The sequence below is a fragment of the Pantoea sp. M_9 genome, from assembly GCF_008631385.1.
GTDB classification, from domain to species: Bacteria; Pseudomonadota; Gammaproteobacteria; order Enterobacterales; family Enterobacteriaceae; genus Pantoea; species Pantoea eucrina.
In genome coordinates this window covers 1-115,343 of the sequence record NZ_VWUF01000006.1, presented here as the reverse complement: position 1 = coordinate 115,343, position 115,343 = coordinate 1, and the positions used below count along the sequence as shown (strand labels likewise).

The following is a 115,343-nucleotide window of genomic DNA, read 5'->3' as shown; positions in this document are numbered from 1 at the left end:
GTTTCGTGGTAAAAAGTGGGATAAAGTGGTGAAAACGGTAGCTGAGGAGTCAGGCTGGCATGTTCCGCGGGGCAACGTTAGTCAATCTCGACAGTAAAGGGCGGTTAGCGGTTCCGGTACGCTATCGTGAATTACTGCTCGCAGAGTCTCAGGGTCAGATGGTCTCTACTATCGACCTGCATCAGCCCTGCCTGCTGCTTTATACCCTGCCCGAATGGGAAATTATTGAGAAAAAACTGGCTCGCTTATCCAGTATGAATCCGGCAGAGCGACGCGTACAGCGTCTGCTGCTCGGACATGCCAGCGAATGCCAGATGGATAGTGCAGGCCGGCTGCTGCTGGCAAATACTCTAAGGCAGCATGCGGGACTGAAAAAAGAAGTGATGCTGGTTGGGCAGTTCAACAAGTTTGAATTGTGGGATGAACAGACCTGGTATCAACAAGTCAGGGATGATATTGACGCAGAACATTCAGCTCAGGAACCTCTATCTGAGCGGTTGCAGGACTTATCGCTATAGCTATGCAGGAAAATTTTAAACATACCACGGTGCTGCTGGATGAGGCGGTAAACGGCCTTAATATCAGGGAAGACGGCATTTACATTGACGGCACCTTTGGTCGCGGTGGCCACTCACGCCTGATCCTTTCGCAGCTTGGCGAAAATGGACAGCTGCTGGCCATCGATCGCGATCCGCAGGCAATCGCGGCCGCCGCTGAGATTAACGATCCGCGCTTTTCTATCGTGCACGGTCCTTTTTCAGCGCTGGCAGACTATGTCGACGCGCGCGGGCTGACCGGGAAAATCAGTGGCGTCCTGCTGGATCTGGGCGTCTCCTCACCGCAGCTGGACGACGCCGAGCGCGGCTTTTCGTTTATGCGCGACGGGCCGCTGGACATGCGTATGGATCCCACGCGGGGTCACTCTGCCGCTGAATGGCTGCTGCAGGCAGAAGAAGCTGATATCGCTTTTGTGCTGAAAACATACGGCGAAGAGCGTTTCGCGAAGCGCATTGCACGCGCTATCACAGAGCGTAATCGGGAGCAGCCGATGACGCGCACAAAAGAGCTGGCTGAAGTCATTGCCGCCGCGACGCCGGTAAAAGATAAATTTAAGCACCCGGCGACGCGCAGCTTTCAGGCTATTCGTATCTGGATCAACAGTGAGCTGGAAGAGATTGATACCGCCCTCAAAGGCGCGCTTTCTGTTCTGGCTCCGGGTGGCCGTTTATCCATCATCAGCTTCCACTCTCTTGAAGATCGCCTGGTGAAGCGTTTTATGCGCGATCAAAGCCGTGGTCCGCAGGTTCCGGCGGGAATTCCGATGACGGAAAGCCAGCTGAAAGCGCTGGGCGGACGCGAGCTGAAAACGCTGGGCAAGCTCATTCCGGGCGAAGCAGAGGTGCGGGAAAACCCGCGCGCGCGCAGCTCGGTGCTGCGTATTGCTGAAAGGACCGCGCCATGATTGGCAATGAGCGGCACAGTCTCCCCGGCGTCATCGGCGGAGACCTGCTGCGCTTTGGCAAGATCCCGGTGTTGTTGCTGATTGCCGTACTGGTCTCTTCGGTACTGGTCGTGACCACAACGCACAAAACGCGCCTGCTAACGGCGCAGCGTGAACAGCTGGTGCTGGAGCGCGATGCGCTGGATATCGAATGGCGCAACCTGATTCTGGAAGAGAACGCGCTTGGCGATCACAGCCGGGTAGAGCGGATCGCAACCGATAAGCTGCAGCTGCGGCACGTTGATCCTTCTCAGGAAAATATTGTGGTGCAGAAATAAGGAATCGCAGACCTCAATGAGCGGCGCAGGCAAAACGCTGAAGTTAAAAAAACAGGAAGATAAGGCCAGCTTTGTAAGCTGGCGTTTTGCTTTGCTGTGCGGCTGTATTTTACTCGCGCTGGGCGGGCTGCTGTCGCGTGTCGCCTGGCTACAGGTGATCAAGCCCGATCGGCTGGTTAAAGAGGGCGATCTGCGCTCGCTGCGCGTGCAGGAAGTGCCGACGGCGCGCGGCATGATCAGCGATCGCGCCGGGCGTCCGCTGGCGGTCAGCGTACCGGTCAATGCTATATGGGCCGATCCTAAAGAGCTGATTGGTCACGGCGGCGTCACCCTTGATAGCCGCTGGAAAGCGCTCTCAGATGCGCTGTCGATCCCGCTGGATCAGCTGGCCGCACGCATCAATGCCAATCCCAAAGGACGCTTCATCTATCTGGCGCGTCAGGTTAATCCGGCCATTGGCGACTATGTGAAAAAACTGAAGCTGCCGGGTATTTATCTGCGCCAGGAGTCGCGCCGCTACTATCCGGCTGGTCAGGTCACTGCGCATCTGATTGGTTTCACCAACATTGACGGACAGGGCATCGAAGGGATTGAGAAAAGCTTCGATAAATGGCTGACCGGCGCGCCAGGCGAGCGTACGGTGCGTAAAGATCGCTTCGGGCGCGTCATTGAAGATATCTCGTCGGTCGACAGCCGTGCCGCACATAATCTGACGCTGAGTATTGATGAGCGGCTGCAGGCGCTGGTCTATCGTGAACTCAACAATGCGGTCGCCTTTAACAAAGCAGAGTCGGGCACGGCGGTGCTGGTCGATGTCAGCACGGGCGAAGTGCTGGCAATGGCAAACAGCCCCGCCTACAACCCGAATAACCTCAGCAATACGCCAAAAGATGTCATGCGTAACCGCGCCATCACCGATATTTTTGAGCCGGGCTCAACGGTGAAGCCCATGGTGGTAATGACCGCCCTGCAGCGCGGCGTGGTGAAAGAGAACAGCGTACTGAACACCGTGCCATACCGCGTAAATGGTCATGAGATCAAAGATGTGGCGCGCTATAACGAACTGACCCTGACCGGGGTCTTACAGAAGTCGAGTAACGTCGGGGTTTCACGTCTGGCGTTAGCGATGCCCTCCTCAGCGCTGGTAGATACTTACGCGCGCTTTGGACTGGGAAAACCGACCAATTTGGGGCTGGTCGGGGAAAGCAGTGGCTTATACCCTCAAAAACAACGGTGGTCTGACATAGAGAGGGCCACCTTCTCTTTCGGCTACGGGCTAATGGTAACGCCGTTACAGTTAGCGCGAGTCTACGCAACGATTGGCAGCTACGGCATCAATCGTCCTCTCTCCATTACCAAAGTGGATCCGCCGGTTGCGGGTGAACGCGTCTTTCCGGAGAACCTGGTCAGAACGGTAATGCATATGATGGAGAGCGTGGCGCTGCCTGGCGGCGGCGGGGTAAAAGCCGCTATCAAAGGGTATCGCATTGCGATTAAAACCGGCACCGCGAAAAAGGTCGGTCCCGATGGCCGCTACGTCAATAAGTATATCGCCTATACCGCCGGTGTGGCACCAGCCAGCCAGCCGCGTTTTGCGCTGGTCGTGGTGATTAACGATCCACAGGCCGGCAAATATTATGGTGGTGCAGTCTCTGCGCCGGTGTTTGGCGCCATCATGGGTGGCGTATTGCGCACCATGAATATTGAGCCGGACGCGCTGCCTGTCGTGGACAAAAACGAATTAGTGAAGAACAGAAGTGAGGCATCAAGTGACAGATCGTAACCTGCGCGATTTACTGGCCCCCTGGGTGGCCGGCGCGCCGGCGCGTCCCCTTCGTGACATGACGCTGGACAGTCGCGCGGCGGCGGCCGGCGATCTGTTTATCGCCGTTGCGGGCCATCATGCGGATGGCCGGCGCTTTATCCCGCAGGCCATTGCGCAGGGCGTTGCCGCCGTGATTGCCGAAGCGGAAGGCGAGGCCAGTGACGGCGATATCCGTGAACTGCACGGCGTGCCGGTGATCTATCTGGCGCAGCTGCCGCAGCGACTCTCCGCGCTGGCGGGACGCTTTTATCAGCAGCCGGGCAGCAAGCTGAAGCTGGCAGGCGTTACCGGGACGAATGGCAAAACCACCACCACCCAGCTGATTGCGCAGTGGGCTAACCTGCTGGGTGAGACGGGCGCGGTGATGGGTACCGTGGGTAACGGCCTGTATGGTCAGCTGCTGCCAGCAGAGAATACCACCGGCTCGGCCGTTGAGGTTCAGCATATCCTGCACGACTTAGTGGGGCAGGGCGCCACCCTGGCAGCGATGGAGGTCTCGTCGCATGGCCTGGTACAGCACCGCGTGGCGGCATTACCGTTTGCGGCGGCGGTATTTACCAATCTGAGCCGCGACCATCTCGACTACCACGGTGACATGCAAAGCTATGAGTCAGCCAAGTGGCTGCTCTTTTCTGAACATCAGATCGGTGACGCAATTATCAACGCTGATGATGAGACCGGCTATCGCTGGCTGCAGCAGCTGCCCGATGCGGTCGCGGTAACCATGGCAAACAACCTGCCATCCGGCTGGCACGGGCGCTGGCTCCATGCCACTGAAGTCGCGTATCACGACGGTGGCGCACGCGTGCGCTTCAGCTCCAGCTGGGGAGATGGCACCTTTGACAGCCGCCTGATGGGCGCCTTTAACGTCAGCAATCTGCTGCTGGCGCTGGCCACGCTGCTGACGATGGACTATCCGCTGGAGAGTTTAGTGGCAACCGCTGCAGACCTGCAGCCGGTATGCGGACGCATGGAAGTATTCAGTGCACCGGGCAAAGCCACCGTTGTCGTGGATTACGCGCACACCCCGGATGCGCTGGAGAAAGCGCTGGAAGCGGCGCGCCTTCACTGTAAGGGCCAGCTCTGGTGCGTATTCGGCTGCGGCGGCGACCGCGACAAAGGCAAACGTCCGCTGATGGGGGCGATTGCGGAACAGTTTGCTGACGTGGTGGTGATCACCGATGACAACCCGCGCAGCGAAGATCCCGCCGCGATTGTGGACGATATTCTGACCGGACTGCTCGACCCGGGTCGCGCACGCGTCGTGCCTGGCCGGGCGCAGGCGGTGACCAGCGCCGTGATGCAGGCAAAAGCTGAAGATATCGTGCTGGTCGCCGGCAAGGGACATGAAGATTATCAGATTATCGGCAATCGTCGTCTCGATTACTCGGACCGCGACACCGTCGCCCGACTGCTGGGAGTAATGGCATGATCCCGATTACGCTGCAAACGCTGGCTGACATCAGTGGCGGTACGCTGCACGGCAGCGATGCGATCCTGTATGAAGTTACGACCGACACCCGAAAAGTCACCGCAGGCTGCCTGTTTGTGGCGCTGGTGGGTGAGCGTTTTGACGCGCACGACTTTGCTGAGCAGGCGATGAACAGCGGGGCGCAGGCGCTGCTGGTCAGCCGGCAGTTACCGGTTGCGCTGCCGCAGGTGGTGGTGGCTGACACGCGCATTGCGTTCGGCCAGCTTGGTGCCTGGGTACGTCAGCAGTCGACTGCGCGCGTCGTGGCGCTGACCGGCTCATCGGGTAAAACCTCAGTGAAAGAGATGACGGCGGCGATTTTACGCCAGTGTGGCGAAACGCTTTACACCGCCGGTAACCTGAATAACGACTACGGCGTGCCGATGACGCTGCTGCGTCTGACCGCGGCACATCAGTACGCGGTGATTGAGCTGGGTGCTAATCACCAGGGCGAAATCGCCTACACCACGGCGCTGGTACAGCCGGAGACCGCGCTGGTCAACAATCTTGCAGCGGCGCATCTCGAAGGTTTTGGTTCACTGGCAGGCGTGGCGAAAGCCAAAGGCGAAATCTTTGCCGGTTTACCGCTGCACGGCACGGCGATTGTAAACGCCGACAGTCACGATCTCGCGAACTGGCAGCCCTATTTTGCCGGCAGAACGCTGTGGCACTTTTCGCCGCAGCCGCTGACTGATGCGGAGTTTCGCGCCAGCGATATCGTACTGCGGCCTGACGTAACCTGCTTTACGCTGCACACGCCGCGCGGAGATATCGCTATCGAACTGCCGCTGCCGGGCCGCCATAATATTGCCAACGCGCTGGCCGCCGCGGCACTGGCCCTGTCGGTCGACGCGCCGCTGACCGCCATCCAGTCTGGCCTGAAAACGCTGCAGCCGGTGCCGGGACGCCTCTTCCCGGTGCGCCTCTCGGCGACGCAGCTGCTGCTGGATGACAGTTATAACGCAAACGTGGGGTCGATGACGGCCGCCGCGCAGGTGCTGGGTGAGATGCCTGGCTTCCGCGTTATGGTGGTGGGCGACATGGGTGAGCTGGGCGAGGAAGCGGAAGCGTGCCACCGTCAGGTGGGCGCCGCAGCACAGGCTGCCGGCGTGGATGCGGTGCTCAGCACCGGTCAGCTCAGCCACTTTATCAGCGACAGCAGCGGCAGAGGCCAGCATTTTGCCAGCAAAGCCGCACTGATCGACCATCTGCAGGCGCTGCTTACGCAGCATCCTGAGATCACTATTTTAGTTAAAGGTTCACGTAGTGCCGCCATGGAGCAGGTAGTACAGGGACTGAAGGAGAAAGGAACATGCTAGTCTGGCTGGCCGAACATCTGGTCGCATTTTATTCCGGTTTTAACGTCTTTTCCTATCTGACGTTTCGCGCCATTGTCAGCCTGCTGACCGCTCTGTTTATCTCATTATGGATGGGACCGCGCCTGATCGCCTGGCTGCAGAAGCTGCAGATTGGCCAGGTGGTACGTAATGATGGCCCGGAGTCGCACTTCAGCAAACGCGGCACGCCGACCATGGGCGGCATCATGATCCTGACATCAATTACCATCTCCGTACTGATGTGGGCCTATCCTTCCAATCCCTATGTCTGGTGTGTACTGGTGGTTCTGCTGGGCTTTGGCGCCATTGGCTTTGTTGACGACTACCGTAAAGTGGTGCGCAAAGATACCAAAGGACTTATCGCGCGCTGGAAATATTTCTGGATGTCGGTGATCTCACTCGGCGTGGCATTTGCGCTGTTTGTGGCTGGCAAAGATACGCCTGCCACGCAGCTGGTGGTGCCCTTCTTTAAAGATGTGATGCCGCAGCTGGGGCTGTTTTATGTGGTGCTGGCCTACTTTGTCATTGTGGGCACCGGCAACGCCGTGAACCTCACCGATGGTCTCGATGGCCTGGCGATTATGCCAACGGTGTTTGTCGCTGCCGGTTTTGCGCTGGTCGCCTGGGCAACCGGCAACGTGAAGTTTGCTGAATATCTGCATATCCCTTATCTGCGTCACGCGGGTGAGCTGGTCATTGTCTGCACCGCGATTGTCGGGGCCGGGCTCGGGTTCCTGTGGTTTAACACCTATCCGGCACAGGTTTTCATGGGTGACGTCGGGTCACTGGCGCTGGGCGGCGCGCTGGGCACGCTGGCAGTGCTGCTGCGTCAGGAGTTTCTGCTGGTGATTATGGGTGGCGTGTTTGTGGTTGAAACGCTGTCGGTGATCCTGCAGGTCGGCTCCTTTAAACTGCGCGGTCAGCGTATTTTCCGTATGGCGCCTATTCACCACCACTATGAACTCAAGGGCTGGCCGGAACCGCGCGTTATCGTGCGCTTCTGGATTATTTCGCTGATGCTGGTGCTGATTGGCCTGGCTACGCTGAAGGTGCGTTAATCATGGCTGACTATCGGGGCAGAAACGTTGTCATTATCGGGCTGGGTATTACCGGCCTCTCCTGTGTCGATTTCTTCCTGGGGCAGGGCGTTACGCCACGCGTCATGGATACCCGTCTCTCACCGCCAGGCCTGGATAAGCTGCCGGAGCAGGTAGCGTGTCATACCGGCAGTATCAACAGCGACTGGCTGCTGGCCGCCGATCTGATTGTCGCCAGCCCCGGCATCGCGCTGGCGCACCCGGCGCTGAGCGAAGCAGCGGACGCCGGTATTGAGATCGTGGGAGATATTGAGCTTTTCTGCCGCGAAGCGCAGGCGCCGGTAGTGGCCATCACCGGCTCCAACGGTAAAAGCACGGTCACGACGCTGGTGGGTGAAATGGCCCGCGCAGCAGGCTGGGCGGTGGGCGTGGGCGGCAACATCGGCTTGCCGGCGCTGACGCTGCTGAAATCCCCCGCGCAGCTCTATGTGCTGGAGCTCTCCAGCTTTCAGCTGGAAACAACTCACAGTCTGAAAGCAGCGGCTGCCACGATCCTCAACGTGACCGAAGATCATATGGATCGCTATCCGCTGGGCATGCAGCAGTATCGCGCCGCCAAGTTACGTATTTATGAAAACGCGGCGATTTGCGTCGTTAATGCCGATGATGGCATGACTATGCCGGTGCGCGGCGCCGATCGGCGCTGTATCAGCTTTGGTGTCGACCTGGGCGATTATCACCTGACCCGGCAGCAGGGCAGTACTTGGCTTCGTGCGCACGGTGAAAAGATCCTGAACACTGCTGAGATGAAGCTGGTGGGGCAGCACAACTACACCAACGCGCTGGCTGCGCTGGCACTGGCAGATGCCGTGGCTATCCCACGTGCGTCGAGCCTGAAGGCGCTGACGACCTATAGCGGTCTGCCGCACCGCTTCCAGTTAGTGCATGAAGCGCGCGGAGTGCGCTGGATCAACGACTCTAAAGCTACCAACGTTGGCAGTACCGAAGCGGCGCTGCAGGGATTACAGGTAGCGGGTACGCTCTGGCTGCTGCTCGGCGGCGACGGCAAGGGCGCGGATTTCTCGCCGCTGGCGCGCTATCTGCAGGGCGATAATATCCGCCTGTTCTGTTACGGCCGCGATGGTGATGCGCTGGCTGCGCTGCGGCCAGAGGTGGCGACACGTACCGAAACGCTGCAGCAGGCGGTCGCACAGATTGCGGCGGCGGCTCAGTCTGGTGACATGGTGCTGCTTTCTCCCGCCTGTGCCAGTCTCGATCAGTTTCGTAATTTTGAGCAGCGCGGCGATCTCTTCGCGCAGCTGGCGAAGGAGTCTGGCTGATGCGTATACCCGGAACCGCCATTGCCAGTTTCCTCTCCGTGCGTCTGCGCGACTGGGTTATGGGCGCACGCGATGGCGACGACGCACCGGTGGTGCTTTACGATCGCACGCTCTTATGGCTGACGTTTGGTCTGGCTATTATCGGATTTGTGATGGTGACGTCCGCCTCCATGCCGGTAGGACAGCGTCTGAACGACGATCCCTTCTACTTTGCCAAGCGCGATGCGTTCTATATTCTGCTGGCACTCGGTATGGCGCTGGTCACCCTGCGTATTCCGATGGATTTCTGGCAGCGCTACAGCAACGCCATGCTGGTGGCGTCCGTGCTGATGCTGCTGATTGTACTGGTCGTAGGCAGTTCGGTTAACGGGGCATCGCGCTGGATTGCACTGGGGCCGCTGCGTATTCAGCCAGCAGAACTCTCAAAGCTCTCGCTGTTCTGCTATCTCGCCAGCTATCTGGTGCGCAAAGTGGAAGAGGTACGCAATAACTTCTGGGGATTCTGTAAGCCGATGGGCGTGATGGTGATCCTCGCCGTACTGCTGCTGGCGCAGCCGGACCTCGGGACGGTGGTCGTACTGTTTGTGACCACGCTGGCGATGCTGTTTCTCGCGGGTGCCAAACTGTGGCAATTCCTTGCGATTATCGGCTCCGGTATCTTTGCCGTGGTGCTGCTGATTATCGCTGAACCCTATCGTATGCGCCGCGTCACCTCGTTCTGGAATCCGTGGGAAGATCCGTTTGGCAGCGGTTATCAGCTGACGCAGTCGCTGATGGCGTTTGGCCGCGGTGAATTCTGGGGACAGGGACTGGGTAACTCAGTGCAAAAGCTGGAGTATCTGCCGGAGGCGCACACCGATTTTATCTTCTCGATAATCGGTGAGGAGCTCGGTTATGTCGGTGTGGTTTTAGCCCTGTTAATGGTATTCTTCGTCGCTTTTCGCGCGATGTCGATTGGCCGTCGCGCCCTTGAGCTGGACCAGCGTTTTTCCGGCTTTCTCGCCTGCTCAATTGGCGTCTGGTTTAGCTTTCAGGCACTGGTTAACGTCGGCGCGGCAGCCGGTATGCTGCCGACAAAAGGCCTGACGCTGCCGCTGATCAGCTACGGGGGATCGAGTCTGATTATTATGTCGACCGCCATCGTATTTTTACTGCGTATCGATTATGAAACGCGCCTGGCGAAAGCGCAGGCGTTTACCCGAGGTGCCCGATGAGTAGCAAACGGCTGATGGTCATGGCTGGCGGAACCGGCGGACATGTGTTTCCCGGTCTGGCAGTGGCACATCATCTGATGGAGCAGGGCTGGCAGGTACGCTGGCTGGGAACGGCTGACCGGATGGAAGCGGATCTGGTGCCGAAACACGGTATTGAGATCGACTTCATCCGCATCAGCGGATTGCGCGGTAAAGGGATCAAAGCGCTGCTGCTGGCTCCGGTACGGATTTTCAACGCCTGGCGTCAGGCGCGCCGTATCATGAAACAGTGGCAGCCCGATGTGGTGCTGGGCATGGGCGGCTATGTCTCCGGGCCGGGTGGTCTGGCGGCATGGAGCTGCGGTATCCCGGTCGTGCTACACGAACAGAACGGCATCGCCGGACTCACCAACAAGTGGCTGGCAAAAATTGCCACCAAAGTGATGCAGGCGTTTCCCGGGGCGTTCCCTGCGGCGGATATTGTCGGTAACCCGGTGCGCACCGATGTGCTGGCGCTGCCGTTGCCGGCTGAACGCCTGCGCGATCGCAGCGGTCCGCTGCGGGTACTGGTCGTTGGCGGCAGTCAGGGCGCACGGATCCTGAACCAGACGCTGCCTCGGGTCGCCGCCGAACTGGGCGACGCCATTACCCTCTGGCATCAGACCGGCAGAGGCGGCCAGGCGATAGTGCAGCAGGCGTATCAGGCGGCGGGTCAGCCGCAGCATAAGGTTACAGAATTTATTGACGATATGGCCGCTGCTTACGCCTGGGCGGACGTAGTGGTATGTCGCTCAGGTGCGCTGACGGTGAGCGAAATTGCTGCAGCAGGTCTGCCGGCTATTTTCGTGCCGTTTCAGCATAAAGATCGCCAGCAATACTGGAATGCGCTGCCGCTGGAAAACGCGGGCGCGGCCAGAATTTTTGAGCAGCCGCAGTTTACTGCGGAAGGGGTGGCGGAGACGCTGCGCCAGTGGGACCGTGCGACGCTGCTGACCATGGCTGAACAGGCTCGTCAGGTCGCGATTCCGGATGCCACCGAACGCGTTGCCCGCGAAGTGGCGCGCGCTGCAAAGTAAATTTTCGGGCCTGATGAATAGGCCTGCATCCGTATGCGGATGCGAACAGGAAAACAGGTAACAGAGAGCGATGAATACACAACAACTGGCAAAACTGCGTTCAATTGTGCCCGAGATGCGACGCGTCCGGCACATCCACTTTGTTGGCATCGGCGGTGCCGGCATGGGCGGTATTGCCGAAGTGTTGGCGAATGAAGGATATCACATCAGCGGATCCGATCTGGCACCCAATGCGGTGACCCAGCATCTTGTTTCGCTGGGAGCGACGATCTACTTTAACCATCGTCCGGAGAACGTCACCGACGCGAGCGTGGTCGTGGTGTCAACCGCGGTGGCGCAGGATAACCCTGAGCTGGTGGCGGCGCGCGAGCAGCGTATTCCGGTGATCCGCCGCGCAGAGATGCTGGCCGAGCTGATGCGTTTCCGCCACGGCATCGCCGTTGCCGGTACGCACGGTAAAACCACCACCACCGCCATGGTCACCAGTATCTACGCGGAAGGTGGTCTGGATCCGACCTTTGTGAACGGCGGCCTGGTGAAAGCAGCAGGTACGCATGCGCGGCTGGGGACCAGCCGCTACCTGATTGCTGAGGCGGATGAGAGCGACGCCTCTTTCCTGCATCTGCAGCCGATGGTCGCCATTGTGACCAACATCGAAGCAGATCATATGGATACCTATCAGGGCGATTTTGAGAACCTGAAACAGACCTTTATCAATTTCCTGCACAATCTGCCGTTTTACGGTCGCGCAGTACTCTGCGTGGATGATGTGGTAATCCGCGACCTGATCCCGCGCGTGGGACGCCAGATTACCACCTACGGCTTTAGCGACGATGCGGATGTACGGGTAGAGAATTATGAGCAGCGCGGTGCACAGGGACATTTTACCCTGCGCCGTCACGATAAACCGCTGCTGCAGGTCACCCTGAATGCGCCAGGCCGCCATAATGCCCTTAACGCGGCGGCGGCCGTAGCGGTCGCCAGTGAGGAAGGCATTGATGATGCGGCCATCCTTGCGGCGCTGGAGAGCTTCCAGGGCACCGGACGCCGTTTTGACGTGCTGGGTGAGTTTGATACGGCTGCAGTGAACGGCAAGCCAGGCAGCGCGATGCTGGTTGACGACTACGGTCATCATCCGACCGAAGTGGATGTCACGATCAAGGCAGCGCGCGCCGGCTGGCCGGATAAAAAGCTGATGATGGTTTTCCAGCCGCATCGCTACACCCGCACCCGCGATCTGTTTGACGATTTTGCCAGCGTGCTCTCCCAGGTGGATGTACTGCTGATGCTGGAAGTCTATCCGGCCGGAGAGGCACCGATTCCGGGCGCCGACAGCCGTTCGCTCTGCCGGGCGATTCGCAGTCGCGGCAAAGTCGATCCGATTCTGGTGGCTGAGCATGACGCGCTGCCGGATGCGCTGGCTCCCCTGCTGTCTGGTAACGATTTAGTGATTGTGCAGGGCGCAGGCAACATCGGCAAAATCGCGCGCCGGCTGGCTGAAAGCCAGCTGCAGCCTGCACCGAACCAGGAGGCGCGTCATGGCTGATAAAGTCGCCGTATTAATGGGCGGCACCTCAGCAGAGCGCGAGGTGTCACTGAATTCAGGCAGCGCGGTACTGGCTGGCCTGCAGGAAATGGGCATTGATGCGCACGGTGTGGATACCCGTGATGTATCGGTACTGACGCTCAAAGAGCAGGGGTTTAACAAAGTCTTTATTGCGCTGCACGGGCGCGGTGGTGAGGATGGTACGCTGCAGGGCGTGCTGGACTTTATGCAGCTGCCTTACACGGGCAGCGGTGTGATGGCTTCTGCTATCACCATGGATAAATTGCGCAGCAAGCTGCTGTGGCAGGGCAGGGGACTGCCGTCAGGCAAATTTGTCTGGCTGACACGGGAGCAGTATCAGCAGGGGATCGATGCGCAGACCGCAACCGCTATTGACGCGCTGGGTTTACCGCTGTTTGTTAAGCCGAGCTGTGAAGGCTCCAGCGTAGGCATCAGCCGGGTTGAGCGCGCTGACGGCCTGCCAGCGGCGCTGGATGAAGCGTTTCGCCACGACAATGATGTACTGATTGAAGCTTTTTTGAGCGGTGATGAATATACCGTGGCAATTGTCGGGGAAGAAATCCTGCCATCCATTAAAATTAAAACAGCCAGCGCTTTCTATGACTATGAAGCAAAATACATTTCTGACGATACTCAGTACTTCTGTCCCAGCGGTCTGAGTGCAGAAAAAGAAGCTGAACTGCAAAAGCTGGTGCTGGCTGCCTGGCAGTCGCTGGGCTGCAGCGGCTGGGGACGCGTGGATGTCATGACCGATAGCGAAGGCCGTTTTCAGCTGCTGGAGGTCAATACGTCGCCGGGCATGACCAGCCATAGCCTGGTTCCGATGGCGGCACGGCAGGCGGGTTACAGCTTTCCGCAGCTGGTGACGCGTATTCTGGCGCTGGCTGACTGATATGTCTCAGGCAGCGCTACGCGTACGCAACCGCGAACCTCAGGAGCGAGCCCGCACCGGGCGCAGCAACGGCGCACGGCTGTTTGGCATTGTGTTTCTGCTGCTGGTGCTGGGCACTATGATAGCCGGTGGCCTGGTGGTCCTGAAGTGGATGAATGACGCTTCTCGTCTGCCGCTGTCAAAGCTGGTCGTAACGGGGCAAACCCACTACACCACGCATGATGATATTCGCCAGGCGATTCTGTCACTGGGCGCCCCGGGGACCTTTATGTCGCAGAATGTGGATATCATTCAGCAGCAGATTGAACGATTACCCTGGATTAAACAGGTCAGCGTGCGCAAGCAGTGGCCTGATGAGCTGAAGATAAATCTGGTGGAGTATGTTCCGGTTGCGCGCTGGAACGACTCGCACATGGTAGATGCCGATGGCGTCTCCTTCAGCGTTCCGGCCAGTCATATCGGCAAAGAGAATCTGCCGATGCTCTATGGTCCGGAAGGCAGTGAAAAAGAGGTGCTGGCGGGCTATCACTCCCTGCGGGATGTGCTCCAGGCCAGCAAGTTTACCCTGAAGGTCGCGTCAATGACGGCGCGTCGCTCATGGCAGCTGGTCACCGGGGACGATATCCGAATCGAACTGGGACGCAGCGATACCATGAAGCGTCTGAACCGTTTTATTGAGCTCTATCCGGAGCTGCAGCTGCAGGGCCAGAATGAAAGCAAGCGTGTTGATTATGTTGATCTACGCTATGACTCTGGCGCCGCAGTAGGCTGGGTTCCGGCACCGATTGAGCCACAGGACAGTAATCAGCAACAGAACCAGGCACAGGCTAAACCATAATGATCAAGGCAACGGACAGAAAACTGGTAGTAGGACTTGAAATTGGCACCGCAAAGGTTGCCGCCCTGGTTGGAGAAATTCTGCCTGATGGTATGGTCAATATTATCGGGGTGGGCAGCTGCCCGTCGCGGGGTATGGACAAAGGCGGCGTAAACGATCTGGAGTCGGTGGTGAAGTGCGTACAGCGCGCCATCGATCAGGCGGAACTGATGGCGGATTGCCAGATTTCGTCGGTCTACCTTGCTTTATCGGGCAAACACATCAGCTGTCAGAACGAAATCGGGATGGTTCCGATTTCCGAAGAGGAAGTGACTCAGGATGATGTGGAAAACGTTGTCCATACGGCTAAATCAGTGCGTGTACGCGATGAGCATCGCATTCTGCATGTCATTCCGCAGGAGTACGCCATTGATTACCAGGAAGGCATCAAGAATCCGGTGGGCTTATCCGGCGTCCGTATGCAGGCCAAAGTACATTTAATCACCTGTCACAACGATATGGCGAAAAATATCGTAAAAGCAGTTGAACGTTGCGGACTTAAAGTTGACCAATTGATTTTTGCCGGACTGGCTTCCAGCTTTTCTGTCCTGACAGAAGATGAACGTGAGCTGGGCGTCTGTGTTGTCGACATCGGTGGCGGTACAATGGATATCGCGGTGTATACCGGCGGCGCGCTGCGTCACACTAAAGTGATCCCTTATGCCGGGAACGTTGTGACCAGCGATATCGCCTACGCGTTTGGTACACCGCCTACTGACGCTGAGGCGATCAAAGTACGCCACGGCTGCGCGCTGGGATCGATCGTCGGCAAAGATGAGAATGTAGAAGTGCCAAGCGTTGGCGGACGTCCGCCGCGCAGCCTGCAGCGTCAGACGCTGGCTGAAGTCATTGAGCCGCGCTACACCGAGCTGCTGAATCTGGTGAACGACGAGATTCTGCAACTGCAGGAGCAGCTGCGCCAGCAGGGTGTGAAGCATCATCTTGCTGCTGGTATTGTATTAACCGGCGGCGCGGCGCAAATTGAAGGTCTGGCGGCCTGTGCACAACGCGTGTTTCATACGCAGGTGCGCATCGGCCAGCCGCTGAACATTACGGGCCTGACCGACTACGCTCAGGAGTCTTACTACTCCACGGCGGTGGGCCTGCTGCACTATGGTAAAGAGTCACACCTGAACGGTGATGCAGAAACAGAAAAACGTGCTTCAGTCGGCAACTGGTTCAAACGAATCAACAGCTGGCTGAAGAAAGAGTTTTAATTTTGATAAAAGGAGATCATGCTGGCAATGTTTATGATCTCCAGGCGAACAGGCACATAACGGAGAGAAATCATGTTTGAACCTATGGAATTAACCAATGACGCGGTGATTAAAGTCATCGGCGTCGGCGGTGGCGGTGGCAACGCCGTAGAGCACATGGTGCGCGAGCGTATCGAAGGTGTGGAATTCTTTGCTGTAAACACGGACGCTCAGGCGTTACGTAAAACAGCGGTCGGCCAGACGATCCAGATCGGGACCAATATCACCAAAGGTCTTGGCGCAGGGGCTAACCCGGAAGTCGGTCGTACCTCAGCGGAAGAAGATCGCGAAGCACTGCGTTCTGCGCTGGATGGGGCAGACATGGTGTTTATCGCAGCCGGTATGGGTGGCGGTACCGGTACTGGTGCTGCGCCTGTTGTCGCTGAAGTGGCTAAAGATCTCGGTATTCTGACCGTTGCTGTCGTGACCAAGCCGTTCAACTTTGAAGGCAAAAAACGTATGGCGTTTGCTGAGCAGGGTATTGCTGAGCTCTCCAAGCACGTTGACTCCCTGATCACGATTCCAAACGACAAGCTGCTGAAAGTGCTGGGTCGCGGCATTTCTCTGCTGGATGCTTTCGGTGCAGCTAACGATGTACTGAAAGGTGCGGTTCAGGGTATTGCTGAACTGATTACCCGTCCGGGTCTGATGAACGTCGACTTTGCAGACGTGCGCACTGTGATGTCAGAAATGGGTTACGCCATGATGGGTTCTGGCGTGGCGTGCGGTGAAGATCGTGCTGAAGAAGCTGCTGAAATGGCGATTTCCAGTCCGCTGCTGGAAGATATCGACCTCTCTGGCGCACGTGGCGTGCTGGTTAACATCACTGCCGGCTTCGATCTGCGTCTGGATGAGTTTGAAACCGTCGGTAATACCATTCGCGCATTCGCTTCTGACAATGCGACCGTGGTTATCGGTACTTCACTGGATCCAGAAATGAATGATGAGCTGCGTGTCACCGTCGTAGCCACCGGCATCGGCATGGATAAGCGTCCGGAAATCACTCTGGTAACCAATAAACCTGCTTCGCAGCCGGTTATGGATCACCGCTATCAGCAGCACGGCATGGCGCCGCTGCCGCAGGAGCAGAAACCTGCTGCGAAAGTTGTTAACGAACAGCCGGCCGCTTCCGGTAAAGAGCCTGACTATCTTGATATTCCAGCGTTCCTGCGTAAACAGGCAGATTAAGAATAAGCTGATAATTGGGATTTCCCGCTCTTTGTGCTAAAGTCTTCGCCCGCCGGTAATTTATACTGGCGGTCGGATGGTAATATTGCGAGATAATGCGATGATCAAACAAAGGACATTAAAACGTATTGTTCAGGCGACTGGTGTCGGTTTACATACCGGCAAAAAAGTCACGCTGACTTTACGCCCTGCGTCGGCTAATACCGGGGTCATCTATCGTCGCACTGACTTGAATCCACCGGTTGATTTCCCGGCTGATGCAAAATACGTGCGCGACACCATGCTGAGTACCTGCCTGGTGAACGATGAAGGCGTACGTATTTCAACAGTAGAACACCTGAACGCCGCGCTGGCGGGTCTGGGTATCGATAACATCATTGTGGAAGTCGATGCACCAGAAATTCCAATTATGGATGGCAGCGCAGCACCTTTCGTCTATCTGCTGATGGACGCGGGTGTGGAAGAGCTTAACAGCGCGAAAAAATTTGTACGCGTTAAGCAGGCGGTACGGGTAGAAGATGGCGATAAATGGGCTGAGATCAAACCCTATAACGGTTTCTCGCTCGATTTCACTATCGATTTCAAACATCCGGCTATCGATTCAAGCTCGCAGCGTTACCAGCTTAACTTCTCAGCTGAGGCATTTGTACGCCAGATCAGCCGTGCGCGCACCTTTGGCTTTATGCGTGAAATTGAATATCTGCAGTCTAAAGGCCTGTGCCTGGGCGGTAGTTTAGATTGTGCGATTGGCCTTGATGATTTCCGCGTGCTGAATGAAGATGGCCTGCGCTTTGAAGATGAGTTTGTCCGGCACAAAATGCTGGATGCTATCGGCGATCTGTTTATGTGTGGTCACAATGTGATTGGTGCCTTTTCGGCATTCAAATCAGGCCATGCATTAAACAACAAGCTGCTGCAGGCTGTCCTGGCGAAGCAGGAAGCCTGGGAGTGGGCCACCTTCGAAGATGAAGCTGAGCTGCCGCTGGCATTTAAAGCACCTAATTTAGTACTGGCTTAACAGCCTGTCATAAAAACGGCGGATACCCTGACACTCTCTCCGGTCAGCGGTATCCGCCGTTTTTTTTCGCCTGTCTGATGGCGTGGAAGCCCGCCCGCAAAATGCCCGCCTGTCTGGTGAAATGCTGTACGAAAAGCGTGAAATCCGCCGTAAGCCGCCCGATCTCTGCTGTGGAAGCCGTACATAAGTGCTATTATCTGGCGCTCATATAAGCGGTCTGACAGCATGTCAGGCGCATGAATGTGTTATTAACGTTGCGGACGGATTGTGATCGGACTCTTTTCACGCTGGCGACAATTAGGCAGGCGCTATTTCTGGCCACATCTCCTGCTGGGGATGGTGGCGGCCAGTCTTGGCCTGCCTGCCTGCGCGCAAAACGCCGAGCCTTCCGCCGCCAGCGACTCCCCTGTCAGCAGCCTGTTTACCGGCAATGTGGTTCACTTTGATCACCTGATCCGGCTACAGGAGAGCGCCCGCCGGCCCGGTGCTAATGTTGATTACTGGCATCAGCACGCTATCCGCACGGTGATCCGCCATCTCTCATTCAGTCTGTCACCGGCCACCGAAGCTGAAGCTGAAATCGCGCTGCCGCTGGCCGTACAGAAGCTGGCGCTGATTGATTCACTGCAGGCGCTGCTGACATCGCCTGTGCAGCCGCAGCCTGCGCATCTGGCACTGCTGCACGACGGCTATCATCCTCCGATAGCTCATGCCGTTGCCGACTGGCAGGCTACCAGCGATGGTATCCGCGCCGGACCTTTCGTTGCCTGATTACGCACCTTTTCCCCTTTTTAAGAGTTAACCGGCCGCGATATTCCGGCTGATAAGAGAAAAATTGAACATGTTAATCAAACTGTTAACGAAAGTGTTTGGCAGCAGCAACGATCGTACGCTGCGCCGCATGCGCAAAGCTGTAGATGTCATCAATAAGATGGAACCTGAGTTCGTCAAACTGTCAGATGATGAACTGAAAGCCAAAACCAATGAATTCCGCGCGCGTCTGGAGAAGGGCGAAGCGTTGGAGAGCCTGATCCCGGAAGCGTTCGCCACCGTACGCGAAGCGAGTAAGCGCGTATTTGGCATGCGCCACTTTGATGTGCAGCTGATTGGCGGCATGGTGCTGAATGAGCGTTGCATTGCGGAGATGCGTACCGGTGAAGGTAAAACGCTGACCGCCACGCTGCCCGCTTACCTGAACGCGCTGAGCGGCAAAGGCGTGCACGTGGTTACCGTCAACGACTATCTGGCACAACGTGATGCAGAGAACAACCGCGCGCTGTTTGAGTTTCTGGGCCTGAGCATCGGTATCAACCTGCCAGGCATGCCTGCGGTTGCCAAGCGTGAAGCTTACGCGGCTGACATCACTTACGGCACCAATAACGAATATGGCTTTGACTACCTGCGTGACAACATGGCATTCAGCCCGGAAGAGCGCGTACAGCGTAAGCTGCACTATGCGCTGGTGGATGAAGTCGACTCCATTCTGATTGATGAAGCGCGTACGCCGCTGATTATTTCGGGTCCGGCGGAAGACAGCTCCGATCTCTATATCAAAGTCAATAAAATCATCCCGCACCTGGTTCGTCAGGAGAAAGAAGATTCTGACAACTTCCAGGGAGAAGGCGACTTCTGGGTCGATGAGAAAGCGCGTCAGGCGCACATGACTGAACGCGGCCTGGTCAAGGTTGAAGAGCTGCTGGTCAGCCAGGGCATTATGGAAGAGGGTGAGTCGCTCTACTCACCAACCAATATTATGCTGATGCATCACGTCACCGCTGCGCTGCGTGCGCATGCGCTCTTCACGCGGGACGTCGACTATATCGTTAAAGAGGGTGAGGTCATCATTGTTGATGAGCACACCGGCCGTACCATGCAGGGGCGCCGCTGGTCTGATGGTCTGCATCAGGCTATTGAAGCCAAAGAGGGCGCGGATATCCAGAATGAGAACCAGACGCTGGCGTCCATCACCTTCCAGAACTACTTCCGTCTGTATGAGAAGCTGGCCGGTATGACCGGTACGGCGGATACCGAAGCGTTTGAATTCAGCTCGATTTACAAGCTCGACACTATCGTGGTGCCAACCAACCGTCCGATGGTACGTAAAGACATGGCCGATCTGGTCTACATGACCGAGAAAGAGAAGATCGACGCCATCATTGAGGATATTCGTACCTGTACGGCAAAAGGCCAGCCGGTACTGGTGGGGACTATTTCGATTGAAAAATCAGAAGTGGTCTCTAATGAACTGACGCGCGCCGGGATTAAACACAGCGTGCTGAACGCCAAATTCCACGCCAGCGAAGCTGATATTGTGGCGCAGGCAGGTCAGCCGGGAGCGGTGACTATCGCGACCAATATGGCGGGTCGTGGTACCGACATCGTGCTGGGCGGCAGCTGGCAGGCTGAAGTGGCCGCGCTGGAGAATCCAACCGAAGAGCAGATTCAGGCGATCAAAGAAGCCTGGAAAGTGCGTCATGATGCGGTACTGGCGGCGGGCGGTCTGCATATCATCGGTACTGAGCGTCATGAATCACGTCGTATCGATAACCAGCTGCGCGGCCGTGCCGGTCGTCAGGGCGATGCCGGCTCCTCTCGCTTCTACCTCTCTATGGAAGATGCACTGATGCGTATCTTCGCCTCCGATCGCGTTTCGAACATGATGCGCAAACTCGGCATGAAGCCAGGCGAGGCGATTGAGCACCCGTGGGTAACCAAAGCGATCGCTAACGCGCAGCGCAAGGTTGAGAGCCGCAACTTCGATATTCGTAAGCAGCTGCTGGAGTATGATGACGTCGCAAACGACCAGCGTCGTGCCATCTACAGCCAGCGTAATGAACTGCTGGATGTTTCTGACGTATCTGACACCATTAACAGCATTCGTGAGGATGTGTTTAAGGCGACAATCGACACCTACATTCCGCCGCAGTCGCTGGAAGAGATGTGGGACGTACCGGGACTGGAAGAGCGTCTGCGCACCGATTTTGATCTCGATCTGCCAATTGCTGAGTGGCTGGATAAAGAGCCGGATCTGCATGAAGAGACGCTGCGTGAACGGATCATGACCCGCGCGCGCGAAAGCTATGTGGCGAAAGAAGAGGTTGTCGGCACCGAAATGATGCGCAACTTCGAAAAAGGCGTGATGCTGCAGACGCTGGATTCGCTGTGGAAAGAGCATCTGGCGGCGATGGACTATCTGCGTCAGGGGATCCATCTGCGCGGCTATGCCCAGAAAGATCCCAAGCAGGAATATAAGCGCGAATCCTTTGCCATGTTTGCGGCAATGCTGGAGTCGCTGAAGTATGAAGTGATCAGCACGCTGAGCAAGGTTCAGGTGCGGATGCCGGAAGAGGTTGAAGCGATGGAGCAGCAGCGTCGCGAAGAAGCTGAACGTCTGGCACAGCAGCAGCAGCTGAGCCACGTGGATGATGCAACCGCCGCCGCCGAGGCGCTTGCCGCCCAGGGTGGCGATCGTAAAACCGGGCGTAACGATCCCTGCCCGTGTGGCTCGGGCAAAAAGTATAAGCAGTGTCACGGTCGTCTGGCCTGACCCGGAAAAGGAGCCTGCGGGCTCCTTTTTTTTGCCGTGATGACGCCGTTCAGGCCGGGTTATTAACATCCGCGCCGCGCTGTTTTACACTTTGCGCTCTTTGATAATAAAGCGGGATCAACTCTATGAAGCACCTGCAGGTCGCAGTCGGCATTATCCGTAATGCCAGCCGCCAGATTTTCCTTGCGCAGCGCGCAGCCAGTTCTTACATGGCAAACAAGTGGGAGTTCCCCGGCGGAAAAATTGAGCAGAATGAGAGCGCGGAACAGGCGCTGAAGCGTGAGCTGATGGAGGAAACCGGTATTGAGGTGACCCGAGCGACCGCAATCGGCCAGGCTGACCATGCGTATGATGACCTGCGCGTCACGCTGCATTTCTTTCTGGTGGAAGCGTGGCAGGGTGAGCCATGGGGACGCGAGGGGCAGCCGCAGCGCTGGGTGGCGCAGCGCGATCTTATTGCAGAGGAGTTTCCGGCTGCAAACCATGCGCTGATTGCTCGTCTGGTGGCAGACGAACTCTGAAACAGGGGCGCTATGCCCCTGCTGCGTTACTGCTGCTCTTCACTCCACTCATCGCTGTCGGTCAGGTCGCCACTGCTGGGAATGCGTTTTTCCTCTGCGGCCCATTCGCCAAGATCAATCAGCTGACAGCGTTTACTGCAGAACGGACGCCACGGGCTTAGTTCATCCCACATCACATCTCTGCCGCAGTTCGGGCAGGGTACGGTAATCATCTCTTCCGGCATAATATCCTCTAACAGCAGGCCAGTTCAAAATTCAGGCGGGCAGGCACCACACCCTGTTCGCTATCCAGCGGCAAAAATCGAATAGCGTAACGGCTTTTATGACCTGAAATCTGCGGATAGAGCGCATCCTCCAGCGTCAGCCGCAGCCGCAGCAGGTCTGCTCCTTCAGCATTGTCCTGATAAAATCCATTCAGGCTGGTCTGATGACGAAATACGCCAGACTGGCGGATAAGATCGAGGATCATCATCAGACTGTTACGCAGCGGCTCAAGCGATGCCAGCCAGCCAGCTACCTGCGTATCGCGCAGCGACTGCTCCTGATGCAGCCAGATGTGCAGACCAGGTAAATCAAAACTGCAGCAGCCGCCGGGGATACTGAGACGCTGACGCACCAGCGATATCAGCCGATCTTCACGCAGATGCTGGCCCATACGCGGTGCGTTCAGCAGTTCAGCGGAGAGCTGTTTGAGGCGGTTGCTGAGCTGGCTTACCGTCTGTTCATCAACGCCGGGCACGTCCAGCCAGGCGCGCAGTTTTTGCTGCTGACGCTCCAGCTCTTTAAGCAGCTCGGTTCGCATATCGCCACGCTCAAAAATATCCAGCAGGTCGGCAAGAATGCGAAACACGCCCAGTGCGGCAACGGAATGATTCACCGGTACCGTTTCATGCAGCTGATTGAGTAAAAATTCGACGCGCAGCCAGGTGCGCATCTTCTCATTCAGCGGATGCTCAAACAGAACAACTGTACTCATTATCTTAATCCCGTCCGGTTGCTGCCAGGCGCAAATAACGCTGGTGAAGTTCAGCAACCCGCGGCAGCACCTGCTCAGGTGTGCCGCTATTATCAATAATATCATCGGCGCAGGCGAGGCGCTGTTCGCGGCTTACCTGCGCAGCAAGAATACGTTGTGCCTGGCTCAGCGATACGCCGTCGCGCTGACGCGTACGCTGCAGCTGAACCGCTTCATCCACATCGACCACCAGCACGCGATCGGCCTGGCGCTGCAGATTGTTTTCAATCAGCAGGGGAACCACCCACAGAACATAAGAGGATGACGCCTGCGCCCTGAGCTGTTGAGTGCGGGCATTAATCAGCGGGTGCAGCAGCTGATTAAGCCAGTTTTTCTCCTGCGGCTGCTGGAAAATAATCTCCCGCAGACGAGCGCGATAGAGCGTGCCTTCTGCCGTCAGAATAGATTCGCCATGGCGTTTTACAATCGCCTGTAGCGCTGGCGTGCCTGGCTCTACCACCTCGCGGGCGATCACATCAGCATCAATGATCTCCACGCCCAGAGCGGCAAAGGCGTTAGCGACGGTGCTTTTACCACTACCAATGCCGCCGGTAAGCGCAACGGTAAACAGCATATTTTTCTCCCGGTATGCAGCGCATCAGAGGGCGGCAGTGTCACAAAAGTGAGAAGACGATCACATACTTAGCGATCGGCTGAATTTACCGGATTGTAGCGTAAGTAAAGTGAAATTCGCACCCTTGCCACCGCCATTATGGCGCGTATGATAACGACACTGGAGCCGTGAGCGCTACCCGAACTGCGGTTCGTTTTCACTAACCAGGACCCTCTGCTATGCGTATTGAAGAAGATATCAAACTGGGCTTTAAAGATGTGTTAATCCGCCCGAAACGCTCAACGCTCAAAAGCCGGTCTGATGTTGAACTGGCACGCACCTTTACCTTTAAGCACTCCGCTCTGGAGTGGCGCGGTGTGCCGGTTATCGCGGCAAATATGGATACCGTTGGCACGTTCACCATGGCAGAAGCGCTGGCTGGTTTTGAGGTGCTTACTGCAGTTCATAAACACTATAGTATTGATGCATGGCAGGCGTTTATCCAGCGCGTGCCCGCTTCCGTGCTGCAGTACGTCATGGTCTCAACCGGGACGTCAGAAGCGGATTTCACTAAACTGAACGCGATTCTTGCTCTCTCACCGCAGCTTCAGTTTATCTGCATCGACGTGGCAAACGGCTATTCAGAGCACTTTGTTGCGTTTCTGCAGCGTGCGCGTGAACGCTTTCCGGATAAGACCATCTGCGCCGGTAACGTTGTGACGGGAGAGATGGTGGAAGAGCTGATCCTGTCAGGTGCGGATATTGTCAAAGTGGGTATCGGCCCCGGCTCGGTCTGCACAACGCGCGTCAAAACCGGTGTCGGTTATCCGCAGCTGTCGGCGGTGATTGAGTGCGCCGATGCCGCGCACGGTCTGGGCGGACAGATTGTCAGCGACGGCGGCTGTTCCGTGCCGGGCGATATTGCTAAAGCGTTTGGCGGCGGCGCTGATTTTGTCATGCTGGGCGGTATGCTGGCGGCGCACGATGAGTGTGAAGGCACGCTTGTGGAAGAGCAGGGCGAACAGTTTATGCTGTTTTATGGCATGAGCTCTGAATCGGCGATGAAACGCCACGTGGGCGGCGTAGCGCAATACCGTGCGGCGGAGGGCAAGACCGTACGGCTGCCGCTGCGCGGGCCGGTTGCAGAGACCGTCAAAGATATTCTGGGCGGCCTGCGTTCAGCCTGTACCTACGTTGGCGCCGAACGTCTGAAAGAGCTGACCAAGCGTACAACGTTTATCCGCGTGGCAGAGCAGGAGAATCGTGTTTTTACCCGATAAACCTGCCGGGCGGGCGCAGCAGGCGCCCGCTAACGTATCACTTCTCCCAGACCAAATACCGGCAGATACATAGCAATAACCAGCGTGCCCACGATTGCACCGATCACCAGCATCATCGCCGGTTCAAGCGCGGCAGCCAGCGCTTCCGCCCGGTTTGAGGTTTCCGTTTCATGCCACTCTGCCAGCCGGGAAAGCATGATATCAAGCGCACCAGCTTCTTCACCGGCTCCTGTCAGCTGGACACAGAGCGGCGTAAACAGCGTATGCTGCTGCAGTGCCTGGTGCAGCGGCGCACCGGCAGCGATATGCGCCTGCAGCTGTACAATCGCTTCGCGCCACAGGCGCGCCGTCAGCGTCATTTCTACTGTCTGCAGGCTGTGCAGCAGCGTAAGCCCTGCGTGCTGCGTCAGCTGCAAAATGGCATAAATCTGGCTAAGCTGCGCACCGCGCCAGAGCGGGGCGATCAGCGGCAGACGCAGGATAAAATGCTGCAGGCGCCGCTGCCAGCGCGCGGAGCGGCGTATAATCTGGCGCACTGCGATGGCGCAGCCGGCAGCGAGCAGCAGCAGCGGCAGCGCGGTCTGCTGCATGCCTTCTGACAGCGCGACAACCCCTGCGGTAAAAGCGGGCAGCGGTGCATCAAAGCTGGCATAGACGGCAGTAAACTCCGGCAGCACAAATAACAGCATACCGGCACTGACCGCCAGCGCCACCAGCAGGATAAAGAGCGGATAGCGCAGCGCTTTGCCAACTTTCTGGCGCAGCAGGCGCTGCCTGGTCTGCTGCTGCGCCAGGCGCAGGCAGCAGCTGTCGAGCTGTCCGGTGGTCTCGCCTACCTGCATCAGCGCAGAAAAGAGGGGCGGAAAGAGATCGGGCCACGTGCGCAGCGCCTGCGAAAAGGTCTCTCCGGCCAGCACCTGCTGCTGCAGACCCGCGAGCACAACGCGCCAGCCGGCATGCGGATGCCCCTGCGCCAGCAGCATCAGGCTTTCAGCCAGCGGTAACCCCGCTTTTAGCAGCGTAGCCAGCTGGTGCATCAGCTCGATTTTTTGCTGCCATTTCCAGTCGCGTCTGCGCCAGCAGCGGCCGCGTTGCCAGCTCACGATCAGCATGCCGCGATCGGCGAGCTGATTCAGCAGCGCGGCCCGATCGCGCAGCAGCGACTCTCCTGCCTGCAGCTCGCCCATGGTGTCCAGCGCCTGCCAGCGGTAGTGATAGAGTTTAGCCATTGTCCAGCCCTACCACGCGCTGCATCTCTTCAAACGACGTCTCCCCGCGGCTCACCGCTTCAAGACCGGCGCTGAGCAGGGTTTTCATTCCCTGCTCGCTGGCGAGCGTCAGCACATGCTCCAGCGGCATCTCTGAAGAGATAGCGTTCTGCAGCCTGCTGTTAACCGGCAGGATTTCAAACAGCGCGAGGCGCCCATAGTAGCCGGAAAAACAGTGGTCGCAGCCTGGCGCACGCCAGGTCTGCAGGGTGCCGGGCCAGAGTGTGGCAGGCAGATGAGCGACAGCCTGTGCTGGCTGGCGACAGTGCAGGCAGAGACGACGAACCAGGCGCTGTGCAATCACCAGCTGCAGCGCTGGCCCCAGCAGATAGCCCGGGATCTCCATCTGCCTGAGGCGCGTCAGCGTTTCAGCGGTAGAGTTTGTATGCAGCGTGGAGAGAACCAGGTGGCCGGTTTGTGCCGCCTTTACCGCAATACTGGCCGTTTCACTGTCGCGGATTTCACCGACCATGATCACATCCGGATCCTGACGCAGCAGGGCACGCAGTACGTGATTAAAGTCGAGACCGCTGCGGGGCCGCACCTGAGTCTGATTGATGCCGGTCAGCGGGATCTCTATCGGGTCTTCAACGCTGCAAATATTTTTTTCCGGCACGTTCAGTGCGCTGAGGCTGCTGTAGAGCGTAAAGGTTTTGCCGCTGCCGGTCGGGCCGGTCACCAGAATCAACCCCTGCGGTTTAACCAGCGCCTGTTTCAGCAGACGCAGCTGGGCCAGCGGCATACCGAGTTTATCCAGCGCAATCGCACTGCTTTCACCCTGCAGCAAACGTACAACGGCTTTTTCACCGTGGCTGACCGGCAGCGTGGCGAGGCGAAAGGCGGCGTCACTGCCGTTTATCTCCTGGGTAAACTGCCCATCCTGCGGCAGACGCCGCTCTGCAATATCAAGCCCGGCGAGCACCTTCAGCCGCGCCAGCACGGCTGCCGGCTGCACCTCCGGCAAGCGCGGCAGGGTATGTAGCACGCCGTCAATGCGCAGCCGGATACGCAAGCCCTGCGGCTGAGGCTCGATATGCACATCTGAAGCGCGCCGCTGTACGGCCTGATGTAAGATCTGGCTTACCGCTTCGGTTGCTGAGGCCGCACTGCGCTGCTCAGGCAGCCGGTCATCGGACAGTGACGGGTGCAGCGCCTGCTCCATGCGGGCAGCCGGCCAGCACTCGATCTCTACCTGGCGCTGGCAGGCGAACTGAAGCGCCTCCAGCAGTTGCGGGTGAGGAGAATCGGTAACGGCTACGCGCAGCCGGGTGTCGTCATGCTGCAGCAGCCGCGCCTGATAGCGGGCGCACAGCGCCAGCAGTGTCGGATCATGCTCAGCCATTAGTCTCATCCTTATCTGCAAACCGGAACTGGTTCAGACAGTTATCGCGCAGGCTGCTGCTGGTGCTGGTACAGCTGCGCTGCCAGTTAAGCATGCCTTCTGCCGCGTTCCATACTGGCTGCATCTCCACGCTCAGCCCGCTGAGGTTCTCCTGCCCGGTAAGCGCAATCACGCTACTGGTAACGGTGAGCGAGGCGACATAGCGCGATCCTCTGGCTGCCGGAATGCCGTGTTCACCAGCCTGACACTGTGCCGGACCCCCGCGCTCAATGGCGCAGAGTTCCACCGCCGTTTTATAGGGCAGCATGGTTTGCAGCATGTCAGTCAGCGCAGCGCGCTGCAGGTAATTTTGATAAGCAGGCAGGCCAATTGCGCTGAGAATAGCGACGATGCCGATGACGATCATCAGTTCAATCAGGGTAAAACCGCGTTGTCTTTCCATAGCAGGGCTCCTTTTTTCTGAAGCGCTACGATAAGCAGCACCCGCGGGTGATGAAAGCGTATCGCCTGAAAAACGGAGCGTGCCGCGCAGCCATTTTTAGCGGTTGCAGCAAGCGACAGTTGCAGTACCGGGCGGGCTCACAACGCCGGACTGAACAGGGCCACCTGAAGCGTTATGACGCTAACCTGCTTTTGCAGCGGCAGCGGCAATGACCGGAGGATGAGAAAGCGCGCTATCGCACGAAGACGCTAAACCCTGCTCTGAATCGTGATATTCTCGGCCTGATTTTACTAAGGATGAGAGAGATGAAACTGGAACAGGGCTGGATCAGCAGCGCCCGTAAGGTGCCCTCGCCCCACTTTAATGCACGCCCCGACAATGAAGCGCCGTCGCTGCTGGTGATCCACAACATCAGTTTGCCGCCGGGCGAATTTGGCGGGCCGTGGATCGATCGTCTGTTTACCGGCTCGCTCCCTGCCGATGCACACCCCTATTTTGCTGATATCGCGCAGCTGCGCGTGGCAGCGCACTGCCTGATCCGGCGCGACGGTGAGCTGGTACAGTATGTCTCACTAAACGAGCGTTCCTGGCACGCGGGCGTTTCAGCTTTCAGCGGGCGGGAAAACTGCAACGACTTTTCTATCGGTATTGAGCTGGAAGGCACCGACACGCTGCCTTACACCGACGCCCAGTACGCCATGCTGCAGCAGGTCACCGCGCTGCTGCAGCAGCACTATCCGCTGGCCACCGATCGTATTACCGGCCACAGCGATATCGCACCCGGGCGTAAAACCGATCCGGGCCCGGCGTTTGACTGGTCACGCTATAAACAGGGTATTACTCAGGAGAATACCTGACACTGCAGGAGCCATTATGACGTTGTTTAGTTTGTTACTTGTTCTGGGATGGGAACGCCTGTTTAAAATGGGCGAACACTGGCAGCTGGATCACCGGCTGGAGCCGCTGTTCCGTGGCCGGCAGCACTTTTCGCTGCCGCGCACGCTTCTGATGACCGCAGCAGCCATGCTGCTGGTGTGGCTGGTGGTCTGGAGTCTGCATGGCCTGCTGTTCGGGCTGCTGCAGCTGCTATTCTGCATTGTGACCGGACTGCTCTGTATCGGCGCCGGTTCTGCACGACAGCACTATCATAACTATCTGCAGGCTGCCAGCCGTGATGATGAGGCGGCGCACCAGGCGATGGCTGCAGAGCTGACGCTGATCCATGGCGTGCCGGCAAACTGCAGCGAGCGTGAGTTTCTGCGCGAGCTGCAGAATGCGCTTATCTGGATCAACTTCCGTTTCTATCTCGCTCCGCTGTTCTGGTTCGTGGTCGGGGGGCCGGTGCTGCTGGTGGGGTACGCTTTTCTGCGTGCCTGGCAGAGCTGGCTGGCACGACACGCATCAGATCAGGCACGCGCTGCCTCAGGTGTTGATGCGCTGCTGCACGTGCTGGACTGGATCCCGGTGCGGCTGGCGGGCGTCGCTTATGCGCTGCTGGGGCACGGCGAGCGGGCGCTGCCCGCCTGGTTTGCTTCTCTGAGCGACCTCCGTCGCGCTCAGTATCAGGTGCTGACCAGCCTGGCGCAGTTCTCGCTGGCGCGCGATCCGCACACGGATAAAGTCGCCACCCCACGCGTGGCGGTGGCGCTGGCAAAACGCACTTCGCTGGTGCTGGTGGTGGTGGTGGCGCTCCTGACTATCTACGGCACGCTGGTGTAATCCGCCGGAGGCACGCCAAAATCGGGCGTGCCATCCTCGCGCCAGCTGAAATATTTCAGGCGCGTATGGCGATTAGGATCCCACAGCGGATCGCCCTCAATTTCCGTGTAGTTGCGGGCGTGATAAACCAGCACGTCGCGTCCCGCTTCATCCGTCGTAAAACTGTTGTGTCCCGGCCCATACTGCTGATTCTCCCAGCTGGTGGTAAACACCGGCCGCGCTGACTTCTGCCAGGCGATGCGATCGCGCGGATCGGCCTGCACGTCAATACTCAGCATACCCAGACAGTAGTTTTCATCGGTCGCGCTGGCGGAGTAGGTCACAAACAGCCGGTTACCGTGACGGATCGCCGCCGGACCTTCGTTAACGCTGAAGCCGGCACACTCCCACTCATATTCAGGCCGGCTCAGCATCACCGGCGTGCCTTTAAGCGTCCAGGGGTTAAGCAACTCAGCCAGATAAAGATTGGAGTTACCAGGAATAGCGGGATCTTTTTGTGCCCAGAGATACCAGTTTTTACCCTGATGGACGAAATGGGTGGCGTCCAGCGCAAAGCTATCGAACTGCGTTTCGATCCGGCGACAGGGCTGCCAGTAACCGGTCAGCGGATCGGCATCATCGCAGACCAGCGCATACATGCGATGCTGAAACAGCCCCTCTTTGATCTCCCGGCTCGGCGCCGCCGCAAAGTAGATGACCCACTGACCATTGATGTGGTGCAGCTCGGGCGCCCAGATCAGCTCACTGTATTCACCCTGGTCCGGCTTGCGCCAGACGGTAACAGCGGGTGCCTCACGCAGTCCCGCAAGCGTGCTGGCGTGGCGCAGCTCCAGCCGATCGTATTCCGGTACTGAAGCGATAAAGTAGTAGCCAGCGCCGTGCCGCAGAATAAAGGGATCGGCGCGCTGCGTAATAAAAGGGTTAGGCCAGGTCATTTGATCTCTCCGGGTTGAGTGGTTGCGGCCGGGGATGGGGCGGACAAATCGCGAACGTTAGCGCGGCGCAGCGCCAGGTCATCCTGAATCGTGCGCATCAGCTTGCGATCCACTTTCATCAGGCGCACCACGCCGGCGGTGATCAGATAGCCGACACCGGGTATTACGGTAAAGAGCAGCATAATGCCGTTGACGGCGGTAGCGGACTGCTGTTTTGCACCCGCGTCATAGCCGTAAACTGACAGCAGAAAGCCGACCATGGCACCCGCAACCGCCAGCCCGACCTTGAGAAAAAAGAGATTGCCGGAAAAGCTCATGCCGGTAATACGCTTGCCGGTTTTCCACTCGCCATAGTCATCCACATCGGCCATCAGCGACCAGTGCAGCGGCGAGGGGATCTGATGCAGAATATTCAGCAGGAAATAGGCCACCACCACCGTGACGGTAGCGTGTGGATCGATCCAGTAAAATCCGCATGAGAAGAGCGCCAGGGCGATATTGGTCCAGAAAAAGACCTTCAGCTTGCACCAGCGATCGGTGAGATATTTTGCCAGCGTGCTGCCGCCCATCATGCCAATTACGCCAAGGCTGATAAACAGCGTGGCAAAATGCGTCGACTGGCCCATTACCCAGGTCACGTAATACATGGTGGCCGCCATGCGGATAAAGCCGGGACAGACGTTGCAGAAGGTCAGCAACAGAATGCGCACCCACTGATCGTTTTTCCAGATATCGCGCAGGTCTTTCTTCAGATCGTCATGCGTCGGCACCGCCGGCCGGATTCGTTCGCGGACGTTAGCAAAACAGAACAGAAACATCGCCAGGCCGATCAGCGCCAGCACGCTCATCGCCAGCTGATAGCCGCGCGCCTTGTTGTCACCGCCAAACCACTCCGCCATAGGCAGCAGTGAGAGTGAGAGGATCAGCGTGGCGACACCCACCATCACGAAGCGATAAGACTGACAGGAAACGCGTTCGCCCGGATCGCTGGTGATAACGCCACCCAGCGAACAGTAGGGAATATTGATGGCGGTATAGGTCAGCGACATCAGGAAATAGGTGACAAAGGCCCAGATAACTTTGTTTTCATAGCTCCAGTCCGGCGTGGTAAACATCAGCACGCTGAACAGAACATACGGCACTGAGACCCAGAGCAGCCAGGGACGGAAACGGCCCCATCGGCTCTGAGTACGATCCGCTATCGCGCCCATGATGGGATCTGTTACCGCATCCAGCACGCGTACTGAAAGCAGCAGTACGCCGACCAGCGCCGGTGCCAGGCCAAAAACATCGGTATAGAAGTAGTTCAGAAACAGCATGATCGCGCCACCAATCATGTTGCAGCCGGCATCGCCCATGCCATATCCCAGTTTTTCTCTGAATGAGAGTGCAGCACTTTTCATCGTCGTCTCCTGCGACAAGTGGAGCGAAAAGTATCAGCGCAAACGGCAGGCAGGGGTGATCAACAATGAGTCACGTAGATGGACAAAACGGGTGCAGGGAAAAAAGTGTGAGGACGATCGGCAGAGGTGCCCGGTCAGATGAACCGGGCACGCGGAACTATCAGGCTTTCTGCGTTTTGTTTTTAATGGTGTAACCTACCGCCAGAATAACCAGCCAGACCGGAATCAGCCATACCGAGATCGCCATTCCGGGTGTCATCGCCATGATCACCAGCACGGCGGCCATAAACAGCAGACAGAGCCAGTTACCGGCCGGGTAGAGCACCGCGCGGAAGCGCGTAGTGACACCCTGCTGATCTTTCTTACGGCGGAATTTCATATGCGCCAGGCTAATCATCGCCCAGTTGATAACCAGGGCCGACACCACCAGAGACATCAGGATGCCAAAGGCTTCTCCCGGCATCAGATAGTTAATCAACACGCACAGCGCGGTAGCGACCGCTGAGACCATAATGGTGGCAACCGGTACGCCACGACGATCAACCCTGAGCAGCGCTTTTGGCGCATTGCCCTGCTGGGCCAGGCCGAACAGCATACGACTGTTGCAGTAAACACAGCTGTTATAGACCGAGAGCGCTGCCGTCAGGATCACGACGTTCAGCGCATTCGCGACCAGCGCATCCCCCAGCTCATGGAAGATCAGGACAAACGGACTGGTGTCAGCTGTGACGCGCGTCCAGGGCAGCAGCGACAGCAGCACTGCCAGAGAGCCAATGTAGAAAATCAGAATGCGCCACAGCACCTGATTAGTGGCTTTAGGAATGCTCTCTTCCGGGTTATCCGCTTCTGCAGCGGTAATGCCTACCAGCTCCAGGCCGCCAAAGGAGAACATAATAATCGCCATCATCATAACCAGCCCGGTCATGCCGTGCGGCAGAAAGCCACCCTGAGCCCACAGGTTGCTGACGGATGCCTGCGGACCGGCGTTGCCGCTGAACAGCAGCCAGCCGCCAAACAGGATCATACCGATAACGGCCACGACTTTGACAATGGCGAACCAGAACTCCATCTCACCAAACACTTTGACGTTGGTCAGGTTAATGGCATTGATGACGACAAAGAAAATAGCGGCGCTGGCCCAGGCAGGAAAATCGGGATACCAGAACTGAATATATTTGCCGACGGCGCTGAGTTCGGCCATCGCAACCAGCACGTAGAGCACCCAGTAGTTCCAGCCAGAGGCGAAGCCGGCAAAATTGCCCCAGTACTTGTAGGCAAAATGGCTGAAGCTGCCGGCAACCGGCTCCTCAACCACCATTTCGCCCAGCTGGCGCATAATTAAAAAGGCGATAAATCCGGCAATGGCATAACCCAGAATCACGGCCGGGCCGGCAGATTTAATAACCGATGCGCTGCCCAGAAACAGGCCGGTGCCGACGGCACCGCCCAGCGCGATCAGCTGGATATGGCGATTCTTCAGGCCGCGATGCAGCGCTTCGCCATGCTGTTGTTCCATACAAACCTCTTTGTATTGTTATTGTGCGCCTGCAGTGCCCGCACTTAAGGCTGTGATACTGCGTGTAATCTTTTCTTTACGAATTCAGACTGGCTCTCTGTAGCGAGACGCTATTCAGGCGACCAGAATAGTGATAAGCGCGCGACTTTGCACCTGCTTTTGCTTTTTGTGCTAAGGAGTGATGGAAAAAGCAGCGATTTACTCTGTGGTTTCCCTTGCGCTATTTCTGCCATGAATAATGCTTAAACACGAATAGCTTTCGCTTATGGCATATAAGAGAACAACTGCTTTCGCAGTGTAAGGTTTGGTAAAAGTGAAATCTGTTAACAACTTCGTGCAGTTGTTTCTTTTTCCTGTTACTACGGCGGCTTAAGGCATGATGCCTGGGTTCAGAGCTATATCAGGCTGGAAGTAAGAGAGTGGCCATATAGACACAAGGTGAATACTTTGTTACTTTACGGGCACCATTTTTCAATTGGTATTACCAATTTACTCCAGACGTTTGGCTTATAAGAAGGGAAGATGGCTTATAGTAAAATTCGCCAGCCCAAGCTCTCCGATGCGATAGAGCAGCAGCTGGAATCCCTGATTATGGAAGGGACCCTTCAGCCGGGTGAGAAACTGCTCCCCGAGCGCGAACTGGCCAAACAGTTTGATGTCTCACGTCCATCGCTACGCGAAGCGATTCAGAGTCTGGAAGCCAAAGGTTTACTGCTGCGTCGCCAGGGTGGCGGCACATTTGTGCAGCAGAACCTCTGGCAGAGCTTAAGCGACCCCCTGGTCGGGCTGCTGGCCCAGCATCCGGAATCTCAGTTCGATCTGCTGGAAACCCGTCATGCGCTGGAAGGCGTGGCTGCCTACTACGCAGCGCTGCGCGGTACCGATGAAGATCTGCAGCGGATTCGCGACTGCCATCTTCAGATTCAGCAGGCGCAGGAGAGCGGCGATCTCGACGCCGAAGCGGATGCCGTCATGAAGTATCAGATTGCGGTCACGGAAGCGGCGCATAATGTGGTGCTGCTGCACCTGCTGCGCTCCATGAGCCCGATGCTGGAACAAAACGTACGTCAGAATTTCGAATTGCTCTACGCTCGCCGCGAAATGCTGGCGAAAGTGAGCGAGCATCGCGCCAGTATTTTTGCGGCGATTGTGGCGCGCGAGCCGGAACAGGCCCGTGAAGCCTCGCATCGTCATCTGGCGTTTATAGAGGAAATCTTGCTGGACAGAAGTCGGGAGCAGAGCCGTCGTGAACGCTCCCTGCGTCGTTTACAGCAACGCAAGGAATAACGTACGGCAACGAACGTGCGACATAAACGACGGGCCTGTCTTCTTGTGCTGTGAACCTGAAGCACAACACAAGCAGACAGGCTCCTGATAATTCAACGTATTAGACACAGATAAGGAATACCCCCCATGTCAGAACGTTTACAGAATGACGTGGATCCGATCGAAACTCGTGACTGGCTACAGGCGATCGAATCGGTCATCCGTGAAGAAGGTGTTGAGCGTGCGCAGTATCTGATTGATCAGGTCCTGAGCGCTGCCCGCAAAGGTGGTGTAAAAGTAGCTGGCGGTGGCGGTGCTGCTGCAGCGATCAGCAACTATATCAACACCATTGCGACAGAAGATGAGCCGGACTATCCGGGCAACACCTCTCTCGAACGTCGTATCCGTTCCGCAATTCGCTGGAACGCCATTGTTTCAGTTCTGCGTGCGTCGAAGAAAGATCTGGAGCTGGGGGGACACCTCTCTTCTTTCCAGAGCTCTGCCACAATCTATGAAGTGTGCTTCAACCACTTCTTCCGTGCACGCAGCGAAAAAGATGGCGGCGATCTGGTCTACTTCCAGGGTCACATTTCTCCAGGCATCTACTCACGTGCGTTCCTTGAAGGGCGCCTGACTGAAGAGCAGATGAATAACTTCCGTCAGGAAGTGCACGGCAACGGCCTGTCATCCTATCCGCATCCAAAACTGATGCCGGACTTCTGGCAGTTCCCGACCGTTTCAATGGGCCTGGGCCCGCTGAACGCTATCTACCAGGCGAAGTTCCTGAAATACCTGGAGCATCGCGGTCTGAAAGATACCTCTGGTCAGACGGTGTACGCTTTCCTTGGCGATGGCGAGATGGATGAGCCGGAATCCAAAGGTGCTATCACCATTGCGACCCGTGAGAAGCTGGATAACCTGGTCTTCATCATCAACTGCAACCTGCAGCGTCTGGATGGCCCGGTCACCGGTAACGGTAAGATCATCAACGAGCTGGAAGGCATATTTGCCGGTGCTGGCTGGAACGTGATCAAAGTGATCTGGGGCGGACGCTGGGATGAGCTGCTGAAGAAAGACACCAGCGGCAAACTGATTCAGCTGATGAACGAAACCGTTGACGGCGACTATCAGACCTTTAAATCACGCGACGGCGCCTATGTGCGCGAGCACTTCTTCGGTAAATACCCGGAGACCGCTGCGCTGGTGAAAGACTGGTCAGACGAAGAGATTTTTGCGCTGAATCGCGGCGGCCACGATCCGAAGAAAATCTACGCTGCCCTGAAAAAGGCGCAGGAGACCAAAGGTCAGCCAACGCTGATTCTGGCTCATACCATTAAAGGTTATGGTATGGGTGATACTGCAGAAGGCAAAAACATCGCCCACCAGGTCAAGAAGATGAACATGGATGGCGTACGCTACATCCGCGATCGCTTCAATGTGCCAGTGGCTGATGAGAAAATCGAAGAGCTGCCTTACGTCACCTTCGAGAAAGGCTCAGAAGAGTACAACTACCTGCACGGCCAGCGTGAGAAGCTGGGTGGCTATCTGCCAACCCGTCAGGCGGAGTTCACTGAGAAGCTGGAAATGCCGACGCTGGAAGAGTTCAAACCTCTGCTGGAAGAGCAGAGCAAAGAGATCTCTACCACGATCGCTTTCGTGCGCGCGCTGAACGTGATGCTGAAGAACAAGTCGATCAAAGATCGTCTGGTGCCAATCCTTGCGGATGAAGCTCGTACTTTTGGTATGGAAGGCCTCTTCCGTCAGATCGGTATCTACAGCCCGAACGGCCAGCAGTATACGCCGCAGGACCGCGAGCAGGTTGCTTACTATAAAGAAGATGAGAAAGGCCAGATTCTGCAGGAAGGGATCAACGAGCTGGGCGCAGGTTCATCCTGGCTGGCAGCGGCGACCTCTTACAGCACCAACAACCTGCCGATGATCCCGTTCTACATCTACTACTCCATGTTTGGCTTCCAGCGCATTGGCGATCTGATGTGGCTGGCGGGCGATCAGCAGGCGCGTGGCTTCCTGGTTGGCGGTACGTCGGGCCGTACGACGCTGAACGGCGAAGGTCTGCAGCATGAAGATGGCCACAGCCATATTCAGTCGCTGACCATCCCTAACTGCATCTCCTACGATCCTTCTTACGCGTATGAAGTGGCGGTGATCATGCAGGATGGCCTGGTGCGTATGTATGGTGAAGCGCAGGAAAACATCTACTACTACATCACCACGCTGAACGAAAACTACCACATGCCGGCGATGCCGCAGGGCGCGGAAGAGGGTATCCGTAAGGGTATCTACAAGCTGGAAGAAGTCGAAGGCAAGAAAGGCAAAGTGCAGCTGCTGGGCTCAGGCTCTATTCTGCGCCACGTGCGCGAAGCGGCGCAGATTCTGGCGAAAGAGTACGGTATCGGCTCTGATGTCTACAGCGTAACCTCGTTCACCGAGCTGGCGCGGGACGGCCAGGATTGCGAGCGCTGGAACATGCTGCATCCGACAGAAACGCCACGCGTGCCTTACATCGCTCAGGTAATGAACGATGCGCCGGCCGTAGCGTCAACCGACTACATGAAGCTGTTTGCAGAACAGGTCCGCAGCTACGTGCCAGCCAGCGACTACCGCGTGCTGGGTACCGATGGCTTCGGTCGTTCTGACAGCCGTGAAAATCTGCGTCATCACTTCGAAGTGGATGCGTCATATGTGGTAGTGGCTGCGCTGGGTGAGCTGGCTAAACGCGGCGAAATCGAGAAGCAGGTGGTAGCGGACGCTATCGCTAAATTCGATATCGACGCTGATAAAGTTAACCCGCGTCTGGCTTAAGAGGTAAAGAGTAATGGCTATCGAAATTAACGTACCGGATATCGGGTCGGACGAAGTTGAAGTCACCGAAATCCTGGTGAAGGTGGGCGACAGCGTTGAAGCTGAGCAGTCGCTGATCTCTGTGGAAGGCGATAAAGCCTCGATGGAAGTGCCTTCGCCGCAGGCGGGCGTGGTTAAAGAGATCAAAATCGCCGTCGGTGACAAAGTGAATACCGGCTCGCTGATTATGGTGTTTGACGCTGAGGGTGCGGCGGAAGCTGCACCGGCTGCAGAAGAGAAAAAAGCAGAAGCCGCGCCGGCTCCTGCTGCTGCAACGGCAACCGCCAGCAAAGAGGTTAACGTACCGGATATCGGTGGTGATGAAGTCGAAGTCACAGAGATCCTGGTTAAAGTGGGCGACAAGGTTGAAGCAGAGCAGTCGCTGATCACCGTTGAAGGCGACAAAGCCTCAATGGAAGTGCCTGCGCCGTTTGCTGGCGTAGTGAAAGAGATCAAAATCGCCACCGGCGACAAAGTGAACACCGGTTCACTGATTATGATCTTTGACGCAGAAGGTGACGCACCGGCTGCCGACGCGAAACCACAGATGAAAGAAGAGGCGACCTCCGCCCCGGCTGCAGCGGCAGGCGCGAAAGAGGTAAACGTACCGGATATCGGCGGTGATGAAGTTGAAGTGACCGAGGTACTGGTGAAAGCGGGCGATAAAGTCACCGCTGAGCAGTCGCTGATTGTGGTTGAAGGCGATAAAGCCTCTATGGAAGTGCCGGCGCCGTTTGCCGGTACGGTAAAAGAGCTGAAAGTGGCCACCGGTGACAAAGTCAGCACCGGCTCACTGATCATGATCTTTGAAGTGGAAGGCGGCGCGCCATCGCCGGCACCGGCAGCCAAACCGGAAGCGGCCGCCGCGCCGGCGAAGGCAGAGGCTAAACCGGCTGCGGCTGCAGCACCTGCGCCGGCTAAAGCGGACGCGAAAAGTGAGTTCGCTGAGAATGACGCCTATGTGCACGCCACGCCGGTGATCCGTCGTCTGGCGCGCGAGTTTGGCGTTAACCTGGCGAAGGTGAAAGGCACCGGACGTAAGGGCCGCATCCTGAAAGAGGATGTGCAGACTTACGTGAAAGAGGCGGTAAAACGCGCTGAGGCTGCGCCAGCTGCTGCTGCAGGCGGCGGTCTGCCAGGCATGCTGCCGTGGCCGAAAGTGGACTTCAGCAAGTTTGGTGAAGTGGAAGAAGTGGAGCTGGGCCGTATCCAGAAAATCTCTGGTGCTAACCTGAGCCGTAACTGGGTCATGATCCCGCATGTTACGCACTTCGATAAAACCGATATCACCGATCTGGAAGCGTTCCGTAAGCAGCAGAACGCGGAAGCCGAGAAGCGCAAGCTGGACGTGAAGTTCACCCCGGTGGTGTTCATCATGAAAGCGGTTGCGGCGGCACTGGAGCAGATGCCACGTTTCAACAGCTCGCTGTCTGAAGATGGTCAGAAACTGACGCTGAAGAAATATATCAACATCGGCGTGGCGGTTGATACGCCAAATGGTCTGGTGGTTCCGGTGTTCAAGGATGTAAATAAGAAAGGCATCACTGAACTCTCGCGTGAGCTGATGGCAACCTCGAAGAAAGCGCGCGATGGCAAACTGACCGCCAGCGATATGCAGGGCGGCTGTTTCACCATTTCCAGCCTTGGCGGCCTGGGCACGACGCACTTCGCGCCTATCGTCAACGCGCCGGAAGTGGCGATCCTTGGCGTCTCCAAATCGGCCATGGAGCCGGTCTGGAACGGTAAAGAGTTTGCACCGCGTCTGATGATGCCGATCTCGCTCTCGTTTGACCACCGCGTGATCGACGGTGCTGATGGTGCGCGTTTCATCACCATCATCAACAATATGCTGTCTGATATTCGCCGTCTGGTGATGTGAAGTTAATCAAGGCCGGCAAATGCCGGCCTTGTTGTAAGCATTCAGTTGTTACCGCGGTTGGCAGTTTATTAACAATTCTGTAAACTCTCGCGGTGAAATGTCCCGGTGGCGACAGGGTAACATGAGCCTGGGAAAGGTCGCTCTGACCGCCGGCAATCTAACAAGAGGTCATGATGAGTACAGAGATTAAAACTCAAGTCGTGGTACTTGGGGCAGGTCCTGCAGGTTACTCTGCAGCCTTCCGTTGCGCTGACTTAGGTCTGGAGACCGTTCTGGTTGAGCGCTACAACACCCTCGGTGGTGTTTGTCTGAACGTAGGCTGTATCCCGTCAAAAGCGCTGCTGCACGTCGCGAAAGTGATTGAAGAAGCGAAAGCGCTGGAAGAGCACGGCATCGTGTTTGGTCAGCCGCAGACAGACATTAACAAAATCCGCACCTGGAAAGAGAAGGTGATCAATCAGCTGACCGGTGGTCTGGCTGGAATGGCGAAAGGCCGTAAGGTCAAAGTTGTTAACGGCCTGGGTAAATTCACCGGTGCCAACACCCTGGTGGTTGAAGGTGAGGGTGGCGCAACCACCATCAACTTTGATAACGCAATCATCGCCGCAGGCTCACGCCCTATCGAGCTGCCGTTTATCCCGCATCACGATCCGCGCGTCTGGGACTCTACGTCAGCGCTGGAGCTGCGTGAAGTGCCGAAGCGTCTGCTGGTCATGGGCGGCGGCATCATCGGTCTGGAGATGGCGACAGTTTACCATGCGCTGGGTTCAGAGATTGACGTGGTTGAGATGTTTGACCAGGTGATCCCGGCAGCGGATAAAGACGTGGTTAAAGTCTTTACCAAGCGTATCAGCAAGAAATTCAATCTGATGCTGGAAACCAAAGTCACCGCGGTTGACGCGAAAGATGACGGTATCTATGTATCGATGGAAGGCAAAAAAGCGCCTGCCGAGGCGCAGCGTTATGACGCGGTACTGGTCGCCATTGGCCGTGTGCCAAACGGTAAAGGCCTCGACGCCGGTAAAGCGGGCGTGGAAGTGGACGAGCGCGGTTTTATCCGTGTCGACAAGCAGATGCGTACCAACGTACCGCACATCTACGCTATCGGTGATATCGTGGGTCAGCCTATGCTGGCGCACAAAGGCGTGCATGAAGGCCACGTTGCCGCTGAGGTCATCTCTGGTCTGAAGCACTACTTCGATCCGAAAGTGATCCCATCCATCGCCTATACTGAGCCGGAAGTTGCATGGGTAGGTCTGACCGAGAAAGAAGCCAAAGAGAAGGGCATCAGCTACGAAGTCTCCACCTTCCCGTGGGCGGCCTCAGGCCGTGCTATCGCTTCTGACTGCGCTGACGGCATGACCAAGCTGATCTTTGACAAAGAGACGCATCGCGTTATCGGCGGTGCGGTAGTCGGCACCAACGGCGGCGAGCTGCTGGGTGAAATAGGTCTGGCGATCGAAATGGGTTGTGATGCCGAAGATATCGCGCTCACCATCCATGCGCACCCGACGCTGCATGAATCAGTTGGCCTTGCCGCTGAAATCTTTGAGGGCAGCATCACCGATCTGCCAAACGCGAAAGCGAAGAAGAAGTAAGTTTCACTTCTGCGATCAACGGCTCCTGCGGGGGCCGTTTTTTTTTGCTGTCGCGCTGCAAGCATAACTAAAGGTTAGCCAGAGCACTCTCTGCCACGCTGAAAGTTATGATCTGAAAACCGCCCGCCGCATATCTGCCGCTTTTTTTTCCGTCTGCAGGGGAATACCCGGACAGTTATGCCGGAAATGGGCTGGATGTTGCTTTTTTGTAAACAGATTAACAATCAGGCGAAATCCTGCTATGCTGGCCGACGCAGAACCGGGCACCTCACCCTACTGTTTAACAGCATCAAGGTGTACCGGAAAGCTATACAATGAGAGCGAGGAGAACGTCGTGCTAGAAGAATACCGTAAGCACGTTGCCGAGCGTGCTGCCCAGGGAATCGTACCTAAGCCGTTAGATGCTTCCCAGATGGCCGCGCTGGTTGAACTGCTGAAAAGCCCGCCTGCGGGTGAAGAAGAATTTCTGGTTGACCTGCTGGTTAACCGCGTCCCGCCAGGCGTTGATGAAGCCGCCTATGTTAAAGCCGGTTTCCTGGCTGCTGTCGCAACGGGCGAAGCCCACTCTCCTCTGGTTACGCGCGAGAAAGCTGTTGAACTGCTGGGCACCATGCAGGGTGGCTATAACATCCACGCGCTGATTGAAGCGCTCGACGACGAAGCACTGGCACCGATTGCCGCTGAAGCGCTGTCCCATACGCTGCTAATGTTCGACAACTTCTACGATGTGGAAGAGAAAGCCAAAGCGGGTAACGCCCACGCAAAAAAAATCCTGCAATCCTGGGCTGATGCCGAGTGGTTCCTGAAGCGTCCTAAGCTGGCTGAAAAAATTACCACCACCGTGTTCAAAGTGACCGGCGAAACCAACACCGACGACCTCTCTCCGGCGCCGGATGCGTGGTCGCGCCCGGATATTCCACTGCATGCGCTGGCGATGCTGAAAAACCCGCGTGATGGTATTGAGCCAGACGATGCGGGCAATATTGGCCCGATCAAACAGATTCAGGCGCTGCAGCAGAAAGGCTTCCCGCTGACTTACGTCGGCGACGTTGTCGGTACCGGCTCATCACGTAAATCCGCCACCAACTCGGTGCTGTGGTTTATGGGGGAAGATATCCCGTACGTGCCAAATAAAAAGGGCGGCGGTCTCTGCCTCGGCGGTAAAATTGCTCCGATTTTCTTCAACACCATGGAAGATGCCGGCGCGCTGCCGATCGAACTGGATGTTGAGCGCCTGAACATGGGCGATGTGATTGACGTTTATCCGTATAAAGGCGAAGTTCGCAGTCACGAAACCAATGAACTGCTGGCGACCTTTGAACTGAAAACCGATGTGCTGCTGGATGAAGTTCGCGCCGGCGGCCGTATTCCGCTGATTATCGGTCGCGGCCTGACGACCAAAGCACGCGAGTCACTCGGCCTGCCGGCAAGCGACATCTTTGTGCAGGCGAAAGATATCGCCACCAGCACGCGCGGCTACTCGCTGGCGCAGAAGATGGTGGGCCGCGCCTGTGGCGTCGAGGGTATTCGTCCGGGCGCGTACTGCGAGCCGAAGATGACCTCTGTGGGTTCACAGGATACCACCGGTCCGATGACGCGCGACGAGCTGAAAGACCTGGCGTGCCTCGGCTTCTCCGCCGATCTGGTCATGCAATCCTTCTGCCACACTGCGGCCTATCCGAAGCCGGTTGATGTGACCACACACCATACGCTGCCGGACTTCATCATGAACCGCGGTGGCGTCTCGCTGCGTCCGGGCGATGGTATTATTCACAGCTGGCTGAACCGTATGCTGCTGCCGGATACCGTCGGCACCGGCGGTGACTCACACACCCGCTTCCCGATTGGCATCTCTTTCCCGGCGGGTTCCGGCCTGGTGGCGTTTGCCGCTGCGACCGGCGTGATGCCGCTCGATATGCCGGAATCGGTGCTGGTGCGCTTTAAGGGTGCCATGCAGCCGGGCATTACGCTGCGCGATCTGGTACACGCTATCCCGCTGTACGCGATTAAGCAGGGCCTGCTGACGGTAGAGAAGAAGGGCAAGAAAAACATCTTCTCCGGCCGTATTCTGGAGATTGAAGGTCTGCCGGATCTGAAAGTTGAGCAGGCTTTTGAGCTGTCTGATGCCTCCGCTGAGCGTTCTGCTGCCGGTTGTACCATCAAGCTGGATAAAGCGCCGATCATCGAGTATCTGAACTCCAACATTGTCCTGCTGAAGTGGATGATCTCGGAAGGCTACGGCGATCGCCGTACGCTGGAGCGCCGCGTTGAGGGCATGGAGAAATGGCTGGCCGATCCGCAGCTGCTGGAAGGCGATGCAGATGCAGAATACGCAGCGGTCATCGAGATCGATCTGGCGGATATCAAAGAGCCGATCCTGTGCGCACCAAACGATCCGGATGATGCGCGCTGGCTCTCTGATGTGCAGGGCGAGAAGATTGACGAAGTGTTTATCGGCTCCTGCATGACCAACATCGGTCACTTCCGCGCGGCCGGTAAACTGCTGGACGCGCATAAGGGCCAGCTGCCGACGCGTCTCTGGGTGGCTCCGCCAACCAAGATGGATGCGGCGCAGCTTACCGAAGAGGGCTACTACAGCGTCTTTGGTAAAAGCGGTGCGCGTATTGAGATCCCGGGCTGCTCGCTCTGCATGGGTAACCAGGCGCGCGTGCAGGACGGTGCGACGGTGGTCTCCACGTCGACGCGTAACTTCCCGAACCGTCTGGGTAACGGCGCCAACGTCTTCCTAGCATCAGCCGAGCTGGCTGCCGTCGCTTCGCTACTGGGCAAGCTGCCAACGCCGGACGAGTATCAGCAGTTTATGGTGCAGGTGGATAAAACCGCCGACGACACCTATCGCTATCTCAACTTTGACCAGCTGGGTCAATATACCGAGAAAGCGGACAGCGTGATTTTCCAGACCGCCGTCTAACGCGGCTGGTAAATCGGGGGATGATGCAAATCATCCCCTTTTTTTATGCCTTTTTTCCCCGCGGCACTCCCGGCATAATGCGAGCGCGATCCCACTTTATTACGCGCGCTGCGCTCAGAATGCACATAAACGTGCAGTCCGGCGCGCTACTGGTATGAGGTAACCCAATGGAGTATGAATTTTTACGCGATATCACCGGCCAGGTCAGGGTGCGCATGTCGATGGATCACGAAGCGGTAGGCCACTGGTTTAATGAAGAGGTTCGCGACAACGCCGGGCTGCTGGATGAAGTAGAGGCGGCGGCGCGTGCGGTAAAAGGCACCCATCAGCAGTGGCAGCGTATCGGACATGAGTACACGCTGTGGCTGGACGAGGAAGAGGTGATGATCCGCGCTAACCAGCTGGCGCTGGAGGATGAGGGACTGGAAGAGGGCATGGCCTACTATGATGAAGAGAGTCTCTCATTCTGCGGCGTGGATGACTTTCTGGCGGTGATCGCGGCTTACCGGCAGTTTATTGCGGGCAGATAACCGGCACCGCGCCACATGACGCATCCTTACTTAACGTAGGCAAGCAGGCTCAGTGAATCACGCGCCAGCGATTTGCACTTCTTATCGTTATTGATGGCAATGCCACTCAAATCTTTATAGCTCTCTTCGCCCAGCGCTTTCATGTTGTAGCTGCTGTAATTGCTCAAATCCCAGCGGTTCTGCTGGGCAAAAAACACCAGCGCTTTGCGGATTTGTGCATCCGGCAGCGCCTGGTAGCCGCAGTCATTTTTCAGGTAAACAAAGACCGCCGTCAGGTCAGCCAGATCTTCCGCTTCAGACTCGCTCAGCGCAAAACTGCTGGTGGAGAAGCCAAAGAGTCCCGCCAGCAGCAGGATCTTAATGCTTTTTGTCATAATGGTTCTCAGCAAAGGACAATCCATTGACGTTAGCACAGTTACCGTCCGGATTCCGCTTCTTTTACCCTGGCGAATAGCGGGCTACTATTTTGCTGCCCGGCGCTTGACCCTCCCGCAGGGGCAGGGTTTAGGCTGGGTCTCTCTTTACCACAAGGATATGCGTATGCAACGTCGCTCTTTTCTCAAACTGACCGCAGCGCTCAGCGCGGCAGGCGCACTGCCGCTATGGAGCCGCTCACTGATGGCGGCTACGCGGCCGCTGCTGCCGATCCCTGCGCTGCTGGAGCCTGATGCGCGTGGTCACTACAGCCTTACCGCCATGACGGGCAGCACGCAGTGGCAGGGTAAAGCGGTGCCGACGTGGGGCTATAACGGCAGCCTGCTCGGACCGGTTCTGCGCCTGCAGCGGGAGAAGCGCGTCACGGTCAATATTCATAACCGGCTGCCGGAAGCGACTACCGTGCACTGGCACGGCCTGGCGATCCCGGGCGAGGTGGATGGCGGCCCGCAGGCGATTATCGCGCCCGGTGCCACGCGTCAGGTGAGCTTTACCCCCGATCAGCCGGCGGCGACCTGCTGGTTTCATCCGCATCTGCACGGCAAAACCGGTCATCAGGTGGCGCAGGGATTAGCCGGAATGGTGCTGCTGGAGGACGAAGCGTCCGGCAAGCTGCGGCTGCCGATGCAGTGGGGAGCGGATGACGTACCGCTGATTTTCCAGGATAAACAGCTTAACAGCGCCGGCACGCATATCGATTATCAGCTGGATGTGATGCGCGCGGCGGTAGGCTGGTTTGGCGATATGATGCTGACCAACGGCGTGCAGTATCCGCAGCACGCCGTGCCGCGCGGCTGGCTGCGCCTGCGGCTGCTTAACGGCTGTAACGCCCGCTCGCTGGAGATCGCCACCAGTGATAAACGACCAGTCTATGTGGTGGGCAGCGATGGCGGACTGCTCGCTGAACCGGTACAGGTGACGTCGCTGTCACTGCTGCCGGGCGAGCGCTTTGAGGTGCTGATCGATACCTCTGACGGGCAGCCTTTTGATATCGTCACGCTGCCGGTGACGCAGATGGGGATGACGCTGCCGCCGTTTGATCGGCCGCTGCCGCTGGTGCAGATCCTGCCGCTGCGCATTATGGCGAGCGGGACGCTGCCGGACACGCTGGTGGATCTGCCGCCGCTGCCTGCCAGCGAGGGCGTACAGAACCGCTGGCTGCAGCTGATGATGGATCCGCAGCTGGATAAGCAGGGGATGCAGGCGCTGATGGATCGTTATGGCCATCAGGCGATGGCGGGCGCGGCAGACCACGGCGCGGCAGAGACGCATAGCGGACACGATGCCATGCCGATGGATCATAGCGAACATGGCGCGATGCCGATGAATCACACTGCGCACGGCGCTGCCGCATACGATTTCCACCACGGCAATAAGATCAACGGCGAAGCGTTTAACATGCAGAAGCCGATGTTTGCCGTGCCGCTGGGTAAAACCGAGAAGTGGACGATTTCAGGCGAGGGCGATGCGATGCTGCATCCGTTCCATATTCACGGTGCGCAGTTCCGCATCCTGTCAGAAAACGGCAAGCCGCCCGCCGCGCATCGCGCCGGCTGGAAAGATATGGTTAACGTCAACGGCTGGCGCAGCGAGGTTGTGGTGCGGTTCGACTATGCCGCCAGCGCGGAGCATGCCTATATGGCACACTGCCATCTGCTGGAGCACGAAGATACCGGCATGATGCTCGGTTTCACGGTCGCATAGCGGGGCCAGACGAACGCAGGGGCGGTATCTGTGCCGATCGCCGTCAGCCGCCGTCAGCCGCCTCCAGCGCCTGACTGATATCCGCAATCAGGTCATCCGGATGCTCAATCCCGATCGACAGGCGTACCGTCGCGTCGCTGATGCCAATGCGCTGACGTACCGCCAGCGGCACGCCAGAGTGGGTGGTGCTGGCCGGATGGCTGGCGAGCGACTCGGTGCCGCCCAGGCTTACCGCCAGCTTAAACAGCGTCAGCGCGTTGAGAAAGCGGAAAGCCGCAGGCTCACCGCCCTGAATATCAAAAGAGAAGGTCGAGCCGGCGCCGCTGCACTGGCGCCGGTACGTTTCACCGGCCGTACTCTGGGCGTCAAGATAGGGCAGCCAGAACAGCGCTGCGACCTGAGGCCGATCGCGCAGAAAAGCGGCGACCCGTTCCGCATTTGCGGCGGCTTTCTCCATGCGCAGCGCCAGCGTCTCCAGCGAACGGCCAATCATCCAGCTTGAGTGCGGATCGAGCTGCGTGCCGATCGCGCTGCGTAGCGCGCGCACAGATTTCATCAGCGTCCGGCTGCCCAGCGCGGCGCCGGCGATAAGATCGGAGTGGCCGCCCACATACTTGGTCAGCGAATAGAGCGAGATATCTGCGCCATGCTGCAGCGGATGCTGAAACAGCGGCCCCAGCAGGGTGTTATCGCAGGCGATAACCGGACGCGAACCCTGCTGCTGTGCAATGACATCCGCCACCTGCGCAATAAGCCGGATATCTACCAGACTGTTGGTGGGGTTGGCCGGCGTCTCAATCAGGATCAGGGCGACCCGGCCACGCTGCCACGCCAGCTTTGCCGCCTCATAAACCTTATCTTCATCCGTCCCCTCGCTGAACCCCACGGCTTTGATTTCCAGATCGTGCAGCGTCTTGCTCAGCAGCGTTTCTGTGCCGCCATACAGCGGCTGCGAATGCAGGATCACCTCGCCCGGCCGCGCAAATGCGAGCAGCGTAGTGGCAATGGCTGACATACCGGAAGAGAAGAGCACCGCGCTCTCAGCGCCTTCATAGATCGCCAGGCGATCTTCAACGATTTCGCTGTTGGGATGGTTAAAGCGTGAATAGACCAGCCCGCCGCTCTGGCCAGCAGGCGGCTGACGGCGACCCGATACATAATCAAAGAAATCTTTGCCCTCTTCGGCACTGTTGAAAACAAAGGTTGAGGTAAGAAACACCGGCGGTTTTACCGCACCTTCTGACAGTCGCGGATCGTAACCGTAATTAAGCATCTGCGTTTCCGGATGCAGCGTATGCCGATCGGAAGGTTCTTTATTGCGGGATGAGTTTGCCATAGCAGCTCCGGCTGAATCAGGATAAAGCGCGTAAACCCTGCTATAGAGTTAATGCCATCGCGGGAAATTTTGCTACGTAATCGTTTGCGTTTTGCGGGTGCGGTTAGCCATCAGGCGCATTGTGATAGACTGCAGAGCTTTCTGAAAACCTTAACCAGGCGAACGCAATGAAACACACCGTTGATGTGATGATCTCTCGTGAGGAGATTGCAACCCGTATTGCCGAGCTGGGCAAACAGATCAGTGAAGCCTACCGCGACAGCGGCAGCGAGATGGTGCTGGTTGGTCTGCTGCGCGGCTCCTTTATGTTTATGGCCGATCTCTGCCGGGAAATTGATGTTCCGCATGAGGTCGACTTTATGACCGCTTCCAGCTACGGCAGCGGCATGTCTTCGTCACGCGACGTCAAAATTCTGAAAGATCTCGATGAAGATATTCGCGGTAAAGATGTGCTGATTGTGGAAGATATCATCGACTCCGGCAACACGCTGAGCAAAGTGCGCGAGATCCTGCGCCTGCGTGAGCCAAAATCGCTGGCCATCTGCACGCTGCTGGATAAACCCGAGCGTCGTGAAGTTGAGGTGCCGGTCGAATATGTCGGCTTTACCATTCCCGATGAGTTTGTTGTGGGCTTTGGCATTGACTACGCGCAGCGCTATCGTCATCTGCCCTATATCGGCAAAGTCACCATGCTGGACGCATAACCGCACAATCTACCTGGGTCATTTTGGCCGTTCCGGGATAGAATCAGCCGCCCGTAAGTGACTGACTTGCGGGCCTGATGCACTTTTCTGCACGATACAGCGCGTCATGCGCTCCCCGCAGGCGCACCACGTCTGATTTCAACATAAATTCTGCTGAATTCGCCGCACGTCTGGCGCGGGCGCACTATCATTTTCATCAGGCTTTGATGTCACAACAACAGGATATGGACTCGCAATGACTTATGCACTGGAACTTTCCGGGCTGACCAAGACCTATCCCGGCGGCGTACAGGCGCTGAAAGGTCTCGATCTGAACGTAGAGGCGGGCGATTTTTACGCTCTGCTGGGACCAAACGGCGCCGGCAAATCGACCACCATCGGGATTATCAGCTCGCTGGTCAATAAATCTGGCGGCAGCGTTCGGGTATTTGGTTACGACCTGCAAAAAGATGTGGTCAATGCCAAGCGCCAGCTCGGGCTGGTGCCGCAGGAGTTCAACTTTAACCCGTTTGAAACCGTGATGCAGATCGTCGTAAACCAGGCGGGCTATTACGGCGTGGAACGGGCAGAGGCGAACAAGCGTGCGGAGAAGTATCTTAACCAGCTCGATCTGTGGGGCAAACGTAATGAGCGCGCCCGCATGCTTTCAGGCGGTATGAAGCGCCGCCTGATGATTGCGCGTGCGCTGATGCATGAGCCCAAGCTGCTGATTCTGGATGAGCCAACGGCCGGTGTGGATATTGAGCTGCGCCGCTCAATGTGGGTGTTTCTGAAAGAGCTAAATGCGAAAGGCACCACGATTATCCTCACCACGCACTATCTGGAAGAGGCGGAGATGCTGTGTCGCAATATCGGCATTATTCAGAGCGGCGAGCTGGTGGAGAATACCTCTATAAAAGGCCTGCTCTCTAAACTGAAATCGGAAACCTTTATTCTCGATCTTGCCCCGCGCAGCGCGCTGCCGCAGCTTGAGGGCTTTCAGTATCGCCTGGTGGATACCTCGACGCTGGAAGTGGAAGTGATGCGCGAGCAGGGGCTTAACAGCGTATTCAGTCAGCTGAGCGCGCAGGGCGTGCAGGTGCTGAGCATGCGTAATAAGGCGAACCGGCTGGAAGAGCTGTTTGTAGGACTGACACAGGGTAAAGCAGGAGGCAGAGCATGACGCATCTTTATTGGGTCGCGTTAAAGAGTATCTGGAGCAAAGAGATTAACCGGTTTGCGCGTATCTGGATCCAGACGCTGGTTCCGCCGGTGATCACCATGACGCTCTACTTTATTATTTTCGGTAACCTGATTGGTTCACGCATTGGCGACATGCACGGCTTCAGCTATATGCAGTTTATCGTGCCGGGCCTGATTATGATGTCGGTGATCACCAACGCCTATGCTAACGTCGCCTCCTCGTTTTTCAGCGCAAAATTCCAGCGCAATATTGAAGAGCTGCTGGTGGCACCGGTGCCGACCCACATCATCATTGCCGGCTATGTTGGCGGCGGCGTGGCGCGTGGCGTCTGCGTGGGGATCCTGGTAACGGCGGTCTCGCTCTTCTTTGTGCCGTTCCACGTTTTCTCCTGGCCAATGGTTGCCATCACTCTGCTGCTGACCGCGGTGCTCTTTTCGCTGGCGGGTCTGCTCAACGCGGTGTTCGCCCGCACGTTTGATGATATCAGCCTGATCCCGACCTTTGTGCTGACGCCGCTGACTTATCTGGGCGGGGTTTTCTATTCGCTGGCGCTGCTGCCGCCCTTCTGGCAGGCAGTTTCGAAGCTGAATCCGGTGGTGTATATGATCAGCGGCTTCCGGTACGGCTTCCTCGGCATTAACGATGTGCCGCTGGTGTTTACGCTGTCGGTGCTGTTAGCGTTTATCGTGGTGTTTTATGTGCTGGTGTATATGCTGATCCAGCGCGGTCGCGGCTTACGCACCTGAATCTTATTTAGCGGGAAAATAAACAGGGGCGCCGGAAGGGCGCCCCTGGTGTTTCCGGCAGCTCAGCGCAATATGGCTGAACGCTACGCAACCTGAACCGGCAGCGCCCGGGCAAGACGTTTCATCTCATTATCGCCCTCAAAATAGGCCACCTTTGGCTGCCAGCTGCGCGCCACTTCATCCTCTACCTGCACGTAAGAGCAGATAATCATGATGTCTCCTGCACAGGCGCAGCGCGCGGCAGCACCGTTTACGGAAATAATTTTTGATCCCCGCTCGGCGGCGATGGCGTAGGTGGAGAAACGCTGGCCGTTGGTCACGTTATAAATATCGATCGCTTCATATTGCAGAATGCCGGCGGCATCCAGGAAATCCTGATCGATCGCGCAGGAGCCTTCATAGTGCAGATCGGCCTGCGTGACTTTGACGCGGTGCAGTTTGCCCTGCAGAACAGTACGAATCATCGCGGTATACCCTTAAGGTGCTGTTTAAACGACGGCTTACGCCATCAGATCCACTTGCTGATTATCAATCAGACGCGCGTTGCCCAGCCAGGCGGCCATCAGGATCACCGCGCGCTGGCTCTCCACCGTCAGCGGCTGCAGCGTAACGGCATCGCAGATCGCCAGCCCGTCAGGACGAAACCCCTTTTCCTGCAGCGCGGCGTTCGCCTGTTCAATAATCTCATCAATGTGGCGTTCGCCGTTGCTGAGGCGCTCCGCCATACTCTGCATGACCTGGCTCAGGCCCGGTGCCAGCCTGCGTTCATCGGCAGTAAGATAGCCATTGCGCGAACTCAGCGCCAGCCCATCTTTCGCCCGCACGGTGGGCACGCCAACGATGTCGATATCAAAGCCCATATCCGCAACCAGTTTGCGTATGATCGCCAGCTGCTGAAAATCCTTTTCGCCAAAACAGGCGACGTCAGGCTGTACCAGGTTGAACAGTTTGCTGACGACCGTGGCGACCCCGCGGAAGTGGCCGGGCCGGCTGGCACCCTCCAGCAGCGCAGAGAGCACCGGCACCTCAACAAACGTCTGGTTCTCTGTACCCTGCGGATAGATCGCCTGCGGTGCCGGTGCAAACACCACATCCACACCGTGACGGTTAAGCTTTTCACAATCGTCCTGCAGCGTGCGCGGATAGCGTGCAAGGTCATCCGCGCGGTCAAACTGCATCGGATTAACAAACACCGAAACCACGACCACATCAGCCCGCTGGCGCGCTTCATCAACCAGCGTCAGGTGGCCATCATGCAGATTGCCCATCGTGGGCACCAGGGCGATACGTTTGCCTGCCTGGCGCCAGCGACGGATCTCGCGGCGCAGCATCGGCAGCGTTTCAATGATCAACACGATAAATCTCCGGATTCAGAAGAAGCTGTGTTCGGCGGCAGGGTAGGTGCCTGCCTCAACGTCGGCAATATACTGGCGAATTGCCGCGCGAATGTCGCCGGTTTCGGCGAGGAAATTTTTGGCAAATTTTGGAATGTGGCCACCGGTGATGCCAAAGGCGTCATGCATCACCAGAATCTGGCCATCGGTGACGTTACCTGCGCCGATGCCGATCACCGGAATGGTCAGCGCCTGGGTGATGCGCGCCGCCAGCGCGACCGGCACGCACTCCAGCACCATCAGCTGTGCGCCAGCGGCTTCCAGCGCCAGGGCGTCGGCCAGCAGGCGTTCCGCGTCCGCCTCATCCCGGCCCTGCACTTTGTAACCGCCAAAGATATTGACCGACTGCGGCGTCAGGCCAAGATGACCGCAGACCGGCACGGCGCGCTCGGTCAGCATGCGTACGCTCTCCGCCAGCCACGCACCCCCTTCCAGTTTCACCATGTTGGCACCGGCGCGCATCAGCTGCGCGGCAGTGGCAAAAGTCTGCTCCGGGGTGGCATAGCTCATAAACGGCAGGTCAGCCATGATCAGCGCCTGCGGCGCGCCACGGCGCACGGCGGCAGTATGATAGGCGATATCAGCCACCGTGACCGGCAGCGTGGAGTCATGCCCCTGCACCGTCATACCCAGTGAATCGCCAATCAGCATCACCTGAATGCCTTCATCGGCAAACAGGCGGGCAAAGCTGAAATCATACGCGGTAAGGGTGGCAAAGCGGCGCCCGCTGGCTTTCAGCTGGCGCAGATGAGAGATAGTGGTTGGTTTCATCGCAATCTCCGGCGTTTCTGATGCGCGCAGTGTACTGGATTGATTGCAGGGCGGATATGACCGGCAGAAAATTATCGCGGTTCAGACAGACCAGAGGGTGATTTCACTGCAGTCCAGCGTGGCGAGCACGCCACTCAGCGGCCGCCCATCGGGCAGGCGCAGACCCGGCGCAACCTCCAGCAGCGGCAGCAGCATAAATGCCCGGTTGTGCATATCATAGTGCGGTACGGTTAAACGCGGCGTATGGATCACCTGATTACCAAACAGCATGATATCGATATCGAGCGTACGTGGCCCCCAGCGCTCGGCTTTACGCACGCGGCCATGTTCCAGCTCAATATGCTGGGTGTGATCCAGCAGCGTCTCGGGCAGCAGCGCTGTATCGAGTGCCACTACCGCGTTCAGGTAGTCAGGCTGATCGGTCGGACCATAGGGCGGCGTGCGATAGAATGATGAAGTCGCCACGCGGGAGGTCTCCGGCAGCGTATCGAGCGCCGCGAGCGCTGCATCAATCTGATGCAGCGGATCGGCAAGGTTACTGCCCAGGGCGAGATAGACGCGATTCATGATGCGCTGCTGCTGTTACCCTGTTCGCGACGCGGACCGGTGGAGCGGCGGCGCGGGCGGCGCGGTTTACGGCGCGGCTGCGGATCGTCACCCAGCGTGTTCAGCATGGTTTTCTGCTGAACCGGAACGGCGGCCTGGAATTCACCCCACCACTGGCTGAGACGCTGCAGCTCCGGATTCTTTTCCACTTCAGCACGCAGCGCCAGCAGATCGTAAGCGGCGCGGAATTTCGGATGCTCCATCAGCTTCCATGCGCGTTTGCCGTGGCGACGCGACATACGCAGCTGCAGCTGCCAGATATCGCGGACCAGGGTGGTAATACGTTTCGGGATCGCCAGCGCGCGGCACGCCTCGTCCAGCGTATCGTTCATGGAGAGTGCAAAAGCGTCATAGTAGGTCAGGCCGCTCTCCTGCGCGATACGCTCAGCGGATTCCAGCTGCGGATACCAGAACATCGCGGCAAACAGAAACGCCGGATTGACACGCAAATCGTTGTGCAGGCGGGTATCGGTGTTTTTCAGCACCTGCGCCAGCATGCGTTCCATCATGCTGTCGCCGTGCTCGGTAAAATGGCGCGCCAGCGTCGGGAACAGCGGCTGGAAGAGCTGATATTCACACAGCATCTGCCAGGTACGGTAGCCATAGCCAGCCTGCAGCAGCTTCAGCGCCTCTTCAAACAGGCGGGCGGGCGGAACGTCATTCAGCAGCGTCGCCAGGCGCGGGATCGGCTCGGCGGTTTCCGGCGCAATCTGCATATTGAGCTTGGCGGCAAAGCGCACCACGCGCAGCATGCGTACCGGATCTTCACGGTAGCGCGTCTCCGGATCGCCAATCAGGCGTACCACGCCCTCCTGCAGATCCTGCAGGCCACCCACATAGTCACGGACCGTAAAATCCGCCACGCTGTAGTAGAGGCTGTTGATGGTGAGATCGCGGCGCTGCGCATCATCTTCGATGCTGCCAAAAATATTATCGCGCAGCAGCATGCCGTTCTGGCCGCGCTGCGAGCTGTTGCGATCGTCTTCGCTCTCTTCCTGATGGTGTCCACGGAACGTCGCCACCTCAATCACTTCCGGCCCAAACATCACGTGTGCCAGACGGAAACGGCGGCCAACCAGACGGCAGTTGCGGAACAGTTTGCGCATCTGCTCAGGCGTGGCATTGGTCGTCACGTCGAAATCTTTCGGCTTTTTGCCCAGCAGCAGGTCGCGCACGCCACCGCCGACCAGGTAAGCTTCAAAGCCTGCTTTATTCAGGCGATAGAGCACCTTAAGGGCGTTTTCGCTGATATCTTTGCGTGAGATGTTATGGTTTTCCCGGGGAATGATGGTCATCTGGTTTTCAGCTTCCACCTCTTCAGGCACCTCCTCGTCACGCTTGAGGACTCTCCGGCAAAAATTAGCGACTCGGGTAAAAATGGGACACCTCGACAGTGACAAAAAATGGGTGGTAATAAAATCAGCGGCTAATCATAGCCTGTTGCGAACCATTTAGGAATGACGTTGTCATTTCATCCGGCTTTAGCGCGTTATGTAACGGGATCTGCGCCGGCGCCCAGCGCGTAACGGCCTGGCTCAGCAGCGACGCCAGCGGGCTATCCTGCCAGCCTTCTTCTGCCGGCTGTCCGAGAAAGCGCAGCGCCTGCACCAGCAGCGGACGCGGATCGCCAGCGGGCAGGGCAGGAGCGTGATTCTGCTTGGAGAGTTTATTGCCGTCAGCGGCGATTGCCAGCGGCAGATGCAGGTATGCCGGCGGCGTCCAGCCAAACTGCTGCCAGAGCGCGATCTGGCGCACCGTCGGGGCGATTAAATCCGCGCCGCGCACAATTTCGGTAACGCCCTGGTCATGATCGTCGACCACCACCGCCAGGTTATAGGCGAACAGCCCGTCCCGGCGATGGATAATAAAATCCTCTTCCGCCAGCTGCGGATCTGCCCGCAGCTCCCCGCGCAGCCGATCGGTAAAATGCCGGACCGGCGCATGCTGGCGCAGGCGCAGCGCCGCATTATCCGGCGGGAGCTGACGATCGCGACAGTAACCATCGTAATACCCACCCAGCTGCTGAATACGCCGGCGGCTGCAGGTGCAGAAATAGCTCTGGCGATGTGTTCTTAGCCAGGCCAGCGCTGCCCGATATGCCTCATGCCGCTGTGACTGCCACATCACTTCACCATCCCACTCCAGCCCGTAATGCTCCAGCTGCTGCAGAATGCGCATGGCAGCCCCCGGCACTTCACGCGGCGGATCGATATCTTCAATACGCACCAGCCAGCGGCCCTGCTGCGCGCGCGCGCTGAGGTAGCTGCCGAGTGCAGCAATCAGGGAACCAAAATGAAGATCGCCGGAGGGCGAAGGGGCGAAACGACCAGTACAGGAGGACATAGCAGAGGGTGTCACTGGAAGATACACCGCACGGCGGGGAAAGATTGATTTTCCCTGCTGTGCGGTGAGAACAGGCGGATGGACATCAGCCAGCCATCTGCTTCTCGCGGATCTCAGCCAGCGTTTTGCAGTCAATGCAAAGATCGGCAGTCGGACGCGCTTCCAGACGGCGAATACCGATTTCAACACCGCAGGATTCGCAGTAGCCGAAGTCGTCATCTTCCACTTTTTTCAGCGTCTTCTCGATCTTCTTAATCAGCTTACGCTCGCGATCGCGGTTACGCAGTTCCAGGCTGAACTCCTCTTCCTGCGCTGCGCGGTCAACCGGATCGGGGAAGTTAGCAGCTTCGTCCTGCATGTGTGACACAGTACGGTCTACTTCATCCCTGAGTTGGTTGCGCCAGGCTTCCAGAATCTTGCGGAAGTGGCCTAGCTGGGCGTCGTTCATATACTCTTCGCCCGGTTTCTCCTGATACGGCTCCACACCTGCGATGGCGAGGATACTCAGGGACGATGTTTTACGGTTTTGCCCTTCTTGCATGTTGTTTCTCCTGGATAACACGCACTACCCGTTGCGATTCAGACTGCCCGGCGGGATTGCCGCACGGCTGGCCTGTCTGCTCTGGGTTTATCGATTCCCATCAGGGGAAAAAAAACAGGCCGCTATAAATAGCAGAAGCAATCAAGGTTGGCAATTATTCCTGAACACACCTTGACAAGCCTGTGAGTAAAAGCGTATTTAGCGCGCCTCCGGCTCCATCCTGACACAGTTTATCGCCACTATTATGACAGCTCAGCGCAGGCTGCCACCGGCAGCGGTCGGGAGAGCTGCATCTGCTCAGGAGAAAGCGTGGCCTGATACGCAAACACTTCTACGCCACGGCGCTGTGCCTGTACCAGTAGTTCTGCGTAGTGCGCGTCGATATGGCGCGCCGGGGAAACGTCCTCAATCCCCGTGTGCAGAACAGCAAACAACAAAACGGCCCGATGACCTTCTGCCGCGATTGCACTGAGTTCGCGCAGATGCTTCTGTCCGCGGACCGTCACCGCATCCGGAAAGTAGCCTTTACCATTCTGTAAAAGGGTGACGGATTTGACTTCAATATAGCAGTTTGATCTGCCCTCTGCCTGCAGAAGGAAATCAATTCGGCTTTTTTCCGTGCCATATTTCACTTCGCTGCGGCAGTGGGTGTAACCGGATAATTCCGGAATACGCTGCTGCTGCAGCGCCTCCTGCACCAGCTGGTTAGCGCGCAGCGTATTGACGCAGATCCAGTGGCCCGCCTGCGTCTCTGTCAGCTCCCAGCTGTGCGGATATTTGCGCGTTGTGCTGGCTGGCGTGGAGTACCACACCGTGTCGCCGGGCGTGGCGCAGCCGGTCATGGCGCCGGTGTTGGCGCAGTGGATGGTCAGCAGGTCGCCCTCAGGCGTCACGATGTCAGCCAGAAAGCGCTTGTAGCGCGCCACCAGACGAGCCGGCTTGAGCGGCGGGGTAAACTGCATGGTGGATCCTCAGGCTGAAGTGAGCGGCCAGCGCGCCACGGTTTTGTAGCGCGTGCGGCCGCGGGAAAAGAGCGATGAACAGAGCGCAAACCGGGTCGCCTCCATCTGCCAGTGAAACCCGCGCGGCGGCAGCGCAATGCGCTGTGTGACGTGACGCAGCAGGGTGACGTGCGGATGAAAAGGCTGTGCGCTCTGCGCGCAGCCGTGTCGTGCCGCCTGAGCGCGCAGCAGCGACGCCAGCTGCAGCAGTCCGCGCGGTGCGCGGCGGCAGCCGAGCCATACCACGCCGGGGCGCGGCCAGTGTCCGGCATCATCCAGATCAAGCGTAAAAGCGGGCTGGCTAATACGCGCGGCGAGCTGGTGCAGGCTCTCCTGCGTCTCGCGGCTCACCTCACCCAGAAACGCCAGCGTCAGATGCAGGTTAGCCGCTGCAACCGGCGTACCCGCCTCAGCGGCAAAATTATCCGCCCGCCACTGCACCAGCTGCTGCTGAAGCGGAGCAGGCAGTTCAAGAGCAAAAAACAGGCGTTGTGTGGTCATAAGCGTGCTCCGGTGATCTGCGCCGGGTGGTGTACAATGCGCGCCATATTAGCACAGGCAGAGCAGGAGAAGAGCGTGAGTGAATTACCGGTCAGCGAGGTATTGCCTGCGCTGCTGACGGCGCTGGAGCATTCGCCCCAGGTGCTGCTGGCGGCCCCTACCGGCGCAGGAAAATCGACCTGGCTGCCGCTGCAGCTGCTGCAGCAGGCGTCGCTGCCGGGGCGTATTATTATGCTGGAACCGCGTCGTCTGGCGGCGCGCAATGTGGCTCAGCGGCTGGCGGAGCAGCTTGGCGAGCCGCCGGGCGAAACCGTGGGTTACCGGCTGCGCGGTGAGAGCTGCGTCGGTGCGCATACCCGGCTCGAAGTGGTCACCGAAGGGATCCTGACGCGCATGCTGCAGCGCGATCCCATGCTGGAGGGCGTAGCGCTGGTGATCCTCGATGAGTTTCATGAGCGCAGCCTGCAGGCCGATCTGGCACTGGCGCTGCTGATGGATGTGCAGCAGGGGCTGCGCGATGACCTGAAGCTGCTGCTGATGTCCGCCACGCTGGATAATCAGCGTCTGCAGGCGCTGCTGCCCGCTGCGCCGGCCGTTGTATCGGCCGGACGCAGTTATCCGGTCGCGCGCCGCTATGCCAGCCTCAATCCGCAGACGCGTTTTGAGGAGGCGGTGGCGCGCGAGGTTGCCCAGCTGCTGCGCGAGGAGCACGGCTCGCTGCTGCTGTTTCTGCCGGGCGTGGCGGAGATTGAGCGTGTCAGGCGGGAGCTGAGCGCACGGGTGGGGGACGATATCGATCTGGCTTCGCTCTACGGCGCGCTGCCGCTGGAGGCGCAGCGGCGCGCCATTCTGCCTGCTGCCGCCGGCCGCCGGAAGGTCGTGCTCGCTACGAACATTGCGGAGACCAGCCTGACCATTGAGGGGATCCGACTGGTGGTCGATAGCGCGCTGGAGCGGGTCGCGCAGTTTGATGCCCGCAGCGGCGTCACCCGGCTGCAAACGCAGCGTATCAGTCAGGCATCCATGACGCAGCGTGCCGGTCGTGCCGGCCGGCTGGAGCCGGGTATCTGCCTGCATCTGCTGGCAGAGGAGCAGGCGCTGCGCGCGCCGGCGCAGAGTGACGCAGAGATCTTAAGCAGCGATCTCGCCGGTCTGCGGCTGGAGCTGCTGCAGTGGGGCTGTAGCACGGTAGCGCAGCTGCAGTGGCTTGACCTGCCGCCGGCCCGCAACCTGCAGGCGGCTGACGCGCTGCTGCATCAGCTGGGCGCGCTGGACAGCGCCGGTCGGCTTAACGCCACCGGCCGGAAAATGGCGCGGCTCGGCAGCGATCCGCGTCTTGCGGCCATACTCTGCGCGGCGGGTGAGGAGAGCGATGCCATTGCCAGCGCGGCGCTGCTGGTGGCCATTCTCGAAGATCCGCCGCGCGGCGGCAGCGTCGATTTGCGTGACGCGCTGAACCACCCCCAGCCGCAGTGGCAGCGGCGGGCGCGTCAGTGGCAGCAGCGTCTGCGCGCCAGCGGCGGATGGGTAGATGCCGATCGCATTCCGCTGCTGCTGGCGGCAGGCTTTGCCGACCGCATTGCACAGCGGCGCGGCGAGAGTGCACGCTATCAGCTGGCAAACGGTCTCGGTGCCATGCTGGATGAGGATCACGGCCTTAGTCGCTATCCCGCCCTGATTGCGCCTGCGCTGCTGCAGGGGGCTGGCGCGGCGGACGCACGCATGCTGCTGGCGCTGCCGGTGGACCTGGCGGCGCTGCGGGCGGCGCTGCCACAGCTTATTACCCGCCGGGTTGACGTGGAGTGGGACGAGGAGAGAGGCACGCTGCGCGCCTGGAAACGCGAACTGCTGGGCGAGCTGGTGCTCAGCGCGCAGCCGCAGGCGCGGCCAGACGCTGAGATCCTGCATCCCGCCATGCTGCGCTGGATACGCGAAAAGGGATTGTCGGTGCTGGGCTGGACGCCGGAAGCGGAGCAGCTGCGCCTGCGCCTGCAGTGCGCAACGCAGTGGTTGCCGGAAGAGGGGTGGCCGCCGCTGGACGATACGGCATTGCTTGATACACTGGAAAGCTGGTTACTGCCTGAGATGGCGGGCGTGCGCGATCTGAAAGGGCTGCAGGGCGTTAACCTCAGCCGGGCATTATTACATTTGCTGACATGGTCGCAACGTCAGCGGCTGGATAGTGCGCTGCCAACTCACTACACTGTGCCGACCGGGAGCCGCCTGCCCATCCGCTATCACGCAGAGAATCCGCCCGCGCTGGCCGTTCGCCTGCAGGAGATGTTTGGCGAGGCGCAGAATCCGGCTATCGCTGAGGGCCGCGTGCCGCTGGTGCTGGAGCTGCTGTCACCGGCGCATCGTCCGCTGCAGATCACCCGCGATCTGGCGGCGTTCTGGCGCGGCGCGTATCCCGAGGTGCAGAAAGAGATGAAAGGGCGCTACCCCAAACATCCATGGCCGGACGATCCGGCCAGCGCCCTGCCAACAAGGCGCACCAAAAAGTTTTCCCCGTAACCCTGTGGATCGGATTCAGAGGGTTCTGCCATGCGCCGCGGGAGAAAGCAGTTAGAGTAACGGCCGCAGCTACCGCTATGCCTGGAGAGAAGAGAGTATGTCTGGGAACGATCGCGAACCTATTGGGCGCAAAGGAAAAGCGCCAAAGCCGCCGCGCACGACCGCGCGGCGCGGGCACCGCAAAGAGCCTGATGGCCACATCGGGCAAACTGATATTGATGAAGATTATGAGGAGAGCGCTCCGGTGCCACCGAAAAGTAAAGGAAGGGGTAAAGGCCCGCAGCGCGGCAAACGCCGCTGGTTAGGCTGGCTTATTAAGCTCTTCCTCGTTGTTGTTGTTGTGATGGCGGCCTGGGGCGTCTATCTCGACTCTGAGATCCGCAGCCGTATTGATGGCAAAGTCTGGCAGCTGCCTGCCGCCGTCTACGGGCGCATGGTCAGCCTTGAGCCTGGCATGGCCTATGATAAGAAAGAGATGATTGCGCTGCTGGAAGGCACGCAGTATCGCGAAGTGTCGCGCATTACGCGTCCGGGCGAGTTCAGCGTCAAAGGCAATACCATCGATCTGCTGCGCCGGCCGTTTGATTTTCCTGACAGCAAAGAGGGACAGATCAACGCGCGTCTGACCTTCAGCAACGATGAGCTTTCCAGTATTAAAAATCTCGATACCGGGCGCGACTTCGGTTTCTTCCGTCTCGATCCGCGCCTGATCACCATGCTGCAGTCGCCTAACGGCGAACAGCGTCTGTTTGTGCCGCGTGCCGGCTTCCCGGATCTGCTGGTCGATACGCTGATCGCGACCGAAGATCGTCACTTCTATGAGCATGACGGGATCAGCCCTTACTCAATCGGCCGTGCATTTCTGGCCAACATCACCGCCGGAAAAGCGGTACAGGGCGGCAGTACGCTGACGCAGCAGCTGGTTAAAAACCTGTTCCTGACCAATGAGCGTTCACTGTGGCGTAAAGCACGTGAGGCCTATATGGCGGTGATCATGGATGCGCGTTACAGCAAAGATCGCATCCTTGAGCTCTACCTCAATGAGGTCTATCTCGGTCAGGCCGGTAACGATCAGATCCGCGGCTTCCCGCTGGCCAGCCTCTACTATTTCGGGCGCCCGGTTGATGAGCTCAGCCTCGATCAGCAGGCGATGCTGGTCGGAATGGTAAAAGGTGCCTCGCTCTATAACCCGTGGCGGAATCCAAAGCTGGCGCTGGAACGACGTAATCTGGTACTGCGTCTGCTGCAGCAGCAGCAGGTGATCGACCAGGAGCTATATGACATGCTCTCGGCGCGTCCGCTGGGCGTACAGCCAAAAGGCGGCGTGATCACCCCGCAGCCCGCCTTTATGCAGATAGTGCGTAATGAGCTGCAGGCGAAGCTGGGCGACAAGGTGAAAGATCTCTCGGGCGTGAAAATTTTCACCACGCTCGATCCGGTTTCACAGGACGCGGCGGAAAAGGCGGTAGAAGAGGGGATCCCCACGCTGAAGAAACAGCGCGGGCTGAAAGATCTGGAAACCGCCATGGTGGTGGTAGACCGCTTCAGCGGTGAAGTGCGTGCCATGGTGGGCGGTTCCGATCCGCAGTTTGCCGGCTATAACCGCGCGCTGCAGGCGCGCCGCTCTATCGGCTCGCTGGCGAAACCGGCTACCTATCTGACCGCGCTGAGTCAGCCCAACAGCTACCGGCTGAACAGCTGGATCGCGGATGAACCGATTGCGCTGAAGCAGCCCAACGGCAGCGTCTGGAAGCCAATGAACGACGATCGTCGTTTCAGCGGCAAGGTGATGCTGGTGGATGCGCTGACTAACTCCATGAACGTGCCAACGGTTAATCTGGGCATGACGCTGGGGCTGGATGCGGTAGTGGATACCTGGAATAAACTGGGCGTGTCGAAAGATCAGCTGCATCCGGTGCCGGCGATGCTGCTGGGCGCGCTGAACCTGACGCCGGTGGAAGTGGCGCAGGCGTTCCAGTCGATCGCCAGCGGCGGCAACCGGGCTGAGCTGTCGGCGGTGCGTTCGGTTATCGCTGAAGATGGCTCGGTGCTGTTCCAGAGCTTCCCGCAGGCGCAGCGCGTGGAGCCTGCTCAGGCGGCCTATCTGACGCTCTATACCATGCAGCAGGTGGCGGAACGCGGTACCGCCCATGCCCTGGGCGCACGCTATCCGAAAGCGCACCTGGCGGGTAAAACCGGGACCACCAACGATCTGATCGACAGCTGGTTTGCCGGTGTTGACGGTAAAGAAGTGGCGATTACCTGGGTCGGACGTGATAACAACCAGACGTCGAAACTCTATGGTTCCAGCGGTGCAATGCAGATTTACCGTCGCTATCTCGATAATCAGGCGCCGATGCCGCTGGTCCTGACGCCGCCGGAGGATATCACGCAGATGAACGTTGATTCTGCGGGTAACTTCGTCTGCGGATCCGGCAGCAGTACCTGGCGTTCACTGCCGGTCTGGACGCTGGATCCGGCCGCACTCTGCCAGCAGCAGATGGAGCAGCAGCAGGTGTTCCAGCAGCAGCAACAGCAGCAGCAGTCTGAGCAGCAGCAACAGCCCCAGCAGCAGCAGAATGAGCAAAAGGATTCTGACGGCGTGGCGGGCTGGATCAAAGATATGTTCGGCAGTAAATAGCAACTCCTCCTCAGGGGCGCCACGGCGCCCCTTTTTTTGCCTCCGGTTTTTTATCCGCGATCAATCGATGCTGCAATCGGGCAGTAATTACGGCGATGGCGCAGATTACATCTTGCAGATCGCGCGCAGCTTCGCCTAGAATCTTTGCGTCTGATAATCATTATCGTTTTCATTCGCCCGCATTGTTCATCTGTTGAGAGACTCCTTCATGAGTGCGCGAACTACTTTTTTCCGGCCGGAGCTGACGCCTCGTCGCCCGCTGGCTTTATTCATTGCGTTAACACTGGGTACGCTGAGCGCGCAGGCGCTGGCAGAAGAGACTGTTGTTGTCACCGCTGCCGATACCGGCACGGTGGCGCAGGAGAGTGCATGGGGCCCGGCTCCGACCATTGCGGCGAAGCAGAGCGCCACCGGCACCAAAACCGATACGCCGATTGAGAAAAACCCGCAGTCGGTTTCGGTGGTGACGCAGGAAGAGATGGCGATGCATGCCGTTACCAGCGTTAAAGGGGCATTCAACTATACCCCTGGCGTACTGACCGGTAACCGCGGCAGTTCTGACGTAATTGACGCACTCTCGATTCGCGGCTTCAGCGAAACCAACACTAATCAGTATTTGGATGGCCTGAAACTGCAGGGCGACAACTACTCAGAGTTCGCCCCCGATCCCTGGTTCCTGGAGCGTGCGGAGCTGCTGCGCGGCCCGGTATCGGTGCTTTATGGAAAAAGTAATCCGGGCGGCGTAGTGGCGCTGGTCAGCAAGCGCCCCACACAGGAGACGCTGCGTGAAGTGCAGTTCCGGATGGGCAATGACAATCTGTTCTCAACCGGCTTCGATTTTGGCGGCGCGCTCGATGACGCAGGCGTCTACAGCTATCGTCTGACCGGCCTCGCGCGCAGCGCTGATGCGCAGCAGGCGATGAACAAAGAGAAGCGCTACACCATTGCGCCTTCGTTCAGCTGGCGTCCGGACGAAAATACGCGTGTTGACCTGCTGACTTACTTCCAGAATGAGCCGGAAACCGGCTATTACGGCTGGCTGCCGCGCGAAGGCACGGTGGTGGGCATCACCCGCCCGGACGGCAGCAGTTACAAACTGCCGACCCATTTTGATGAAGGCGAAGAGAGCAACAAGATTTCGCGCAACACCAAAATGGTCGGGTACAGCGTTGAGCATAGCTTCAGCGATACCTGGACGGTGCGGCAGAATCTGCGCTATGCCGAACTGCGTACGGATTACCGCAGCATTTATGGCTTCGGTTATAACCCTGAGAATCAACGTATTACCCGTAATGCGGCATTCTCGAAAGAGAAACTCAACCAGTTCGCGGTTGATACGCAGGCCCAGGCTAACTTTGCTACCGGTGATTTAGCTCATACCTTACTGCTGGGCGTTGATTTCCAGCGCACCCGTAACGACATTGATGGTCAGTTTGGTGTCGCCAGTGATCTTAGCCCATTCAATCCGCAATATGGTGATGACAGCTATACCCCTTATACCAATCCTTATCAGCATTTGAATCAGCAGCGCCAGACTGGCCTGTATGCGCAGGATCAAATGGAATGGAACCGCTGGGTGTTAACGCTCGGTGGCCGCTACGATTACGCGATGAACTCCGTTACCGATCGGGTGGAAAATTCCGTAGACCGTCAGAATGATCAGGCATTTACCTGGCGCGGCGGGGTTAACTACGTATTCGATAACGGTATTGCACCTTACTTCAGCTATAGCGAAGCGTTCATCCCGAATGCCGGTGCGACAGGGGATGGTCAGGCGTTCGATCCTTCACGCGCTAAGCAGTATGAGGCAGGCGTAAAATACGTGCCGAAAGATCGTCCGATCGTTATGACGGCCGCTGTGTATCAGCTCACCAAAACCAAAAACCTGACGGCCGATCCTGATAATCCGCAGTTTAGCGTACAGAGCGGCGAAATCCGTTCACGCGGCGTGGAGCTGGAAGCGAAAGCCGCGGTGAACGCCAGCATCAACCTGACGGCGGCTTACTCTTATACCGATGCGGAATACACCGAAGATAACTTGCTGAAAGGCCGCACGCCGGTGCAGGTGCCGAAGCACATGGCATCGCTGTGGGGCGACTACACCTTCCATGACACGGCGCTATCGGGCGTAACTATCGGTGCCGGTGTGCGTTACGTCGGTGAAAGCAAAGGATTGTATGCCAGCGGTAGCAACGCGAACCAGAACTTCGATGTCGCCGCTTACACCACGGTAGACGCTGCGCTGAAGTACGATCTGGGTCGCTTCGGCCTGCCGGGTTCGACTGTGGGCGTCAACGTCAACAATCTGTTTAATCGTGACTACGTCGCCAGCTGCTACCGCGACTACGCCTGCTACTGGGGCGCTGAGCGCCGTATCGTAGGTACCGCTACCTTCCGTTTCTGAAACTGATATCCGGGCGCGCTGCGCCCGTTAGCCAGGGAGTACCATGCTGCATTCGCACTACGCCGAAACCACTTTTGCGCTGGAGAGTGCCAGCTTTCACGTGCCGGGGCGCACGCTGCTGCATCCGCTGTCGCTCACGTTTACACCGGGAAAAGTGACCGCTCTGATTGGCCATAACGGCTCGGGAAAATCGACCCTGCTGAAAATGCTGGGGCGCCATCATGCTGCGACGGCAGGAGAAGTGCTGCTGAACGGCGAACCGGTGGCGCACTGGAACAGCAAAGCGTTTGCGCGTCAGGTGGCCTATCTGCCCCAGCAGCTGCCTGCGGCAGAAGGCATGACGGTGCGCGAACTGACGGCGATGGGGCGCTATCCGTGGCACGGTGCGCTGGGACGTTACGGTGCGGAAGATCGCAACCGGGTCGAGGAGGCGATTGCGCTGGTGGGTCTGAAACCCTTTGCCGGCCGTCTGGTGGATAGCCTCTCCGGCGGCGAGCGTCAGCGCGCCTGGCTGGCGATGCTGGTAGCGCAAAACAGCCGCTGCCTGCTGCTGGATGAGCCGACGTCGGCGCTGGATATTGCGCATCAGGTCGAGGTGCTGGCGCTGATCCAGCGGCTGAGCCGCGAGCGCGGACTCACCGTGATTGCTGTGCTGCACGATATCAATATGGCGGCGCGCTACTGCGACAGGCTGGTGGCGCTGCGTCAGGGCGAGGTTATCGCCGAAGGGGAACCGGCGGCGATCATGCAGGCTGACGTGCTGGGCACGATCTACGGTATTCCGATGGGCATACTGCCGCACCCGCAGGGCGGCGCACCCGTCAGTTTTGTTCGCTGAGGAGCAGGGATGATCTCACTGACCCGTCGTCGTCTGCTGACGGCGCTGGCGCTCTCGCCGCTTATGCAGTGCGCGCCGCTGCGTGCCGCCGTGCCGGACAATTCACGCATTCTGGCGCTGGAGTGGCTCTCTGCTGAACTGCTGATGGCGCTGGGCGTGGCACCGCTCGGCGTGGCGGATGTGCACAACTACAATATCTGGGTTGGCGAGCCGCCGCTGCCCGCCAGCACCGTCGATCTTGGTCTGCGTGGTGAACCTAATCTGGAGCTGATGACGCAGCTGGATCCCTCGCTGATCCTGTACTACAGCGGCTTTGGTCCGTCAGCAGAAACGCTGCAGCATATCGCCCCGACGCTGGGTTTTTCGCTTCACAGCGGCGACGGCAAACCGTTCAGCGCTGCGCAACACTCGCTGCGGCAGCTGGGCGCGCGCATCGGGCGCGAGGCGCAGGCGGAGCAGCATCTGCAGGAGACCGGACAGCAGCTGGCGGCGGCCCGGTTGCGCCTGCAGGGATGGGCCGGACGACCAATCCTGCTGATGTCGCTGCTCGACAGCCGGCACGCCATTGTTTTCGGGCAGAACAGCCTGTTTCTTGATGTGATGCAGCGGCTCGGTCTTACCAGCGCCTGGCAGGGTGAAACCAGCTACTGGGGCAGCGCGGTCATCGGCCTGGAGCGGCTGGCTGAAGTGGGCAACGTTGAGGTGCTCTGCTTCGACCACGATAATCAGCGCGATATGCAGCAGGTGACCCGCACCGCGCTGTGGCAGGCATTGCCGTTTGTGCGCGCTGGCCGCTTCCGGCGCGTACCGGCCGTATGGTATTACGGTGCCACGCTGGCAGCCCTGCGATTTGTACGCGTGCTGGAAAGCGCGCTGGAGCCCCGCTAATGCGTATCTCTCTTTTTCCCGCTGCGCTGCTGAGCGCAATATTTGCTATCGCTCTGCTGCTGACGTTTATCAATCTGCAGCACGCGCTGCCGCTGGCGCAGTGGCCTCAGGCGTTTTTCACGCCCGATATCGATGCGATTCGCCAGATGGTCTTTCACTACAGTCTGCTGCCGCGTCTGGCACTGGCGCTGCTGCTCGGCGCCGGGCTGGGACTGGCGGGCCTGCTGTTTCAGCAGGTGCTGCGTAACCCGCTGGCAGAGCCTGCTACGCTCGGTATCTCCTCCGGCGCTCAGCTCGGCATTACCGTTGCCACGCTCTGGCAACTGCCGGGTGGTGATCTTACGCAGCAGTTTGCGGCGACAGGCGGTGCGCTGCTGGTCGGCGTGCTGGTGTTTGGCGTGGCGTGGGGCAGACGGCTTTCACCGGTAACGCTGATCCTCGCCGGACTGGTGCTGAGCCTGTATGCCGGCGCGGTCAATCAGGTCTTTGCCATCTTTAATCACGATCAGCTGCAGAATATGTTCCTCTGGAGCACCGGGGCGCTTAATCAGCTCGACGGGCACAACGTGGCGCTGCTCTGGCCCCGGCTGCTGCTGGCGTTTGTGCTGACGCTGGCGCTGCTGCGTCCGCTGACGCTGATGGGACTGGATGATGGCGTGGCTAAAAATCTTGGCCTGTCGCTTTCCGTCGCGCGCGTTGCCGCGCTGGCGCTGGCAATTCTGCTTAGCGCGCAGCTGGTGAACATTGCCGGCATTATCGGTTTTATCGGCCTGTTTGCGCCGCTGCTGGCAAAAATGCTGGGTGCGCGGCGGCTGCTCAGCCGCATTCTGCTGGCTCCGCTGATTGGCGCGCTGCTGCTGTGGCTGGCCGACCAGTCGGTGCAGTTGCTCACGGTGTACTGGCGTGAGATTTCAACCGGCACGGCGACGGCGCTGACCGGCGTGCTGCTGCTGCTGTGGCTGCTGCCGCGGCTGCGTGCCGGCTCTCAGCCACCGGAGATGAACGCCGGGGATCGGGTGCCGGCCGAACGTCAGCGTGTGCAGCGCTGGGTGCTGACCGGGCTGGCGGTGCTGCTGCTGCTGACCGTTGCCGGTATCAGCTTTGGCCGTAACGCCACGGGCTGGGCATGGGTCAGCGGTGACATGCTGCAGCAGCTGCTGCCGTGGCGCGCACCGCGCGTGCTGGCGGCGCTGGCGGTAGGAATGATGCTGGGCGTGGCGGGTACGCTGATCCAGCGTCTGACCGGCAACCCGATGGCCAGCCCGGAAGTGCTGGGTATCAGCTCCGGGGCGGCGTGCGGCGTGGTGCTGATGCTCTTTTTTGTGCCGGGCGATGCGCTGGCGTGGCTGCTGCCGGCAGGGATAGCCGGAGCAGCGTTAACGCTCGGCGTCATTATGCTGGTTGCCAGCCGGGGGGGCTTTTCACCGCAGCGTATGCTGCTGGCGGGGATGGCGCTGAACAGCGCGTTTGCCACGCTGCTGATGCTGCTGCTGGCGAGCGGCGATCCGCGCATGGAGGGGCTGCTGAGCTGGATCTCCGGCTCCACCTATAGCATCACGCTGCCGCAGGCGCTGCAGAGTGCGGTCATTGCGCTGATACTGGTCGCGCTGGCGCCGCTGGCAAGCCGCTGGCTGACGCTGCTGCCGCTTGGCAGCGCCACCGCCCGCTCCGCGGGGATGTCACTGACGGCCTCACGACTGCTGCTGCTGCTGCTGGCCGCCGCGCTGACCGCCGCCGCGACGCTGACGGTCGGACTGCTGAGCTTTATCGGGCTGATGGCACCGCATATTGTGCGTATGCTCGGCTTCCGGCGCGCGCTGCCGCAGATGATGATGGCTGGCGTAACCGGCGCCGGACTGATGCTGGTGGCTGACTGGTGCGGCCGGATGCTGGCGTTTCCGGATCAGATCCCGGCTGGGCTGATGGCAACCTTCTTTGGCGCCCCCTATTTCATCTGGCTGCTGCGCCGCGCGTGACAGAAAAAAGGTGCGCCGTGGCGCACCTTTTTGTTATGGCTCTGTCAGAGCAGTCCGGCGTTACAGCTGGGCAAAGCAGCGACGCGCTGCGGCAACGGTACGCTCAATATCTTCCGGCGTGTGCGCCAGCGACATAAAGCCCGCCTCGTAGGCGGAGGGGGCCAGGTAGATCCCCTCGCTCAGCATCAGATGGAAGAAGCGCTTAAAACGCTCTGTGTCACAGCGGGTGACATCTGCGTAGCAGGTCACGCTTTCAGCATCGGTGAAGAACAGACCAAACATGCCGCCCACGTGGTTAACCACCAGCGGGACATTTTCCGCCTGCGCGGCAGCCAGCAGGCCCTCAGCCAGCTGTGTGGTCAACGCGGTCAGCGTGGCGTGCGTGCCTGGCTGAGCAATCTGCGTCAGGCAGGCAAAACCGGCTGCCATCGCAATCGGGTTACCCGACAGCGTGCCCGCCTGGTAGACCGGACCTGTAGGTGCCAGCGCTTCCATCACGTCGCGACGGCCACCAAATGCGCCGACCGGCATGCCGCCGCCGATGATTTTACCCAGGCAGGTAAGGTCAGGCATCACGTTGTAGTAGGCCTGCGCGCCGCCCAGCGCCACGCGGAAACCGGTCATCACCTCATCGATAATCAGCAGGGCACCGAACTCGTCGCACAGCGCGCGCAGGCCCGGCAGGAAGTCAGGCTGCGGCGGGATACAGTTCATGTTGCCGGCAACCGGTTCCACGATGATACAGGCGATATCGTCCGGATACTCTTCAAACGCCGCGCGGACAGAGGCGAGATCGTTATAGGTGCAGGTCAGCGTATGGCGGGCAAAGTCAGCCGGTACGCCGGGAGAGTTGGGCTGACCCAGCGTCAGTGCACCGGACCCCGCTTTCACCAGCAGGCAGTCGGCATGACCATGATAGCAGCCCTCAAACTTGATAATTTTATCGCGATGGGTGAAGCCGCGTGCCAGGCGGATGGCGCTCATGGTCGCTTCCGTACCGGAGTTCACCATGCGTACCATATCCATGCCCGGCATCAGCTCGCACACCAGCTCCGCCATTTTTACTTCCATCTCAGTTGGCGCACCAAAGCTCAGGCCGCGCGCGGCAGCCTCAATGACCGCGTTGCGGATGGTCGCGTTATTGTGGCCCAGTACCATCGGACCCCAGGAGCCGACATAGTCGATATAGGCTTTACCATCTGCGTCATACAAAAAGGCGCCATCGGCGCGTTCAATAAACAGCGGTACGCCGCCAACACCGGTAAACGCGCGCACCGGGGAGTTCACGCCGCCCGGGATCAGACGTTGCGCTTCGGTGTATAGATTTTCTGACTTACTCATGGTTTGGCTCCGGCTGTCTGGAAAAATTCATCCCGCCATTCTACGGGAAGATGCCGCGACGGTGAACCGCCGCGCGGCGCGCAGCAGGGGCCTCGCGCACGCAGGGTTTAAACTGTAGTTCATTTCAGGGGCACACAGTGTCAAGGGCGCTACTTGATTGCACCGGGCGGCTGGCAGATAATAGCGTGATTAAGGTTGTTTTCTGACCTGGACGTTTACGCGGAGTAAAACATGAGTGATGACGTAGCAGCGCTGCCTTTGCAGTTTACCGATGCAGCAGCCAATAAAGTAAAAAATCTGATTGCGGATGAAGAGAATCCGGCGCTGAAACTGCGCGTCTATATCACCGGCGGCGGTTGCAGCGGCTTCCAGTATGGTTTTACCTTTGATGACCAGATGAACGATGGCGATATGACTATCGAAAAGCAGGGCGTATCGCTGGTAGTGGATCCAATGAGCCTGCAGTATCTGGTGGGCGGATCGGTGGACTACACCGAAGGTCTGGAAGGTTCGCGCTTTATTGTTACCAACCCCAATGCTAAAACCACCTGCGGCTGTGGTTCCTCTTTCAGTATCTGATGCCACTCTGGCTGCCGTTCCGGCAGCCAGTTCTACCACTCAATAGTGACTAACTGTGTTGTGTCGTGCCGGCGCGCATCGCCCGCGAGCGTCTGCCGGGAAATACGCGGCTGAGCGCCGCTACCGCCCGCGCAGTCAGCTGCGGGCAGCCCCGGTGCACTGGCGGATGAGACAGTGCAGCGCGACACGATAGTCAGCGACACCGCAATCGAGCCGCTGGTGCCAGCCGCCATGGCGGACGCCGCGCCCGCCAGCATAATGGCCAGCAGTACAGCTCGGGTCATGATGAATTCCTGGTGTAGTCAAAAGCGCGTTGCGCTAAAAGGGCACGGAGCTTACGTGGCTGCCGTGCCTGCTCTCTTTATTGTCGACACATGCGGGCTGAACTTTATGCGCGGGCGCTTATTTTTTTAGCGGATGCAGCGCAGCGCAGAGCTGCTGCGCGGCCAGCATCAGGCGCGGACCGGGGCGGCTCAGCCAGTCGGGGTTAATGGCAATCACCGGTACGCTGAGCTGTGAGCGCCAGAATTGGGCGACGCTGGCGGCCTGTGCGGTATCGCCGCTAATGACAATCGCCTGCGGCTGCCGTATCAGCACCTGCTCCCGGCTGACCTGCGGCCAGCTAACCCGGCTGTCGGCAAAAATATTCTGCCCGCCGCACAGCGTGACGATCTCATTTTGCAGCGTATTACGTGAAGCGGTAAACAGCGGCTGCTGCCCGAACTGCAGAAACAGCGCCACCGGAGCAGCGTGCCGGTAGCGCTGGCGCAATGCGGCCTCCTGCGCCCGCAGCGCCTGCGCGGCTGAAACAGCCTGTTCCGGCTGCGGGCTCCAGCGCGCCAGCGACTGCACGGTATCCATCATCTCATCCAGGCTTTGTGGATCGATCCAGACCACCCTGACGCCAGCGTGTTGCAGCTGTTCAATCTGACGCGCCGGGTTACCGCCACGCCACGCCAGTACCACGTCTGGTTTCAGTTGCAGCACCTGCTCAACGCCGATGCCCTGCCAGTTCGCTACCTGCGGCAGCGTCCGGGCAGCGGGTGGATAGTCGGACCAGGCGCTGACCGCCACCGGTGTGATACCGGCGGCAAAGGCCATCTCTGTAAGATGCGGGGCGAGGGTAATGACGCGCGGAGCCGCTAACACCAGGCCGCTGCAGAGCAGCAGCAGCCCGGCGAGCAGCCACTTAGCCATGCGTCAGGCGGGCAAGCAGGCGCTCTGTCATCAGAGAGGATTGTCTGGCCGCCACGCTGAGAAACTCATCAAAACTCAGGTGTGAGGTTTTATCGGCGACGTCAGAGATAGCGCGTACCACGACAAACGGCACGTTAAACTGGTGACAGACATGACCGATGGCGGTGGCTTCCATCTCCACGGCAATCGCCTGCGGAAACTGTGAGCGGATGCGTGCCAGCGGCTCTGCACCGTTGATAAACGCGTCACCGCTGACTACCAGGCCGCGCACGGCGTTTAGCTGCAGCTCGCTAATTGTCTGCTCAGCGGCCGTCACCAGCTGGCTGTCGGCTACAAACGCTTCCGGGCAACCTGCCATCTGACCCGGTACGTAGCCAAAAGCGGTGACGTCGGCGTCGTGATAGCGTACTTCGTCAGAGACCACGATATCCCCGACCTGCAGCGTCGGCGCAAGGCCACCCGCAGAGCCAGTGTTGATCACCAGATCGGGTTTGCAGAGCTGCAGCAGCAGGGTGGTGCCCAGCGCGGCGGCCGTTTTCCCGATTCCTGATTTCAGCAGGGCAACCTCAACGCCATTGAGGGTACCGGTATAGATTTCACATCCGGCCAGCTTCAGCGTCTGACGGTTTTCAATTTTGTCACGCAGCAGGGTAACTTCCTGCTCCATCGCGCCAATAATGCCTGCTTTCATAAAGAATCTCGCTGTGTTTATAGATGTTTAAGAGGAAACTAAGGCATAGTCTATCATGGCTTCAGAGCGATGAATTCACCAAAAAGAGGGCCCGCTATGGTGGCGATTAATTTCAGGAAGAAGATCGGTTTCACGCGCCCTTATACCAGCCGTAAAGCGCCGGAAGGCGAATATGCGATTACCCGCCATTTTGAGAGCGATCGGGGCCGGATCATTAACTCCGCCGCTATCCGCCGGCTGCAGCAGAAAACCCAGGTATTCCCGCTGGAGCGCAACGCAGCGGTGCGCTCGCGGCTGACCCATTCGCTGGAGGTTCAGCAGACCGGCCGCTATATCACCAAGGAGATCCTGCATACCCTGAAAACCCAGGGCGGCGGGCTGGAGCAGTATGGCCTGGACGGCTTTGAAGGGGCCGCGGAGACGCTGGTCGAGATGGCCTGTCTGCTGCATGACGTCGGCAACCCGCCGTTTGGACATTTTGGCGAAGCGGCGATTAATGACTGGTTTGAAGATAATCTGCCGGCAGAGCTGGTGGATCCGCTGGTCGCCGGCGTGGCCAGCGACGAACAGCAGGCTGACTTTAACGAACTGAATGCAATGATTCGTCAGGATCTGTGCAATTTTGAGGGGAATGCGCAGGCGATTCGGCTGGTCCATACGCTGCTGCAGCTTAACCTTAGCTATGCCCAGGTCGCCTGCATTCTGAAATATACTGCCCCCGCCTGGTGGCAGGGGAAGAAGCCGGCTGAATTCAGCGTCCTGATGAAAAAACCCGGCTTTTACCTCTCGGAACGGGAATATATTGCGGAGCTGCGCGTTGCCACCGATCTGGCGGAACATCATCGCTATCCGCTGACCTGGATAATGGAGGCGGCGGATGATATTTCATACTGTATTGCCGACCTGGATGACGCCGTTGAAAAAGCGATATTTACCGTGGATACGCTCTATCACGCGCTGGTTAAAGCCTGGGGGCCGCTGATTCCCGGTGATGCATTTAGCCGCACCATTGGTGAGGCCTGGAAAGAGGCGAATCAGAAAAAGCGGCGCAGCATCAGCGATCAGTTTTTTATGTCACTGCGCGTAAACGTGCAGAATCTGCTGGTAGGCCACGCGGTACGACGCTTTGTTGATAACCTGCCGGCCATTTTTTCCGGCAATTTTAATCACGCTCTGCTGGAAGATGATGGTGATGAAGGGCGTCTGCTGAAGCTGTTTAAAACCGTGGCGCGTCAGCAGGTATTTAATCACCCTGAAGTAGAGCAGCTGGAGCTGCAGGGTTACCGGGTAATTAAAGGTCTGCTGGAGATCTATCAGTCGCTGATGCAGCTCAATTATGAGCAATTTACCACCTTAATGAATGATGATTATCTGGCAGGCCATCCTATTGAGACGCGTCTGTTTCATAAGCTCTCTGGTAAACACCGTAAGGCATATCAGCAGCAGATGCGCGCGCGCGTCGTTGAGCATAAATATCAGCGGCTATTGTGGGAGCGCTATTATCGCTTCCGCCTTATTCAGGATTACATCAGCGGCATGACGGATAATTATGCGTGGGACGAATATCGCCGGATGATGGCGGTAGAATAGGGCCAGTTTTGTAAAGACGACGCATAAATATTTACCTTTAGTCAAAACTTTATCGCCTTTTTTGCGTATAAAATTTATCTCCGTTATGACGGCCACAGCAATGGTCAGGCTGCAACTTTCAGAGAGAAAAAACGAATGAAAAAAAACAGATTGATGCTGAGTGCGCTGGCACTGAGTCTGAGTATGGCGTGCGCGCCTGCTGCAGTATTTGCCGCTGAAACGGCGTCCTCCTCCAGCCAGCAGCTGCCCAGTCTGGCACCCATGCTGGAAAAAGTAATGCCTTCCGTGGTGAGCATTAACGTTGAGGGCAGCACTGCGGTAAAAACGCCGCGCATGCCGCAGCAGTTTCAGCAGTTCTTTGGCGATAACTCGCCTTTCTGTCAGGATGGATCGCCCTTTCAGGGATCGCCGCTCTGTCAGGGCGGCGGCGGCGGCGCAGATGATGGCGCACCGGGCAACGCACAAAAACAGCCGTTCCGCGCGCTGGGTTCCGGCGTCATTATTAACGCTGAAAAAGGCTATGTGGTTACCAACAATCACGTAGTGGACAACGCCACAAAAATTCAGGTTCAGCTCAGCGACGGTCGCCGCTATGAGGCCAAAATCATCGGTAAAGATCCGCAGTCTGATATTGCCCTGATTCAGCTGCAGGATGCGAAAAACCTCACCGCAATCAAAATGGCCGATTCCGATACGCTGCGGGTAGGTGACTATACCGTTGCAATCGGTAATCCTTACGGGCTGGGTGAAACCGTGACCTCCGGCATCGTCTCCGCGCTGGGCCGCAGCGGCCTGAATGTGGAGAATTATGAGAACTTTATCCAGACAGACGCCGCCATTAACCGCGGCAACTCGGGCGGGGCGCTGGTCAATCTGAACGGTGAGCTGATCGGTATTAACACGGCTATTCTGGCACCGGATGGCGGTAACATCGGTATCGGTTTTGCTATTCCCAGCTCGATGGTCAAAAACCTGACGGCGCAGATGGTGGAGTTTGGTCAGGTTAAACGCGGTGAGCTGGGGATCCTCGGCACCGAGCTGAACTCAGAGCTGGCGAAAGCGATGAAGGTTGATGCCCAGCGCGGCGCCTTTGTCAGCCAGGTTCTGCCGGGGTCTGCGGCGGCAAAAGCGGGCGTGAAAGCCGGCGACGTCGTGGTTTCACTGAATGGCAAGCCGCTGAGCAGCTTTGCTGCCCTGCGTGCTGAAGTGGGCTCGCTGCCGACGGGCACCAAACTGCAGCTGGGTCTGCTGCGCGAGGGTAAATCCCAGAGCGTGACGGTAGAGCTGCAGCAGAGCTCCAAAGATAAAGTGCAGTCGGCAACCATTTACACCGGTATTGAAGGCGCCGATCTCAGCAACGTGGAGAGCAATGGCCACAAAGGGGTGCGCGTTGACAGTGTGAAACCAGGCAGCGCGGCTGCGCGTATCGGCCTGAAGAAAGGTGACATCATCCTCGGGGTTAACCAGCAGGCGATCGATAACCTGGGTGAACTGCGTAAAATTCTCGACACCAAACCGCCGGTGCTGGCGCTCAATATTCTGCGCGGTGACGCGTCGCTTTATCTCCTGATGCAGTAATTCTCCATACATAAACCGGGCGGGCTGCGGCTCGCCTTTTTTCTTTTGTGCGCCCGGTAACATTTTCCGCAATCTCTCCGCCACTATGTGCAATTGCACAATGTCAGCCGTCAGCAGGATGCGTATTCTGTCGGTTTGCCCCTTGCTCAGGAAGTGATCCATGGCGACCTCTCATCTTGATGCGCGTCTGGCGCAGGATATCGTTGCGCGCACCATGAAAATTATCGACAGCAACGTCAACGTGATGGATGCGCGCGGGCGCATTATTGGCAGCGGCGATCGTGAACGTATCGGCGAGCTGCATGAGGGTGCGCTGCTGGTACTGTCGCAGGGCAGGGTAGTGGATATTGATGAAGCAGTAGCAAAGCATCTGCACGGCGTGCGGCCTGGCATCAATCTGCCGCTGCGTATTGAAGGCAGCATCGTGGGGGTTATCGGGCTGACCGGAGAACCTGCTGCCCTGCGGCATTATGGTGAACTGGTCTGTATGACGGCGGAGATGATGCTGGAACAGGCGCGGCTGCTGCATCTGCTGGCGCAGGATAGCCGCCTGCGCGAAGAGCTGGTGCTTAACCTGATCCGCAGCGACACGCTCTCGCCGACGCTGAACGAATGGGCGCAGCGGCTGGGCATCGATCTTAACCAGCCGCGTGTGGTGGCGGTAGTGGAAGTGGATAGCGGCCAGCTGGGCGTGGACAGCGCAATGTCAGAGCTGCAGCAGCTGCAGACGCTGCTGACCACCCCGGATCGCGATAACCTTATCGCCATCGTATCGCTGACGGAGATGGTGGTGCTGAAACCCGCGCTGAACGCTCATGGCCGTTACGATCACGACGATCACCGCCGGCGCGTTGACCAGCTGCTGCAGCGTATGAAAGAGAGTGGTCAGGTGCGCATGCGGATTGCGCTGGGCAATTATTTTCCCGGACCGGGCGGCATTGCGCGCTCGTGGCGTACTGCCCGCACCACTATGTCAGTCGGCAAGCAGCGTATGCCGGAGCAGCGCAGTTTTTTTTATCAGGATCTGGTGCTGCCGGTACTGCTCGACAGCCTGCGTGGCGGCTGGCAGGCCAGCGAGCTGGCGCGTCCGCTGGAAAAACTCAGAAGCATCGATAGCAACGGTTTATTACGGCGTACGCTGCTCGCCTGGTTCAGCCATAACGTGCAGCCTGGCGCCACGGCGCGCGCGCTGTTTATTCATCGTAATACGCTGGAGTATCGCCTGAACCGGATTTCAGAACTGACCGGACTGGATCTCGGCAATTTCGACGATCGGCTGCTGCTATATGTGGCGCTGCAGCTGGATGAGCGGGCGTAAAAAAGGCCAGCAGCGCTGGCCTGAGTGCGATCTGTAAGCGGATTAGCGGCTGTTACGGGTCAGCTGATCGAGATCGGCTTCAATTTCAGCGATCTTATTAGAGACCACGCTCTCCAGATGGCGCAGATCGTCGAGGATCTTGCGCTTCAGATCCACTTCAACCCGATCGCGCTGGCAAATCTGATCCAGCTCATCAATAACGTAACGCAGGTTAGGACTGATCTCCTGAATTTCACGGAAGCCCTGACCGTTATGTTCGGCCACCACGGTTTTGCGCTGGCGCGGATATTTGAATTTCACGCTCTTGGCAAAAAATTCGCCTTTATCTTTGCGGAAATAGATTTTCAGGATGTCGTTGTTCGCTTCCTGACGCAGACTGTAACGATCGATGTCTTCAGGATTGCTGATACCTAAGCTTTTCAGGTTGTCATACATGGCGTTTAAATTCCCTCTGAGAGTGAGTGAGCGCGCAGACATGTCATCAATCGTTCCAGGTCAGATCCGGAACGCTTACGGCATACTTATAAACTTTAGACGAAAAACCGGGTCAGACAGTGCGCGTCCGGAGTTAACTGGCGCGGATTATGAACTGTTTGAAAAGTAAACGCACCAGTTAATTTGCGGCGCAAAACAGGTTATATCAGGCGGGGTGTAAAGAAAAAATGACGGCACTGTTGCCAGTGCCGTCACCAGAAAGAAAAGCGCTCAGAGAGGTTAATCGATAGTGCGCAGCAATTCGTTAATACCCGTTTTGCTCAGCGTCTTAGCGTCAACTTTTTTCACGATTACCGCGCAGTAGAGGCTGTAGCTGCCATCTTTCGACGGCAGATTACCTGAGACCACCACTGAACCGGCCGGGACGCGGCCGTAGTGAACTTCACCGGTTTCGCGATCGTAAATTTTGGTGCTCTGGCCGATATAAACGCCCATTGAGATCACCGAACCCTCTTCGACAATCACGCCCTCAACGATTTCAGAACGTGCGCCGATAAAGCAGTTATCTTCGATAATGGTCGGGTTAGCCTGCAGCGGCTCCAGTACGCCGCCAATGCCCACGCCGCCGGAGAGATGCACGTTTTTGCCAATCTGCGCACAGGAGCCCACGGTGGCCCAGGTATCAACCATGGTGCCTTCATCGACAAAAGCGCCGATGTTGACGTAAGAGGGCATCAGCACGGTGTTACGCGCAATAAAAGCGCCCTGGCGTACGGCTGCTGGTGGCACCACGCGGAAACCCGCCGCTTTAAAGCGCGCGTCGTCCCAGCCGGCAAATTTCATCGGCACCTTGTCATAAAAGCGGGTTTCAGCCCCTTCCATAACCTGATTGTCATTGATGCGAAACGACAGCAGCACCGCTTTTTTCAGCCACTGATGCGTTACCCATTCGCCATCGATTTTTTCAGAGACGCGCAGTTCGCCGCTGTCCAGCAGACCAATCACCTGATTGATCGCTTCACGGGTGGCACTGTCGACGCTGGCGGGCGTGATGTCAGCACGGCGCTCAAAGGCGGATTCAATAACGCTCTGTAACTGTTGCATAGCTATTTCCTGAGTCTGTCATACGGATGCCCGGACGTGGCCGGACAGGATTCAATTTATCTGTGCAGTGTGATTCAGGACACTTTATCGTTTGGATTAAGGGCCTCTGTCAACCGTTGTTGTAACACATCGCGCATTTCGGCATTCAGCGCGCGCCGTTCGCTGTTGGCGAGGATAAAGAGATCCTCAACCCGTTCGCCGATGGTGCTGATGCGCGCACCGTGCAGCGACACACCGAGATCGGCAAAGACTTCACCCACCCGCGCCAGCAGTCCAGGCTGATCGAGCGCGATCAGCTCCAGATAGCTGCGCCGATCGGTGTGGGTCGGCAAAAATTTCACGTCAGTATCCACGCTGAAATGTTTCAGGCGCGCGGACTGGCGACGGGTACGCGGCGGCACCCACTCCTGCTGCGTAATGGCCTGCTGCAATGCGTGAATAATCAGCGGGTGGCGATCGGGTGAAAGCGGACTGCCATCGGGTTCGAGGACGATAAAGGTATCCATGGCCATGCCGTCGCGGCTGGTAAAGATCTGCGCGTCGTGCACGCTGAGATTACGGCGGTCGAGCTCACCCGCTACGGCGGCAAACAGATAGGGGCGATCCGGGCTCCAGATAAAAATCTCCGTGCCACCGCGCGTCGCCTGCGGGCTGACCAGCACCAGCGGCTGGCTGAGGTCGTGGTCAATCAGATGACGGGCGTGCCACGCCAGCTGATTAGGCGTATGACGCAGGAAATAGTCGGCGCGGCAGCGGCTCCAGATATGGTGCAGCCGCTCTTCATTCAGGTTCTCCATGCGCAGCAGCGCCAGCGCCTGCAGACGATGGTGGCGTACCCGCTCGCGCAGATCCGGGCTATTTTCCATGCCGCGCCGCAGCTGCTTCTCGGTAGCAAAAAACAGCTCACGCAGCAGGCTCTGCTTCCAGCTGTTCCACAGGCTCTCATTGGTGGCACAGATATCGGAGACGGTGAGGCAGACCAGATAGCGCAGGCGGTTCTCATTCTGCATTATCTCGGCGAACTGCTGGATCACCGTCGGATCCTGAATATCACGACGCTGGGCGGTGACTGACATCAGCAGATGATGACGCACCAGCCAGGCCACCAGCTGGGTTTCCCGGGAGTTGAGGTTGTGCAGCTCAGCAAACTCCAGCGCATCCTGCGCGCCCAGTATGGAGTGGTCGCCGTTGCGGCCTTTGGCAATATCATGGAGCAGCGCTGCCATCAGCAGCAGTTCCGGCTGGGGCAGGCGGGGCCAGAGCTCCACACACAGCGGATGCTTTGGCCGCGTGCTCTCATCGGCGAAGCTCTCCAGCTTCTGCAGCACGCGAATGGTGTGCTCATCCACCGTGTAGGCGTGAAACAGATCAAACTGCATCTGGCCGACCACGTTGCCCCAGAGCGGCGTATAGGCGGAGAGTACGCTATGGCGATGCATCGGCAGCAGCGCGCGTTTTACCGCGCCGGGATGACGCAGGATCGCCATAAAAGTGCGTCGCGCCTCAGCAATCTGGCACAGCGGCTGCCGCAGATGGCGGCGCGCATGACGCAGCTGGCGCAGGGTAGTGGAGTAGATCCCGGTGATGGAGGCGTTGCGTACCATGACATAGAACATGCGCAGAATGGCCTGCGGCTCGCGCTGAAACAGATCCGGGTCGCGCAGATCGATCAGATCGCCGCGTAGCTGAAAATCATCATCCAGCGCGCGCGGCTTTTCGGTCGCTGGCAGGGCGAGGATCGCTTCATCAAACAGCTGCAGCAGCATCTGGTTCAGCTCGCTGATGCGGCGCGTTACGCGGTAGAAATCTTTCATCATGCGCTCAACCGGCTCGTTGCCTTCGCCGGAGTAGCTGAGGCGATGCGCCACGGTCAGTTGCCGATCAAAAAGCAGGCGGTTGTCGTAGCGTGGCAGCGTCAGATGCAGGGCAAAGCGGATGCGCCAGAGAAACTCCTGACACTCGTTGATCTCATTGCGCTCCGCTTCGGTCAGAAACCCAAAGCCCATCATCTCATCCATAGTGGTGGCACCAAAATGACGCCGCGCCACCCACTGCAGGGTATGGATATCGCGCAGGCCGCCCGGACTGCTTTTGATATCGGGTTCGAGATTGTAACTGGTGCCGTGGTAACGCTGATGGCGCTCCTGCTGCTCTTTAATTTTGGCCGCAAAAAAGCGCGACGAGGGCCAGAAGCCTTCGCTGAAAATATTCTTCTGCAGCTCAAGAAACAGCGCTACGTCGCCGGTCAGCATGCGCGACTCAATCAGGTTGGTCGCCACGGTAAGATCGGATAAGCCCTCCAGCAGGCACTCCTCAAGCGTGCGCACGCTGTGTCCCACTTCAAGCCGCAGATCCCACATGAGCGTGATCAGTTCAGAGGTGCGCTGCGCGGCGGCCTCATCAAGGGGCTGGCGACTGAGGATCAGAATGTCGATGTCCGACAGCGGATGCAGCTCGCCACGGCCATAGCCGCCCACCGCCACCAGCGCCATATCACTTAGCGTATCAAAACCAAAGAAACGCCACAGTCGTCGCAGCAGACGATCGATAAACAGCGTACGCGTGTCGATCAGCGACTCCACGTCGCTGCCGGCATCAAAGGCGAGGCTCAGCGCGTGCTGAAACTGCTCCAGCGCGGCTTTCAGCTGTTCACGCGTTAGCGCGTCGTCAGCCCAGCCGGCGGGTGAATCGGTGAGAATTTTGTGTACTGCCTCGGTCACGTTACCGCTCATCAACATGCCCCTTCGCGCATTAAAAAGCCGGCATTAAGCCGGCTCAGTGTGTAGCAGAGAGAGGATCAGACGTTTTCCAGCCGCGCCGGAATAGTGTCATCCTCACGCAGCGTCAGAATCTCACAGCCAGTTTCTGTCACCACAATAGTATGCTCATACTGCGCGGACAAGCTGCGATCTTTGGTTTTCACCGTCCAGCCATCCTTCATGGTGCGGATGCGGTAATCGCCTGCGTTAACCATCGGCTCCACGGTAAACGTCATGCCGGCCTGCAGCACCACACCGCTGTCGTCGGCGTCATAGTGCAGCACCTGCGGCTCTTCATGAAAGCCTTTGCCGATACCGTGACCGCAATACTCACGCACCACGGAGAAATCCTGCGCCTCAACGTATTGCTGAATCGCGCGTCCCAGCTCACGCAGGCGGATGCCTGGCTTAACGAGACGCAGAGCGATATAGAGGCTCTCCTGCGTCACGCGGCAGAGGCGCTCGCCGAGGATAGTGGGCTTGCCGACAATAAACATTTTTGAGGTATCACCGTGATACTCATCTTTAATGACGGTGACATCAACGTTCACGATATCACCCTCTTTCAGGACGCGATCGTCGCTGGGAATACCGTGGCACACCACCTCGTTGACCGAGATGCAGACCGATTTAGGGAAGCCGTGATAGCCAAGGCAGGCAGAAACCGCCTGCTGCTGCTGTGTGATGTGCTCGTGGCAGAGGCGATCAAGCTCACCGGTAGTGACACCCGGCACAACGTGAGGAGCGATCATTTCCAGCACTTCAGCGGCCAGGCGGCCCGCCACACGCATTTTTTCGATTTCGTCAGGAGTTTTGATTGAGATAGCCATGAATTTTTCCGCAATCGCCGAAATTTTCGACAATAATGAGTTCTGTGGCAGTCATGTTAGCAGGCAGCAAATGGGCTGCCAAATCGGGATTGCCGCACACGTTTTGCGCTAACAACCGCTGGCGTATTTATCCCTGTTATGGTATAAAGCGCGCCGACGATTCTCTGCTGTCTTACGAAAGCGAGACGGCAGGAAGCGCATAAATCTCATTATGTGTACTAAAACACACATGTATCGACACATACGCCGGGGTGCCTTGAAAGAGGTCGGTCGTATGGGATACATGGAGGCCCAACCCCAAACATACTTTAGAGGTAATCATGGCAACTGTTTCCATGCGCGACATGCTCAAGGCTGGTGTTCACTTCGGTCACCAAACCCGTTACTGGAACCCAAAAATGAAGCCATTCATTTTTGGTGCACGTAACAAGGTTCACATCATCAACCTTGAGAAAACTGTACCAATGTTCAACGACGCTCTGGCTGAGCTGCAGAAGATCTCTTCTCGCAAAGGTAAAATCCTGTTCGTTGGTACCAAGCGCGCTGCTGCTGAAGCGGTAAAAGAGTCAGCTCTGAGCTGCGACCAGTTCTTCGTTAACCACCGCTGGTTAGGTGGTATGCTGACTAACTGGAAAACCGTTCGTCAGTCAATCAAACGTCTGAAAGATCTGGAAACTCAGTCTCAGGACGGCACGTTCGACAAACTGACCAAGAAAGAAGCACTGATGCGTGCTCGTGAACTGGCCAAGCTGGAAAACAGCCTGGGTGGTATCAAAGACATGGGCGGTCTGCCAGATGCGCTGTTTGTTGTTGATGCTGACCACGAACACATCGCAATCAAAGAAGCAAACAACCTGGGTATCCCGGTATTTGCTATCGTTGATACCAACTCTGATCCAGATGGCGTTGATTTCGTTATCCCTGGTAACGACGATGCGATCCGTGCTGTAAGCCTGTACCTGACTGCTGTTGCCACTACCGTGCGCGAAGGCCGTTCACAGGACCTGGCTGAGCAGGCTGAAGACGCGTCTTTAGAAAACGCTTAATAAGGATTGCTCTTTCTGAGAGCCCTTAGACATCAGATGTTATCTGTATAAGGGGCCGCACAGGCCCCTTTTATTTATCTCCGTCTGTCGCGCTCCCTGTTACGGGCTGGCGGGGCAGAGTAAATTTTCCGCAACAGGTTTCTGCGCGTGCGCATGCACCCGGAAACGAACCGAGGATTCTGGAATGGCTGAAATTACCGCTGCATTGGTAAAAGAACTGCGTGAGCGTACTGGCGCAGGCATGATGGACTGCAAAAAAGCGCTGACCGAAGCGAACGGCGACATCGAGCTGGCAATTGAAAACATGCGTAAGTCTGGCGCAATCAAAGCTGCGAAAAAAGCAGGCAACGTTGCAGCTGACGGCGTGATCAAAACCAAAATCGTTGATGGTTACGGTGTGATTCTGGAAGTTAACTGCCAGACTGACTTCGTTGCTAAAGATGGCGGTTTCCAGGCGTTTGCTGACAAAGTTCTGGATGCAGCTACTGCCGGCAAAATCACCGACGTTGAAGCGCTGAAAGCACAGTTCGAAGAAGAGCGTGTTGCACTGGTTGCTAAAATTGGTGAGAACATCAACATCCGTCGCGTAGCAGTACTGGAAGGCGCTCAGCTGAACAGCTACCAGCACGGCGCGCGTATCGGCGTTCTGGTTTCTACCACCGCTGCTGATGAAGAGCTGAGCAAGCAGATCGCAATGCACGTTGCGGCAAGCAAGCCAGAGTTCGTTAAGCCAGAAGATGTTTCTGCTGACGTGGTTGAGAAAGAGTACCAGGTACAGCTGGATATCGCGATGCAGTCTGGTAAGCCAAAAGAGATCGCAGAGAAGATGGTTGAAGGCCGTATGAAGAAATTCACCGGCGAAGTCTCTCTGACTGGTCAGGCTTTCGTTATCGACCCAAGCAAAACTGTGGGTCAGGCGCTGAAAGAGAAAGGCGCAGATGTCATCAACTTCATCCGCTTTGAAGTGGGCGAAGGCATTGAGAAAGTTGAAACCGACTTTGCAGCTGAAGTAGCTGCAATGTCCAAACAGTCTTAATGAGTGACCGGAACCGCCGCGAGGCGGTTCTTTTTTGTCTGCGTTTTGGCGCAGCGATTTTCAGTCTCATCCCAATAGCTTTTTTGACGCGCTAAGCGGATGATCCACCAGATTTAACTTCTCATTCATCTTATCCTCCAGGAAGAATTGACCATGGCGACCAACGCAAAACCTGTATACCAACGTATCCTACTGAAACTGAGCGGCGAGGCCCTGCAGGGTGCCGAAGGTTTTGGTATCGACGCGAGCGTGCTTGACCGCATGGCGCAAGAGGTGAAAGAGCTGGTTGAGCTGGGCATCCAGGTAGGTGTGGTGATTGGTGGCGGCAACCTGTTCCGTGGCGCAGGTCTGGCTCAGGCGGGCATGAACCGTGTAGTCGGCGACCACATGGGTATGCTGGCGACCGTCATGAATGGTCTGGCAATGCGTGATGCGCTGCACCGCGCCTATGTGAACGCACGTCTGATGTCTGCCATCCCGCTAAACGGCGTTTGTGACAATTACAGCTGGGCTGAAGCGATCAGCCTGCTGCGTAATAACCGCGTAGTGATCTTCTCCGCGGGTACCGGCAACCCGTTCTTTACCACCGATTCTGCTGCCTGCCTGCGCGGTATTGAAATTGAAGCGGACGTCGTGTTGAAAGCGACTAAAGTAGATGGCGTTTACTCAGCCGATCCGGTGAAAAATCCAGACGCAACGCTGTACGATCAGCTCAGCTACGCTGAAGTGCTGGAAAAAGAGCTGAAAGTTATGGATCTGGCCGCCTTTACGCTGGCGCGTGACCACGCGCTGCCGATTCGCGTCTTCAATATGAATAAGCCTGGCGCACTGCGTCGTGTGGTAATGGGTGAAAAAGAAGGCACCCTGATTACGCATTAATATCCGACGCAAGGTAAAATAAGGTATATTCTGATAGCGCAGTGCCTGACGCTGCGCCACTACCTGACATAATCGATGCTGCAGACGACTTGTGCGTCAGCAGCAGGTAGCAGGATGATCGATGTTTATCGATACCAGTTCCGACGCGTGCGGAAATGGCCAGGTCAAACCGAATCCAAGGGTTTTAACGTGATTAACGATATTAAAAAAGATGCCGAAACACGCATGGAAAAGTGCGTGGAAGCATTCAAAAGCACCATCAGCAAAGTGCGTACCGGTCGTGCTTCACCTTCACTGCTCGACGGCATTGTTGTGGAATATTACGGTACTCCTACGCCACTGCGTCAGCTCGCCAGCGTAACGGTGGAAGATTCCCGTACGCTGAAAATCAACGTGTTCGATCGCTCTCTGGGTCCGGCCGTTGAGAAGGCGATCATGGCGTCCGACCTCGGCCTGAATCCAAGTTCAGCCGGCACCGACATCCGTGTTCCGCTGCCTGCGCTGACAGAAGAGCGTCGTAAAGATCTGATCAAAATCGTTCGTGGCGAAGCAGAGCAGGGGCGTGTTTCCGTGCGTAACGTTCGCCGTGACGCCAACGATAAGATCAAAGCGCTGCTGAAAGATAAAGAGATCAGCGAAGATGACGAACGTCGTTCACAGGATGATATCCAGAAAATGACCGACCTTCACATCAAGCATGTTGATGCTGCGCTGGCAGAAAAAGAGAAGGAGCTGATGGACTTCTGAGTCTGTCAGCCCGATCTGTATCTGCTGGAGGCAGGTGAGCGCCTGCCTGTAACAGATATAAAACGCCGTTCAGAGCCGTATTCGTACCGAATGCACTCTGGCGGCGTTTTACATTGTGCCTGGCGCCGTTGCGGGCACCCATGATGACTTCACAGGGATAGCATGATGAAGCAATTAACCCTTCTGGGATCCACTGGCTCAATTGGCACCAGCACGCTGGCGGTTGTCGCCGCGAATCCCGACCTTTATCAGGTCACGGCGCTGGTCGCAGGGCAGAACGCCGCGCTGATGGCTGAGCAGTGCCAGCAGTTCCGGCCGCGCTATGCGGCGATGTCTGATGAGACCGCCGCTGCTGACCTGCGTGAGCGACTGAGAGCACTCAACGTCGATACCGAAGTGCTCTCCGGCGTTCAGGCAGCCTGCGATCTGGCGGCGCTGGATGAGGTTGATCAGGTGATGGCGGCGATTGTCGGCGCATCGGGCCTGCAGCCAACGCTGGCAGCGATTCGTGCCGGAAAAACCGTGCTGCTGGCTAACAAGGAGTCACTTGTCACATGCGGCCGCTTGTTTATGGAGGCGGTGCGTCAGCATCAGGCGCAGCTGCTGCCGGTTGATAGCGAGCATAATGCCATTTTTCAGAGTTTGCCCGCTTCCATACAGCATCAGTTGGGGTACGCTGATCTGCGGGAGAACGGGATCGACTCGATTCTCCTTACGGGATCGGGTGGTCCTTTTCGTGACACGCCACTGGCCGATCTGGCTGCTATGTCGCCGGATCAGGCCTGTGCGCATCCGAACTGGTCAATGGGGCGCAAAATCTCCGTTGATTCGGCCACTATGATGAATAAAGGTCTTGAATACATTGAAGCCCGCTGGTTGTTCAACGCCACTGACGCGCAAATGGAGGTCATCCTGCACCCGCAGTCGGTGATCCACTCTATGGTGCGTTATTGTGACGGCAGCGTGCTGGCGCAGCTGGGATCGCCTGATATGCGCACACCGATTGCTCACAGCATGGCATGGCCTGCACGTATCGCCGCTGGCGTCACGCCGCTTGATTTCACCCGAATGAAAGCGCTGACGTTTGCTGAACCCGATTACGTACGCTATCCCTGCCTGAAGCTGGCAATCGATGCGTGTACTGCAGGGCAGGCGGCCACGACGACGCTGAATGCAGCAAATGAAATCGCGGTAGCAGCGTTTTTGCAGCATCAGATTCGCTTTACCGACATTGCCGCCCTCAACAGCGAAGTACTGGCCACGCTCAGCTCTCCGGAGCCAGCCAGTATTGATGAGGTGCTGGAAATCGATCGGCTGGCGCGGCAGCGGGCAAAAGCACTGCTGTCACGCGTCACTCTGGCTGGCTGATAGCCCCGCTATTTGTTCGCTCTGGCTGAAAATGGTATAGTCGCTCGCGTTTTACGGCACGACATTGTTTCGATGTCATCCGGCTTACGGGCCGGCCTTTGCCGCAGGCGCAATGTATTCAGAAAACACAGCATTTCTGATGAAAGGAATTATTACGCGTTATGTCGTCCAACAATCACAATACAATCGATGACGGGTCGTACTGCACACCACGTCACGTGGCCATCATTATGGATGGTAATGGTCGCTGGGCAAAAAATCAGGGCAAACTGCGTATTTCAGGCCACAAAGCCGGGGTAAAATCGGTTCGCCGTGCCGTCAGCTTTGCGGTCAGCCACAAGCTGGAAGCGTTAACGCTCTATGCGTTCAGCAGTGAAAACTGGAGCCGACCGCCGCAGGAAGTGACGGCGTTAATGGAATTATTTATCTGGGCTCTCGACAGTGAAGTAAAGAGCCTGCATAAGCATAATGTACGTCTGTGCATTATTGGTGATATCAGCCGTTTTTCTGGTCGTATTCAGGAACGCATTCGCCGCGCCGAGGAACTGACTCAACAAAATAATGGACTGACCCTCAACATTGCTGCCAACTATGGCGGCCGTTGGGATATTATCCAGGGTGCCAGGAAACTGGCCGAACAGGTTCAGGAAGGGCTACTGCGTCCTGACCAGATAACCGAAGAAAGCCTTGCTCCCTATCTCTGTATGCAGGAGCTGGCGCCGGTGGATTTAGTGATAAGGACCGGGGGAGAGCATCGAATCAGCAACTTCCTGCTGTGGCAGATAGCCTATGCTGAGTTCTGGTTTACCGATGTTCTTTGGCCTGATTTTGATGAACATGTTTTTGAAGGTGCACTGAATGCATTCTCTCTGCGGGAGCGACGCTATGGCGGCGCTGCACCAGGCGGCGCCTGAGCTACCTGGGGGTAACCTTTGCTGAAGTCTCGTTTGATCACCGCGTTTATTTTGATTCCGCTGGTGATCGCTGCGCTATTCTGGTTACCGCTGTCTGGTTTCGCGATTACCACGATTGCTATCTGCATGCTCGCCGCCTGGGAGTGGGGGCAGCTGGCCGGTATGGCTACCCGCCAGCAGCGCGTCTGGCTGGCGCTGCTCTGCGGCCTGCTGCTGGCAGCGATGCTGTTTACCTTACCGTCCTATTCTCACGATGCGCATCAGCCTCAGCTGGAAAGCGCGCTCTGGGCCGCACTTGGCTGGTGGGTCGTTGCGCTCTTTCTGGTGCTGTTCTATCCCGCCTCTGCCGCACTCTGGCGCGGTTCGCGTCCACTTCGTCTGCTGTTTGGCGTGCTGACTATCGTCCCGTTTTTCTGGGGCATGATCGCGCTGCGCCAGTATCACTACGACATTGATCACTTCGCCGGTGCCTGGTGGCTCCTGTTCGTTATGCTGCTGGTATGGGGCGCGGACTCGGGTGCCTATATGTTTGGTCGTCTGTTCGGCAAACACAAGCTGGCGCCTAAAGTCTCGCCGGGTAAAACCTGGGAAGGCTTTTTTGGCGGGCTGCTCTCCTCCGCTGTCATCGCCTGGCTGTTTGCGCTGCTGGCTCCGCTGACGGTGGCGCCGGGCACGCTGATTGCGTGTGCCGTTGTTGCCACGCTCGCCTCGGTACTGGGCGATCTCACTGAAAGTATGTTTAAGCGTGAAGCGGGCATTAAAGACAGCGGAAATCTTATTCCCGGCCACGGTGGTATCCTCGATCGTATCGATAGCCTGACAGCGGCCGTGCCGGTATTTGCCTGCCTGCTGCTGCTGGTGTTTCATACCCTCTAGGAGCAGCCACTATGTTAAGCATTCTCTGGAGTTTTGCTGCTTTCATCGTCGCGCTGGGCGTGCTGATCACCGTGCATGAGTTTGGCCACTTCTGGGTGGCACGCCGCTGCGGCATCTATGTTGAACGCTTTTCTATCGGTTTCGGTAAAGCGCTCTGGCGACGGACTGACCGGCAGGGGACAGAGTATGTTATTGCGCTGATCCCCCTCGGCGGCTATGTCAAAATGCTGGATGAGCGCGTAGAGAGCGTTTCCGCTGAGCGCCGCCACGAGGCGTTTAACAACAAAACCGTGCTGCAGCGTGCTGCTGTCATCGCCGCGGGGCCGGTTGCCAATTTCCTCTTCGCTATCTTCGCTTACTGGCTGGTCTTTATGCATGGCGTGCCCGGCGTACGGCCGGTGGTTGGCGAAATTGTGAGCGGCTCCGTCGCGGCGGAAGCGCAAATTCAGTCAGGCATGGAACTTAACGCAGTTGACGGTATCGAAACGCCTGACTGGGATGCTGTGCGCATGGCCCTGATTGGGAAAATCGGTGATGAGAGTACCACGCTGACCGTTTCTCAGTTTGGCGAAAGCGCAACTCAGCAGAAGCGGGTTGATCTGCGTGACTGGCAGTTTGAGCCAGACAAGCAGGATCCGGTGGTAGCGCTCGGCATTCGTCCACGCGGGCCACAGATTGAAACCACGCTGGCAGAAATACAGGCTGATTCACCCGCCAGCGCTGCCGGTTTGCAAGCGGGCGACAGGATCGTTAAAGTCGATGGTCAGCCGTTAACGCAGTGGCAGGCATTTGCCGGGCAGGTACGGGATAACCCGGGTAAACCAATGGCGCTTGAGGTTGAGCGAAATGGCGCCCGGCAGTCCCTGACGCTGACGCCAGCCGCGAAGCCGGGCAAGCCTGAAGAGGGGTTCGCTGGCGTTATTCCGCGCGTGCAGCCGCTGCCTGACGCGTATAAAACGGTGAAGCAGTATGGGCCGGTGGCCGCTATCGGTGAGGCAGGGGTCAAAACCTGGCAGCTGATGAAGCTTACTGTGTCGATGCTGGGTAAGCTGATTACAGGTGATGTAAAGCTGAATAACCTGAGCGGCCCGATTTCGATTGCGCAGGGTGCCGGTTTATCAGCGGAGTACGGGGTGATTTATTATCTGATGTTCCTGGCGCTGATAAGCGTCAACCTGGGCATCATCAACCTGTTTCCGTTACCGGTTTTAGATGGTGGGCATCTGCTTTTTCTGGCGATCGAAAAGATCAAAGGAGGACCGGTGTCCGAGCGAGTTCAGGACTTCAGTTATCGCATCGGCTCAATTTTGCTGGTGCTGTTAATGGGGCTTGCACTTTTCAATGATTTCTCTCGCCTGTAACGTCTGGAACGCAGACAGGCGCGGGATGTGTTAGGAAAACGCATAACAACGATGGCGATGAAAAAGTTGCTCATAGCGTCGCTGCTGTTTAGCAGCGCCACCGTTTACGGTGCAGACGATTTCGTGGTGAACGACATTCATTTCGAAGGTCTCCAGCGAGTCGCCGTCGGCGCGGCTCTGCTCAGCATGCCGGTACGCGTCGGTGATACGGTGAATGATGATGATATCAGAAACACCATTCGCTCACTGTTTGCCACCGGCAATTTTGAAGATGTGCAGGTTTTACGCGACGGAACGACCCTGATTGTTCAGGTCAAAGAGCGTCCGACTATTGCCAGCATCACATTCTCCGGTAACAAGGCGGTGAAAGAGGATCAGCTGAAGCAGAACCTCGAAGCATCAGGCATTCGCGTCGGCGAAGCGCTGGATCGCACCACGCTCTCTTCAATCGAGAAGGGACTGGAAGATTTCTACTACAGCGTGGGTAAATACACCGCCAGCGTAAAAGCGATTGCCACACCGCTGCCGCGTAACCGCGTGGATCTGAAATTTGTTTTCCAGGAAGGTGTCTCTGCCAAAATTCAGCAGATCAACATCGTGGGCAACAAAGCGTTCAGCTCTGATGAACTGATCTCCCGCTTCCAGCTGCGTGATGAAGTGCCGTGGTGGAACGTAGTCGGCGATCGCAAATATCAGAAGCAGAAGCTGGCCGGCGACCTTGAGACGCTGCGCAGTTTCTATCTGGATCGTGGTTATGCGCGCTTTAATATCGACTCGACTCAGGTCAGCCTGACGCCGGATAAAAAAGGCATCTATATCACCGTCAACATCAACGAAGGCGACCAGTATAAAATCGCCGGCGTGATTGTGAACGGCAGCATGGCGGGCCACTCAGCAGAAATTGAACATCTGACCAAAATCCCGAATGGTGAGCTTTACAACGGCACCAAAGTGACGCAGATGGAAGATGATATCAAAAAGCTGCTGGGCCGCTATGGCTATGCCTATCCGCGCGTCGTGACGCAGCCGGAAATCAGCGACGCTGACAAAACCGTTAAGCTGCATATCAACGTTGATGCCGGTAATCGCTATTACGTGCGTAAAGTCCGTTTTGAAGGGAATGACACCTCAAAAGATGCCGTGCTGCGCCGTGAAATGCGTCAGATGGAAGGCGCATGGCTGGGCAGCGATCTGGTTGACCAGGGTAAAGAGCGTCTGAACCGCACCGGTTACTTTGAAACGGTTGATGTGGATACGCAGCGCGTACCAGGCGTACCGGATCAGGTGGATGTGGTCTACAAAGTTAAAGAGCGCAACACCGGTACCTTTAACTTTGGCGTGGGCTACGGTACAGAAAGCGGCGTCAGCTTCCAGGTGGGTGTTACCCAGGATAACTGGCTCGGTACCGGTAATACCGTTGGTATCAGCGGCACCAAAAATGATTATCAGACCTATGCTGAATTCTCACTGACCGATCCCTACTTTACGGTTGACGGCGTGAGTCTGGGCGGTCGGCTGTTCTATAACGACTTTAAAGCGGACGATGCCGATCTGTCAGACTACACCAACAAGAGTTACGGTGTTGATGGCACGCTGGGCTTCCCGGTTAATGAGAACAACACCCTGCGCGTTGGCTTAGGCTATGTGCATAACGATCTGTCGAACATGCGGCCACAGGTAGCAATGTGGCGCTACCTCGACTCGGTCGGGCGTCCACAGGGACTCAATAATAAAGGCGATTTCTCTGCGGATGATTTTACCTTTAACTATGGCTGGACCTACAATACGCTGGATCGCGGCTTCTTCCCGACGAGCGGTAACCGCACCAACCTGAACGGTAAGGTGACGATTCCAGGTTCAGACAACGCGTTCTATAAGGCGACGCTGGATACGCAGCAGTATGTGCCGCTGAACCGTGACGGCACCTGGGTAGTCCTGGGACGTGGTCGTGTGGGCTATGGTGACGGCATCGGGGATAAAGAGATGCCGTTCTATGAGAACTTCTATGCCGGCGGCTCCAGTACGGTGCGTGGTTTCCGTTCCAATACCATTGGTCCGAAAGCCGCTTACCTTAACGATCGCTCCTCCTCGTGTAATCTGACCGATCCAAACGGGATCTGTAAGTCAGATGATGCGGTGGGCGGTAACGCGATGGCGATTGCCAGCCTTGAGCTGATCACGCCAACGCCGTTCCTGAGCGAGAAGTACGCTAACTCCGTGCGCACTTCACTGTTTGTGGACGCCGGTACCGTCTGGGATACTAACTGGCAGAATACGGCCGCCACCCGCGCTGCGGATATTCCGGACTACAGCGATCCTAACAACATTCGCGTCTCTGCAGGCCTGGCGCTGCAGTGGATGTCGCCACTGGGCCCGCTGGTCTTCTCCTATGCCCAGCCGGTGAAGAAAGTCGAGGGAGACAAAGCAGAGCAGTTCCAGTTTAACATCGGTAAAACCTGGTAATGTTCTGAGCAGGGAAGCAGAAGCGAAGTACGGCATAGCTTAGCGCAGCAAAGCGCTAAGCGAGCCAAACACTGTGTCGCAGACACAAACGTTGATGGTAAGGAGTTTATAGTGAAAAAGTTGTTGTGTGCCGCAGGTCTGGGTCTTGCTTTAGCGGTTTCCGCTGGCGTTCAGGCTGCTGACAAAATTGCAGTGGTAAACGTGTCCAGCATTTTCCAGCAGTTACCGCAACGTGCGACCGTTGCTAAACAGCTTGAGAATGAGTTCAAAGACCGCGCAACTGAGCTGCAGGGCCAGGAACGCGATCTGCAGACCAAAATGCAGAGACTGCAGCGTGATGCTTCTACCATGAAGGCGAGCGAGCGTAGCCGCATGGAAAAAGACATCATGTCCCAGCGCGAAGCGTTCTCCAGCAAAGCCCAGGCTTTCGAACAGGATAACCGTCGTCGCCAGATGGAAGAGCGTAACAAACTGCTGAGCCGTATCCAGGATGCCGTGAAGAAAGTGGCAGACAGCGATGGTTATGATGTCGTGATTGATGCTAACGCCGTAGCCTATGCTGCTAATGCGAAAGACATTACTGCTGACGTGCTGAAACAGGTTAAATAATCGATGTCATCAATTCGACTGGCTGATTTAGCCCAGCAGTTGGATGCAGAATTGCACGGAGATGGCGATATCGTCATCTCCGGCATTGCTTCTATGCAATCCGCCACCCCTGGTCAAATCACTTTTCTTGCCAACAGCCGCTACCGCGAGCAGCTCGCCAGCGTTCAGGCGTCAGCCGTGGTGCTGACGGAAGCGGATCTGGAATGGTGCAATACTGCCGCCCTGGTAGTGAAAAATCCCTATCTTACCTATGCCCGCATGGCACAACTGCTGGACACCACGCCGCAGCCCGCGCAGAATATCGCGCCCAGCGCGGTGATCGATCCTTCCGCCTCGCTGGGACAAAATGTGTCGGTAGGGGCGAACGCGGTGATTGAGTCTGGCGTTGAGCTGGGTGACAACGTCGTGATTGGTGCAGGCTGTTTTGTCGGCAAAAAGAGCCGGATTGGCAGCGGCACGCGCCTCTGGGCCAACGTGACGATTTATCATGAGATTCAGATTGGTCAGGATTGTCTGATTCAGTCAGGTACTGTCATCGGTGCAGATGGTTTCGGGTATGCTAACGATCGCGGCAACTGGGTGAAAATCCCTCAGCTCGGCACGGTTATCATCGGTGACCGGACAGAGATTGGTGCCTGCACCACTATCGATCGCGGTGCGCTGGATAACACTCTGATCGGCAATGGTGTTATCATAGACAACCAGTGTCAGATTGCCCACAACGTTGTAATTGGTGACAATACAGCCGTTGCGGGAGGTGTGATCATGGCCGGTAGCCTGAAGATTGGACGTTACTGTATGATTGGCGGCGCCAGCGTCATTAACGGCCATATGGAGATCTGCGATAAAGTAACCGTAACCGGTATGGGCATGGTGATGCGTCCCATTACAGAGCCGGGGGTTTACTCCTCAGGGATCCCACTGCAACCGAACAAAGCCTGGCGTAAAACGGCAGCGCTGGTGATGAATATCGATGACATAAGCAAACGTCTGAAAGCCATCGAACGCAAAGTTGATAAAAACAGCTAAGCACATCCGCGCGACCCGCTTTCATAATAATGCCGCCTGCCTGCTTTTGCCCTTCAGTGTGGTAAAGGACGGCAGGTAGCGCAGAGAAGCGAACGCCACCGAACTGATTTGCGGCCTGCGAAAGATCATTTTGATCGGTGCAGGCCGTGTTATTGTTGCCATCAGATTTTTTAGGACAGGAAGAGTATTTTGACTACTGAAACGCATACTCTGAAAATCGAAGAGATTTTAGAACTGCTGCCGCACCGCTATCCGTTTTTGCTGGTGGATCGCGTGCTGGATTTTGAAGAGCACAAATATCTGCGTGCGGTAAAGAACGTTTCTGTTAATGAACCGTTTTTCCAGGGGCACTTCCCTGGTAAACCGATTTTCCCAGGCGTTCTGATTTTAGAAGCGATGGCGCAGGCGACCGGTATTCTGGCGTTTAAAAGCGTTGGCAAGCTGGAACCTGGCGAGCTCTATTATTTTGCCGGTATCGATGAAGCCCGCTTCAAGCGCCCGGTAGTACCAGGCGACCAGATGATCATGGAAGTTACCTTCGAAAAAACCCGTCGTGGTCTGACACGTTTTAAAGGCGTTGCTACAGTGGATGGTAAAATTGTCTGTGAAGCGACCATGATGTGTGCCCGTAGCCGGGAGGCATAATTAGTGATTGATTCAACCGCCACCATCCATCCGACCGCCATCGTTGAAGAGGGTGCTGTACTGGGTGCAAATGTTCATATCGGTCCCTTCTGTATTGTGGGTGCTGACGTGGAAATTGGCGCAGGTACGGTATTGAAATCACACGTTGTGGTTAATGGCCATACGCGCATCGGCGAAGAGAACCAGATCTATCAGTTTGTCTCTATTGGTGAGGTAAATCAGGATCTGAAATATGCGGGTGAACCTACCCGCACCGAAATCGGCGATCGCAACCGGATCCGCGAAAGCGTGACCATTCATCGCGGCACCACGCAGGGTGGCGGACTGACTAAAGTTGGCAGCGACAACCTGCTGATGGTGAATGCGCACATTGCACACGACTGCGTGATTGGCAGCCGCTGCATTCTGGCGAATAACGTGACGCTGGGCGGCCACGTTACCGTGGATGATTTTGCGATCATCGGCGGCGTGACGGCCGTGCACCAGTGGTGCACTATCGGCGCTCACGTTATGGTTGGCGGTTGTTCCGGCGTGGCGCAGGATATTCCGCCATACATTATTGCGCAGGGTAACCACGCCACGCCGTTTGGCGTCAATATTGAAGGTCTCAAGCGTCGCGGCTTCAGCAAAGAGGCGCTGCATGCTATTCGCAACGCTTACAAGCTGCTCTACCGCAGCGGTAAAACGCTGGATGAGGTCAAGCCTGAAATCGAGGCGCTGGCGCAGCAGCACAGCGAAGTCCAGCCGTTCTTTGATTTCTTCGCCCGTTCAACCCGTGGATTGATCCGTTAATTCATGTCAGTGCGTCCCTTAACGATTGCCCTGGTCGCCGGAGAAACCTCCGGCGATATTCTTGGTGCCGGCCTGATCCGCGCGCTGAAAGCGCGTCATCCTGATGCACGCTTTGTCGGCGTAGCGGGCCCGCTGATGCAGGCAGAAGGCTGCGAAGTCTGGTATGAGATGGAAGAGCTGGCGGTGATGGGCATTGTCGAAGTGCTGGGCCGCCTGCGACGCCTGCTGACCATCCGCAAAGACCTGACGCAGCGCTTCACCGCGCTCCGCCCTGATGTGTTTGTGGGTATTGATGCGCCAGATTTTAATATCACCCTGGAAGGCAACCTGAAGCGCGCCGGTATTCGTACCGTGCACTACGTCAGCCCTTCCGTCTGGGCATGGCGTCAGAAGCGCGTCTTTAAGATTGGCCGCAATACCGATATGGTGCTGGCGTTTCTGCCGTTCGAGAAAGCGTTCTACGATCGCTTTAACGTGCCGTGTCGTTTTATCGGTCATACCATGGCTGATGCGATGCCGCTGCAGCCTGATAAGCAGGCCGCGCGTCGCGAGCTGGGTATTGCAGCCGACGCAATCTGTCTCGGTTTACTGCCAGGCAGTCGCGGTACAGAAGTTGAAATGCTGAGCGCCGATTTTCTGCGCGCGGCGCAGCTGCTGCGTCAGCGCTACCCGGCGCTGGAAATCGTGGTTCCGCTGGTTAACGCAAAGCGGCGGGCGCAGTTTGAACAGATTAAAGCAGAGGTTGCGCCTGAGCTGCCTATGCACCTGCTGGATGGCAAAGGGCGTCAGGCGATGATCGCCAGCGATGCGGCTATTCTGGCATCCGGCACCGCGGCGCTGGAGTGTATGCTGGCAAAGTGCCCGATGGTCGTGGGGTATCGTATGAAACCCGTTACCTTCTGGCTGGCGAAGCGCCTGGTCAAAACGCCTTACGTCTCGCTGCCTAATCTGCTGGCGGGGCGGGAGCTGGTTAAAGAGCTGCTGCAGGATGAGTGCCAGCCGCAGACGCTGGCCGCCGCGCTGGAGCCGCTGCTGCATGCGGGTGCCGAACGCGACGCGCTGCTGGAAACCTTTACTCAACTGCATCAGCAGATCCGCTGGAATGCCGATGAGCAGGCGGCGGATGCGGTACTGGAGATTGCTCATGGCTGAATTTATCTATCCTGATGCGCAACGTATTGCGGGCGTGGACGAAGTTGGACGCGGCCCGCTGGTAGGAGCCGTGGTAACGGCGGCGGTGATCCTCGATCCTGCTAACCCGATTGCTGGGCTGGCAGACTCAAAAAAGCTATCGGAAAAGCGCCGTCTGGCGCTGTATGATGAAATTACTGAAAAGGCGCTGGCGTGGAACCTCGGCAGGGCTGAGCCAGAAGAGATCGACCAGCTCAATATTCTGCATGCCACGCTGCTGGCGATGCAGCGCGCGGTGGCAGGGCTGCACCTGACGCCCGATTTTGTGCTGATCGATGGCAATCGCTGTCCGGCGCTGGCGATGCCTGCGCAGGCGGTGATCAAAGGCGACAGTCTGGTGCAGGAAATCAGCGCTGCATCCATCATTGCCAAAGTGACGCGCGATCGCGAAATGGCTGAACTCGATCGTCTCTTTCCGCAGTATGGCTTTGCGCAGCATAAAGGTTACCCCACCGCGCTTCATATGGCGAAGCTCAAACAGTTTGGTGCCACGCCGCACCATCGTCGCAGTTTTGCGCCGGTGCGCAATGCGCTGCTGGATGCCGAACTGCACGCCTCAGTACAACCCGCGCCGCTTTATTAAGCCTGACGCTGTTTTAACCGGAAATCGATATGGCTGAACCTCGTTTTATACATCTGCGCGTGCACAGCGACTACTCCATGGTCGATGGCCTGGCGAAGACCGGCCCGCTGGTGAAAAAAGCCGCGGCGCTGGGGATGCCGGCAATAGCGATTACGGATTACACCAACCTCTGCGGCCTGGTGCGCTTCTATGGCAGCGCCCACGGTGCCGGCGTTAAACCGATTATCGGCGCTGATTTTCAGGTCGCCAGCGAACTCATGGGCGATGAGCTTACGCAGCTTACGCTGCTCGCGGCGAATAACACTGGCTATCAGAATCTGACGCTGCTGATTTCGCGCGCCTATCAGCGCGGCTACGGCATTGCCGGACCTGTCCTCGATCGCGACTGGCTGATTGAGCTGGGCGAAGGGCTGATTGTCCTGTCAGGCGGACGACGCGGCGATGTCGGGCGCAGCCTGCTGCGCGGCAATAACGCGCTGGTGGCGCAGTGTCTGAGCTTTTATCAGCAACACTTTCCCGACCGTTACTACCTTGAGCTGCTCCGCACCGGACGCGCCGATGAGGAGAGCTATCTGCATGCGGCCGTTGAGCTGGCGATAGCAGAAGGGATACCGGTCGTGGCAACCAATGAAGTCTGCTTCATTAATGAAGAGGACTTCGATGCACATGAGATCCGCGTGGCGATCCACGACGGTTATACGCTGGACGATCCGAAACGTCCGCGCCATTACAGTCCTCAGCAATATATGCGCAGCGAAGAGGAGATGTGCGAGCTGTTTTCGGACATCCCGGAAGCGCTGGAAAACAGCGTAGAGATTGCTAAGCGCTGTAACGTCACCGTCCGCCTCGGCGAATATTTTCTGCCGCAGTTCCCGACCGGCGAGATGACCACCGAAGAGTTTCTGGTGGTGAAATCACGCGAGGGGCTTGAAGAGCGCCTGGCGTTTCTCTTTCCGGATGAAGAGCTGCGTGCGCAGAAGCGCCCGGCCTACGATGAGCGTCTGGAGATTGAGCTTAACGTTATTAACCAGATGGGGTTCCCGGGCTACTTTCTGATCGTCATGGAGTTTATCCAGTGGTCAAAAGATAACGGGATCCCGGTCGGACCCGGACGTGGTTCCGGCGCCGGTTCACTGGTGGCCTATGCGCTGAAGATCACCGACCTCGATCCGCTGGAATTTGACCTGCTGTTTGAACGCTTCCTGAACCCGGAACGTGTCTCCATGCCCGACTTTGACGTCGACTTCTGCATGGAGAAGCGCGATCAGGTGATCGATCACGTTGCCGAGATGTATGGTCGTGAAGCGGTTTCGCAGATTATCACCTTCGGTACCATGGCGGCGAAAGCGGTGATCCGCGATGTGGGGCGCGTGCTGGGCCATCCTTATGGCTTTGTCGATCGCATCTCCAAGCTGGTGCCGCCCGATCCGGGCATGACGCTCGAAAAAGCGTTTCAGGCTGAGCCGCAGCTGCCTGAGATCTACGACGCTGATGAAGAGGTCAGGGCGCTGATCGACATGGCGCGTAAGCTGGAAGGCGTCACGCGAAACGCCGGCAAGCACGCTGGCGGCGTGGTTATCGCGCCGACTAAAATCACCGATTTTGCCCCGCTTTACTGCGACGAAAACGGCCAGTTCCCCGTCACCCAGTTTGATAAAAATGATGTGGAGTATGCCGGACTGGTGAAGTTTGACTTCCTCGGCCTGCGTACGCTGACCATCATCGACTGGGCGCTGAAGATGATCAATCCGCGCCGTGAAAAGCAGGGGCTGCCGCCGATCGACATTGCGGCTATTCCGCTTGATGATAAAAAAAGCTTCGATATGCTGCAGCGCTCGGAGACCACGGCGGTGTTCCAGCTTGAATCGCGCGGCATGAAGGATCTGATCAAGCGACTGAAGCCTGACTGCTTTGAAGATATGATCGCCCTGGTGGCGCTGTTTCGTCCTGGCCCGCTGCAGTCCGGCATGGTGGACAACTTCATCGACCGTAAGCATGGCCGTGAAGAGCTCTCCTATCCCGATATCCAGTGGCAGCATGAGAGTCTGAAGCCGGTACTGGAGCCTACCTACGGCATCATTCTTTACCAGGAACAGGTGATGCAGATCGCACAGGTGCTGGCGGGTTATACGCTGGGCGGCGCCGATATGCTGCGTCGTGCGATGGGTAAAAAGAAACCGGAAGAGATGGCGAAACAGCGTTCAGTGTTCAAAGAGGGCGCTGAAAGCATGGGCATCAACGGCGAGCTGTCGATGAAAATCTTCGACCTGGTAGAGAAGTTTGCCGGCTATGGTTTTAACAAATCGCACTCTGCAGCTTATGCGCTGGTCTCCTATCAGACGCTGTGGCTGAAAGCCCACTATCCGGCTGAATTTATGGCTGCGGTCATGACCGCCGATATGGATAACACCGAGAAAGTGGTCGGGCTGGTGGATGAGTGCTGGCGCATGGGCCTGAAAGTGCTGCCGCCGGATATCAATGCCGGCCTCTATCCGTTCCACGTCAACGATGACGGTGAAATTGTCTATGGCATCGGCGCGATCAAAGGCGTCGGTGAAGGCCCGATTGAAGCGATCCTGGAAGCGCGTAATCAGGGCGGCTATTTTAAAGAGCTGTTCGATCTCTGCGCGCGTACCGATACGCGCAAAATCAACCGCCGGGTGATGGAAAAGCTGATCATGTCCGGCGCGTTTGACCGGCTCGGGCCCCATCGCGCGGCGCTGATGAGCGCTCTGAGCGATGCCCTGAAAGCCGCTGATCAGCATGCGAAAGCAGAGGCGACGGGACAGGCAGATATGTTTGGCGTGCTGGCTGAAGAGCCGGAGCAGGTCGAAAAATCGTATGCGTCAATTACGCCGTGGCCAGAGCAGGTGCAGCTGGATGGCGAGCGTGAAACGCTGGGGCTCTATCTTACCGGGCATCCGATTAATCAGTATCTGAAAGAGATTGAGCGCTATGTCGGCGGGATGCGGCTGAAAGATATGCATCCCACTGAACGTGGCAAGGTCACCATCGCTGCGGGGCTGGTGATCGCCGCCCGCGTGATGGTGACCAAGCGCGGCAACCGAATTGGTATTTGTACTCTGGACGATCGCTCCGGTCGTCTGGAAGTCATGCTATTTACCGATGCGTTAGATAAGTACCAGCAGCTGCTGGAGAAAGACCGTATCCTGATCGTCAGCGGACAGGTCAGCTTTGATGACTTCAGCGGCGGGCTTAAAATGACCGCCAGGGAAGTGATGGATATCGATGAAGCGCGGGAAAAATATGCGCGCGGACTTGCTATCTCGCTGACGGACAGGCAAATTGATGACCAGCTTTTAAACCGTCTCCGCCAGTCTCTGGAACCTCATCGTTCCGGGACCATTCCGGTACATCTCTATTATCAGAGAGCAGATGCGCGGGCAAAGCTGCGCTTTGGTGCAGCGTGGCGTATTTCGCCCAGCGATCGTTTACTTAACGACCTGCGGTCGTTAGTAGGATCGGAGCAGGTGGAACTGGAGTTTGACTAAAACAGGAACATTATGAGTCTTAATTACCTGGATTTTGAACAGCCGATCGCTGAACTTGAAGCGAAGATCGATTCGCTGAAATCGATTGGCCGTTCAGATGAGAAACACGATATTAATCTGGATGAAGAGATTCAGCGCCTTCGCGAGAAAAGCGTTGAACTGACCCGTAAAATCTTCTCCGATTTAGGTGCATGGCAGGTCGCGCAGCTGGCGCGTCATCCGCTGCGTCCCTATACGCTGGACTACGTGCGCAACGCATTTGACGACTTTGACGAGCTGGCAGGCGATCGCGCCTATGCTGACGACAAAGCGATTGTGGGTGGTATCGCACGTCTGGATGGCCGTCCGGTGATGATCATTGGTCATCAGAAAGGGCGTGAAACCAAAGAAAAAATTCGCCGTAACTTCGGTATGCCTGCACCAGAAGGCTATCGTAAAGCGCTGCGTCTGATGGAGATGGCAGAGCGTTTTAAGATGCCACTCATCACCTTTATCGACACGCCGGGTGCTTATCCGGGCGTGGGCGCTGAAGAGCGCGGTCAGTCTGAAGCGATTGCCCGTAACCTGCGTGAAATGTCTGGCCTGAAAATTCCGGTGATCTGCACCGTGATTGGCGAGGGCGGCTCCGGTGGCGCGCTGGCGATTGGCGTGGGTGACAAAGTGAATATGCTGCAGTACAGCACCTATTCAGTGATCTCACCGGAAGGCTGTGCGTCAATTCTGTGGAAAAGCGCAGACAAAGCGCCGCTGGCGGCAGAAGCGATGGGCATCACCGCTGAGCGTCTGCAGGAGCTGAAGCTGATCGACTCGATCATTCCTGAGCCGCTGGGTGGCGCGCATCGTCGTCCGGTTGATATGGCCGCTTCTCTGAAGCAGCAGCTGCTGGCCGACCTGGCCGATCTCGACGGATTGAGCACAGAAGAGCTGCTCGATCGCCGCTACCAGCGCCTGATGAACTACGGTTACGCGTAAGGTAAGCCCTGCAGCAAAAAAGCGGACTCCGGTCCGCTTTTTTTATGCCTGTTTTCCACGATCGGGCCTGAGTTCCCTGCAGGCACGGCATCTATATCGGTGCGCATTAATGCGCCCCCTACAAAAANGATGAACTACGGTTACGCGTAAGGTAAGCCCTGCAGCAAAAAAGCGGACTCCGGTCCGCTTTTTTTATGCCTGTTTTCCACGATCGGGCCTGAGTTCCCTGCAGGCACGGCATCTATATCGGTGCGCATTAATGCGCCCCCTACAAAAACCCGGCAGCGATCCCCCAGGGTCGCCATTTATGGCGGCAGCGATCCTGCAGGGGCGCCATTTATGACGGCAGCGATCCCGTAGGGTCGCCATTTATGGCGACCTGATAAAACCCGCGCAGTGACCCCGCATGTGCGGCATTTATATCGGTGCGCATTAATGCGCCCCCTACAAAAAGCTGGCAGCGATCCCCCAGGGTCGCCATTTATGGCGGCAGCGATCCTGCAGGGGCGCCATTTATGNGGCAGCGATCCCCCAGGGTCGCCATTTATGGCGGCAGCGATCCTGCAGGGGCGCCATTTATGGCGACCTGATAAAACCCGCGCAGTGACCCCGCAGGCACGGCATTTATTACCGGTGCGCATTAATGCGCCCCCTACAAAAACCCGGCAGCGATCCCGCAGGGGCGCCATTTGTGGCGGCAGCGATCCTGCAGGGGCGCCATTGATTACTGGTGCGCATTAATGCGCACCCTACAAAAAGCTGGCAGCGATCCCGCAACGGCGCTATTCCGGAACATTCTCCGGCCACTTTTCGCTATCCTTACTCTGTGCCACAAGACCACAGGAGGTGAGCATTGAATATTATTGCGATCATGGGACCGCACGGCGCGTTCTACAAAGATGAACCGATTCGTGAACTGGATGCCGCGCTGAAACTGCAGGGCTTTCACACCGTTTATCCCAGCAATGCCAGCGACCTGCTGAAGCTGATTGAGCACAACCCGCGCGTATGCGGCGTCGTATTTGACTGGGATGAGTACAGCATGGCGCTCTGCAGCGACATCAACCAGCTCAATGAGTCGCTGCCGCTCTACGCCTTTATCAACACCCATTCGCAGATGGACGTCAGCGTTAATGAAATGCGCATGGCGCTGCAGTTTTTTGAATATGCGCTCAGCACCGCAGACGATATCGCGCTGCATATCCGCCAGTATACCGATGAGTACATCGATAAAATTCTACCCCCGCTGACTAAAGCGCTGTTTACCTACGTTAAAGAGGGTAAATACACCTTCTGCACGCCAGGCCACATGGGGGGCACCGCTTTTCAGAAAAGCCCGGTCGGCAGCCTGTTTTATGACTTTTTCGGTGCCAACACGCTTAAAGCCGATGTCTCTATCTCCGTCACTGAACTGGGTTCGCTGCTCGATCATACCGGCCCGCATCTCGACGCCGAAGAGTATATTGCCCGTACCTTTGGGGCAGAGCAGAGCTATATGGTGACCAACGGTACCTCAACCTCAAACAAAATTGTCGGTATGTACGCCGCCCCGGCAGGCAGTACGGTGCTGATTGACCGCAACTGTCACAAATCGCTGACCCATCTGCTGATGATGAGCGATATCGTGCCTGTCTGGCTCAAGCCAACGCGTAATGCGCTGGGTATCTTGGGCGGTATTCCGCAGCGTGAATTTACCCGGGACAGTATTCAGAGCAAAGTGGATAGCACGCCGCGCGCCAGCTGGCCGGTCCATGCGGTGATCACCAATTCAACGTACGACGGATTGCTCTACAACACGGAATATATCAAGCAGACGCTGGATGTGCCGTCGATCCACTTCGATTCTGCCTGGGTGCCGTATACCAATTTCCATCCCATCTACAGCGGAAAAAGCGGCATGAGCGGTGAACGGATCCCAGGCAAGGTGATCTATGAAACGCAATCCACCCATAAGCTGCTGGCGGCGTTTTCCCAGGCTTCACTGATTCATATCAAGGGCGACTACGACCACGATACCTTTAACGAAGCCTATATGATGCACACCACCACTTCGCCGAGCTACGGTATTGTGTCATCGATTGAAACCGCTGCGGCGATGCTGCGCGGCAACCCGGGTAAGCGGCTAATCAACCGTTCGGTCGAGCGCGCGCTGCACTTCCGGCGCGAGATCCAGCGGCTGCGTGAAGAGTCGGACGGCTGGTTCTTTGATATCTGGCAGCCGGAGCAGGTGGATGAGGCAGAGTGCTGGCCGATCCAGCCGGGGGAAGAGGCGTGGCACGGCTTTCAGCAGGCCGATCGCGATCATATGTATCTCGATCCCATTAAAGTCACGATCCTGACACCCGGTATGAGCGAGCTGGGCGCGATGGCAGAAGAGGGGATCCCGGCGGCGCTGGTGGCGAAATTCCTCGATCAGCGCGGCGTGGTAGTAGAGAAAACCGGGCCTTATAACCTGCTGTTTCTGTTCAGTATCGGGATCGATAAAACCCGCGCCATGAGCCTGCTGCGCGGTCTGACCGAATTTAAACGCGCCTACGATCTCAATCTGCGCGTGAAAAATATGCTGCCGGATCTCTATGCGGAGGATCCCGATTTCTATCGCAATATGCGGATCCAGACGCTGGCGCAGGGGATCCACCAGCTGATCCTGCAGCACGATCTGCCGCGGCTGATGCTGAAAGCGTTTGATGTCCTGCCTGAAATGAAAATGACGCCGCATCAGGCGTTCCAGCATCAGGTCAAAGGCGAGGTTGAAACCGTGGATATCCGCGAGCTGGTGGGGCGTATCTCCGCCAATATGATCTTGCCCTATCCGCCAGGCGTGCCGCTGGTCATGCCCGGTGAGATGATCACAGAACAGAGCCGGGCCGTGCTCGACTTTCTGCTGATGCTCTGCACCATCGGGCGCCACTATCCCGGCTTTGAAACCGATATTCACGGCACCACGCTGACAGAGGATGGACGTTATCTGGTGCGGGTACTGCGCGACGCGCCCCAGCCCTGACTTCGGATAAATGCCTCTGGTCACGCTGACGTCCGGCACGTAGGCTTAGCGGCTCAGATTTTTTTTCGGAGCCGCTATGCTACAGATCAAACAGATTCACCACATTGCGATTATTGCCACTGACTATCCGCGCAGCAAAGCGTTCTACTGCGATGTGCTGGGCTTCTCCCTGCTGGGAGAGTACTACCGCGCTGAGCGGGATTCATGGAAAGGCGACCTCGGCCTGCACGGCGTCTATACCATTGAGCTGTTCTCATTTCCCTCCCCGCCGCCGCGCGTAACCGCACCTGAAGCCTGCGGCCTGCGCCATCTGGCATTCTGCGTTGAGGATGTCGCGCAGTCGGTTGCCGCGCTGGCAGAGAAAGGCGTGACCTGCGAACCGGTGCGTATCGATGCGCTGACCGGTAAAGCCTGCACCTTTTTTACCGATCCGGATGGTTTGCCGCTGGAGCTTTATCAGGCGTAAAATAGCCGCCGCAGAATGCCGCAATCAGGCGGCATCATCAGATGGAACGGCACTATGTCTTTTTCCCACCTTGCTGCGCTGCTGGATCCTGCCGGTCGCTACGTGGTGGCATTCAGCGGCGGGCTCGACTCCACCGTGCTGCTGCATCAGCTGGTTTGCTGGCAGCAGCAGCATCCGCAGCTGAGCGTGCGGGCGCTGCACGTGCATCACGGCCTGAGTCCGCACGCCGAACGGTGGGCGGCACACTGCCGGCAGCAGTGTCAGCGCTGGCATATCGCCTGCGACGTATTGCCGGTAACGGTTGATGCCAGGGCCGGAGGCGTGGAGGCGTCGGCGCGCAGAGAGCGCTATCAGGCGCTGTTCGCCCGGCTGCAGCCGGATGAACAGCTGCTCACCGCGCAGCATCTGGACGATCAGTGCGAAACGCTGCTGCTGGCGCTAAAGCGCGGCAGCGGCCCGGCGGGGCTGGCGGCGATGCCGCCGCGGCGCACAGTGCAGGGGCGTGAACATCTGCGTCCGCTGCTCAGCCTCAGCCGTGAGCAGCTGGAGCAGTGGGCGGCTGTGCACCAGCTCAGCTGGATTGAGGATGAGAGCAATAACGACAGCCGCTACGACCGTAACTTTTTGCGTCAGCAGATTATGCCGCTGCTGCATCAGCGCTGGCCGCACTTCAGCGCCGCCAGCGCCCGCAGCGCCGCGCTCTGCGCAGAGCAGGAGCAGCTGCTGGATGAGCTGCTGCAGCAGGAGCTGAGCCAGCTGCTTACGCCACAGGGCGCACTGCATTTCCCGCCGCTGCAGAGCATGAGCGAAGCGCGGCGTAACGCACTGCTGCGCCGCTGGATTGCCGGGCAGGGTGGGGCGATGCCGTCACGTGCGGCGCTGCAGCGCATCAGTACCGATGTTATCGAAAGCCGGACTGATGCACAGCCGGCGCTGCAGCTGGGAAATTTTACGCTGCGTCGCTATCGTGATGCGCTCTACTGGCTGCCGCCACAGCCGTCGCTGCGTGACCAGGAATGCTGCTGGCCGCAGCTTACCCGACCGCTGGCGCTGCCCGGCGGAGTGGGGCAGCTGCTGGCTGACTTCTCACGCGCGGAGCTGCGTCTGCCTGCGGCGGATGAAACGGTTTACGTTCGCTTTCAGGCGCGCGGCTACTATCATCTGCTGGGACGGGCGGGCGGACGCGAAATGAAAAAACTGTGGCAGGAGCTGGCGATCCCGCCCTGGCAGCGGGAACGTATTCCACTGCTCTACTATAACCAGACGCTGATTTGCGCGCCGGGCCTGTTTGTTACCCATGAAGGCGCTGCCTGCAGCGATCGGGGCTGGCAGGCGATCTGGCATCAGCCTGACAGGGAGAAGGTATCATGAGGCACTGGCTGACGGCTGTGCTATGTTTTGTATCGCTGCCGCTATGGGCAGAAGGCGATGCGGCCGCGGGCGCAGAGAAAGCAGCTCGCTGTATGGCGTGTCACGGTGCAGAGGGCAAAAGCGCAATCCCTCTCTATCCTCATCTTGCCGGGCAGCAGGCGCCTTATCTGGCGCATGCGTTGCACGCCTATCAGAAAGGTGAGCGCAGCGGCGGTCAGGCAGAGGTGATGAAAGCGTTTGTGGCGGGACTAAGCGATACCGATATTGAGGATTTAACGGCTTACTATAGCGGACTTAAGCCGTAAGGAACGCGGGCGGAGAGGGTCCGCCCGCTGCGAGACTACTCGTCTTCGCTGACCACCACGGTGCCGAGTTCAGGATGGCTGAAGCTGGCAATGTGATCGAGACGCAGCTCGCGGGTTTCCCCGGAGAGGTCAACCGCAAGATATTCGACGTTTTTGCGCGAAACCATATCCCGCGCTTTCGCCTTCAGCTGGTCGCCATTTTTCAGCTGTAGTGACAGCATCCAGTGTCGGGTACAGGCGAGTTCCAGGTTGTCGTAGTCATCGCAATTGATGGGTTTATAAGCTTCATTTGTCAACATAGTCGCTCACCAATTAGTTTGCAGCAGCCGGGGCTGCCTGATCCCTGACAGAAGAGTTTAGCGCGGAATGAGCGGCGATATCATTGAGTGCCTTCAGCGCGCGCATCAGCGCGTCGGGCACATATCCCAGCTCACCGCTGCCGATTTCAGCATATTTCTGGCGAACTAACTCACAATACGTTTGCACATGCACCTCCTCAGCAGAGCATAAATACCCTGGTTGCCTGGCGACTATAACACAGGGGTTTCCCGGAAATCAGCCAGGGTAAGCGGGGAAACAGAGAAAGAAAAGTGGCAGAACAGCGGCTGGCACGGCCTGCCGGACGCTGGCTGGCGCACAAAAGGTTAAGTTGATGAACAGGAAAATTCAGTACAGAACGCCGTGTGAACCGGCAGGTGACAGATGATTATGCTGTCGCGCACGGTTGAGATCCCGGAGAGTGAAATAGAGCTGACGGCTATCCGCGCTCAGGGGGCAGGGGGGCAGCACGTGAATAAAACCTCGACGGCTATTCACCTGCGGTTTGATGTTCGCGCATCATCGCTGCCGGAGTTTTATAAAACGCGGCTGCTCGCTGCCAGTCATCACCTGATCACGGCAGAAGGCGTGGTCATTATCAAAGCGCAGGAGTATCGCAGTCAGGAGATGAACCGTGAGGCCGCGCTGCAGCGCCTGATCAATCTGATCCGCGAGTTAACCACGGTGGAGAAAGCGCGTCGCGCGACGCGGCCCACGCGCGCGTCAAAGGAACGGCGGCTGGAGGGGAAATCGCGGCGCAGCAGCGTAAAAGCGATGCGCGGCAAAGTACGATAAAAAAACGCCTCCCGGAGGAGGCGTTTGCCATTACTTATTCAGCGCGCTGGCCAGGAAGCTGACGATCTCATGCTGGCTAATCATCTGCTTCTCGCTTGCGGAGCGGGATTTGTACTCAATCTCTTCGTTGTCGAGATTGCGATCGCCAATCACGATGGTGTGCGGCACGCCAATCAGCTCCATATCCGCAAACATCACGCCCGGACGCTCTTTACGATCGTCGAGGATAACGTCGATGCCTCTGGCGCGCAGTTCGCTGTAGAGCGATTCCGCCAGCTGCTGAACCCGGAAAGATTTATGCATATTCATTGGCAGAATAGCGACTTCAAACGGTGCCAGCGCCGCAGGCCAGATAATGCCGCGCTCGTCATGGTTCTGCTCAATTGCGGCAGCCACCACGCGGGTGATACCGATACCGTAGCAGCCCATAGTCATGATCTGGTTGCGGCCATCTTCGCCCTGTACGGCTGCTTTCATCGCATCGGAGTATTTGGTGCCGAGCTGGAAAATATGACCCACCTCGATACCGCGCTTGATCTGCAGTACGCCTTTACCATCCGGGCTTGGATCGCCCTCGACCACATTGCGGATATCTTCAACCCGCGCTTCCGGCAGATCGCGGCCCCAGTTAATGCCGGCAAAGTGCTGACCGTCGATGTTGGCACCGGCGGAGAAATCACTCATTTTTGCCACGGTACGGTCCGCAATGACCGGGATGGTCAGACCGACCGGACCGATAGAACCAAAGCCTGCGCCCGTTACGGCACGGATCGCCTCTTCATTGCCCATTTCCAGCGGCGAAGCGACGATATCGAGATGTTCAGCTTTGATCTCGTTAAGCTCATGATCGCCACGCACCAGCAGAGCAACCAGCTGATGGCCGCTCTCTTCACTCGCCTTCACAATCAGCGTCTTAACCGTTTTCTCAACCGGGATCTGGTGCTGCTCAACCAGCTCCGCGATGGTTTTGGCATGTGGCGTGGCAAACTGTGTCATTGGCTGTGTTGCCGCCGGACGCTCGCCAGCCGGAGCCAGCGCTTCAGCTTTCTCAATGTTGGCGGCGTAGTCTGACTCGCTGGAGAAGATCACATCATCTTCACCGCTCTGCGCCAGTACCTGGAATTCATGTGAACCGCTGCCGCCGATAGAGCCGGTATCAGCCTGCACCGCGCGGAAATCGAGACCCATGCGGGTAAAGCTCTGACTGTAGGCGCGATACATCGCATCGTAGGTTTCCTGCAGCGACGCCTGCGAGGTATGGAAGGAGTAGGCGTCTTTCATGATGAACTCACGGGAACGCATCACGCCAAACCGCGGGCGCACTTCATCGCGGAACTTGGTCTGAATCTGATACAGATTAAGCGGCAGTTGCTTATAAGAGCTCAGCTCGTTGCGGATGAGATCGGTAATGACCTCTTCATGCGTCGGACCGAGCACAAACGGACGTTCGTGACGATCTTTAATGCGCAGCAGCTCCGGGCCATACTGCTCCCAGCGCCCGCTCTCTTCCCACAGGTCGGCCGGCTGAACCACCGGCATAGAGATTTCAATTGCGCCGGCGTTGTTCATCTCTTCGCGCACGATGTTTTCAACTTTTCGCAGCACGCGAACCCCGGTCGGCAGCCAGGTATAGAGTCCGGAGGCCAGTTTGCGGATCATCCCGGCACGCAGCATCAGCTGATGGCTGATCACTTCTGCATCGGAAGGCGTCTCCTTAAGCGTGGAGAGCAGATATTGAGTAGTACGCATTAATTATGATTCCAGTTATATGGAAGAAGAAGAGCAGACCGTTACTGGCCGTTAGTGTACCAGCGAGAAACAGCGCTCAAAAGCCTGTTTTAGCGTGGATCCACGGCAATGACCTCAGTACCCGCTTCATCAATGCGCCAGCGCACGTTGAAATCGAGCAGCCAGGCGGCATATTCACGATCCAGCGATTCACTTTTGCGATAGGCGGGACGCGGATCCTGGGCCAGAACGTCGCTAATAAAACGCTGCAGCTGGGGAATATGCGCCTGCTGCTGAATCTGCTGCTGAGCGGCGGCTGAAAAACGCACCGGCATGGCCGCTTCAGGTGCAGCCTGAGCATACCCGGCGCGCGCGTCGGGCAGCGCTTCGGCAAACGGCAGGTAGGGCTTGATATCAATGACCGGTGTGCCATCGACCAGATCAAGACTGCCGAGCTGCAGAATAACCTGCGATTTTTCACAGCGGATCCCTTTCAGCTCAACCAGCGACATGCCTACCGGATTAGGACGAAACGTTGATCGCGTCGCAAACACGCCCATACGCGCGTTACCGCCGAGGCGTGGCGGACGGACAGTAGGGCGCCAGCCGCCGGCCATGGTCTGATGGAACATAAACAGGATCCAGATGTGGCTGAACGCTTCCAGACCGCGTACGGCTTCCGGCTGATTGTACGGGGCCTGCAGATGCAGTTCACCGCCGCCATCCTGAACCAGTCCCGGCTGGCGCGGTACGGCAAATTTCTCTTTCCACGGGGAGCGGATCACGCCAATCTGCGCAACGGCAAACTCACTCATTGACCGGAAACTTTCAGCGCTGAGCCCTGGCAGATCGCCTGGCGGTAGCAGCCTGGCGTACTGGTCACAATTTCACATTTGTGCAGCAGCACGGCGTTGGCTTTCATACCTGCTGCTTTAATCTGCAGACGTTTACGCGCGGTATTGATATTGGGAGGCGAATCCTGCGTGCTGCTCTGGCAATCTTCGCCAGACACTTCACCCAGATCGCGGAAAGGATTGCTGACCAGATCGGTTGCGTCGGTATAGATTTTCACCGGAGCCGGGCGCGGAGCCGGCTTGCGCTGCGGCTGAGCGGATGACTGCTGCGGACGAGACGGAGCGCTGCTTATCGGGTGATATTCACGAACGCACCCGGTCAGCATCAACGCCAACAGGCAGAGCGGTAAAAAACGCATGGCAACATCCTCCTGTAATAAAAGTGGCGTTATTGAAACAAGGACGCCCGCAAATAACAAGTCAGCAGCCACATGCAGAAATAGAAAGGGCGGCCAGCGCCGCCCTCAGGAGAGAAAAGAAGTGAACTTACCAGCCTTTAACCGCGCCACCGTTAAAGATTTTGTTCGCAGACTCAGCCACTTCGTCTGACTGATACGCTTCAACAAACTTCTTCACGTTCTCAGCGTCTTTATTATCTTCACGGCTCACCAGCAGGTTAACGTATGGGGAATCTTTATCTTCCACAAAGATGCCATCTTTTGCCGGGGTCAGACCAATCTGGCTGGCATACGTTGTGTTGATAACCGCGAGTGCAATCTGCTGATCGTCAAGCGAACGTGGCAGCTGTGGCGCTTCCAGTTCAACAATCTTCAGGTTCTTCGGATTTTCCACAATATCCAGAGACGTCGGCAGCAGGCCAACACCCTCTTTCAGCTTAATCAGTCCCGCTTTCTGCAGCAGCAGCAGGGAGCGGCCCAGGTTAGTCGGATCGTTAGGGATGGCGATCTGCGCGCCATCCTGCAGTTCGGTCAGCGACTTAATCTTTTTAGAGTAGCCGGCAATCGGATAAACAAAGGTGTTGCCAACCGGTACCAGCTTGTAGCCACGATCTTTGATCTGCTGATCCAGATAGGGCTTATGCTGAAAGGCGTTAACATCAATATCCCCTTTGCTCAGCGCTTCATTAGGTAACACGTAATCGTTAAATGTCACCAGCTCGACGTCGAGGTTATATTTATCTTTAGCCACTTTAACGGCAGTTTCAGCAACCTGCTGTTCAGCACCGACAATCACGCCCACTTTGATATGGTTGGGATCTTTTGCCTGCTGATCGCATCCGGCCAGAGCAATAGCACCAATCAGAGCACCTGCTGCGGCAATCTTTTTAAATGTGAAAGACATATCCTTTCCTTAATAGAGAAGTATTGATGTTATTGGCTTATTTATGCGACACCGCGCGAACAATGCGATCGCCGCAGAACTGAATCAGATATACCAGCACGACCAGCAGCACCAGTACAGTATTCATTACGGTAGCGTTATACCCGATGTAGCCATACTGATAGCCAATCTGGCCCAGACCGCCTGCACCCACGGCACCGCCCATAGCAGAGTAGCCAACCAGCGTAATGAGCGTAATGGTGGCTGCGTTGACCAGGCCTGGCATCGCTTCCGGCAGTAACACCTTGCGGACGATTTGCAGCGGCGTGGCACCCATCGCGCGGGAGGCTTCGATCAGGCCGGTCGGCAGCTCCAGCAGGGCGTTTTCAACCATACGGGCAATAAACGGCGCGGCGCCAACGGTCAGCGGGACAATCGCCGCCTGCAGGCCGATAGAGGTGCCGACAATTGCGCGGGTAAACGGAATCATCCAGACCAGCAATATAATGAACGGGATTGAGCGGAAGATATTGACGATAGCAGAGAGCACCCGGTAAAGCGCGCTGTTCGCCAGAATCTGGCCGGGGCGTGTAACATACAGCAGTACGCCGACCGGCAGGCCAATAACAAACCCGAAGAAGCCAGAGACAAAGGTCATCATCAGCGTTTCCCAGACGCCGCGCGTCAGTAACCACAGCATCGCTTCAGACATAACCTAATACCTCTACTTTCACATGATGTTCTTTCAGCCAGCTTATCGCGGCCTGCGTATCTGTTTCACTGCCATCCATTTCTGCCAGCATGATGCCGAACTTGACTCCGCCTGCATAATCCATCTGCGCACTGATAATGTTGTTATTCACATTAAAGCGGCGGGCAGCTTCTGACAGCAGCGGCGCATCAACAGATTTTCCGGTAAATTCCAGGCGCAGCAGCGGCACAGTTTGCGCGGCAGGCTGCGCGCGCATGCGCTCCTGATAATCTTCCGGAATATCCAGATGCAGCGTCGACTGAATAAACTGCTGCGCCAGCGGCGTTTTTGGATGTGAAAAGACTTCGCTGACGCTATCTTTTTCAATCAGCTCGCCGTTACTGATCACGGCAACCTGATCGCAGATGCGCTTAACCACATCCATCTCGTGGGTGATAAGCAGAATAGTAATGCTGAGGCGGCGATTAATGTCTTTTAGCAGCTCCAGTATTGAACGGGTGGTCGCCGGATCGAGCGCGCTGGTGGCTTCGTCGCACAGCAGTACTTTGGGATTGCTGGCCAGCGCACGCGCAATAGCCACACGCTGTTTTTGCCCGCCGGAGAGGTTAGCCGGCCAGCTGTCATGCTTGTCATTCAGACCAACAAGCTCCAGCAGCTCGCTAACGCGCGCTTTGATCTGATCGCGTGACAGATTGCCCAGCTCCAGCGGCAGCGCCACATTGCCGGCCACTGTACGCGAGTTCATCAGATTGAAGTGCTGAAAAATCATGCCGATCTGGCGACGTGCCAGCGTCAGCTCCCCGGAAGAGAGTGCGGTGAGATCCTGTCCGTCGACCAGCACACGACCGGAGGTAGGGCGCTCAAGCAGGTTGACGCAGCGGATCAGCGTACTCTTGCCCGCGCCTGACGAACCGATGACGCCATAAATCTGTCCCGCCGGCACATGCAGGCTGACACCGGAGAGCGCCTGTATTGTGCGTGAGCCCTGCTGGAACACTTTGGTGATATTTTCGAGTTTAATCATTAGTTAATTATTATCGTCTGACGTTGTCCGTGGTGTATCAATATTCGAGCAGCGAAGCTGGACGAAAGCTAAATGGATGGTAAGGCATCCAGACGTCTAAATCAATCGACGTAATGCAATCTGCCATTCTCTCGCTATGCCCAATCATGCAATACTTAGCACTATTAATTGCAGCAGGAGTATTTACGTGGCGAACCCAGTCCCGGCTATTTTTCTCGATCGTGATGGCACATTAAATGTTGATCACGGTTATGTTCATGAGATCGACAATTTTCAGTTTATAGAAGGCACCATTGAAGCGCTGCAGGCGCTGAAAAAGATGGGTTACGCGCTGGTGCTGGTCACTAACCAGTCGGGTATTGCCCGCGGGATGTTTACGGAAGATACCTTTATGCAGCTGACGGAGTGGATGGACTGGTCACTGGCCGATCGCGATATCGACCTGGACGGCATCTACTATTGTCCTCACCTGCCGGATGCCACCGTGCCTGCTTACCGTCAAAACTGCGACTGCCGTAAACCTCAGCCTGGAATGCTGCTGTCTGCGCAGCAGGAGCTGAACATCGATATGGCCGCTTCTTATATGGTAGGGGATAAGCTGGAAGATATGCTGGCAGGGCAGGCCGCTGGCGTCGGCACCCGCGTGCTGGTGCGCAGCGGTAAAACGGTTACCGCTGAAGGTGAAGCAGCATCAGATTGGGTGTTAAATAGCCTGGCAGAGCTGCCGGCGCGCATTAAACAGGCATAAATAACCGGTTTTGTGCAAACATTAACCGGGTGATAAAAAAGTTGAAATTAGTGCTTGTCACCCGGCGAGAACTCCCTATAATGCGCCACCACTGAGACGGCAAAGCGGCAACGCAGACGGGCTCAGCAGGGCGTGAAGCGATTCACCCCGCCGGAGAAAAACGCTGAAAAAAGTGGTTGACTCCGGAAGAGGAAAGCGTAATATACGCCACCTCGCAGCAGACGCTTAAGGCGCTGACTGCACCGCTCTTTAACAATTTATCAGACAATCTGTGTGGGCACTCGCAGGATTGATATCAGCGT

The 115,343-nt window shown here is 57.4% G+C and carries 101 protein-coding genes; 65 read left to right on the top strand and 36 right to left on the bottom strand.

Annotated elements, in window-relative coordinates:
- The first annotated feature begins 59 nt into the window (after nt 1-59).
- The 19 genes from mraZ (at nt 60) to mutT (ending at nt 21,924) form a co-directional block, all read left to right on the top strand.
- A complete protein-coding gene (mraZ, locus tag F3I15_RS11255; RefSeq protein WP_039382563.1) occupies nt 60-518 on the top strand; it encodes a division/cell wall cluster transcriptional repressor MraZ in 459 nt (152 codons plus the stop codon).
- A gap of 2 nt (nt 519-520) precedes the next feature.
- Nucleotides 521-1,462, top strand: a complete 942-nt coding sequence (gene rsmH / locus F3I15_RS11250; RefSeq protein WP_039382565.1) for a 16S rRNA (cytosine(1402)-N(4))-methyltransferase RsmH — start codon at nt 521-523, stop codon at nt 1,460-1,462.
- Complete coding sequence (gene ftsL, locus F3I15_RS11245; protein ID WP_039382567.1) at nt 1,459-1,779, top strand: cell division protein FtsL; 321 nt, start codon at nt 1,459-1,461, stop codon at nt 1,777-1,779. The genes rsmH and ftsL overlap by 4 nt, the downstream gene beginning before the upstream one ends.
- A 16-nt stretch (nt 1,780-1,795) precedes the next feature.
- Nucleotides 1,796-3,562, top strand: a complete 1,767-nt coding sequence (locus F3I15_RS11240; protein ID WP_039382568.1) for a peptidoglycan glycosyltransferase FtsI — start codon at nt 1,796-1,798, stop codon at nt 3,560-3,562.
- Entirely contained in the window at nt 3,549-5,036 is a 1,488-nt protein-coding gene (gene murE / locus F3I15_RS11235; protein WP_150017967.1) for a UDP-N-acetylmuramoyl-L-alanyl-D-glutamate--2,6-diaminopimelate ligase, read from the top strand. The genes F3I15_RS11240 and murE overlap by 14 nt, the downstream gene beginning before the upstream one ends.
- Nucleotides 5,033-6,394: a UDP-N-acetylmuramoyl-tripeptide--D-alanyl-D-alanine ligase gene (gene murF / locus F3I15_RS11230; protein ID WP_150017966.1), complete on the top strand. Its 1,362-nt coding sequence runs from the start codon at nt 5,033-5,035 to the stop codon at nt 6,392-6,394. Before murE ends, murF begins: the two co-directional genes overlap by 4 nt.
- On the top strand, nt 6,388-7,470 hold the full coding sequence (gene mraY / locus F3I15_RS11225) for a phospho-N-acetylmuramoyl-pentapeptide-transferase (RefSeq protein WP_039382574.1): 1,083 nt from the start codon (nt 6,388-6,390) through the stop codon (nt 7,468-7,470). Before murF ends, mraY begins: the two co-directional genes overlap by 7 nt.
- Before the next feature lie 2 nt (nt 7,471-7,472).
- Nucleotides 7,473-8,789 (top strand): UDP-N-acetylmuramoyl-L-alanine--D-glutamate ligase, encoded by a 1,317-nt coding sequence (murD, locus tag F3I15_RS11220; protein WP_150017965.1) that lies wholly within the window; start codon nt 7,473-7,475, stop codon nt 8,787-8,789.
- Complete coding sequence (gene ftsW / locus F3I15_RS11215) at nt 8,789-10,003, top strand: cell division protein FtsW (protein ID WP_039382578.1); 1,215 nt, start codon at nt 8,789-8,791, stop codon at nt 10,001-10,003. The genes murD and ftsW overlap by 1 nt, the downstream gene beginning before the upstream one ends.
- On the top strand, nt 10,000-11,058 hold the full coding sequence (gene murG / locus F3I15_RS11210; protein ID WP_150017964.1) for an undecaprenyldiphospho-muramoylpentapeptide beta-N-acetylglucosaminyltransferase: 1,059 nt from the start codon (nt 10,000-10,002) through the stop codon (nt 11,056-11,058). The genes ftsW and murG overlap by 4 nt, the downstream gene beginning before the upstream one ends.
- A 70-nt stretch (nt 11,059-11,128) precedes the next feature.
- On the top strand, nt 11,129-12,604 hold the full coding sequence (gene murC / locus F3I15_RS11205) for a UDP-N-acetylmuramate--L-alanine ligase (protein ID WP_150017963.1): 1,476 nt from the start codon (nt 11,129-11,131) through the stop codon (nt 12,602-12,604).
- The gene (locus F3I15_RS11200; protein ID WP_150017962.1) at nt 12,597-13,517 is read left to right on the top strand and encodes a D-alanine--D-alanine ligase; all 921 of its coding nucleotides are present in this window, start codon (nt 12,597-12,599) and stop codon (nt 13,515-13,517) included. The genes murC and F3I15_RS11200 overlap by 8 nt, the downstream gene beginning before the upstream one ends.
- Nucleotide 13,518: 1 nt before the next feature.
- Nucleotides 13,519-14,355: a cell division protein FtsQ gene (ftsQ, locus tag F3I15_RS11195; RefSeq protein WP_150017961.1), complete on the top strand. Its 837-nt coding sequence runs from the start codon at nt 13,519-13,521 to the stop codon at nt 14,353-14,355.
- Nucleotides 14,355-15,611, top strand: a complete 1,257-nt coding sequence (gene ftsA, locus F3I15_RS11190) for a cell division protein FtsA (RefSeq protein WP_039382588.1) — start codon at nt 14,355-14,357, stop codon at nt 15,609-15,611. Before ftsQ ends, ftsA begins: the two co-directional genes overlap by 1 nt.
- Before the next feature lie 72 nt (nt 15,612-15,683).
- Nucleotides 15,684-16,838, top strand: coding sequence for a cell division protein FtsZ (ftsZ, locus tag F3I15_RS11185; RefSeq protein ID WP_039382590.1), 1,155 nt, complete (start codon nt 15,684-15,686; stop codon nt 16,836-16,838).
- Nucleotides 16,839-16,938: 100 nt separating this feature from the next.
- Nucleotides 16,939-17,856, top strand: a complete 918-nt coding sequence (lpxC, locus tag F3I15_RS11180) for a UDP-3-O-acyl-N-acetylglucosamine deacetylase (protein WP_039382593.1) — start codon at nt 16,939-16,941, stop codon at nt 17,854-17,856.
- A gap of 267 nt (nt 17,857-18,123) precedes the next feature.
- Nucleotides 18,124-18,627 carry a secA translation cis-regulator SecM gene (secM, locus tag F3I15_RS11175; RefSeq protein WP_150017960.1) on the top strand — a complete coding sequence of 168 codons (504 nt, stop codon included), beginning with the start codon at nt 18,124-18,126 and terminating at the stop codon, nt 18,625-18,627.
- A 70-nt stretch (nt 18,628-18,697) separates the two neighbouring features.
- On the top strand, nt 18,698-21,403 hold the full coding sequence (secA, locus tag F3I15_RS11170; protein WP_150017959.1) for a preprotein translocase subunit SecA: 2,706 nt from the start codon (nt 18,698-18,700) through the stop codon (nt 21,401-21,403).
- A gap of 125 nt (nt 21,404-21,528) precedes the next feature.
- Nucleotides 21,529-21,924 carry an 8-oxo-dGTP diphosphatase MutT gene (gene mutT, locus F3I15_RS11165; protein WP_039382599.1) on the top strand — a complete coding sequence of 132 codons (396 nt, stop codon included), beginning with the start codon at nt 21,529-21,531 and terminating at the stop codon, nt 21,922-21,924.
- 26 nt (nt 21,925-21,950) lie between these two features.
- On the opposite strand, the gene yacG is transcribed toward mutT, so the two are convergent.
- Genes yacG through coaE form a run of 3 tightly spaced genes read right to left on the bottom strand, consistent with a single transcriptional unit; the run spans nt 21,951 to nt 23,513 of the window.
- A complete protein-coding gene (yacG, locus tag F3I15_RS11160) occupies nt 21,951-22,148 on the bottom strand; it encodes a DNA gyrase inhibitor YacG (RefSeq protein ID WP_150017958.1) in 198 nt (65 codons plus the stop codon).
- 8 nt (nt 22,149-22,156) lie between these two features.
- Nucleotides 22,157-22,900 (bottom strand): cell division protein ZapD, encoded by a 744-nt coding sequence (gene zapD, locus F3I15_RS11155; RefSeq protein WP_150017957.1) that lies wholly within the window; start codon nt 22,898-22,900, stop codon nt 22,157-22,159.
- 4 nt (nt 22,901-22,904) lie between these two features.
- Entirely contained in the window at nt 22,905-23,513 is a 609-nt protein-coding gene (coaE, locus tag F3I15_RS11150; protein ID WP_039382604.1) for a dephospho-CoA kinase, read from the bottom strand.
- A gap of 218 nt (nt 23,514-23,731) precedes the next feature.
- Between coaE and F3I15_RS11145 the strand changes: the two genes are divergently transcribed.
- Nucleotides 23,732-24,772, top strand: a complete 1,041-nt coding sequence (locus F3I15_RS11145; RefSeq protein WP_150017956.1) for a GMP reductase — start codon at nt 23,732-23,734, stop codon at nt 24,770-24,772.
- A 29-nt stretch (nt 24,773-24,801) separates the two neighbouring features.
- Here F3I15_RS11145 and hofC read toward each other — a convergent pair whose 3' ends face one another.
- From hofC to ppdD, 3 genes are read right to left on the bottom strand one after another with little or no spacing between them, the layout of a single operon-like run.
- Nucleotides 24,802-26,001: a protein transport protein HofC gene (hofC, locus tag F3I15_RS11140; RefSeq protein WP_150017955.1), complete on the bottom strand. Its 1,200-nt coding sequence runs from the start codon at nt 25,999-26,001 to the stop codon at nt 24,802-24,804.
- The gene (gene gspE, locus F3I15_RS11135) at nt 25,994-27,382 is read right to left on the bottom strand and encodes a type II secretion system protein GspE (protein WP_150017954.1); all 1,389 of its coding nucleotides are present in this window, start codon (nt 27,380-27,382) and stop codon (nt 25,994-25,996) included. Before gspE ends, hofC begins: the two co-directional genes overlap by 8 nt.
- Nucleotides 27,375-27,824, bottom strand: coding sequence for a prepilin peptidase-dependent pilin (gene ppdD / locus F3I15_RS11130; protein WP_150017953.1), 450 nt, complete (start codon nt 27,822-27,824; stop codon nt 27,375-27,377). The genes gspE and ppdD overlap by 8 nt, the downstream gene beginning before the upstream one ends.
- A 305-nt stretch (nt 27,825-28,129) precedes the next feature.
- Here ppdD and ampD point away from each other — a divergent pair, with 305 nt between their 5' ends.
- Together ampD and ampE are read left to right on the top strand one after the other, a co-directional pair.
- Nucleotides 28,130-28,681 carry a 1,6-anhydro-N-acetylmuramyl-L-alanine amidase AmpD gene (ampD, locus tag F3I15_RS11125; RefSeq protein ID WP_150017952.1) on the top strand — a complete coding sequence of 184 codons (552 nt, stop codon included), beginning with the start codon at nt 28,130-28,132 and terminating at the stop codon, nt 28,679-28,681.
- 16 nt (nt 28,682-28,697) lie between these two features.
- Nucleotides 28,698-29,543: a beta-lactamase regulator AmpE gene (gene ampE, locus F3I15_RS11120; RefSeq protein ID WP_150017951.1), complete on the top strand. Its 846-nt coding sequence runs from the start codon at nt 28,698-28,700 to the stop codon at nt 29,541-29,543.
- Here the strand turns inward: ampE and F3I15_RS11115 are convergent.
- The 3 genes from F3I15_RS11115 to aroP all read right to left on the bottom strand — a co-directional run bounded on the left by F3I15_RS11115 (nt 29,525) and on the right by aroP (nt 33,397).
- Entirely contained in the window at nt 29,525-30,478 is a 954-nt protein-coding gene (locus tag F3I15_RS11115; RefSeq protein ID WP_150017950.1) for a family 43 glycosylhydrolase, read from the bottom strand. The two genes, ampE and F3I15_RS11115, sit on opposite strands and share 19 nt — an antisense overlap.
- Nucleotides 30,475-31,881 (bottom strand): glycoside-pentoside-hexuronide (GPH):cation symporter, encoded by a 1,407-nt coding sequence (locus F3I15_RS11110; RefSeq protein WP_150017949.1) that lies wholly within the window; start codon nt 31,879-31,881, stop codon nt 30,475-30,477. The genes F3I15_RS11115 and F3I15_RS11110 overlap by 4 nt, the downstream gene beginning before the upstream one ends.
- Nucleotides 31,882-32,041: 160 nt before the next feature.
- Nucleotides 32,042-33,397 (bottom strand): aromatic amino acid transporter AroP, encoded by a 1,356-nt coding sequence (gene aroP, locus F3I15_RS11105; RefSeq protein ID WP_150017948.1) that lies wholly within the window; start codon nt 33,395-33,397, stop codon nt 32,042-32,044.
- Nucleotides 33,398-33,919: 522 nt separating this feature from the next.
- Here aroP and pdhR point away from each other — a divergent pair.
- The 6 genes from pdhR (at nt 33,920) to yacL (ending at nt 44,464) form a co-directional block, all read left to right on the top strand.
- Nucleotides 33,920-34,684, top strand: coding sequence for a pyruvate dehydrogenase complex transcriptional repressor PdhR (gene pdhR / locus F3I15_RS11100; protein ID WP_039382625.1), 765 nt, complete (start codon nt 33,920-33,922; stop codon nt 34,682-34,684).
- A gap of 126 nt (nt 34,685-34,810) precedes the next feature.
- Nucleotides 34,811-37,486 (top strand): pyruvate dehydrogenase (acetyl-transferring), homodimeric type, encoded by a 2,676-nt coding sequence (gene aceE / locus F3I15_RS11095; RefSeq protein ID WP_039382627.1) that lies wholly within the window; start codon nt 34,811-34,813, stop codon nt 37,484-37,486.
- A 13-nt stretch (nt 37,487-37,499) separates the two neighbouring features.
- A complete protein-coding gene (aceF, locus tag F3I15_RS11090) occupies nt 37,500-39,404 on the top strand; it encodes a pyruvate dehydrogenase complex dihydrolipoyllysine-residue acetyltransferase (RefSeq protein ID WP_150017947.1) in 1,905 nt (634 codons plus the stop codon).
- Between the two features lie 173 nt (nt 39,405-39,577).
- On the top strand, nt 39,578-41,002 hold the full coding sequence (gene lpdA, locus F3I15_RS11085; protein ID WP_039385712.1) for a dihydrolipoyl dehydrogenase: 1,425 nt from the start codon (nt 39,578-39,580) through the stop codon (nt 41,000-41,002).
- Nucleotides 41,003-41,336: 334 nt separating this feature from the next.
- Nucleotides 41,337-43,934, top strand: a complete 2,598-nt coding sequence (acnB, locus tag F3I15_RS11080; protein WP_150017946.1) for a bifunctional aconitate hydratase 2/2-methylisocitrate dehydratase — start codon at nt 41,337-41,339, stop codon at nt 43,932-43,934.
- Nucleotides 43,935-44,101: 167 nt separating this feature from the next.
- Nucleotides 44,102-44,464 (top strand): protein YacL, encoded by a 363-nt coding sequence (gene yacL, locus F3I15_RS11075; RefSeq protein WP_039382633.1) that lies wholly within the window; start codon nt 44,102-44,104, stop codon nt 44,462-44,464.
- Nucleotides 44,465-44,490: 26 nt separating this feature from the next.
- Here yacL and F3I15_RS11070 read toward each other — a convergent pair whose 3' ends face one another.
- Nucleotides 44,491-44,838, bottom strand: coding sequence for a YacC family pilotin-like protein (locus F3I15_RS11070; protein WP_039382635.1), 348 nt, complete (start codon nt 44,836-44,838; stop codon nt 44,491-44,493).
- Between the two features lie 166 nt (nt 44,839-45,004).
- Here F3I15_RS11070 and cueO point away from each other — a divergent pair, with 166 nt between their 5' ends.
- The gene (gene cueO, locus F3I15_RS11065) at nt 45,005-46,603 is read left to right on the top strand and encodes a multicopper oxidase CueO (protein ID WP_150017945.1); all 1,599 of its coding nucleotides are present in this window, start codon (nt 45,005-45,007) and stop codon (nt 46,601-46,603) included.
- A gap of 43 nt (nt 46,604-46,646) precedes the next feature.
- Here cueO and F3I15_RS11060 read toward each other — a convergent pair whose 3' ends face one another.
- A complete protein-coding gene (locus F3I15_RS11060; RefSeq protein WP_150017944.1) occupies nt 46,647-47,939 on the bottom strand; it encodes a cystathionine gamma-synthase family protein in 1,293 nt (430 codons plus the stop codon).
- 167 nt (nt 47,940-48,106) lie between these two features.
- Between F3I15_RS11060 and hpt the strand changes: the two genes are divergently transcribed.
- The 3 genes from hpt (at nt 48,107) to F3I15_RS11045 (ending at nt 50,572) form a co-directional block, all read left to right on the top strand.
- The gene (hpt, locus tag F3I15_RS11055; RefSeq protein WP_039382640.1) at nt 48,107-48,643 is read left to right on the top strand and encodes a hypoxanthine phosphoribosyltransferase; all 537 of its coding nucleotides are present in this window, start codon (nt 48,107-48,109) and stop codon (nt 48,641-48,643) included.
- Nucleotides 48,644-48,878: 235 nt separating this feature from the next.
- A complete protein-coding gene (locus F3I15_RS11050; protein ID WP_150017943.1) occupies nt 48,879-49,805 on the top strand; it encodes an ABC transporter ATP-binding protein in 927 nt (308 codons plus the stop codon).
- Complete coding sequence (locus tag F3I15_RS11045) at nt 49,802-50,572, top strand: ABC transporter permease (protein WP_150017942.1); 771 nt, start codon at nt 49,802-49,804, stop codon at nt 50,570-50,572. The genes F3I15_RS11050 and F3I15_RS11045 overlap by 4 nt, the downstream gene beginning before the upstream one ends.
- An 83-nt stretch (nt 50,573-50,655) precedes the next feature.
- Here the strand turns inward: F3I15_RS11045 and panD are convergent, their stop codons facing one another.
- The 9 genes from panD to thpR form a co-directional block, all read right to left on the bottom strand.
- Nucleotides 50,656-51,036, bottom strand: a complete 381-nt coding sequence (panD, locus tag F3I15_RS11040; RefSeq protein ID WP_039382649.1) for an aspartate 1-decarboxylase — start codon at nt 51,034-51,036, stop codon at nt 50,656-50,658.
- Nucleotides 51,037-51,072: 36 nt separating this feature from the next.
- Nucleotides 51,073-51,927 carry a pantoate--beta-alanine ligase gene (panC, locus tag F3I15_RS11035; protein ID WP_150017941.1) on the bottom strand — a complete coding sequence of 285 codons (855 nt, stop codon included), beginning with the start codon at nt 51,925-51,927 and terminating at the stop codon, nt 51,073-51,075.
- 15 nt (nt 51,928-51,942) lie between these two features.
- Nucleotides 51,943-52,737: a 3-methyl-2-oxobutanoate hydroxymethyltransferase gene (gene panB, locus F3I15_RS11030; RefSeq protein ID WP_150017940.1), complete on the bottom strand. Its 795-nt coding sequence runs from the start codon at nt 52,735-52,737 to the stop codon at nt 51,943-51,945.
- 81 nt (nt 52,738-52,818) lie between these two features.
- Nucleotides 52,819-53,304, bottom strand: coding sequence for a 2-amino-4-hydroxy-6-hydroxymethyldihydropteridine diphosphokinase (folK, locus tag F3I15_RS11025; RefSeq protein WP_150017939.1), 486 nt, complete (start codon nt 53,302-53,304; stop codon nt 52,819-52,821).
- On the bottom strand, nt 53,301-54,722 hold the full coding sequence (gene pcnB, locus F3I15_RS11020) for a polynucleotide adenylyltransferase PcnB (RefSeq protein WP_223810708.1): 1,422 nt from the start codon (nt 54,720-54,722) through the stop codon (nt 53,301-53,303). The genes folK and pcnB overlap by 4 nt, the downstream gene beginning before the upstream one ends.
- 40 nt (nt 54,723-54,762) lie before the next feature.
- A complete protein-coding gene (gene gluQRS, locus F3I15_RS11015) occupies nt 54,763-55,686 on the bottom strand; it encodes a tRNA glutamyl-Q(34) synthetase GluQRS (RefSeq protein WP_150017937.1) in 924 nt (307 codons plus the stop codon).
- A gap of 85 nt (nt 55,687-55,771) precedes the next feature.
- Nucleotides 55,772-56,227, bottom strand: a complete 456-nt coding sequence (dksA, locus tag F3I15_RS11010) for an RNA polymerase-binding protein DksA (RefSeq protein WP_039382663.1) — start codon at nt 56,225-56,227, stop codon at nt 55,772-55,774.
- Between the two features lie 242 nt (nt 56,228-56,469).
- On the bottom strand, nt 56,470-57,189 hold the full coding sequence (sfsA, locus tag F3I15_RS11005) for a DNA/RNA nuclease SfsA (RefSeq protein ID WP_150017936.1): 720 nt from the start codon (nt 57,187-57,189) through the stop codon (nt 56,470-56,472).
- Nucleotides 57,190-57,198: 9 nt separating this feature from the next.
- Nucleotides 57,199-57,729: an RNA 2',3'-cyclic phosphodiesterase gene (thpR, locus tag F3I15_RS11000; RefSeq protein ID WP_150017935.1), complete on the bottom strand. Its 531-nt coding sequence runs from the start codon at nt 57,727-57,729 to the stop codon at nt 57,199-57,201.
- Nucleotides 57,730-57,765: 36 nt separating this feature from the next.
- On the opposite strand from thpR, the gene hrpB reads away from it, so the two are divergent.
- The 6 genes from hrpB (at nt 57,766) to fhuB (ending at nt 68,990) form a co-directional block, all read left to right on the top strand.
- Nucleotides 57,766-60,243 (top strand): ATP-dependent helicase HrpB, encoded by a 2,478-nt coding sequence (gene hrpB, locus F3I15_RS10995; RefSeq protein WP_150017934.1) that lies wholly within the window; start codon nt 57,766-57,768, stop codon nt 60,241-60,243.
- Between the two features lie 97 nt (nt 60,244-60,340).
- A complete protein-coding gene (gene mrcB / locus F3I15_RS10990; protein WP_150017933.1) occupies nt 60,341-62,884 on the top strand; it encodes a bifunctional glycosyl transferase/transpeptidase in 2,544 nt (847 codons plus the stop codon).
- Nucleotides 62,885-63,092: 208 nt separating this feature from the next.
- Complete coding sequence (gene fhuA, locus F3I15_RS10985; RefSeq protein WP_150017932.1) at nt 63,093-65,288, top strand: ferrichrome porin FhuA; 2,196 nt, start codon at nt 63,093-63,095, stop codon at nt 65,286-65,288.
- 43 nt (nt 65,289-65,331) lie between these two features.
- Nucleotides 65,332-66,126: a Fe3+-hydroxamate ABC transporter ATP-binding protein FhuC gene (gene fhuC, locus F3I15_RS10980; protein ID WP_150017931.1), complete on the top strand. Its 795-nt coding sequence runs from the start codon at nt 65,332-65,334 to the stop codon at nt 66,124-66,126.
- Between the two features lie 9 nt (nt 66,127-66,135).
- Entirely contained in the window at nt 66,136-67,014 is an 879-nt protein-coding gene (fhuD, locus tag F3I15_RS10975; RefSeq protein ID WP_150017930.1) for a Fe(3+)-hydroxamate ABC transporter substrate-binding protein FhuD, read from the top strand.
- Complete coding sequence (gene fhuB, locus F3I15_RS10970; protein ID WP_150017929.1) at nt 67,014-68,990, top strand: Fe(3+)-hydroxamate ABC transporter permease FhuB; 1,977 nt, start codon at nt 67,014-67,016, stop codon at nt 68,988-68,990. Before fhuD ends, fhuB begins: the two co-directional genes overlap by 1 nt.
- A gap of 60 nt (nt 68,991-69,050) precedes the next feature.
- Here the strand turns inward: fhuB and hemL are convergent, their stop codons facing one another.
- The gene (hemL, locus tag F3I15_RS10965) at nt 69,051-70,331 is read right to left on the bottom strand and encodes a glutamate-1-semialdehyde 2,1-aminomutase (RefSeq protein WP_150017928.1); all 1,281 of its coding nucleotides are present in this window, start codon (nt 70,329-70,331) and stop codon (nt 69,051-69,053) included.
- Nucleotides 70,332-70,562: 231 nt separating this feature from the next.
- Between hemL and erpA the strand changes: the two genes are divergently transcribed.
- Nucleotides 70,563-70,910, top strand: coding sequence for an iron-sulfur cluster insertion protein ErpA (erpA, locus tag F3I15_RS10960; RefSeq protein WP_039382693.1), 348 nt, complete (start codon nt 70,563-70,565; stop codon nt 70,908-70,910).
- Nucleotides 70,911-70,942: 32 nt separating this feature from the next.
- Here the strand turns inward: erpA and F3I15_RS10955 are convergent, their stop codons facing one another.
- The 3 genes from F3I15_RS10955 to mtnN all read right to left on the bottom strand — a co-directional run bounded on the left by F3I15_RS10955 (nt 70,943) and on the right by mtnN (nt 72,798).
- On the bottom strand, nt 70,943-71,194 hold the full coding sequence (locus F3I15_RS10955) for a hypothetical protein (RefSeq protein ID WP_150017927.1): 252 nt from the start codon (nt 71,192-71,194) through the stop codon (nt 70,943-70,945).
- 118 nt (nt 71,195-71,312) lie between these two features.
- Nucleotides 71,313-72,107 carry a vitamin B12 ABC transporter substrate-binding protein BtuF gene (gene btuF / locus F3I15_RS10950; protein WP_150017926.1) on the bottom strand — a complete coding sequence of 265 codons (795 nt, stop codon included), beginning with the start codon at nt 72,105-72,107 and terminating at the stop codon, nt 71,313-71,315.
- Entirely contained in the window at nt 72,100-72,798 is a 699-nt protein-coding gene (gene mtnN / locus F3I15_RS10945) for a 5'-methylthioadenosine/S-adenosylhomocysteine nucleosidase (protein ID WP_039382702.1), read from the bottom strand. The genes btuF and mtnN overlap by 8 nt, the downstream gene beginning before the upstream one ends.
- A 96-nt stretch (nt 72,799-72,894) precedes the next feature.
- Here mtnN and dgt point away from each other — a divergent pair, with 96 nt between their 5' ends.
- The 3 genes from dgt (at nt 72,895) to F3I15_RS10930 (ending at nt 77,284) form a co-directional block, all read left to right on the top strand.
- Nucleotides 72,895-74,388, top strand: a complete 1,494-nt coding sequence (dgt, locus tag F3I15_RS10940; RefSeq protein WP_150017925.1) for a dGTPase — start codon at nt 72,895-72,897, stop codon at nt 74,386-74,388.
- 135 nt (nt 74,389-74,523) lie between these two features.
- Nucleotides 74,524-75,966, top strand: a complete 1,443-nt coding sequence (gene degP / locus F3I15_RS10935; RefSeq protein ID WP_150017924.1) for a serine endoprotease DegP — start codon at nt 74,524-74,526, stop codon at nt 75,964-75,966.
- Nucleotides 75,967-76,126: 160 nt separating this feature from the next.
- Nucleotides 76,127-77,284, top strand: a complete 1,158-nt coding sequence (locus F3I15_RS10930) for a CdaR family transcriptional regulator (protein ID WP_150017923.1) — start codon at nt 76,127-76,129, stop codon at nt 77,282-77,284.
- A 42-nt stretch (nt 77,285-77,326) separates the two neighbouring features.
- On the opposite strand, the gene F3I15_RS10925 is transcribed toward F3I15_RS10930, so the two are convergent.
- From F3I15_RS10925 to map, 4 genes are all read right to left on the bottom strand, one after another.
- Nucleotides 77,327-77,719, bottom strand: a complete 393-nt coding sequence (locus F3I15_RS10925; protein ID WP_039382714.1) for a DUF3461 family protein — start codon at nt 77,717-77,719, stop codon at nt 77,327-77,329.
- 279 nt (nt 77,720-77,998) lie between these two features.
- On the bottom strand, nt 77,999-78,823 hold the full coding sequence (dapD, locus tag F3I15_RS10920; RefSeq protein WP_039382717.1) for a 2,3,4,5-tetrahydropyridine-2,6-dicarboxylate N-succinyltransferase: 825 nt from the start codon (nt 78,821-78,823) through the stop codon (nt 77,999-78,001).
- Between the two features lie 74 nt (nt 78,824-78,897).
- A complete protein-coding gene (gene glnD / locus F3I15_RS10915) occupies nt 78,898-81,555 on the bottom strand; it encodes a bifunctional uridylyltransferase/uridylyl-removing protein GlnD (RefSeq protein ID WP_150017922.1) in 2,658 nt (885 codons plus the stop codon).
- Between the two features lie 65 nt (nt 81,556-81,620).
- The gene (gene map, locus F3I15_RS10910) at nt 81,621-82,412 is read right to left on the bottom strand and encodes a type I methionyl aminopeptidase (RefSeq protein ID WP_039382722.1); all 792 of its coding nucleotides are present in this window, start codon (nt 82,410-82,412) and stop codon (nt 81,621-81,623) included.
- 320 nt (nt 82,413-82,732) lie between these two features.
- On the opposite strand from map, the gene rpsB reads away from it, so the two are divergent.
- From rpsB to F3I15_RS10805, 21 genes are all read left to right on the top strand, one after another.
- Nucleotides 82,733-83,458, top strand: coding sequence for a 30S ribosomal protein S2 (gene rpsB / locus F3I15_RS10905; protein WP_150017921.1), 726 nt, complete (start codon nt 82,733-82,735; stop codon nt 83,456-83,458).
- 184 nt (nt 83,459-83,642) lie between these two features.
- Nucleotides 83,643-84,494 (top strand): translation elongation factor Ts, encoded by an 852-nt coding sequence (gene tsf / locus F3I15_RS10900; protein WP_039382726.1) that lies wholly within the window; start codon nt 83,643-83,645, stop codon nt 84,492-84,494.
- Nucleotides 84,495-84,647: 153 nt separating this feature from the next.
- Nucleotides 84,648-85,373: a UMP kinase gene (gene pyrH, locus F3I15_RS10895; RefSeq protein WP_039382729.1), complete on the top strand. Its 726-nt coding sequence runs from the start codon at nt 84,648-84,650 to the stop codon at nt 85,371-85,373.
- A gap of 189 nt (nt 85,374-85,562) precedes the next feature.
- Nucleotides 85,563-86,120, top strand: a complete 558-nt coding sequence (gene frr, locus F3I15_RS10890; RefSeq protein ID WP_150017920.1) for a ribosome recycling factor — start codon at nt 85,563-85,565, stop codon at nt 86,118-86,120.
- A gap of 165 nt (nt 86,121-86,285) precedes the next feature.
- Nucleotides 86,286-87,488 carry a 1-deoxy-D-xylulose-5-phosphate reductoisomerase gene (gene ispC, locus F3I15_RS10885; protein ID WP_190315015.1) on the top strand — a complete coding sequence of 401 codons (1,203 nt, stop codon included), beginning with the start codon at nt 86,286-86,288 and terminating at the stop codon, nt 87,486-87,488.
- Nucleotides 87,489-87,649: 161 nt separating this feature from the next.
- Nucleotides 87,650-88,402, top strand: a complete 753-nt coding sequence (ispU, locus tag F3I15_RS10880; RefSeq protein ID WP_039382733.1) for a (2E,6E)-farnesyl-diphosphate-specific ditrans,polycis-undecaprenyl-diphosphate synthase — start codon at nt 87,650-87,652, stop codon at nt 88,400-88,402.
- Nucleotides 88,403-88,420: 18 nt separating this feature from the next.
- Complete coding sequence (gene cdsA, locus F3I15_RS10875; RefSeq protein ID WP_150017918.1) at nt 88,421-89,278, top strand: phosphatidate cytidylyltransferase; 858 nt, start codon at nt 88,421-88,423, stop codon at nt 89,276-89,278.
- Nucleotides 89,279-89,289: 11 nt separating this feature from the next.
- Nucleotides 89,290-90,639, top strand: coding sequence for a sigma E protease regulator RseP (rseP, locus tag F3I15_RS10870; protein WP_150017917.1), 1,350 nt, complete (start codon nt 89,290-89,292; stop codon nt 90,637-90,639).
- 51 nt (nt 90,640-90,690) lie between these two features.
- Nucleotides 90,691-93,102 carry an outer membrane protein assembly factor BamA gene (gene bamA, locus F3I15_RS10865; RefSeq protein WP_150018000.1) on the top strand — a complete coding sequence of 804 codons (2,412 nt, stop codon included), beginning with the start codon at nt 90,691-90,693 and terminating at the stop codon, nt 93,100-93,102.
- Nucleotides 93,103-93,213: 111 nt separating this feature from the next.
- The gene (gene skp / locus F3I15_RS10860) at nt 93,214-93,711 is read left to right on the top strand and encodes a molecular chaperone Skp (protein WP_150017916.1); all 498 of its coding nucleotides are present in this window, start codon (nt 93,214-93,216) and stop codon (nt 93,709-93,711) included.
- Nucleotides 93,712-93,714: 3 nt separating this feature from the next.
- Complete coding sequence (gene lpxD / locus F3I15_RS10855; protein ID WP_039382740.1) at nt 93,715-94,740, top strand: UDP-3-O-(3-hydroxymyristoyl)glucosamine N-acyltransferase; 1,026 nt, start codon at nt 93,715-93,717, stop codon at nt 94,738-94,740.
- A gap of 189 nt (nt 94,741-94,929) precedes the next feature.
- Nucleotides 94,930-95,385, top strand: coding sequence for a 3-hydroxyacyl-ACP dehydratase FabZ (gene fabZ, locus F3I15_RS10850; RefSeq protein ID WP_007893924.1), 456 nt, complete (start codon nt 94,930-94,932; stop codon nt 95,383-95,385).
- A gap of 3 nt (nt 95,386-95,388) precedes the next feature.
- On the top strand, nt 95,389-96,177 hold the full coding sequence (gene lpxA, locus F3I15_RS10845) for an acyl-ACP--UDP-N-acetylglucosamine O-acyltransferase (protein ID WP_039382744.1): 789 nt from the start codon (nt 95,389-95,391) through the stop codon (nt 96,175-96,177).
- Nucleotides 96,178-96,180: 3 nt separating this feature from the next.
- Nucleotides 96,181-97,329 (top strand): lipid-A-disaccharide synthase, encoded by a 1,149-nt coding sequence (gene lpxB / locus F3I15_RS10840; RefSeq protein WP_150017915.1) that lies wholly within the window; start codon nt 96,181-96,183, stop codon nt 97,327-97,329.
- The gene (rnhB, locus tag F3I15_RS10835; protein ID WP_150017914.1) at nt 97,322-97,951 is read left to right on the top strand and encodes a ribonuclease HII; all 630 of its coding nucleotides are present in this window, start codon (nt 97,322-97,324) and stop codon (nt 97,949-97,951) included. The genes lpxB and rnhB overlap by 8 nt, the downstream gene beginning before the upstream one ends.
- A gap of 29 nt (nt 97,952-97,980) precedes the next feature.
- The gene (dnaE, locus tag F3I15_RS10830) at nt 97,981-101,463 is read left to right on the top strand and encodes a DNA polymerase III subunit alpha (protein ID WP_150017913.1); all 3,483 of its coding nucleotides are present in this window, start codon (nt 97,981-97,983) and stop codon (nt 101,461-101,463) included.
- A 12-nt stretch (nt 101,464-101,475) separates the two neighbouring features.
- Nucleotides 101,476-102,435 (top strand): acetyl-CoA carboxylase carboxyl transferase subunit alpha, encoded by a 960-nt coding sequence (gene accA, locus F3I15_RS10825; protein ID WP_150017912.1) that lies wholly within the window; start codon nt 101,476-101,478, stop codon nt 102,433-102,435.
- Between the two features lie 853 nt (nt 102,436-103,288).
- Nucleotides 103,289-105,439: a lysine decarboxylase LdcC gene (locus F3I15_RS10820; RefSeq protein WP_150017911.1), complete on the top strand. Its 2,151-nt coding sequence runs from the start codon at nt 103,289-103,291 to the stop codon at nt 105,437-105,439.
- Between the two features lie 76 nt (nt 105,440-105,515).
- Nucleotides 105,516-105,905 carry a VOC family protein gene (locus F3I15_RS10815; protein WP_065650076.1) on the top strand — a complete coding sequence of 130 codons (390 nt, stop codon included), beginning with the start codon at nt 105,516-105,518 and terminating at the stop codon, nt 105,903-105,905.
- Nucleotides 105,906-105,959: 54 nt separating this feature from the next.
- Entirely contained in the window at nt 105,960-107,276 is a 1,317-nt protein-coding gene (tilS, locus tag F3I15_RS10810; protein WP_150017910.1) for a tRNA lysidine(34) synthetase TilS, read from the top strand.
- Complete coding sequence (locus F3I15_RS10805) at nt 107,273-107,581, top strand: cytochrome c (protein ID WP_150017909.1); 309 nt, start codon at nt 107,273-107,275, stop codon at nt 107,579-107,581. The genes tilS and F3I15_RS10805 overlap by 4 nt, the downstream gene beginning before the upstream one ends.
- A gap of 35 nt (nt 107,582-107,616) precedes the next feature.
- On the opposite strand, the gene rof is transcribed toward F3I15_RS10805, so the two are convergent.
- Both rof and F3I15_RS10795 read right to left on the bottom strand, forming a co-directional pair.
- A complete protein-coding gene (gene rof, locus F3I15_RS10800; protein WP_039382769.1) occupies nt 107,617-107,880 on the bottom strand; it encodes a Rho-binding antiterminator in 264 nt (87 codons plus the stop codon).
- Between the two features lie 13 nt (nt 107,881-107,893).
- Entirely contained in the window at nt 107,894-108,067 is a 174-nt protein-coding gene (locus F3I15_RS10795; protein WP_150017908.1) for a YaeP family protein, read from the bottom strand.
- Nucleotides 108,068-108,283: 216 nt separating this feature from the next.
- Here F3I15_RS10795 and arfB point away from each other — a divergent pair, with 216 nt between their 5' ends.
- Nucleotides 108,284-108,694 carry an alternative ribosome rescue aminoacyl-tRNA hydrolase ArfB gene (gene arfB / locus F3I15_RS10790; RefSeq protein ID WP_039382771.1) on the top strand — a complete coding sequence of 137 codons (411 nt, stop codon included), beginning with the start codon at nt 108,284-108,286 and terminating at the stop codon, nt 108,692-108,694.
- Between the two features lie 30 nt (nt 108,695-108,724).
- Here the strand turns inward: arfB and proS are convergent, their stop codons facing one another.
- The 6 genes from proS to metN form a co-directional block, all read right to left on the bottom strand.
- Complete coding sequence (proS, locus tag F3I15_RS10785) at nt 108,725-110,443, bottom strand: proline--tRNA ligase (RefSeq protein ID WP_071669042.1); 1,719 nt, start codon at nt 110,441-110,443, stop codon at nt 108,725-108,727.
- 89 nt (nt 110,444-110,532) lie between these two features.
- On the bottom strand, nt 110,533-111,237 hold the full coding sequence (gene tsaA / locus F3I15_RS10780; RefSeq protein WP_150017907.1) for a tRNA (N6-threonylcarbamoyladenosine(37)-N6)-methyltransferase TrmO: 705 nt from the start codon (nt 111,235-111,237) through the stop codon (nt 110,533-110,535).
- Complete coding sequence (rcsF, locus tag F3I15_RS10775; RefSeq protein ID WP_150017906.1) at nt 111,234-111,635, bottom strand: Rcs stress response system protein RcsF; 402 nt, start codon at nt 111,633-111,635, stop codon at nt 111,234-111,236. Before rcsF ends, tsaA begins: the two co-directional genes overlap by 4 nt.
- 127 nt (nt 111,636-111,762) lie before the next feature.
- Complete coding sequence (locus F3I15_RS10770) at nt 111,763-112,578, bottom strand: MetQ/NlpA family lipoprotein (RefSeq protein WP_065650069.1); 816 nt, start codon at nt 112,576-112,578, stop codon at nt 111,763-111,765.
- Between the two features lie 37 nt (nt 112,579-112,615).
- A complete protein-coding gene (locus tag F3I15_RS10765) occupies nt 112,616-113,269 on the bottom strand; it encodes a methionine ABC transporter permease MetI (RefSeq protein WP_039382787.1) in 654 nt (217 codons plus the stop codon).
- The gene (gene metN / locus F3I15_RS10760; RefSeq protein WP_150017905.1) at nt 113,262-114,293 is read right to left on the bottom strand and encodes a methionine ABC transporter ATP-binding protein MetN; all 1,032 of its coding nucleotides are present in this window, start codon (nt 114,291-114,293) and stop codon (nt 113,262-113,264) included. Before metN ends, F3I15_RS10765 begins: the two co-directional genes overlap by 8 nt.
- A 187-nt stretch (nt 114,294-114,480) precedes the next feature.
- Here metN and gmhB point away from each other — a divergent pair, with 187 nt between their 5' ends.
- Complete coding sequence (gene gmhB / locus F3I15_RS10755; RefSeq protein WP_150017904.1) at nt 114,481-115,041, top strand: D-glycero-beta-D-manno-heptose 1,7-bisphosphate 7-phosphatase; 561 nt, start codon at nt 114,481-114,483, stop codon at nt 115,039-115,041.
- Nucleotides 115,042-115,343: the final 302 nt, after the last annotated feature.

Excerpts from the sequence above, each read along its gene's own strand:
- F3I15_RS10815 (WP_065650076.1), top strand. The coding sequence starts at position 105,516 with ATGCTACAGATCAAACAGATTCACCACATTGCGATTATTGCCACTGAC.
- F3I15_RS11110 (WP_150017949.1), bottom strand. The coding sequence starts at position 31,881 with ATGAAAAGTGCTGCACTCTCATTCAGAGAAAAACTGGGATATGGCATG.
- mraZ (WP_039382563.1), top strand. The coding sequence starts at position 60 with ATGTTCCGCGGGGCAACGTTAGTCAATCTCGACAGTAAAGGGCGGTTA.
- ftsQ (WP_150017961.1), top strand. The coding sequence starts at position 13,519 with ATGTCTCAGGCAGCGCTACGCGTACGCAACCGCGAACCTCAGGAGCGA.
- gspE (WP_150017954.1), bottom strand. The coding sequence starts at position 27,382 with ATGGCTGAGCATGATCCGACACTGCTGGCGCTGTGCGCCCGCTATCAG.
- hpt (WP_039382640.1), top strand. The coding sequence starts at position 48,107 with ATGAAACACACCGTTGATGTGATGATCTCTCGTGAGGAGATTGCAACC.
- aceE (WP_039382627.1), top strand. The coding sequence starts at position 34,811 with ATGTCAGAACGTTTACAGAATGACGTGGATCCGATCGAAACTCGTGAC.
- mraY (WP_039382574.1), top strand. The coding sequence starts at position 6,388 with ATGCTAGTCTGGCTGGCCGAACATCTGGTCGCATTTTATTCCGGTTTT.
- zapD (WP_150017957.1), bottom strand. The coding sequence starts at position 22,900 with ATGAGTACAGTTGTTCTGTTTGAGCATCCGCTGAATGAGAAGATGCGC.
- murG (WP_150017964.1), top strand. The coding sequence starts at position 10,000 with ATGAGTAGCAAACGGCTGATGGTCATGGCTGGCGGAACCGGCGGACAT.
- F3I15_RS11070 (WP_039382635.1), bottom strand. The coding sequence starts at position 44,838 with ATGACAAAAAGCATTAAGATCCTGCTGCTGGCGGGACTCTTTGGCTTC.
- F3I15_RS11045 (WP_150017942.1), top strand. The coding sequence starts at position 49,802 with ATGACGCATCTTTATTGGGTCGCGTTAAAGAGTATCTGGAGCAAAGAG.
- F3I15_RS11060 (WP_150017944.1), bottom strand. The coding sequence starts at position 47,939 with ATGGCAAACTCATCCCGCAATAAAGAACCTTCCGATCGGCATACGCTG.
- thpR (WP_150017935.1), bottom strand. The coding sequence starts at position 57,729 with ATGACCACACAACGCCTGTTTTTTGCTCTTGAACTGCCTGCTCCGCTT.
- F3I15_RS11050 (WP_150017943.1), top strand. The coding sequence starts at position 48,879 with ATGACTTATGCACTGGAACTTTCCGGGCTGACCAAGACCTATCCCGGC.
- btuF (WP_150017926.1), bottom strand. The coding sequence starts at position 72,107 with ATGGCTAAGTGGCTGCTCGCCGGGCTGCTGCTGCTCTGCAGCGGCCTG.
- murD (WP_150017965.1), top strand. The coding sequence starts at position 7,473 with ATGGCTGACTATCGGGGCAGAAACGTTGTCATTATCGGGCTGGGTATT.
- F3I15_RS11145 (WP_150017956.1), top strand. The coding sequence starts at position 23,732 with ATGCGTATTGAAGAAGATATCAAACTGGGCTTTAAAGATGTGTTAATC.
- ftsL (WP_039382567.1), top strand. The coding sequence starts at position 1,459 with ATGATTGGCAATGAGCGGCACAGTCTCCCCGGCGTCATCGGCGGAGAC.
- ampE (WP_150017951.1), top strand. The coding sequence starts at position 28,698 with ATGACGTTGTTTAGTTTGTTACTTGTTCTGGGATGGGAACGCCTGTTT.
- ispU (WP_039382733.1), top strand. The coding sequence starts at position 87,650 with ATGTCGTCCAACAATCACAATACAATCGATGACGGGTCGTACTGCACA.
- folK (WP_150017939.1), bottom strand. The coding sequence starts at position 53,304 with ATGAATCGCGTCTATCTCGCCCTGGGCAGTAACCTTGCCGATCCGCTG.
- bamA (WP_150018000.1), top strand. The coding sequence starts at position 90,691 with ATGGCGATGAAAAAGTTGCTCATAGCGTCGCTGCTGTTTAGCAGCGCC.
- metN (WP_150017905.1), bottom strand. The coding sequence starts at position 114,293 with ATGATTAAACTCGAAAATATCACCAAAGTGTTCCAGCAGGGCTCACGC.
- rnhB (WP_150017914.1), top strand. The coding sequence starts at position 97,322 with ATGGCTGAATTTATCTATCCTGATGCGCAACGTATTGCGGGCGTGGAC.
- ispC (WP_190315015.1), top strand. The coding sequence starts at position 86,286 with ATGAAGCAATTAACCCTTCTGGGATCCACTGGCTCAATTGGCACCAGC.
- proS (WP_071669042.1), bottom strand. The coding sequence starts at position 110,443 with ATGCGTACTACTCAATATCTGCTCTCCACGCTTAAGGAGACGCCTTCC.
- dapD (WP_039382717.1), bottom strand. The coding sequence starts at position 78,823 with ATGCAACAGTTACAGAGCGTTATTGAATCCGCCTTTGAGCGCCGTGCT.
- erpA (WP_039382693.1), top strand. The coding sequence starts at position 70,563 with ATGAGTGATGACGTAGCAGCGCTGCCTTTGCAGTTTACCGATGCAGCA.
- F3I15_RS11240 (WP_039382568.1), top strand. The coding sequence starts at position 1,796 with ATGAGCGGCGCAGGCAAAACGCTGAAGTTAAAAAAACAGGAAGATAAG.
- ftsA (WP_039382588.1), top strand. The coding sequence starts at position 14,355 with ATGATCAAGGCAACGGACAGAAAACTGGTAGTAGGACTTGAAATTGGC.
- lpxC (WP_039382593.1), top strand. The coding sequence starts at position 16,939 with ATGATCAAACAAAGGACATTAAAACGTATTGTTCAGGCGACTGGTGTC.
- tilS (WP_150017910.1), top strand. The coding sequence starts at position 105,960 with ATGTCTTTTTCCCACCTTGCTGCGCTGCTGGATCCTGCCGGTCGCTAC.
- rseP (WP_150017917.1), top strand. The coding sequence starts at position 89,290 with ATGTTAAGCATTCTCTGGAGTTTTGCTGCTTTCATCGTCGCGCTGGGC.
- dnaE (WP_150017913.1), top strand. The coding sequence starts at position 97,981 with ATGGCTGAACCTCGTTTTATACATCTGCGCGTGCACAGCGACTACTCC.
- rsmH (WP_039382565.1), top strand. The coding sequence starts at position 521 with ATGCAGGAAAATTTTAAACATACCACGGTGCTGCTGGATGAGGCGGTA.
- ftsW (WP_039382578.1), top strand. The coding sequence starts at position 8,789 with ATGCGTATACCCGGAACCGCCATTGCCAGTTTCCTCTCCGTGCGTCTG.
- gluQRS (WP_150017937.1), bottom strand. The coding sequence starts at position 55,686 with ATGTCCTCCTGTACTGGTCGTTTCGCCCCTTCGCCCTCCGGCGATCTT.
- pdhR (WP_039382625.1), top strand. The coding sequence starts at position 33,920 with ATGGCTTATAGTAAAATTCGCCAGCCCAAGCTCTCCGATGCGATAGAG.
- cueO (WP_150017945.1), top strand. The coding sequence starts at position 45,005 with ATGCAACGTCGCTCTTTTCTCAAACTGACCGCAGCGCTCAGCGCGGCA.
- F3I15_RS10765 (WP_039382787.1), bottom strand. The coding sequence starts at position 113,269 with ATGTCTGAAGCGATGCTGTGGTTACTGACGCGCGGCGTCTGGGAAACG.
- secA (WP_150017959.1), top strand. The coding sequence starts at position 18,698 with ATGTTAATCAAACTGTTAACGAAAGTGTTTGGCAGCAGCAACGATCGT.
- tsf (WP_039382726.1), top strand. The coding sequence starts at position 83,643 with ATGGCTGAAATTACCGCTGCATTGGTAAAAGAACTGCGTGAGCGTACT.
- accA (WP_150017912.1), top strand. The coding sequence starts at position 101,476 with ATGAGTCTTAATTACCTGGATTTTGAACAGCCGATCGCTGAACTTGAA.
- panB (WP_150017940.1), bottom strand. The coding sequence starts at position 52,737 with ATGAAACCAACCACTATCTCTCATCTGCGCCAGCTGAAAGCCAGCGGG.
- fhuA (WP_150017932.1), top strand. The coding sequence starts at position 63,093 with ATGAGTGCGCGAACTACTTTTTTCCGGCCGGAGCTGACGCCTCGTCGC.
- ftsZ (WP_039382590.1), top strand. The coding sequence starts at position 15,684 with ATGTTTGAACCTATGGAATTAACCAATGACGCGGTGATTAAAGTCATC.
- F3I15_RS10925 (WP_039382714.1), bottom strand. The coding sequence starts at position 77,719 with ATGTATGACAACCTGAAAAGCTTAGGTATCAGCAATCCTGAAGACATC.
- pyrH (WP_039382729.1), top strand. The coding sequence starts at position 84,648 with ATGGCGACCAACGCAAAACCTGTATACCAACGTATCCTACTGAAACTG.
- F3I15_RS10770 (WP_065650069.1), bottom strand. The coding sequence starts at position 112,578 with ATGTCTTTCACATTTAAAAAGATTGCCGCAGCAGGTGCTCTGATTGGT.
- murC (WP_150017963.1), top strand. The coding sequence starts at position 11,129 with ATGAATACACAACAACTGGCAAAACTGCGTTCAATTGTGCCCGAGATG.
- dksA (WP_039382663.1), bottom strand. The coding sequence starts at position 56,227 with ATGCAAGAAGGGCAAAACCGTAAAACATCGTCCCTGAGTATCCTCGCC.
- aceF (WP_150017947.1), top strand. The coding sequence starts at position 37,500 with ATGGCTATCGAAATTAACGTACCGGATATCGGGTCGGACGAAGTTGAA.
- arfB (WP_039382771.1), top strand. The coding sequence starts at position 108,284 with ATGATTATGCTGTCGCGCACGGTTGAGATCCCGGAGAGTGAAATAGAG.
- rcsF (WP_150017906.1), bottom strand. The coding sequence starts at position 111,635 with ATGCGTTTTTTACCGCTCTGCCTGTTGGCGTTGATGCTGACCGGGTGC.
- dgt (WP_150017925.1), top strand. The coding sequence starts at position 72,895 with ATGGTGGCGATTAATTTCAGGAAGAAGATCGGTTTCACGCGCCCTTAT.
- ppdD (WP_150017953.1), bottom strand. The coding sequence starts at position 27,824 with ATGGAAAGACAACGCGGTTTTACCCTGATTGAACTGATGATCGTCATC.
- F3I15_RS10805 (WP_150017909.1), top strand. The coding sequence starts at position 107,273 with ATGAGGCACTGGCTGACGGCTGTGCTATGTTTTGTATCGCTGCCGCTA.
- mtnN (WP_039382702.1), bottom strand. The coding sequence starts at position 72,798 with ATGAAAGCAGGCATTATTGGCGCGATGGAGCAGGAAGTTACCCTGCTG.
- ampD (WP_150017952.1), top strand. The coding sequence starts at position 28,130 with ATGAAACTGGAACAGGGCTGGATCAGCAGCGCCCGTAAGGTGCCCTCG.
- mrcB (WP_150017933.1), top strand. The coding sequence starts at position 60,341 with ATGTCTGGGAACGATCGCGAACCTATTGGGCGCAAAGGAAAAGCGCCA.
- sfsA (WP_150017936.1), bottom strand. The coding sequence starts at position 57,189 with ATGCAGTTTACCCCGCCGCTCAAGCCGGCTCGTCTGGTGGCGCGCTAC.
- rof (WP_039382769.1), bottom strand. The coding sequence starts at position 107,880 with ATGTTGACAAATGAAGCTTATAAACCCATCAATTGCGATGACTACGAC.
- panD (WP_039382649.1), bottom strand. The coding sequence starts at position 51,036 with ATGATTCGTACTGTTCTGCAGGGCAAACTGCACCGCGTCAAAGTCACG.
- aroP (WP_150017948.1), bottom strand. The coding sequence starts at position 33,397 with ATGGAACAACAGCATGGCGAAGCGCTGCATCGCGGCCTGAAGAATCGC.
- hemL (WP_150017928.1), bottom strand. The coding sequence starts at position 70,331 with ATGAGTAAGTCAGAAAATCTATACACCGAAGCGCAACGTCTGATCCCG.
- hofC (WP_150017955.1), bottom strand. The coding sequence starts at position 26,001 with ATGGCTAAACTCTATCACTACCGCTGGCAGGCGCTGGACACCATGGGC.
- hrpB (WP_150017934.1), top strand. The coding sequence starts at position 57,766 with ATGCGCGCCATATTAGCACAGGCAGAGCAGGAGAAGAGCGTGAGTGAA.
- fhuB (WP_150017929.1), top strand. The coding sequence starts at position 67,014 with ATGCGTATCTCTCTTTTTCCCGCTGCGCTGCTGAGCGCAATATTTGCT.
- F3I15_RS10930 (WP_150017923.1), top strand. The coding sequence starts at position 76,127 with ATGGCGACCTCTCATCTTGATGCGCGTCTGGCGCAGGATATCGTTGCG.
- F3I15_RS11200 (WP_150017962.1), top strand. The coding sequence starts at position 12,597 with ATGGCTGATAAAGTCGCCGTATTAATGGGCGGCACCTCAGCAGAGCGC.
- lpxD (WP_039382740.1), top strand. The coding sequence starts at position 93,715 with ATGTCATCAATTCGACTGGCTGATTTAGCCCAGCAGTTGGATGCAGAA.
- lpdA (WP_039385712.1), top strand. The coding sequence starts at position 39,578 with ATGAGTACAGAGATTAAAACTCAAGTCGTGGTACTTGGGGCAGGTCCT.
- rpsB (WP_150017921.1), top strand. The coding sequence starts at position 82,733 with ATGGCAACTGTTTCCATGCGCGACATGCTCAAGGCTGGTGTTCACTTC.
- F3I15_RS11115 (WP_150017950.1), bottom strand. The coding sequence starts at position 30,478 with ATGACCTGGCCTAACCCTTTTATTACGCAGCGCGCCGATCCCTTTATT.
- fhuD (WP_150017930.1), top strand. The coding sequence starts at position 66,136 with ATGATCTCACTGACCCGTCGTCGTCTGCTGACGGCGCTGGCGCTCTCG.
- map (WP_039382722.1), bottom strand. The coding sequence starts at position 82,412 with ATGGCTATCTCAATCAAAACTCCTGACGAAATCGAAAAAATGCGTGTG.
- yacL (WP_039382633.1), top strand. The coding sequence starts at position 44,102 with ATGGAGTATGAATTTTTACGCGATATCACCGGCCAGGTCAGGGTGCGC.
- fhuC (WP_150017931.1), top strand. The coding sequence starts at position 65,332 with ATGCTGCATTCGCACTACGCCGAAACCACTTTTGCGCTGGAGAGTGCC.
- degP (WP_150017924.1), top strand. The coding sequence starts at position 74,524 with ATGAAAAAAAACAGATTGATGCTGAGTGCGCTGGCACTGAGTCTGAGT.
- tsaA (WP_150017907.1), bottom strand. The coding sequence starts at position 111,237 with ATGAGTGAGTTTGCCGTTGCGCAGATTGGCGTGATCCGCTCCCCGTGG.
- glnD (WP_150017922.1), bottom strand. The coding sequence starts at position 81,555 with ATGAGCGGTAACGTGACCGAGGCAGTACACAAAATTCTCACCGATTCA.
- coaE (WP_039382604.1), bottom strand. The coding sequence starts at position 23,513 with ATGCTGTTTACCGTTGCGCTTACCGGCGGCATTGGTAGTGGTAAAAGC.
- lpxB (WP_150017915.1), top strand. The coding sequence starts at position 96,181 with ATGTCAGTGCGTCCCTTAACGATTGCCCTGGTCGCCGGAGAAACCTCC.
- yacG (WP_150017958.1), bottom strand. The coding sequence starts at position 22,148 with ATGCCGGAAGAGATGATTACCGTACCCTGCCCGAACTGCGGCAGAGAT.
- mutT (WP_039382599.1), top strand. The coding sequence starts at position 21,529 with ATGAAGCACCTGCAGGTCGCAGTCGGCATTATCCGTAATGCCAGCCGC.
- murF (WP_150017966.1), top strand. The coding sequence starts at position 5,033 with ATGATCCCGATTACGCTGCAAACGCTGGCTGACATCAGTGGCGGTACG.
- F3I15_RS10955 (WP_150017927.1), bottom strand. The coding sequence starts at position 71,194 with ATGACCCGAGCTGTACTGCTGGCCATTATGCTGGCGGGCGCGGCGTCC.